The following is a 110,707-nucleotide window of genomic DNA, read 5'->3' on the forward strand; positions in this document are numbered from 1 at the left end:
AGCGCATACCGCTGCACCGATTTCAACCACTCTGAGCCGTTTTACGAAATCCTGGTGGATTTCTTTACGCTTGCTGACAGCCCATATGCCTCAGCAACCAGCCATGCGGACCTGTTCGGCGCACGCATCTGCCGTCCCGAAGCATGGTTTACCTTTGATCTTGAGGCGGAAAGGTTGGTCGCGCCGAACATCACCTATGTGACCCCGGTGTCGCAGCAGGAGTGTGTACAGCTTTTGGCAAATGGCGAAGTTGACGTGATGACCTACGACACGCTGCCAGCAGAGGAAGACATTCGCGAGTCTGGTTTCGAAGACCGGATTACGAAGCTTGAACCGCTAAGTGGATCCGTGTCGTCGCATATCTTTGTGTCCAAGGACAATGCGTTCGCCAACGAGGCCTTGCCGATCATCAATGCCGGACTGGAAGAACTGCGGTTGTCGGGTGAATGGTTCAACATTGTGCGCGAAAGCATTCAGGAAACGGTTGAAAACTAGTCGCACTGCTTTATCGACAAACGACCCCGCGTCTCTTAAGGCGCGGGGTATTTTTATGTTTGGTCTGAATGGCGGCGAAGAGCCCATTTTGACCGATGTTGCAAAATGCACCGACCTCATCAGGCTATGAGACGCAGCCATCCAAAATCGACACATGCGCCTTGAGCCATCTACCCTCTTTTTTGAAGCCAGCCAAGCGTGCCGCTGGTTGGGCCAACCGGTTTATACTCGGCCCCGAGAGGTCCGGCAAAGCCCGCCTGCGCGATTGCTTCAAAAATGTAGTCATAGTTCACTTCGCCATGATCAGGCGCGCCCCTGTCGGGTACTGACGCGAACTGAATATGCCCGATCAGCGGCAGCAAGTCGTGCAACCGATGGGTCAGGTCGCCTTCGGTCAGTTGGACATGGTAGCAATCAAACATCAATTTGAGGTTTGGCACCGCCACCTCTTGAATAATGGCCTTTGCCTGTTGCGTTGTCCTGAGGAAATACCCTGGTGCATCGTAGCCATTCAGCGGCTCGATCAGGATCGTGATGTCATGTGCCTGCGCCAGTTTGGTTGCATAGCGCAGGTTCGCCACAAATGTATCGTGGGCGGTTTGACCTGCACCAGACCCTGCCATGACGTGAATGTTGGCAGCGTTGATTGCCACAGCATAGGCAAGTGCTTCGTCAATAGCGGCGCGCGCTTCTTGTATGCGGTCGGGTAGGGCAGACAGGCCATTGTCGCCTTTGTCAGGTTTCCCGCGTCGCGTGTTTAGTCCAAGCATTTCCAAGCCCGTTTCTTGCAATGCGGATAGCACGTCGCCTGAGGGGACATCATAAGGCCAATGGCATTCGACTGCGTCAAAACCGGCGGCTTTGGCCGCATGAATTGCATCAGGCAGAGTCAAATCCGACCAGAGAAACCCAAGGTTTGCCGAGAATTTTGTCAATCGTCCCACTCCACATCAAAACGGGTCACCACTTGGTTGACTTGCGCAGGCGTCAAGCCGTTTGGATGCATCCCGCGCGTCAGCATCGCAAGACGCGCTGTGTCTTCAAGTTCTTCTATTGCATTGCAGGCGGCCTCAACATCTTTGGCCGCAACAACCGGCCCGTGATTGGCCAGCATGACAGCACTGCGTTTTCCAGCAAGGCCGCGCACGGCCTGTCCCATAGCGGGGTCACCGGGCAGGAAGAACGGCAGCAATTGGACCTTACCCAGCTTCATGATCCCGTATGGCGTGAGCGGAGGCAGAAAATTATCCGGGTCTGCATCAGGCATCATCGACAGCGCAACCGAATGGCATGAATGCAAATGCACAACCGCACCCGCCGCACTGCGGGTGTCATAAAAGGCTGTGTGCAACGGCATTTCCTTGGTCGGCGGGTCACCATCCATAAATCTGCCAGCACGGTCGAAACGCGACAGACGCGCAGGGTCAAGACGGCCGAAACTTGTGCCGGTTGGCGATACAAGCAAACCACCGTCCGCAGTGCGGGCCGAGATATTGCCTGTTGATCCGCCTGTCAGACCACGATCGAACATGGATTTTGCAAGCAGACATATCTGTTCGCGCAAGGCGGCCTCAGTCATGATCACGCCCCAATACATTTGCAGCCTTGGCAAAGTAGTCCTCGGCGCCGAAGTTCCCTGACTTCAATGCGATCACCAAATTGTCCCCGCCGCGCAATGCGGGCACGCCGGGGTCGATTTCCGGTCCGATCTCAAGCGTCTTGAGTTGTAAACCTTCTACGATGGCACCGGATGTTTCGCCACCCGCGGTCAGGATTTTGCCAATACCTGCGTTCACTAATTGCTGCGCAAGCGTGGCAAAGAATGCTTCGAGTGCGGTGGCACTTTTTTCGCGACCAAATTGTGCCTGCACAGAGGCGACAGCTTGCGGATCAGCGGAACTATAAGCCAGTGGGACAGCTTCAGCCTGCAAAATCCAGTCTGTAACAGTCTGCGGCGTAAGGGCACCTGTGATGACGTCGCTTGCGTCAATTTCATACGCAGGATTGGTTTGGCGATGCAGCTTTATCTGCTGCCGTGTGGCAGTCGAACATGATCCTGAAAGCGCCACACATTTGCCCGGCTGCCCGCGCCAAAGCGTGGCCGTTTGCGCGATTTCGCCGCGCGCCACGAAATTGGCAGGCAGACCAAGTGCAACACCTGACCCACCCGTGACCAGCGGCAAATGATCAGCGGCCTTGCCAATCTCAATCAGGTCGGCATCACGCAGGGCATCGACAACGATCAGACGTTTGCCAGCAGCATGTTCACCTTCGAGCGCCGCTTTGATCGCCTTGGCACCATCAAAGACATCCTTCGCCGCGACATGACCGACGCTATGTTTCGTCTGCGGCGCAAGCCAGCGCCGTATGTCGGGATCAGTCATTGGCGTCAGCGGATGGTTTTGCATTCCGCTTTCGCTCAGCAGGGCGTCATTGACGAACAAATGCCCATTATAAAGTGACCTGCCCGTGCCCGGAAATGCGGGACACACGATGACCTTATGCGCCCCCAAAGCATCGGCCAAAGCATCGGCCACTGGCCCGATGTTGCCTTGTGGTGTCGAATCGAAGGTCGAGCAGTATTTAAAGAAGAATTGCGTGCACCCTTGTGCCTGAAGCCAGTGCAGTGCCTCAAGCGACTGTCGCACGGCCGCATCCGGATCAATCGACCGCGACTTGAGCGCGACAACGCCTGCCTCGACATGCGCAGCGGCAGGGCCGTTCGGAACGCCCACATATTGCACACAAGCCATGCCTTGTTTGGACAAGGTATTTGCTAAATCCGAAGACCCGGTGAAATCGTCCCCAATGCAACCCAAAAGCATTATGCACCTCCTGGCAAGGTTAGCCCTGCATTGCGCGCATAGACTTTGGCTATGGCTGCATCGTCTTCAGCCCCCAAACCTGATCCGGCTGCGGCAAGGAACTGCTGCATCGCGGCCGCCGTCAAGGGCGCGCCAAATCCAGCGGATTTCGCAATATCCAGAACAATGCCAAGGTCTTTGGGCCAAATGTTCACGGAAGAATGCGGCGTGTAGTCTCCATTGACAATATGCGGCGCGCGATTTTCCAGCATCCACGATGTGCCCGCACATTTACTGATGACTTCAACAAATGTTTGCGGAGACACACCTTGCGTCATCCCAAAGGTCATCGCCTCGGCCATTGCCGCGATATGGACACCGGCCAGCAGTTGATTGACGGCCTTCATTGCGGAACCGGCGCCAGCCGCGTCGCCAAGCCGAAACACTGTGGCTGCCGTTGCATCCAAAATGGGGGCCGCGGCCTTAAATGCCGCCGGCGTTCCAGCAGCCATGATGCTGAGCGCGCCGTCAGCTGCCTTTTGCGCCCCACCAGAGATCGGGGCGTCCAGATAAAGCAGATCCAAATCTGCGCATCTTGCTTCCATCTCACGTGCAAAGTCGGGTGCGACTGTTGCGCAGGCCACGACAATGGCACCCGGTTTCAGGGACGCCGCGATGCCTTTCGTGCCAAACAGCGCGTCTTCGGTTTGCGCTGCATTTAAGACAACAATTACAACCGCGTCGAGGGTCCCCGCGATCTGATCCAGTGCGTCTAACGCGCCGCCTTCTTGGTGGAACGCAGCAACCTGTTTCGGGCTCAGGTCATAGCCGTATGTTGTGTGCCCGGCCCGCAGTATGGATTGCGCCATACCAAAGCCCATGGACCCAAGTCCGATTACTGCCGTTTGCATGGCCATCACTGGGCTCCTTGTGATGTGGTAAGTGAGTGATTGGTCGTGTCGTGCGTGAGGGAATGGCGGTAGAGGTGGGTTGAATCCTTTCGATGGGACCTGACGCGCCAGACCATGTCCGAGGATGTGATAAACATATCGGTACCGGATGGTCCACCAAAGCACAGGTTGGACGTTTGGGCGGGCAGGCGGATTTTACCAAGACAATCGCCCGCATGATCGAGGCAATGGACACCATCCAACGCACTGGTCCAAATAAGACCGCCGTGATCTACCCGAAAGCCGTCAGGAACACCCGGCATAATCTCGGCAAAAACACGGCCATTCGACAAGGTCATGCCGCTTACATCAAAAACGCGAATGTGGTGCGGCAGATCATAGTCGATACCGGGAAAACTCGCACCGCGGATCGCACCGGAATCGGCCACATAAAGCTGTGTTTCATCAGGTGAGAACGCGAGGCCATTAGGCTTGTCAAAGTCGGTTGCAACGGCTGTCAATGTCCCGTCGGTGGCCGCGCAGAACACATAGCATCCGTCAATTTCACTTTCGGCAGGATACCCTTCGACGTCCGAGTTGATCCCGTAAGGTGGATCCGTGAACCAGATCGACCCATCAGACCGCACAACAACATCATTGGGTGAATTCAGCCGTTTACCTTGATAATGGTCGGCGATTACCTCGATTGCAGCGGCGTCCTCTGGATCGTGCCGCCGAATGACACGCCGCCCACCATGTTCGCACGATATCATATGACCTTGCATATCGCGGGTGTTCCCGTTCGCGAATTCACTGTTGGGCAGGGCGGTGGCAACACCCTGATCTTCACGCCACATCATCATCCGCTTGGCCGGGATGTCGTTGAAATATAGCCGGTCCCCCATCCAAACGGGGCCTTCCGTCCATGTCATCCCCTCCGCAATAAGTTCGGGGCGGTGGGTGGTGTCAATCAGGTCAAGGAAAGACGGATCAAAGCTTTCATAGCGAGCGTCCATGTCAATTGCCCTTTCTACGCAGTGTCTGAAGCAACAGCATGCTGATAATGATCACGCCAAATATGATGTTCCGCCATGCGTCCGATATTTGCATCACCGACAAAATAGAGGTCAATAGCGTGATAAACAGCACTCCTCCGACTGTTCCAATCAGGCTGCCGCGTCCGCCTAAAATCGAAGTGCCACCAATGACGACAGCGGCGATTGTCGGCAACAAGAATGGATCGCCCATAGATTGATAGGCCTGATTGGCGTATCCCGCCAGCATGATCCCGCCAAGGGCTGAACAAAGCCCGGCGATCGCGAAAGCCGCAAAAATCACGGATGGCGTTGAAACGCCTGATAGAAATGTCGCTTTTTCATTGTACCCGATGGCGGAAAGGTAGCGTCCGAAAGCTGACCTTTTCAAAATGAGAGCCATTATGCCGGTTACTGTCATCCAGACCAGAAACGCCACTGGGAACCCTGCCAAATTGCCAGTGGCCAACCAGGTCATTGTCACACTTGCTTCGCCCTTTGGATTGAAACCGCCTGTGTTCAACACCGCCACCCCAAGCAACATTGAATTCACTGCCAAGGTCCAGACCATCGACGGGATGCGCAAGATTGCCACGCCAACACCGTTGATAACCCCGACAAGGGCACCGAAAAGCAGCGCCATAGGGATGGCCGCGACGATGAATGCCGGGTCCCCGGAACCAGCCAGCGAGGTTGAAATGATGGCCGCTCCGCCGAGTACCCACGGCACGGAAAGATCAATATGGCCCAAAAGGATGACGATTGTCGCCCCAAGCGCCAAGACCCCCAGAAACGCCGCGATTTGCAACTGTTGTGCCAGATATTCGATACCCAAGATCTGCGGAAAGAAATAGCTCCCGCCTAAGATCAACAAGACTGTCCCGACATAGGGAAACAAGGCATCAATGCGCGGCAGGTTTTGCCTGATCGTATTCATTTCCCAAACACCTCCAGCCGGTTCTTGACCCGCAATACGCCGGCACCACCGATCGCGATCGCACCTGCGAGGATCAATCCTTCAATGAAGGGTTGCGCCAATGGCGGAAGGCCGGAAAAGAACATCAATGAACCGATGGTTTTCAGAATAAACGCACCGGCCATAGCCCCCGTCAACGTACCAACGCCGCCGCGCAATGCGACACCGCCCAAGACGACAGCAGCGATGGAATTCAGCGTATAATTGGGCCCAATCCCGGCGTCCCCCGTTGTGGTCACAAAGCTGAAGTAAAGACCCGCAAGACCGGCAAACAGACCGCCCATCGCGAAAGACGCCAGCCGGATCACCGGCACTGGCATTCCTGATTGAAATGCGGCCTGTTCAGAAGACCCGACTGCATAGAGCCCAAGGCCCAGACCTGTGCGGCGCAGCGGCACCCAGAACAAGCCAATCACAGCCGCGGCGATGATCAGTGCTGTCGGAATGCCCAAAACATCTAACGTAAATGCATCAGCAAGGTCATAGTCGATCCGGCCGCCGGGCGTTGGCCGCAGAAGCAATGCCAGGCCAGTAAACAAGGACGCCGTGGCAAGCGTTGCGACAATCGGTTGAATGCGGCCAAACACGACAAGCGCACCGTTGAAAAGTCCGCAGGCCACGCCAACCGCCAGCACCGCTGCGATCCCAAAGGCCATATCCAGTCCCGACCCGATCACCAGATAGGAAGCCACGCAATTCGTCAGCGCCATCACGGCCCCGACGGACAGATCAATGCCGCGGACGATCACCGCAAAAAACTGTGCAATCGCGGCCAACGCGAGGATCAGACACTGGTTAGCCCAGATCGTGACAACATAGGTATTTGCACCTGTCGGGTGTGTTGTCAGGTAAAGCGTGAGCAAGACCGCCAGCACCAGAATTGCGATGGCTTCGCGTTGATTGGCTTTCAGCAAATTACGCATGGGTGGACTGTGCGGTTTGCGCGGATGCAGGGATATTCAAGGACGCTGCAATAATTGCTTCTGCGGTGACGTCTTCGCCTGTCAGATGGCGCACAATACGCCCTTGATAGAAAACATGCGTCTCATCACACAGGTGGATCAGCTCTTCGTAGTCGGTTGAAACCAGCAGGATCGCCACACCGCTCTCGGCCAGCCGCCGCAACAGCGCATAGATTTGTGTTTTGGTTTTCACGTCAATGCCGCGCGTGGGGTCGGCAAGCAACATACAGCGCGGGCCCAGGGCCAACCATTTCGTCAAAGCCACCTTTTGCTGATTGCCACCCGATAGCTGGCTGACGGGTTGGTCCAGACTGTCGCACTTTAGTTCAAGGGCGTCCAAAAAGGGCCGGTAGATTGCAGGATCCGAGGCATTGATCCCATCCGTGCCAAGGGCGGCCAGTTCCAAATTTTGGGCGATACTTTGATCAAGAATGAGGCCTTCGGTTTTACGGTCCTCAGGAACCAATGCTATGCCCAGTTTTGGGTTCTTGGCATGCTTGGGATGATTGATTGCAACAGGTGTGCCACCCACAAGGCAGCGTCCTTCCGTACCCCGCAAAAGGCCAAACAGTCCTTGCAACACACTGCCTTGTCCTTGCCCATCCAGCCCGCCAAGGCCGGTGATCTGCCCCTTGCGCAAAACAATTGAGACATCCTTCAAAGTGTCCGCCCAACCAAAACCGTCAAGGCGCAACACTTCTTGTGCATGCGGGTCCGGCGCGGGCTTTGGCGGAAACAGGTCATCAATACGTTGGCCAACCATTTTGCTGATGATTTGCCCATAGCTGCAGGCCCCATTGTCGAACGTGTCAACATGTGTGCCATTGCGGAATATAGAAATGCGATCAGCAAGGCTTTCGATCTCATGAAACCTATGTGAGATGAACAAGACGCCCACACCCCGATCCCGTTCTGCGCGGATAAGCTGAAACACCTTTTCCACGACGGACGCATTCAGGGCAGAGGTTGCCTCATCCAAGATCAACAGCTTTGGATCACGGGTCAGAGCTTTGGCGATCTCGACTTGTTGCTGCTCGGCCAGCGAAAGATCAGCGACGCGGGTTTTCATCCCGATCGCGCCGCCATCTATCTGGGCCAAGATGTCTTGGGCGCGCCGCACAACACCGGTGTTGAGCCGCCCCAACCCGGTGCCAACCGCACCCAGCATCAGGTTTTCACGCACGCTGAGGTCGGGCACCAAGGACAGTTCCTGAAACATGCAAACCAGTCCGCGCGCCATCGCATCAGCGGGGCCCTTTAGTCGCATCGCAACGCTGTCGACTTCAATGTCACCGGACGTCGGCTGAATAACCCCGGCGACAAGCTTCATCAATGTTGATTTGCCGGCGCCGTTTTCGCCCAGCACCGCGTGGATTTCGCCACCAAAACAGGCGAAATCAACATCGGACAATGCCCGTGTTGCGCCGTAGACTTTGGAAACGCCGCGCAGGCGCACAATAGGGTGTTCAGGTCGAGACATCACAGGGCCGCCCGCTGTAAAAAGGGCGTTCCGGCAACGCGATGCTGCCGGAACAATTTCACCATTATCAGGTGTTGTCAGCAGATTGGCCAAGCAGCTCTTCTGGTGTGAAGGGTGCAAAGCAATCAGGGAAACCTGTCCCTGTGTTGAATGATTTTGGCAGATCAGGGAAGAAATTCACGCCCGCTTCAAGGTCTTCGGCATTTACCTGGGGGATTGGCAGGAACACGGTCTGTGGCAGTTCATTTCCTTGCAACAGCGCAACGGCCGCTTCAAGTGCGACAGCAGACATCGCAGGCGCCTGAGCCGCAGAAATGCCGGGAATGTCGAGTTCATCCATCAGCATGCGCACCCCATTCTCACCGTCCACGCCCATCGGCACGATCGGGTGTCCGGCGGCCTGCATCGCGTTGATGGTGCCCGCTGACCCATGTTGAGAGACAACAGCATCAAACTGGCCATGCGTCGCAAGCGCGTCCGCGACAACTTTCTGACTTGTGCCGGTGTCCCAGTTGCCAACAACCTCGACGATCTCAAGGCCCTCGACGTTCTCAAGCACGCTCATCATACCAAGACGACGATCACGGTCTGTGGCATTGCCGGGAAGCCCGTTCACCATCAAGATCTTGTCGGCCGTTCCGCCAAGTTCATCCATAACAGTCTGCGCCTTGAGCCGGCCCAGCTCGAGTTGGCTTTCATTGATCTGAACGACCTGATCTGTATCCAGAACGTTGTCGAATGGAACGAGAACAGTCCCTTGACGAGCCGCCCTGCGGATCACCGGCTCAAATGCGCTTGGGTTTACGGCGATGAACGTGATCGCATCATATCCCGCTGCAATAAAATTATCGATCGCTGCGATTTGCGCCGCGCTGTCGTTGCCTACGGATACAACTGTAAATTCTTCAATGTTCGCCGCGTTTTCGGGACGCGCAGCCCAAGCCTTTGAAGCCTGAATGGCCGCAATACGCCAGTCATTTCCGGCAAAGCCGTTCACGAAGGCCATTTTGTAAGGCCCGTCCTTGGCCTCGCCTTGGATTGTTGTACTGCCCGGTGCAGGTGCGAAGCATTCTGTGCGGTAAGTCTCTGCGGATGCTTGTGAAACGACAAAGGTCGCCAACGCGGTTCCCAGCATAAGATTTTTCATTTGGTCTCCTCCCAGAGGTTTTTTGGTATATGTTTACGTAAACATATGGTGCATGAAACATGTTTACGTAAACATATGTCAAGCGATTCTGTTGCCGGCGTACGATTATTTAGGAATGGAGACTGAATTTGGCTGACAGAAAAACAACCCGCCCGACGATGGATGATGTCGCGGAGCGCGCGGGTGTAAGTCAGATGACAGTCTCGCGGGTGATGAGCGGAAAAGGCTATATTTCAAGCAAAGTACGCGATCAGGTGAATGCGGCCGCTGCCGAGATTGGCTATGTGCAAAACCGGTTAGCGCGTGGACTGCGCTCTGAACAATCGTCGTTGATTGCTGTTGTGCTTCCCACGCTTGGCAACACCGTTTTTACAGAAGTCTTGCGCGGCATTACTGATGCTCTGACAGCACAGAGTTTTCGCCCGGTCTTTGGTTTGACCGAATATTGTGAAGATCGCGAATACAAATTAGTGCGCGATTTGCTGTCATGGCGCCCATCTGGCATCGTACTGGCTGGCTTGGAACATTCGGACCAAACCAGACAAGCGATTGCCGCATCCGGTGTGCAGGTCGCCGAAGTGATGGACATTGATGGGGCGGCGATTTCAACAGCATTCGGCTTTTCGCAAAGGGCTGCCGGACAGGTCACGGCACAGCATATGCTCGACAAGGGCCATCGCCGATTTGTCTATGCGGGCAGTCAAAGCGGGTCTGATCTACGGGCAGGCAAACGTCTTGAAGGGTTCCGGCAGGCCGTGCGCGACGCAGGCGGAACCATGGTGTCCGAAATCATCAGTGCGTTGCCTTCCTCAATGGTTGAGGGGCGTCGCATGACCGCCGAAATTCTGTCCGGCACCGACCGGCCAGACGCAATTTACTATTCCAATGACGATCTAGCCGCGGGCGGGATTATGCATTGCCTGGCCGAGGGGATCAGCATCCCAGATGACATTGCAATGGCAGGATTCAACGGGTTGCCTTACCTTGATGCCTTGCCAATCCAACTGACAACAATAAAGACACCCCGCTATGACATTGGCTTACAGGCAGGGCAACTTTTGGCAATGCAAGGCGAGGTTGGTCCAGGCACCGCGCCGAAATTAGTTGATTTGGGCTTTGAGTTGAGTGTTGGGCAAACTTGTTGAACGATCAAAGGTGGACCTGCCTTCTCTTTGCCCGTCACTGTGGTCATTTGCCAAATGTCTCTAAATCCCGGTGCCCTGCAGCACCCCATGCTCCAGCGCATAGCGCGTCAGACCGGCGGTTGAGCTGATCCCAAGCTTGCGTTTGATGTTCTTGCGGTGTGTCTCAACGGTGCGGACTGAAATGTTCAGCGTATTGGCGACATCCTTGTTGGATTGCCCTTGCGCGAGTTCCAGCAGGATCGTTTGTTCGCGGCTGGTCAGGGGTTCACGCCCATCGCTGATCTTGGGTTGCAATGATCCCTTCGCCCCTGTGCAAAGGTACTCACCACCGGCCATCACGGTCTGGATAGCCGTGTAAATCTCCTCGGTCGGCACGTCCTTGAGGATATAACCCCGCGCCCCGTGGCTGAGTGCGGTCGAGATGTACTCCGGGCTGTCATGCATCGACAGGATCACGATGCGCGTCTGGGGGCGTTCTTCGAGGATCATTTCGGTGGCGTTTAAACCCGACAGCCCCGGCATGTTCAGATCCAGCAGGATCACATCGGGCGCGAGTTCATTGACCCGGTCCACGGCCTCTTGCGCTTGGCCCAGCGTGCCGACGACGTCAATGTCATCATAGCTTTCAAGAAGGGACTGGATGCCTTCGGCAACCATCGGGTGATCATCAACGATCAAAACGCGGGTGGTCATGCGCTTTCCTTTATTGTGTTTTGCGGGCGTAGCATATGGCTGAGCGGGACCTGGGCTTCAATGACCGTGCCGGTTTTTCCGGTGCGGGCGGACAGCACTCGCAAGCTGCCGCCCAATTGTTCGATCCGTTCCTGCATGTTGCGCAGGCCCAGCCCCGCGCTGCGCCGCCTCTCTGGCCGCGGCCATGTCATGCCGACGCCGTCGTCTTTGATCCGCAGCATCGCCCCTTTGCGATGTCCCTTGAGCGCGATCTGGACGCTTTGCGCTTCGGCATGCCGTTCGATGTTGTTCAACGCCTCTTGTGCAATGCGGTAAAGGGCGATCCGCGCTTCCTGATCCAACCGGTTACGGAACACGACGGTTTCGAATTCGGTTTCAATCCCCGTGCGAGTCGAAAAATCATCGGTCAGCGCTTGCAGGGCAGGACCCAGCCCCAGATCATCCAGCACGCCGGGGCGCAGATCGCGGCTGATGCGGCGGACCTCCTGGATCGTGGACCCCAGCCCATCAATGCCCTTGTTCAGGCTGTCGCTCACGGCAGAGTCGCTGCCCAGTTTGCGGCGGGTAAGTTCCAGCGCATAGCGCACGCCCACCAGCATCTGACTGATCCCGTCATGCAGTTCACGCGCCACCCGACCGCGTTCTTCTTCCTGCGTATCAATGATCCGTTGGGTCAGCTGTTTCAGCTTGGCATCAGCCAGACGACGTTCGCGCAGGTTCAGCACCATCCCCGTCATAAAGACCCCGATCAAGGCGGTCACCGCGATGGCCACGATATAAAAGCTGGTCCGCCTGATCCGCGTTTGCACATCAGCGCGGGCGGCGGCCACGTTTTCAAGCACATCGTCGATGAAGACACCCGTGCCGATCGCCCACCGCCAATCCTGCAAACCATTGACGTAGACGATCATGCGCTCGGTCGCCCCGGTTGAAGGCTTGGGCCAGTCAAAGCTGTGATAGCCACCGCCCGTGCGGGCGATGCGGATCAACTCATCTGTGATGGGGGTGCCGTTGAGATCTTCCAACCCCGTCCAGTTCTTGCCAATCAGATAGGTCTGGCGCGGGGCGACAAGGTTGTTGCCGTCGTAATCAAAGACAAAGAAGTACCCATCCTGCCCATAGAGCATGGCGGCCAACTCGCGGCTGACAGCCAGTTTGGCGGCGTCATCATCCGGGGCCGCGCGACCATAGGTGTTGACCACCGCAGTACGCGCGATGGACAAATAGTTCTTCAGTTCGGCGCGTTTCGTTTCAATCAATTGGGTTTCCAGCGCCTGAATTTCACGCTCGGCCAGTTGGCGCGACTGGGCCGTGACCACAAGCGTGATCAAAAAGACCGCCACGATAAGGGGCAGTGTCGCCAGAAGAAAAACCTTCTGACCGTAGCTGATACTGATGATGTCACGCAGTCGCGTTAGCAGGCCGGTCATAACGTGATCGTTAGCCAAGAATCACCGACGAATCAAATGCGATCAGCGACGACCCGAATGTGATGAAGAACCTGTTAGCGCCTCAACAACAGGCGCGATTGGTCAAAAAATGTGACAAAAATATGTTTTCTACGCAGTACTACGTATTTCACCCGGGCAGGGGCCGCGCTAGGGTCCGGCCACGAAATCCAATCGTGCGCGTGGGAGTTACGCAGCACGCAAGATCAACAACTGGGAGGATACTCTATATGGATCGTCGTTCGTTTTTAAAGAATTCAGCACTTGGTGGTTCGGCCGCCGCAGCAACAGCACTGGCTGCACCTGCATACGCACAGGGAAACCGCACTCTGACGCTTGTGACAACATGGGGCCGTGGCCTTGCCGGTGTGCATGACGCAGCACAGCGCGCTGCTGACACAATCACAGCAATGTCCGGTGGCTCGCTCACTATTGACCTGAAAGCCGCTGGCGAATTGGTCGGTGCGTTTGAAGTCTTTGACGCGGTCACATCCGGTCAGGCAGATATGTATCACGGTGCGGACTACTACTTTGTTGGTCAGCACCCAGGCTATGCCTTCTTCACATCCGTACCTTTCGGCATGACGCCGCAGGAAATCTCGAACTGGTACTATCAGGGTGAAGGTCAGGCATTCCACGATGAGCTGGGCTCAATCTTTGGTCTGAAATCATTCCTTGCTGGTAACACAGGCCCGCAGGCCGGTGGCTGGTTCTCGAAAGAGATCAACGGTCCAGAGGACTTCCAAGGTCTGAAGTTCCGTATGCCGGGCCTTGGTGGTCAGGCATTGGGCAACATGGGTGCGTCCGTACAAAACCTGCCGGGTGCAGAAGTGTACCAAGCGCTGGCCTCTGGTGCGATTGACGGCACCGAGTGGATCGGCCCATGGGCAGACGAAAAAGCTGGTTTCCAGGAAATCACCAAGTTCTACTACACTGCCGGTATGCACGAGCCGGGTGCAGCCCTGTCGCTGGCCACAAACCTTGATGTGTGGGACAGCCTGAGCCCCGAGCACCAGAAGATCATCGAGATCGCATCTGGCGAAGCGCACCAGTGGAACCTGGCACAGTTCATGAACAACAACGGTGCAGCGCTGCAGCGTCTGCAGGCCGGTGGCGTTCAGGTTCTGGAATTCCCGGACAGCGTTTGGGACGCGATGGGTACTGCGGCCAAGACGACAATGGACCAGTACAACGGCGACGATATCTATGATCGTATCCGCGCGAGCTATAACGCCTCTATGGCGGCTTCTTCTGGCTGGATCACACAGTCCGAAGGCGCATACCGCGCACAGCGCGACCGTGTCATGGCCTAAGCCCACCTGCGGGCGGATCATGATTTTATGATCTAGATCAAAGTGAAGGCCCCATGCGACAGGCATAAGGGCCTTCACGACCAAGAGGTGCCGGGAGGGTGCCCAGACTAGCTTCCACGGAGGGGAATTCTCATGGGCTTAGGCGATGCATGGGGTGGAAACGCGATAGGGTGGTTCTTTGGGAACCTCATCGACGGATTCTACAACTTTTTCTACGCACTGCTGCACCCAAGTGAATGGCTGGCATGGTTGCCGACCATCAACGGGGCAATGGAAACCGAGCAGAAAGAGGCGCTGATGCGCTTTATCTACTACGGTGCCTCGGTTGAGTTTTTCTTCGTTGTCTTCGCGATATTTCTTGTCGTGACGATCTACGGTTTCATCAATAACCGCTTCATGTGGGGCTGCGTGCGCGGCCTTGAAGGCTTTGCCAATGTGGTCGGTCGCACCGCCGCTTGGGCCGGGCTTTTGATGGTGTTGCAACAGATCGTCATCATCTTCATGCAGCGCGTCTTTGCGGTGTCCGAGATCAGCATCGGCTTTGGCGTGACCGTGACCCACGATGTCAGTTGGTGGTCAGAGCAGCTCAAATTCTACAACGCGATGATCGTGACGCTTTGTGCGTCCTACACCTTTGTCCAAGGCGGGCACGTCCGCGTTGACCTTGTTTATTCCGCCATCAGCTACCGTGCCAAGCGCGTGATCGACATGATCGGAGCTATCGTGCTGATGGTGCCCGCGGCGATCCTGACGTGGCTTTACGGCTGGTTCTTCTTGTGGCGGCACCTTGTTGTGCCCAACCCATCGGCGTCTGACACGTTAGAGCGGTTGCTGACCAAGGCGCGCGCATTGCGCTGGAACGTCGAAACCATCGGTTTCTCGCCCAATGGCTTCAACGCCTACTTCCTGTTCAAGGTGCTGCTGGTGGTCTTCACCGCAATGATCCTGTTGCAGGCGGTTGCCTTCTTCTTCCGGTCCTACCTGGAATGGAAAGAAGGGCCTGAAAGCGAAGGCAAACACCTCGACAAAGACAAGATTGGCGATGAAACCGCCGAACTTGCCGCAAATATTCATTAAGCTAGGGCGGTAGATACATGCTTTTCGGAATAGATGGCATCGAAGTCGGTATCATTATCGTCTTTCTCACTTTGTTTGCGGGGATCCTGTCGGGTTTCCCTGTGGCGTTTGCAATCTCAGGCTCGGCCGTTATTTCATTTGCGATTATCGCAGCCCTCGATAGCTCTGGCCTGTTGATCCACGCAGCGGTTGATACCAATTCAGCCGAATACGCCGCGCTGATCGCAGAAGGGGTCCGACCGGACGCGATATCGGTCTTCCGCTTCCCGGAATTGCCGCGATACGAAGACGTGTTGTTCCCGCAAGGCTGGGAGATCGCGCTGGACCGCAATATCGGCTTTATGGTCAACCGGATGAACGAACGCGTTCTGGCGGGGCAATCCATTGAAACGCTGCTTGCCGTTGTCATGTTCGTGATGATGGGTATCGTGTTGGAACGGTCACGGATCGCGGATGAGTTGCTGACAACGATGGCCAAGGTCTTTGGCCCGCTGCCGGGTGGCTTGGCTGTATCCATCGTGATCGTGGGTGCGTTTCTTGCGGCCTCTACCGGTATCGTTGGTGCAACTGTTGTGACGATGGGCCTGCTGGCGCTGCCGACAATGCTCAAAAACGGCTATTCGCCGCAGCTTTCCACTGGTGTCATCGCGGCGTCTGGTACGCTGGGGCAGATCATTCCACCGTCCATCGTAATCGTGCTTTTGGGCACGCTTGCCGGGGACCTCTATTCAGCCGCGCAAGAAGAACGCGCGCAGCTTGCGGGATGCTCGGATGCGCTGACATATCTGGGCGAACCGGCTGTTGTGTCGGTTGGCACGCTCTTCCAGGCGGCCTTGCTGCCCGGCATTATGCTGGCGGTGCTTTATGCGGGCTACGCCTTCATCTTTGCGCTGATCAACCCATCCAAAGCCCCACCCGTGCAATTTGACGAAAGCACAGGCGGCGAGGTGATCACCCGCAACGATAGCTTCACATGGTTCCTTGCCGTGCCGGTTGGCATCATTGGCTTGGCGATTGGCATGGGGCAGACAAACCTTGTCGGCTCCCAGTCTGTGATCGTTGATAGCTTCACGGCCTCCGGTCAAACGGCATCCCTGCGCACGCGGGTCAGCGAAGACTGTGCGATAGCCATGCAAGAACTGCATGGTGAAGAAGCATGGCAGCAGGCGCTGGACGAACAGGCCGCAATTGAGGCCGCCGGTGGCGTGACCCAAGCGCGCGAGCTGTCACCAGAAGAGCGCGCTGAACGTGTCATGCAAAAGGTCGATGCAGCCGCACCGATTGGCACAGGGATTGCGATCTTTGCGGTCCTCATGGGCTTGACGCTGGCGATTGCACGGGGCGTCGCCCCAAGTGCGGACGCACGGCCATTGATCATTGGCGCGGCGGGTATCGGGCTGATGTTGCTGGTCGATATCATCCTGATTTCACCGCTGACCACGCCGGGGCAAACGACTTTGCTCATTGCAATTCCGTTGATCATCGCCTTTTTTGGATTGCGCTTTGCAGCCAAATTGCTGGCTGGCAACGAAATCCTTCGCGTGGTTTTCCCGCCGCTGGTTCTGATCGTGGCTGTGTTGGGTTCGATCCTGGGTGGTATCACCAACCCCACCCCGGCTGCGGCCCTGGGCGCAGGCGGTGCGATATTGCTTGCGACCTATCGCAAGCTACAAGACCAAGGGCGGTCAGGCCGTATGGTGTTGCTGACAACGGCGGCGATCGTTGTGATGCTGCTGATCGGGATCAATTTCGACATGCGCCTTGGGCAAGAGGTTGTGCTGTTGGAAAACCGGATTGCCTATCTGGTCGCCTTCGGCTGCTTCCTTTTTGCGCTGTTCGGTCTGCTTTGGTCCTGTTGGGTGCTGATATCAGGCGGGGTTCTAGCACCGGTTGTGCGCGAAACCGCGAAAGTGACGTCGATGGTGTTCACCATCCTGATCGGGTCGCAGCTTTTGAACCTTGTGCTGATCTCATTCGGGGGCGAGCATTATATCCAGCAGTTCCTGCGGTCCTTCGACAACGAATGGACCGTCTTCCTGCTTGTCATGCTGGTGCTGTTCATGCTGGGCTTCGTGCTTGATTTCCTTGAGATCATCTACATCGTCATCCCGATTGTCGGACCGGTCATCTATGGCGGCACGTTCGATCCCAAATGGGTCACGATCATGATCGCGGTGAATTTGCAGACCTCCTTCCTGACGCCACCCTTTGGCTTTGCGCTGTTCTATCTGCGCGGGGTTGCGCCCAAGTCGATCACGACGGGGCAGATTTATAAGGGGGTCATGCCATTCATCGGTATTCAGGTATTCGGATTGCTTCTGCTGGCTTTCTTCCCTGCTGTGGTCACGATTGTGCCGAACCTGCTGAACTAGGGCAGGGGCGTGTTACAAAAAAGGGTGGTGCTGATAGCGCCGCCCTTTTCAGTTGAAACCTGAAAAGCCTGTGTTCAGTTGCGCCCGTCCGGCAGATTAATCCGCGCGACTTGCTCGGCAATTGGATCGGTCGAGAGGGGGTGCACATCCGCGCTGTAGGACGCCGGATCACCCACTGGGTTCCACATCCCGTCACGGTAAACCTCAAGCCCCTTGAACTTGGCCTTATAGTCCATCTTCGGGCTGCCAGGGACCCAATAGCCCAGATAGACATAGGGCAGACCCAACTCGCGGGCGATGGCGATATGATCAAGGATCACGTAAGTGCCTAGCGACAGCTTGTCATTGGCCGGATCAAAGAACGAATAGACCATCGACAATCCGTCATCAAGGATATCGGTCAGGCATACGGCGGTCAGATCATCGGCTGTCGAATACTCAATCAGGCGGGACCGGATCGGGGTTTCCTCGACCATCGCTGCGAACTCGAACATATCCATATCAGCCATGCCGCCGGTTGCATGGCGACCATCAAGATATTCGCGGAACAATGCATATTGTTCCTCGGTTGCCCAAGGCGATGTCGCACGGCGATTCAAATGGGCGGCACGTTTGGCAACACGGCGCTGGCTGCGGCTGGGATCAAATTTCGACACGTCAATGCGGGCCGACATGCAGGCCGAACATTCGGCGCAAGACGGGCGGTAAAGTACATTCTGTGACCGACGAAACCCTTGTTTGGAAAGAGAATCGTTCAATTTCGTTGCCATGTCACCTTGCAATGCGGTGAACAATTTGCGCTCCATCCTGCCCTCAAGATAAGGGCAGGGTTGCGGGGCAGTTACATAGAACTGCGGGGCAATGGGCAGCGTGTGGCGCATAAGTCATCCGGTCAAATTCAAGAAAGCTTAACAATCTGTTCATCATCAGCCAAGCCCCTCGAATGTCGCATGCTTAATACGCTGAATTGATCGCCTCAGTGCCTAATAAATGGTCAGTCAGGCCCTGACCACGGGGGGTCACCAGCATCAGAACAACCGAGATCAGCTGCAGCGGGGCGACGGCGATGCTGATGGTGTAGCCCGCCGTATGGGCGAGTGCCAAACCAGAGGTCAACGGCGCACCGCGATGATCGCGAAAGCGGATGCCCATCAGGCGCATACCCCAGGTTGATGATCCACCTGCCAGCGTGAACCAGCGATAGATAAATCCGACGAAAAGCATCAGGGCCGGGAAGAAGAACAGCCCCGTAAATGCGGTGAACGGCAGGATCAGGGCGCAGAGCATCGCAATCAGGATGACATCAAAAACCCAGGCGATACCGCGTTTGATCGTGACACCGGCATAAAGCTGGGGATCAAAGTCACGGATTTCTGCGTAATCGGGCGACATGGTCATTTGGTTTCTCATTGATTGAAAAGAAGGGAAGGGTGGCCTGTTGGGGAAACAGGCCGCCCTATCTAGGCGAGCGTTTATGCAGTCGCTGGTCCGGTGTCGGTGTCATCAACGTCGGTCATCTTCTTTGCGCGATCGTCCATGAACTGGTCGAACTCTGCTTTGTCCTTGGCTTCGCGCAGACGCTTCAGGAAGGCCTCGAAGTTGTCTTGCTCTTCTTCCAGACGGCGCAGGGTTTCTGACTTGTATGCGTCAAACGCGCTGTTGCCAGAGGACTTGCCCATATGACGGGCGCGGGCGCGGGTCATGGATTTGCAGGAAGAATTGAACATGCGTTTGCTCCAGATCATATATGCAAGAAGGGCAAGGCCGATTGGCCAGACGAAGATAAAGCCGAGAACCATGGCGGCTATCCAGGCGCCTTTGCCACGCTCATCAAGCCAGGCTTCGGCACGGGCGAAAAACCCCGGTACGCGGTCCATAGCCATTGGGGACTGGGTTGTGGCGGTGTTCATGGTTAGGCTCCTTAACTATCTGTTTGCGGTTATGTGAATGTCTTTCACATCACAGATATCGTAGGAGCGGTGCTGATCTTCAAGGATAAATGTAAATGTTTTTTACATTTACTTTTATTATATAGTAAAATCAGTGGCTTGTGCGCCAGAAATTTTCTGAAGAACCTTTGGATTAATCGCAAAAATATGCCGCGGAGTGCCCGCAGCGGCGTATATCACATCAAATTCCGCCAATCTGGGATCAAAAAACGCCTCAATAGGGCTAAGATGACCGACAGGGGCCACACCGCCAATGGCAAAGCCCGTTTGCGCCCGGATCAGCGCCGCATTTGCCTTACCCAAAGCTTCACCTGCAACGGCGCTGGCTTTGACAGGCTCCACCTGATTGCCACCGGCGGTAACAAACAAAATGGCTTTGCCGCTGGATTGCCCGGCAAAGATCACTGATTTCGCGATCTGATCTAGCGCGCAACCCGCCGCATCTGCTGCCTGCTGTGCGGTCCGTGTTTCCGGGCCCAGTTCCAGTGGTGTAATATCAAGCCCGGCATCAGCCAGCGCTGCCATCACGCGTTTCAGACTTTTGCTCATAGTTATCCTGTCCTTTTTGGGTAGTCTACGGGCCCGATCCGCATTGACCAGAGGGCAAGTGCACCGCAGTGTGCGTGCATGTCTTTTACCGCGCGCCTGTCCCGTTCACCCACTCCTTACGATGCCGACAGGGCGGGCGACGTGCTGGCAGAATTTCTAGACCTCACGCCACCCATCGCCGACCTGATCGCAGGAACCGCCGGATGCAGCCCATACCTTGCGGATCTTTTGCGGCGCGAGGCAGCGTGGATTGTCCCGGCTCTTGATGACCCCGAAACTGCTATCGCTGATCTGCTGGCAGAAATACCGCAGACCGCATTGACGGATTTGCCCGGCTATCTGCGGTGCTGCAAGCGCCGTGTTGCCTTGCTTACGGGGCTGGCCGATCTGGGTGGGGTCTGGCCGCTGGAAACGGTGACGCAGTATCTGACAGATTTTGCCGATGCCGCAGTGCAGGCCGCGATCAGCCAATTGGTGGCAGCGGAGGTCGCGCGGGGAAAACTGCCCGCCGGGGGTGATCCGTCTGACGCGGGCGGGATGGTCGTGCTCGCCATGGGCAAAATGGGGGCGGGAGAGCTGAATTACTCTTCCGATATTGATCTGATCTGCCTGTTTGACGAAAGCCGTTTTGACCCCGACGACTATCATGATGTGCGCGCGGCCTTCATCCGCGTGACCCGCAAAATGACGGCGATCCTGTCGGATCAACGTGACGGCTATGTCTTTCGGACTGATCTGCGCTTGCGCCCCGACGCCTCGGTGACGCCGGTGTGTTTGTCGATGGAAGCAGCAGAACGGTACTACGAAAGCGTCGGGCGCACATGGGAACGGGCCGCATTCATCAAGGCGCGGGTCTGTGCGGGCGACAAAGCGGCCGGTACGCGATTTCTGGATACGCTGAAACCTTTCGTCTGGCGCAAACATCTGGATTTCGCCGCGATCCAGGACGCCCATGACATGCGTTTGAAAATCCGCAATCACAAGGGCCTGCACGGGCCACTGGTCCTTCAAGGGCACAACATCAAACTGGGGCGTGGCGGCATCCGCGAGATTGAGTTTTTCACCCAGACCCGACAATTGATCGCGGGCGGGCGGGACAAATCGCTGCGGGCGCGCGGCACGCATGCGGGCCTGCAAGCGCTGGCGGCTGCCGATTGGATCCCCCAGCAAACCGCCGAGAGCCTTTATGATCACTACCGTTACCACCGCGAGGTCGAACATCGGCTGCAAATGATCAACGATGCGCAAACCCAGACATTGCCCAGCGATGACGCGGGCTTTGCGCGTTTGGCGGCATTCATGGGATGCGATACAGCACAACTGCGCACTACTTTGGCCGATCGCATCGAAGATGTGCACACGCTGACTGAAGGATTTTTTGCCCCAGATGATCCCAGTGCCGACGATGCGCCAACCTGGGGGCAGGATGTCACGAACCGGTGGCACAGCTATCCCGCCCTGCGGTCTGCCCGAGCGACAGAGATTTTTGCGCGCATCACGCCAGAGATCATGGCGCGCCTGAAAGAAGCCGCAAAACCCGACGAAGCCTTGACCCAGTTTGACAGGTTTCTGGCGGGGCTACCTGCTGGCGTGCAGCTTTTTTCGCTGTTTGAGGCAAACCCTCAACTGACCCAACTGATCGTCGATATCTGTGCGACAGCACCTGCTTTGGCCCAACATCTGTCGCGCAATGCGGGCGTCTTGGATGCTGTGATTGGCGGTGCGTTCTTCGCTGATTGGCCGGGGACGGCGGCGTTACAGGCAGAGCTTGCGGCACTGTTGCAAGGGTACGATGACTACGAGGCGCAGCTTTTGGCAACCCGTCGCTGGGCCAAGGAATGGCACTTCCGGGTCGGTGTGCATTTTCTGCGCGGGTTGATCACAGCCGCGCAGACGGGCGTGCAATATGCAGATTTGGCGGAGGCGGTTGTCGCGGGGCTTTGGCCACATGTCGTGGCCGAATTTGCGCGCAAACATGGGCCCATGCCGGGCCGGGGGGCCACCGTCGTGGCGATGGGATCGCTTGGTGCACGTCGGCTGAACGCCATGTCTGATCTCGATTTGATCATGATCTATGATGCGCAAGGCCAAGAAGCCTCAGAAGGCCGACGTCCTTTGGCCACTCGCATGTATTTTGCGCGTCTAACGCAGGCTTTGGTCACAGCATTGACCGCACCGATGGCCGAAGGTCGGCTTTATGAAGTCGATATGCGGCTGCGTCCTTCGGGCCGTCAGGGGCCGGTGGCCACGTCTTGGACCGCTTTTCAGGACTATCAGCGCAATGAGGCGTGGACGTGGGAGCATCTGGCATTGACCCGCGCACGGCCGATTGCCGGGGATCAGGCGCTACAAGCAGAGGTCGAAGCGTTTCGGCAGGCGTTGATGCGGGAAAAGTCAGGCGGTGCCACGGTGTTGTCCGATGTAACGGATATGCGCCAAAGGATTGCCGCTGCCAAACCGGCGCAGGATGACTTTGATGCCAAAATTGGACCGGGGCGGTTGCAGGACATTGAGCTGTTTGCCCAGACCGTGGCGTTGCGCAGTGGCTCACCGCAAGGCGATGTGGCGGCACAACTGGCCGATGGTGTCGCGAATGGCTTGATTGATGCCGCTGATGCGCAGGCGCTGACGGACGCTGCGGCGCTCTTTTGGCAGTTGCAGGCATCACTGCGTTTGTTGGCAGATGGCGCCGCGGACATTGGACTTTTGGGCGAGGGAGCCATGCGTTTGATTTTGCGTGAAACAGGGTGCGACACGATCCAGACTTTGCAGGACCGATTGGTCACATCCCGGCAGCAGGCAGACATGCTGATCAGCACCGACTTGGGCGCGTCATGACGGGTGATGCTGTCTTTGACCCCAAGGGTCTGATCAGGGAAGCCTTCGCGATCGAGGATATTGGCGCGCCGGAGTGCCGCAGCATCTTTCTCGATTGGGCACTTGGACTGCCGGCGGGGCGAGACGCGCAAGATGAGGTGCGCGCGCTACTGGCGCATTATGGGCCGCTGCGTGCAGCAGATCACCCCATGGTGCAGACGTTGACTGCGGCCTTGGAAGACGCGCAACCAGCCCGCAGACGCGGTGGGCGAAACGGGAGGGTCCCCCCGGACCTCTAGCCTATAAACGGGATGAGCGTGATGGTGGAAAATTGCCCAAGATCAGGACCCATTGGTTTTACACCGTCACTGGCGTCATCACGAAATATCAGTGATTGCGTTGTGCGGGGCTATTGTTTTTGCCGGGCATGTCGCGCACGCCGCTTGCCCGTAGAAAAACTATGGCCGACGCAGCGCAAACCACTAATATTTCTGAAAACGCCGTCCTTCAGGTTTGATGGATTGGCCCCGTGGACATCACCGCAAAGCCTTGAAATAGAACCACTATTCTTGCGGCTTTGCGCCTCGCCACGGACCCAATCTGACAAACTGACGGCGCGAATTTAATGGATCCTGACCCTAAAACAGAACAACTATTCCTGCGGCTATGCGCCTCGCCGCAGGACCAGTCTGTCAAACGACAGTGCAAAATGTATGAGTCATCAAGCTAAAGGCGGGATGATAACCTGACTATTGATCGTGGGTTGTTAAAAATTCTCCCACATTGCCTCGGCGGTATTCCCTTTGGCCTTTGGTCGCGGCGGGGATGGGGGCGGTGACGTCTCAGCTTGATGGGTGTTGGCGATTGCATCCTCTAGCGTCGCCATCTGCGCGCTTTGGGGTGCGGAGGCGCGTGTGCCGCCAGACATTTGAAATTGACCTACCAGATCATGTAGTTTGCCAGTTTCCTGAACGAGCGCATCACCACGCGACATGGATTCCTGCACCATAGCTGCATTTTGCTGGGTTGCCTGATCAAGCTGGTTCACCCCGATGTTGATTTCCGACAGCCCGATTGATTGCTCTTCTGCGCTTGTCGCGATCTCGGTTGTCATCAAGGCAATGGCATCCACCTGCGTGATAACTTCTGACAACGCCTCGCCGGCATTTCCGACAAGTTGTGTGCCTTGCTGCACGTGATGGGTACTGTTGGCAATCAGTTCGGAAATCTCCTTCGCGGCCTCGGCGGAACGCTGGGCGAGAGCACGGACTTCTGATGCGACCACGGCAAAGCCTTTGCCTGACTCGCCCGCGCGTGCCGCCTCGACGCCGGCATTCAGAGCCAGCAGGTTTGTTTGAAATGCGATATCATCAATGACGCCGATGACTTGGGTGATTTGTTTGGATGATTCTTCAATTTCGTCCATCGCGCTCACGGCTTGGGCCACGATTTCACCGTTCTTAGTTGCCTCTGAACGCGCCTTTTTGACTGATGTATCCACCGATTTGGCATGTTCCGCAGCGGACCGAATACTGGCGGTCAGCTGATCCAGTGCAGCGGCGGTCTGTTCGAGTGTTGCCGCCTGATTCTCCGTGCGTTGCGACAGCTCCGATGTCGCGGCTTGCGTGGCTGCCGTGGTGCCACCGATATGTGCGGTTGTTGTAGCCACTTTGCTGAGAGTTTCCTGAAGTGCAGCAACGGTCTGATTAAAGTTGATCCGCAGCTGCTCATATTCCGGCGCGAATTCTTGTGCGATTTGCGTCGTCAGGTTGCCTTTTGCAAGTTCGGCAAGTTCGCTTTGCATCGTTTTGACGACCGCATCTTGTTCCATGCGCAGCTTTGCACGTTCCGCCGAGGCCTCGTTCCGTTCGATTTGCGCCGTTCGAAACACTGTCAAAGCGCGCGCCATGCGCCCTAACTCATGTTTGTGCTCGCTTCCCGTTATTGTGACGTCAAGATCACCTGCCGCAAGCCGATCGGTCGTATCTGCAAGCTGTTCTACCGATCGCGAAATCCAACGCGCGACCAACACTGAGGCAAGTACTGCCATAATGGCCGACAGAATACCGACTGTCGGGATGACGGTTTGAAGTCGGGACACGATTGAGGCCCCCATCGGGCCCAGTTCATGTTGTCGCGCCAGCAGGTCATCACCCAACGCATCAAAGCCGCTTTCAATCTCGGGGCCTAGCCGGTCCAACACATTTTCTTGCCATTGCGTAACGGATGCGGTGATTTGCGCAAACTGATTGATGGCGTCGCCGTAACCTGTACTTGCCGTCTGGAGTGCGGTGACCTGCTGTGCAAGGAGCCCCGTTGCCGTCAGTGATCGCAACGGGCTTAGCGTTCCTTCAAAATCCGCAAAGAGGCTATTGAATCTGTCAATGTCTTCGATCGTGCCCGACAAGGCAACTTGCTTGCTTTGCACAACCGCAGAAAGTGCAGTCTGCAATGTACGTCCTGCAGCGGCTACAAGCGGCGGATTCCCGTTCTGAACAGCCCTTTCGAAAACCAGATTGGCTGCTTCCTTGATCGCGATTGCCTGCGCTTGGTTGGCCTCCTGCAACACGGTCGCTTCACCCAGTTCGTCAGCCATGGACTGAAAACCGGTTTGGTATTCATCCGCAAGTCCGAACAGCCGCTCTAACTCTGCCTGACGCGCAGGTTCATCAGCGAAACCAGATGTCAGATCAGTGTTATCAAAAACTTCATTTATGTTTGAAGTCACCTGATCACGATCAACCGGGTCGGCTGTGGCGCGATATTTCAAGGCGGCGAGCCTTGCTTCTATGATGTCTTCTTGCCCGGCTGCGACAGCGTAGAATTGACGCGCTCTATCCCGGTACTCGGTATAGCCTTGACCAAGTTGTCCTACCGAGCGATGGGAAAACGCCGCCAGCCCCACGATCATCGCGGTCAGAATAAGAAAGCCTAATCCGACTCGCCTTGAAATTGGCCATGCGTCCAGCATTGCGCGCTCCCTCAGAGTTATCACCCCGAGGCTTACGGATGGAATGCTAATAGTTGATGAAAACTGGACAGTTTTAGCTGAGTTTGGCCGCTTCTGCCGCAAGCGCGGTGATTCCGGCCCAATCACCGGCCAAAACCTTGTCTTTGGGCGCCACCCAAGAGCCGCCGACGCACAACGTGTTGGACAACGCCAGATAGTCGCGCGCGTTTTTCAGGCTGACCCCGCCGGTCGGGCAGAATTTCACTTGTGGGATCGGTGCGCCAATCGCTTTTAGTGCAGCTGCGCCGCCATTGGCCTCGGCGGGGAAGAATTTTTGCACGGTATAGCCGCGTTCCAGCAGGCGCATCGCCTCTGATGCGGTGGCGGTGCCGGGCAGCAGGGGCAGGTCGTTGGCTTCGCAGGCGTCAAGCAACAGGTCGGTAGCCCCGGGGGAGACACCGAAAGTGGCCCCTGCGGCCTTGGCGTCTTCGACGTCTTTGGGGGTCAGCAGCGTGCCCGCGCCGACAACGCCACCCGGGACTGCCGCCATTTCGCGGATCGCATCCAGGGCCGCAGGCGTGCGCAATGTGACTTCAAGCGCGGGCAGGCCACCGGCGACCAATGCGCGGGCCAAGTCGGCGGCGATGCTTGCGTCATCGACGACAAGGACAGGCACCACAGGGGCCATAAGGCAGACTTTGGCGGCAGCGGTAGAGGCGTCTTGAGGGGTCATTTCGTGATCCTTGGGTGCGGTGCGCGGGGCCGATATTGGAGCCTCCGGCGGAAGTTTGATTGGACGAAGAAAGAGGTGGGGTCAGACGACGACACCTGCGCCTTCGGCTGCGAGGCCCACGTTTTGGCGGAAGACTTCAAAGAGTTCGCGTCCTACGCCTGTGCCATTGCCGGACAGGTCTGCAGTGGCGGGTGTGCGGGTCGACAAGTCCACGCCTTTGACTTCGATTGTGCCGGTGGTCGCATCCAGTCGGATGATATCACCGTCCCGGATTAGCGCGATGGGTCCGTGATCAGCGGCTTCCGGGCAAACGTGGATGGCGGATGGGACTTTGCCGGATGCACCGGACATCCGCCCGTCGGTGACAAGTGCGACCTTGAGGCCGCGATCCTGAAGGACGGCCAGTGTCGGGGTTAACCCGTGCAATTCCGGCATGCCATTGGATTTGGGCCCTTGGAAGCGCACGACGATGATCGTGTCTTCGGTCAACTCGCCAGCTTTGAATGCCTCTTTGACCGCATCTTGCGTGTGGAAGATGCGGGCAGGGGCCTCAACGATGTGCCGCTCTGGGGCGACGGCAGAGGTCTTAATGACGCCCCGACCAAGGTTGCCTGCCAGTTGTGTCAGGCCACCGGTGGCTTGGAACGGGTCGGATGCCGGGCGCAGGATCTTGTCATTCTGCGTCTCGCCTGCACCGGCCACATACTGCACGCGACCATCCGCGAGTTTGGGTTCCTGAGCATAGAGGTTCAGCCCGGCACCGGCGACGGTTTTGACGTCGTCATGCAAAAGACCGGCGTTCAGCAGTTCACCAATCATATAGCTCAGACCACCGGCAGCGTGGAAATGGTTCACATCTGCCAATCCGTTTGGATAAACCTTGGCCATCAGAGGGGTAACGGCGGACAGATCGCTGAAGTCCTCAAGATCGAGCATGATACCGGCTGCTTTCGCCATTGCGGGCAGGTGTATGACAAGGTTTGTGGACCCACCTGTCGCCATCAGGCCGACCAGACCGTTCACAAAGGCCTTTTCATCAAGGATATCGCAAACCGGGGTGTAGTCGTTGCCAAGGGCTGTGATTTCCAGCGCGCGTTCGGTTGCAGCGGTGGTTAGCGCATCGCGCAAGGGGGTTCCGGGATTGACGAAAGATGCACCCGGCAGGTGGAGCCCCATGAACTCCATCAGCATCTGGTTGCTGTTGGCGGTGCCGTAGAACGTGCAGGTGCCTGGGCCGTGGTAGCTGGCCATTTCGGCCTTCATCAGTTCTTCGCGGCCGACGTTGCCTTTGGCGAATTCCTGACGCACGCGGGCTTTTTCGTCATTGGGCAAGCCTGAAACCATCGGACCTGCGGGCATGAAGATGCCGGGGATATAGCCAAAGGTCGCGGCGGCCATGACCAGACCGGGCACGATCTTGTCGCAGACGCCGAGGTAGACAGCGCTATCAAACACGTTGTGCGACAGGCCAACACCGGCGGCCAATGCAATCACGTCGCGTGAAAAGAGCGACAGTTCCATGCCTGTCTGGCCTTGGGTAACACCATCACACATCGCTGGCACGCCACCTGCGACCTGGGCCGTACCGCCTGCGGCGCGGGCGGCTTTGCGGATCAAATCAGGGTAGGTCTCAAACGGTTGATGGGCCGAAAGCATGTCGTTGTAGGCGGTGATGATCCCGATATTGGGGGTGTGCCCATCGGTGAGTTTCGTCTTGTCGTCACCCATGGCGGCATAGGCGTGGGCCTGATTGCCGCAGGTCAGGTGCGACCGGCGCGGCCCTTCGGCGGCGGCGCGGGCCATCGTGTCCATATATTTCTTGCGCGGACCCTCAGAGCGGGCACGAATACGGTCAGTGACTTCGGCGATTTTGGGGTGGAGCGGCATGGCGTCCTCGGCTGGCTGTGCGTTGGCGCAATTGTATCATACACCGTTAGCGCTAACAAGTGGGCGAAATTGACATTTTTCCGCCGCATCAAAAGCGATCTTGGGATTTATTAACACCGCAACCGCGTGCTAGATACGCGTTGAAAAAGAAAGAGTTGGCTTACGATATGCATAGACGGACCTTTATTGCCTCAATCGCTCTGCTTGGTCTGGCGGGCTGTGGAAGCGCACTGACACCGCAAAGTGCACCGCGCCCTGTCATGGCACGGTCTTACGATCTGCGCGGGATGAACTTTGCGGCATTGCCTGATCTGGAGGTCTCTGAGAGTGAGCGGTTCTATCCGGCAGCGGATATCGTTTGGCGTGGTGATCCACCGGGGCCGCGGTTGCCGCAAATCGAACAGCTGTTTCAGGATGCAGCGGCCCGCAATCGGACCGTCCTGACAGGGGATGTGCCGATTGCCATAGATGTGACGCTGGTGCGGTTTCACGGGGTGACGAACCGGACGCGTTATACGGTGGGCGGTGTTTACAATATCGTCTTTGACCTGACCATCCGCGATGCGACCACCGGCGCCGTCATTGAACCGACCCGACGCGTCGTCGGCAATCTGGATGCACCCGGCGGCGAGCGTGCTGTTCGGTTAGAGGATGCAGGGCAAACACAAAAGGTCCGCGTCACTGATTTCCTGACGGGGTTGCTGCGCGCGCAATTGGTTTAGCAGCGGCCCTTTCCAGCAGCACCCAGAGCGGGTAGGAGGCGGGTATGACTGATATTTCCCCTCTCGCCGCCATGCCCATCGTTCGACTGATCCCCAAGGCCGAGGCCCGCGCCATTCGCCACGGCTTTCCTTGGGTCTATGCCAACGAGTTGGTGACTGACCGGCGCACGCGCAACCTGACCCCCGGCACGATTGCCCGGTTGGAAGACGCTAATAGGGTGCCGATGGGCACTGTCACGGTGAACCCCGCCTCCAAGATCATTTGCCGGATGCTGGATCAAGATCCTGATGCGGTGATTGATCAAAGCTGGTTTGCGGCGCGTCTTATGCGCGCTCTGGCGCATCGGGCGCGGCTCTATGATGCCCCGTATTATCGCTTGGTCCATGCCGAGGCTGATGGTCTGCCCGGCGTGATTATCGACCGCTTTGGTGATCTGGCGGTGATCCAGCCCAATGCGGCCTGGGCCGATATGCTGATCGGGCCCTTGGTTGCGGCACTGCAGGACGTCACGGGTGTGACGACCGTCGTGATGAATGGCACGGGGCGGGCGCGCACGTTAGAAGGGCTTGAAGAGAAAACCGAAGTACTGGTGGGCGATGCCCCTGACGGCCCGGTCCCTGTGCCGATGAATGGCGCTACCTATATGGCTGACGTGATGGGCGGGCAGAAAACCGGGCTGTTTTTTGATCAGCGCCCCAATCATGCATTTGCAGCGCGCTTGTCGAAAGGCGGGCGGGTGCTGGACATGTTTAGCCACGTGGGCGGCTTTGGCTTGGCCGCTTTGGCGGCTAACGCGGCATCCGTTTTGGCTGTGGATGGGTCGGCGCCAGCGTTGGCACTGGCCGAACAAGGTGCTGCTGCGATGAAGGTCTCGGACCGCTTTGCGACCCGTAAGGGTGATGCATTTGATGTGCTGACCGCCTTGGCCGAAGAAGGCGAGACCTTTGATGTAGTTGTCTGCGATCCGCCAGCATTTGCGCCCTCAAAGCCGACGCTTGAAGCAGGTTTGCGCGCTTATGAACGTATCGCACGGCTTGCGGCGCCCTTGGTTGCTGATGGCGGCTATCTGATTTTATGTTCATGCTCGCATGCCGCTGATTTGACGCGGTTCCGCAATGCCTGTGCACGCGGCATCGGACGCGGCGGGCGGCGCGGGCAGATTATTCAGACTGGCTTTGCCGGGCCTGATCATCCTTTGCTGCCGCATCTGGCCGAAAGTGGCTATCTGAAAGCGCTGACATTTCGCCTATGAGGGTGATGATCGACGCCTGTGTGCTGTATCCCACCGTGATGCGGGAGGTCGTGTTGGGCTGTGCCAAGGCAGGGTTGTTTGAAGCCCGCTGGTCTGCGCGTATCTTGGAAGAATGGGCCCGGGCGGCCGGTAAGTTGGGACCCGCAGAAGAGGTCTGGGCGCGCGGTGAAATTGCGGCGCTGGGTGCAGTGTTTCCGCAGGCGATGGTAACCTATGACGCTGCACAAGAGCGGCAGTTCTGGCTGCCGGACCCGGCGGATATTCATGTGCTGACGGCAGCAGTTGTGGGGTCATGCGACGGAATTCTGACCATGAACGCGAAGGATTTTCCCAGGAATATACTGGGAGACGAGGCGTTGCTGCGCTGGGATCCTGACGGGTTTGTGCGGCTTCTCTTGGACGAGGCCCCGGATCAGGTTCGGGGCGTGGCGGATGCCGTTTTGGCCGAAGCCAACCGGCTGTCAGAACAACCTTGGACAATGCGGGCGTTGATGAAGAAGGCGCGCATGCCACGGTTTGGCAAGGCCTTGGAGGCTTAGCGCATAACAATCGGCGCTGTGCCGTTTGAAAGATCAAGAGCCTCCGGCGGGAATTCATCAGGCAAGATGATGAACGGGGTCCGTACGCCTAGCCTACGTTCCACTTTGCTTCATTGGCCTCTATTGCGGCGATCCGTTGGGGTGTTTTGGGATGGCTCATCATCCAGGCGGGTGTCGTTGCACCCCGCGCGCCCGTCAGTGTTTCCAGCTTTTTGAACAGCGACTTTTGCGGTTCTGTCCCAATACCCGCTTTCACGAGCAGGGCAGAGGCATAGGCGTCTGCTTCAAACTCATCACTGCGCGACATACGCGCGGCAAGCAGGCTCATCAATGCGTTAGCAATCCACGGGCCCACCCCAGGGATAAAGCGGCTCAGGATCATTGCAAGCGCTGTGCGCATCGCGTTTTGACCCGAGAAATCAATCATGCGTCGGCGCGAATGACCCAAGGCCACATGGCCCATTTCATGCGCAATGACGGTGGCCATTTCTTCGGAACTGACTTCGCCCGCGCGATACTTGTTGAAAAACCCACGGGTGATAAAGATGCGCCCATCAGGGGCGGCCAGCCCGTTGACCGGTTCAATCTCATAGATATGCACCTTGATCCGGTCGATATCGAGCGCCTTGGCCATGCGGTCCATCAGAACCTTCAGGATCGGATCAGCCAGTTCGGTTGAATTGGTGTCAAGCTCGCGCTTGGTGCGCCAGACCGAGAAACGGTACATGGCCAGACCGTAAAGAACGGCAAGCAGGATGGGCATCAGCTTAATCATAACTGGGATATGGGTGTTGCTGGGTGTTTCTCAAGGTTTTGGGGCGGGTGCGCGTCCGAAAGTCACAACCGGGCCCCGCAGGGCGGGCCCATCTTGCCGCAGCAATTGCAAACTAGCGCCGGACAAACCCATCTGATGTCAGGTTCAGCATACCAAGATCAAACCCCATTTGCAAAAGCGTGCTTTGCCGAACATGGCTGCCAACGGCCTGCAATTGGGCGGCATTGCCTTCGCGCAACCCCTGTTCGACGGCACCATCAATTAAGATCATTCGGACCAGCATGTCGTCGGCGATCTGCTGAAGTCCCGCGCTTGAGTTCCGATTGCTCATCTGGCTACCTGCCAGCGTGCGGTGGATCTGTGTTTGCAGCCCGCGCACCTGTGCCCGGCTGGGGCGCCCGGATTGATGCACAGCCCCCCAATTGACGGCCCAAAAGGCTGTGACGACATCGCCAAGATCATCCATATCCAGCCCATAGGCGCGAAAGGTCTGCCGGGTTTCACCGAACATATCGCGCGTGGCAAAGACCTGTGCCAGTGCGGCACCTTCAGCGGCGTCTATTCTGCGGGCGCGATCAATGTAGGTTTTGACAACGCCGACCCTGACGGAATGATCAACCGTGTAGCGGATCGGGGTGTATTGTTGGGCCCTGTCGGCAGGGGCGACCCAGTCTTCGGTCTCTGTATTGCGACTGGCGATATTGGCGGATTTTCCTATTGCGGCGTTGACTGCGGCGGTGCCGGCGATGTTGGTCCCAGCCATGTTAGAACTGTTGAACATATCCATGTATTGGGCATGTGCAGGGGTTTGTGCGCTGGCAAAAATCACGGCTGCGGCAAGTAAGGTGTTGAAATTATTTAGGTTCATTTGGTTACCTCGACATACGATCAAACAATAAGGCCTTCAGGCTAATCCAGCGCAACATCAAGTAAACAGCTTTTGAAGCCGCTCTGATCGAAAGGCGCAATTTCGCCAATTTCTCAGGCGTGTCGAACACCGGTCCAAAGGGCCTGCTGAAGCTCTGGTGGTTGGTCCGGGAATAACTGGCGGGGCAAAGGCGTATTTCGAATGTGAACGCGTTATTTCTTGAAGGGATTAGATGATGCAATGGGGCAAGACGACATTGATTATCATGGCCATATTTGGCCTTGCAGCCTGCGACCCGACCGTCAGCAGAGGCATGAACCCAGAGGTTCATTTTTCTTCGACTGTCCCTGTTCTGTCGGAAAGTGAGGCCGCTTTCGCAGCGCCGCCAGGCGGATACGACAGATAGGGTCTTGCGCTGCGTGTTCAGCGCCCCAGCGTCTTCATCCCCGTTTCAATCCCGGCCAGGGTCATCGGAACCATACGATCCGTGCCAAAAATTTCTTGGATCATCTGGATTGACTGCGTGTAGGGCCAATAGCGTTCCTCCAGCGGATTGATCCACAGATGGTTGGGCCATTGATCGCGGGCGCGTTCCAGCCACGTTTGGCCTGCTTCTTCGTTCCAATGTTCATTTGCGCCGCCTTTGAAGGCGATTTCGTAGGGTGACATGCTGGCGTCACCTACAAAGATGCATTTGTAGTCGGGACCATAGGTGCGCAGCACGTCCCACGTGGGGGTCTGCGCGTTCCAGCGGCGGCGGTTGTCCTTCCAAACGCCTTCGTAAAGGCAGTTATGGAAGTAGAAGTATTCGAAGTGCTTGAATTCGGATTTGGCGGCGCTGAACAGTTCTTCCACCACTTTGATATGCGGGTCCATTGAGCCGCCGATATCAAGGAATAGTAGCACTTTGACAGCATTGCGCCGTTCGGGCCGTGTTTGCACATCCAAGTACCCATGTTCGGCGGTGGCCCGGATGGTGCCGTTGAGGTCTAACTCCTCATGCGCGCCGTCACGCGCCCAACGGCGCAGACGTTTCAGCGCGACTTTGATGTTGCGGGTGCCCAGTTCGACCGTGTCATCAAGGTTCTTGAACTCACGTTTGTCCCAGACCTTCACCGCGCGCTGGTGCCGGCTTTCCTTCTGGCCGATCCGCACGCCTTCGGGGTTGTAACCATAGGCGCCGAAAGGGGATGTGCCGGCGGTGCCGACCCATTTATTGCCACCCTGATGGCGGCCTTTCTGCTCTTCGAGCCGCTTTTTGAGCGTCTCCATCAGCTTGTCAAAGCCACCCAACGCCTCAATCTCGGCTTTCTCTGCATCGCTTAGGTGCTTTTCTGCCAGCTTTTCCAGCCATTCAGCGGGAATATCGACGGCGTTCATCACCGCTTCAGCGGGGATCGCATCCAGCCCTTCAAAGGTTGCCGCAAATGCGCGGTCGAACTTATCAAGGTGGCGTTCATCTTTGACCATGGTGGTGCGGGCCAGAAAGTAGAAGGCTTCGACATCATAGATAGCCAACCCCGCTTTCATGCCTTCCAGAAACGACAAGAACTCGCGCAGGCTGACGGGCACCCCGTTGCTGCGCAGATTGTCAAAGAAGGGCAGAAACATCGCGTCAGGTCAGGGCACGTTGCAGGAAGATCAGTATGAATATGCCGATCACACCGAAGATGATCGCAAAGACAGCCCCCCATTGCAGCATGTCCTTGCCTTTGCCGCCACGGGCCTTGGCACGCCATGCGCCAAATATTGCACCGATAATAAGACCAGAAAGAGGGATCATGTGGGCGGGCCTTTACAAGCTGGGCGGAATTTGCGGTACCAGTGACGCGATTTCATTAAGCCGGTCAATGACCTCATCGCGATTGCCAAAGCCATAAAGCGCCCATCCCAGACTGTCCAGACGCAGGGCCATCGCTTCCTCGGTATCGCCTTTGAGATCAAGGGCTTCGGCTTTGAACATCATTAGCAAGGACATCAGGGCGGCGTTTTCGTGGGTGCGGGCGATGTCGATGGCCGGATCGGTGATCGCAATCGTCGCCTCGGCATCGCGTGAGATCAGCGTGAATGCGGCCAGTTGCACCGCGATATGGGCGGAATGAATGTTCGTCACTGGGGTTTGCCCATAGGCGCGACCAGCGGCGTTGAAGGCACCCAAGGCCAGCGTTGCATCATTGCCAATTTGCAGGCGGCCATAGGCATAGTTTGCAAACCCTTCGCGCGGGCCGGTCCAGCCTTGTGACTGTCCGATGGCAATGGCACGGGCGGCGGCCTGACGGCGACGGTTTTCTGACACCCCATTGCCCAAGGCGGTTGTCATCGCGTCAATCCACCGACGCGACGTGGTCGATGGGATCTGCCCGCCACGCCGTTCACCGCGCGGGTTCAGGCGTGCCAGTAGGCGCGGCAGCCGTTCCGCCACTTGCTGTTCGGTCATGCCACTTTGCAGTTGCGGGGCGTAATAGGCGCGCAGGATCAGCATATCAAAGCCGGTCAACACCGCATGGATATTGTCGTCGTTGAAAACGGAGTCGGGCAGGCGGTACAGGTCATTCAGTGGCCCCAGCGCTTGCGCCAGTTCCTCGTGCAGGCAATCGCGGATTTCTTGTGGTGTCACGTCGGAGGGAATGAAAATCCCAACCTTCTCGCGCTGTCGCAGCGTCGCCCAATCCAGCGTGGGGGTGTTACGGGCCGCACGCAGTGCGCGCCAGCTTTGCACGCGGGGGACCACGAAACAGGCAGCATTGGGAGCGACACGTTGCAAAGTGCGGCTTGGCACCGCCTCAATCACGATGTTGGCGTCTTCTTCATCGGTGAAATTGATGTCGATGCGCGCTTCTGACCGCAACCTTTTCAACAAGTCTGACAGGTCATCGAGTGATGTCTGGCTCATCCGGCCTGTCACCCGCACACTGATCGGCCCTTCAAACCGGGTCAGCACAGGCAGGGCGCGCCCGCTTTCCATTCGAAACGCAAGATCCGTGAAATCCAGTGCGATCTCGGAATTGGGTCGGGTTGCCCGCCCAGGGCTTTCCCCGGCAAAGCGCTGCATTTCAGGAAATTCCAGCCGGATCGGGTCAGGCCCGGCCGGTGGTTGTGCACAGGCCGCCACAAAAGCCAATGCGAGGACAGCAAAATGCTTCATGCGGATCTCTGATACTTGATGAAGTTGGTTAGCTGACCCACGCGATCATAAAGCTGACGGCCCGTGTAATTGTCGTCCTGGGTCAGCCAGTAGACTGACGGTGCGCCCGCTGTATCTGCGGCTTCATAGACAGCCTCAATCAGTTTGCGCCCAATACCAGTGCCGCGCACCGCCGGGTCGGCATAAAGGTCTTGCAGATAACAGACGTTTTCAATGCGCCAGCCATGGCGATGAAACACATAGTGGACAAGACCGACAAGCTTGCCATCAACCTCGGCCACCAGCCCATGAAAGTCCTGTGGGTCATCGCCCAGAAGACGCGCAAAACTGCTGGTATAAACGGCCTCAGGTACGCTGGAGTTGTAGAATTCCAGATAGGCAGTCCAAAGCCTGCGCCAATCGGCTTCGTCTGCGGCACGCAAAGGGCGGATCGTTACGGGAGGAGTGGCGGTCATGCGTGTATGCTCGTGTTTTATGTTAGGTCAGACCATAGCTGTGTTTGCGCGCAGGACCAGTCAATTAGCTGTGGGGGCCATATGCAAACCACAATTGTAACTCAGAAACGATGCATGGTCCGTCTTTGTCTTGCAGGTCTTGCCTTTACCCTGGGTCTGGTCAGCCCGGCCATGGCGCAACCCTTCAGCAAAAGCATGGCCGAATGCGCCGGGATTTATGCCTTTGGGCGCGATTACGTTCAAAGTGATGATGTGGTGTATCTTCTGGAGTTTGGCCAAGCAAAGTGGATGAATGCTGCCATCATACAGGCGCAAGGCGAAGGGGTTTCGAACCCCGCGGCCCATGTCGATGCCGCAATGAAAGCGAAATACGATGAATGGCAAGGTCGCGGCGTGCTGGTGGTTCTGAGCGAAGATTTCGGCGACTGGCGCGACTACTGCCGCGCATTTGGGGCGGCACAGGGGATTGAGCTGAACCCGACCTCGCGCTGATCGCCTTTCGATGATTAAAAAGGGACGCTTGCACGGGCTTTCATAAATCCATAACTTTCAATCAATAGGAGAGTTGTGTGACCAGTATTCGCCACCGTGGCATCAAGGTGATCATCGACACGACAGAGGTCGCGGAACTTGAGATCGCGGGATATCAAATTACCGATGCTGATCTTGATCTTATCACTAAGAACCTCACGCAATCGACGTTTTCGCCACGTGATCGCGTGGTGGGGCCGGTGCGCATAAGGCTTTTGAAAGGGTATGATGTTATGTTCCTTGTTGGTCGCGAAGGAGCAAATGTCGTCATCACAATTGGGTCAATTCGCCCACCTGACCCGAATGAGCCAACCGAGGACGCATTGAAAAGACTGGGCATATTGGCTACGTTGCGAGGAGCAAGCGGAATATGAGCCAAAGGTCGCTAGGAAATGATAACGTCATGACACCAGATGCATTCATGGATTTATCACGTGATGCGCAGCTAAAGGCAGCGATCAACGGGCTTGCGCAAGCAACCGTGGGGCAAGCGCTGTTGTGTGATCAAAAGGACAAACTGACCACCGCGATAGGTGATCTTGAACGTTCGGTTGCGCGCAAGCGCAGTAAGGTCAAGCGCGAAACACTCGCCGCTTCTGCGCAAAGCAAGAGAAAGCCAGCCTACCGCTGACCCCGTGCCATAAACGCCAGCCGTTCAAACAAGTGCACGTCCTGTTCGTTTTTCAACAGCGCACCATGTAGTTTCGGCAAGGCATTGGCTCCATCACGTTTGAGGTCGTCTGCGGACAGATCCTCGGCCAGTAGCAGTTTGAGCCAATCCAGCACCTCGGAGGTTGATGGCTTTTTCTTCAAGCCAGCCGTTTCGCGCAACTCATAGAATTGCGTCAGTGCAGCTGTCAGCAACTGATCCTTGATGCCCGGATGATGCACCTCGACGATCTTGCGCATGGTTTCGACATCCGGGAACCGAATGTAGTGGAAAAAGCAGCGGCGCAGAAACGCGTCAGGCAGTTCTTTTTCGTTGTTGGAGGTGATGATGACGATAGGGCGATGGACAGCCTTGACTGTCTCGCCCGTCTCATAAACATGAAACTCCATCCGATCCAATTCCTGTAACAGATCGTTCGGGAATTCGATGTCGGCCTTGTCGATTTCATCAATCAACAGAACAACCTTGCCGTCTGCACCGAAGGCCTGCCACAGCTTGCCCTGTTTGATGTAGTTGGCTACGTCATGCACGCGCGCATCGCCTAACTGGCTGTCGCGTAATCGGCTGACTGCGTCATACTCATACAGCCCTTGCTGCGCCTTGGTTGTGGACTTGATATGCCACTCAATCATAGGCAGATTCAGCGACGCGCTCACCTGACGCGCCAGTTCGGTCTTGCCGGTGCCGGGTTCGCCCTTAACCAGTAGCGGACGCTCCAAAGTCACGGCCGCATTGACGGCCATCTTCAGATCGTCAGTGGCGACATATGTGTCGGTCCCGGTGAATTGCATGATCACAAACCCTTTGATTTTCATGCGCAACTTAGCAGGTCGGCAAGGATCATCAACACCCCGCGATTGGGACAAAAAGGGGGGGTGACAGCACGCAACCAAGGGAGTAAACCCGGCCCAAATTCGGGTGAGGGCAGCCGCATCTTTTGCTACGCGGTGACCAGAGTGAAAGGGATTGACGATGAAGGCCGAAGTGTTTCTTGCAGATGACTATCGCCCAGCTGACGACGAACCGTTTATGAACGAAAAGCAGACCGAGTATTTCCGCCGGAAATTGCTGAACTGGAAATCCGAACTGATGGAAGATAGCCGCGACACCGTCGCTGGCATGAAAGATCAAACCCGCAATATACCAGATGTTGCTGATCGCGCATCCGAAGAAACCGACCGGTCATTGGAACTGCGCACCCGTGATCGTCAGCGCAAGCTGGTCACGAAAATCGACGCGGCCTTGCGCCGGATCGACGAAGGCGAATACGGCTACTGCGAAAAAACCGGCGAGCCTATTTCGCTCAAACGTCTGGACGCACGCCCCATCGCCACGATGAGCCTTGAGGCGCAAGAGCGTCACGAGCGCCGCGAAAAGGTCCACCGGGACGACTGATATGGGCACCACCCAAGGCCGCGATATAGCCATCATCGGCGGCGGCATTGGTGGATTGACCGCAGCCCTTGCCTTTGCGCGCCATAACGCAAAAGTCACCGTTTACGAACAAGCGCCCGCACTGACAGAGGTTGGTGCCGGGCTGCAAATCACCCCCAATGGTGCGCGCGCCCTCAACGCGCTGGGCATTCACAACGACTTGGCCGCAGCAGGTGTGACCGCGCAGGCGGTGGTGCCGATGGATGTGGTGGCAAGTCGCGAGATCACCCGCTTTGACCTGACCGGCCAGACCCCGCCTTATCGGTTCTATCATCGCGCAGCACTGATCGACATTCTGGCGCGTGCCTGCGAAGCCGCCGGTGTCACAGTCAAGCTTGGTGCGCGAATTGCCGATTTGAACGCAGATGGCAGTTTCACAGCAGGTGGTGAGGTAATACGCCCCGCGATGACCATCGGCGCAGACGGGCTGCATTCTGTCGTGCGCGGGCTGATCAACAAACCCGCCAAACCGTTCTTCACCGGCCAGGTCGCGTGGCGCGCGGTGATCAAGTCCGACAAAGCAGATCCGGTTGCCCGCATCTGGATGGCACCCGGGCGGCATATGGTGACCTATCCGTTGTCTGGCGGGCGGCTGAATATCGTGGCAGTGCAAGAACGCAGCCAGTGGGCCGACGAAGGCTGGAACCACGCCGATGATCCCGGCAACCTGCGGATGGCGTTCGCAGATTGCGGGTGGGAGGTGAAGAGCATTCTTGGGGAGGTCGAGCAGGTGAACCTCTGGGGCCTGTTCCGGCATCCGGTTGCCGAAAAGTGGCACGCCGGATCCGTTGCGATCCTTGGCGATGCCGCCCATCCAACGCTGCCGTTTCTGGCGCAAGGGGCCAACCTCGCGATTGAGGATGCCTATGTTTTGGCGCGCTCATGTGATGAGGCCGCGTCACTGGACGCAGGCCTGCAAGACTACCAAAGCAAGCGACGCGCGCGGGTCGTGCGCGCGATTGAGGCGGCCAATAAGAACGCGAAAAACTACCACCTCAGTGGCGTGCAGCGCAGTGTCGCCCATACCGGATTGCGCGTGATGGGTAAGTTTGCGCCAAGCGCGTTTCTAAACAGGCTGGGCTGGCTTTACGATCACGATGTGACGGCGTGACCAACCGACTGCCCGCACTTGCTGGATTTCCATTTCATTAAACTGAACGCAAAAGTCGCCGTGTTTGCCGCAACAATGCCTCTAGATATCACGATTGTTTCCGGTTTGTGCCCCGTTTTCGGCAAAGTACAGCAGTAATCATAACTCATGGTCGTTGTTGATTTTCAGAAGTATGCGCAAAAACAAGCCACGCAGCCGCAGGCGGGCTTTGTGGCGAACGCAGATATGGTTCTGGCAATTTCGATCCGGTGCACGACCCTGTCGATGGCATTCAGGCGTCCTGTCGGTGCGGTCAATGATACTTTGAAAGTGGCTTCACGCCCATTGCTGACACGCGGTTAGCAGCCCGTAGGGCAGGCATGTAAGTCATTCATGTATCGACCCAAAGGCAACCCGTTAAACCCGGATCATTGTATGCCACGCAAGGGAGACATGCGACACTTGCGCTTCACCGCAGCGATCGCGTTGCATTGGACAGCATGCAAGCCGTGGTAAACCACCGGCTATCAATCGAGTGAAAATGTCCCGGTTGTCGCATAGTTTTTGCCCGACGCATTGCTACGGATGTTTCCGGCAAAAGCGCCTGCAAGGTCTGAACCATCAAAGCCAAAGGTTTTTGCGGCGAACGGCATGTTGCCTGTGAAATCGCCGCTTGTGATGTCCATACTTGCGACCACGCCATTCCCAGACGTACTGCCGGATACTGTGCCTGCGAAATCACCCGTGTCGCCGGCATTAACGGACCCGGTGAAAGAGCCACCTACCGATCCGTCTCCGAAGTTGGCGGTAACGGACATTGTGCCGCTCAACACACCCGAATCCCCGAAAGTGTTGCTGGCGCTATAGACCTGCCCGCCCCAGTTTCCAGAGTAGGTCGCGTTGCCGGTGGGTAGCTCTGAAATTGGTGTTTCGATACCAATAAAGCCGAAAGCACCGAAACCAGTGGTACCACTGGTTCCCGAGAAGCTGACAAGGTTATGCGTGGTATTTGATGAATTCACCTGAAGCACGTTGCTTGGCACATTGCCGAACTGCCCGCCGCCGGGTGTACTGATCGTAACGGGCAGGCTCTGCGTGCTTCCATCGACTGTTAAATACGCCGTGCTGCCGTCTGGGCTAAGCCGGACCTTTACAGACCGTAGGCGGGTGCTCACCGAAGTGGCAGAAACATCGAACTGGCTCATCACGCCGGTGACGCCGGTGGTTCCGATCGCATCGGTTGTCGTGTCGGTCGGCCCTGACGCATAAACCGGCGTATAGTTGATGGCGTCTTGAGCGCTGCCGCCAAGCCCGCCGGCACCGCTGCCGCCGCCACTACCGCCGCACGCGGAGAAAACGAAAAATGCATTCAAAACTATGATCGTCTTTGCCATCTTCATTTGCTTGGCTCGCCCTTTGGTTTCCACCTCATTACCCGGCCCCGAATTCAAGGCGGGAGCACGGCAATAAAGTGGCCATTACGGGACAACGATGCAGTAGGTTTGCGCGGGATATGGGTAGTGGCCGCCGTGTCGGAGTTACCAGTTGCGGCTGGCCAGATGCGTCACACGCTCCAACACGGTGTGTGATCGCCAATCCACCCGGTAAATCTCATCCTCGATCCTCATATAGACCCAACCATCGCTAACGATTGGCAGGCCATAATAGCGCGCGTTCATCAGCATTGAATACTGTCCGCGCTCCAGCACTTCACCGATCTCAACCGGACCGGGTGGGGGTGTCAGCGGTTGCGGGATGGCCACGCAATTTGTGCCAGCCACCGCAATGCGGCATTGCGCCTGCGCGAAGGTCGGCAGGCTGGCTGCGATGATGGCGGCACTGATGATGGTGCGGAACATGGGGGTGCGGGTCCAAAACACTGTTCAAGACAGTACCTTACCGCATCGCCGGGTCAGGCTGCAAGCTCGACCCAAACTGGGACGTGATCCGATGGTTTTTCTCGCGCGCGCAGGTCTTTCTCGATCCAGCAGTTATTGAGCAGATCAGCGCATTGCGGGGTCAGCAGGAAGTGGTCGATGCGGATGCCGTCGTTCTTGTCCCAAGCGCCAGCCTGATAATCCCAGAACGAATAATGCCCGGCACCCGCTTCGCGCGCGCGGAAGGCTTCGGTGAAGCCAAGGTTCAGAATGCGTCGGTAGGCGTCACGGCTTTCTTGCCGGAAAAGCGCATCATCGCGCCATGCATCCGGGCGGGCAGCATCTTCGGCTTGCGGAATAATGTTGTAGTCCCCGCACATTAGAGCGATTTCTTCATGTTCCAGAAGCTGTTGGGCGCGGGCACGCAGCCGCTCCATCCAGCGCAGCTTATAATCATACTTCGGCCCCGGTGCAGGGTTTCCGTTCGGCAGGTAAAGCCCGCAGATGCGCACTGCCTTTTCACCCACAACGGTTGCTTCGATATAGCGGGCCTCGATATCATCTTCGCCGTCGCGGCCAGCACCCTGTGCGCCGGGTAGGCCGCGGGTTACATCCTCAAGAGGCAATTTGGACAAGAGTGCCACACCGTTAAACCCCTTTTGGCCGTGGGTTTCAACGTTATAGCCTTTATCCTCGAACACCTCACGGGGGAAGCCTTCATCCACCGATTTGATCTCTTGCAGCACGGCGACATCGGGCTGTGCTTCGTCGATCCAATCGGTCAGCGCGCCAATCCGGGCTTTGACGCCGTTGATATTGAATGTCGCGATTTTCATGCTGTGGCTCCCTGATATGCTTTGGTTCTGCCGCAGCGGCGGGAACTACGCAAGGGGGTCGGGACACGACAACAGGTCTAGGTGGCACCGGATGCCACAGCCTCGGCGCGTATCCGGATTTCATCGTTCATCGCAGCAAAGCCCTGGGGGGCCTCTTTCATCATCGGCAGGCGCTTCATGAGCGGTGACATCAACCCCGAATAGGTTTCCACATTTTCCAGTTGGCAACCCTTTTCGGTGAGGTTGATCCTAAAATGATGTTCCCCATCAAAGACACCTTTGAAGCCGGTACGACCAACCCACGCAAAGTGATGCGGGCGGTCCAGTACGATAATCTCGGGCGTAAAGCTATATCCGGCTTGGCCCTTGGGTGTCAGTCGGAACGTGGGCTTCGCGCCAAGCACGACCGCGCCTTTTTCATAGTGTATCCAGGTTGACCAGTCTTTCCATTTGGCTACATTTGTCAGAACGTCAAAGACGATTTCGGGCGCAGCTTCAATCTCGGTGGTGGCTTGAACGGTAAACGCCATCACATTGAGAATGATGTTCCGCAGCCACAAGACGACGTCGCATTGGGGTTGTTGATCACAAACCGTGCTCCGATGAGTTCTTCGCTGAAATCAATCACGGCATCGGCCAGAAACGGCAGGGATACGCTGTCGATCACGACGGTTTCGCCTTGCTCAGATAGCACCAGATCGTCCTCTTTGGCCTCATCAAGGTCGATTTCGTATTGAAACCCCGAACATCCGCCGCCTTCGACAGCCACGCGCAATGCCTTGCCTTGGGCAGATGCGCCAATCTCGGCCAGTCTTTCAAAGGCGCGGGTAGTGACTTTGGGTGGGACGGTGAACATCTTGGGACCCTATCAGTTCTGCTATAGTTGCAATATAGGGTGTGTAGGCAAACGCGACAAGACAGGCAAATCACGATGGCAGCGCCATATGCAACTGACCCCGCAAATCCGCGGGGACGGCTTTATCCTGAAGAAGAAAGCGCCTTTCGGTCGCCATTTCAACGGGATCGGGACCGGATCATCCATGCATCTGCCTTTCGGCGGCTCAAGCATAAAACCCAAGTGTTTATTGAACATGAGGGCGATTACTTCCGTACGCGGCTGACCCATTCCATTGAGGTCGCACAGGTCGCGCGCACTGTGGCGGCATCTTTGGATTTGAACGTGGAGCTGACTGAGGCGGTCGCTTTGGCGCACGATCTTGGTCACACGCCCTTTGGGCATACGGGCGAAGAGGCGCTTGATGCGCTGATGCAGCCTTATGGTGGCTTTGATCACAATGCCCAAGCGCTGCACATCGTGACGAATTTGGAACGGCATTATGCCGAATGGGACGGGCTGAACCTGACGTGGGAAAGCCTTGAGGGGATCGCAAAGCATAATGGTCCGGTGACAGGCGATATCCCTTGGGCGCTGGCCGCCTATAACGCGCGGCATGATCTGGAATTGCACACCCATGCAAGCGCCGAAGCGCAGGCGGCGGCCCTGGCCGATGACATCGCCTATAACAATCACGATCTGCATGATGGGTTGCGAGCGGAGTTGTTCAGCACTGATGAGCTGGCCGAATTGCCGATCTTGTCGGACTGCTTTGCACGGGTTGATGCGAAATATCCTGACCTGAATTATTACCGCCGCCGCCACGAAGCCTTGCGCCGGTTTTTCGGCGTGCTGGTCGAAGATGTGATCAACGTCAGCCTTGCCAATTTGACGGAATACGCACCACAAAACGTGCAAGACGTCCGCGATGCCGGGCGGATGATGGTGCAGTTTTCGCCCGCACTTTGGACTGATCTGAAAGTCATTCGCCAGTTTCTGTTCGAACGGATGTACCGCGCCCCGGCCGTGGTTGAGATGCGGGTGGTTGTGACGCAAATGATCAATGATCTGTTTCCGTTCTTTATGGAGAACACCGATGAATTGCCAAAGCAATGGCGCAAGGATGTAGCCGATGCACCCGATAAGACGGCATTGGCGCGTATCGTCTCTGACTACATAGCGGGCATGACTGATCGCTTTGCCATTCAAGAGCATAAGCGGTTGATCGGGGGCGAAGACATTCCCGCAGGCGTGATCGACGGAAACTGAAGACCGCTTTGGGGCAAGAGTCTGCTTGCTCTGCGAGGTACGGGTGGTAAACCCCAATCAAACAACGCTTTTGGAAGAACGATGAACCTTTTTGCCGATATTCGCGCCTTGGTGCTGGATTGCCTTGACCAACTGGTTGCCGAAGGCACGCTGCCCGACGGCCTTGCTACCGCTGCTGTCTCAGTGGAACCTCCGCGCGACGCAAGCCACGGTGATATGGCTACGAATGCGGCGATGGTGTTGGCGAAGCCTGCCAAGATGAACCCGCGGGTCATTGCAGAGGCATTGGCGGCCAAACTGCTTAATGACCCGAAGGTGACAGTGGCAGAGGTCGCAGGACCCGGGTTTTTGAACATGCGGTTGGACCCGCAGGTTTGGCACGGCGTCGTGAAAGCGGCCTTGACTGATCCGACTTACGGTCAGTCTACGCTGGGGCAGGGCCAAAAGATGATGGTTGAGTACGTCTCGGCCAACCCCACCGGGCCTTTGCATGTGGGCCATACGCGGGGTGCCGTGTTTGGTGATGCGCTGGCGCGCCTGCTGGATTACGCGGGCTTTGACGTCACCAAGGAATACTACATCAACGATGGTGGCGCGCAGGTCGATGTGCTGGCTAGGTCAGTGTACTTGCGGTATCTTCAGGAACATGGCCAAGAAGTCGAGTTCCCTGAAGGCACTTATCCAGGTGAGTATTTGGTGGATGTCGGGAAGGCGCTGAAAGCCAAGGTTGGCGATGCGTTTGTTGATAAGGGCGAGCAGTTCTGGCTTGAGGAAATCCGCGAGTTCGCGACCGAGGCGATGATGGACTTGATCCGCGCCGATCTGGCGCAGCTTGGCGTTGTGATGGATAATTTCTATTCAGAAAAATCGCTCTATGGCACTGGTTTGATTGAAAAAGCGATAGCTGAACTTGACGCGAAAGGCTTGATCTACCGGGGTACGCTTGAGCCGCCAAAGGGCAAGATGCCCGAGGATTGGGAACCGCGCGAGCAGACGTTGTTTCGGTCCACCGCCCATGGCGACGACGTGGACCGGCCTGTGCAAAAGTCTGACGGTTCATGGACCTACTTCGCGCCCGATATCGCGTATCACTATGACAAGGTGCAGCGCGGCTTTGACCAGTTGATCGACGTCTTTGGCGCGGACCACGGTGGTTACGTCAAACGGATGAAGGCGGCTGTTTCTGCGCTGTCGGATGGCCGCGTGCCGCTGGATGTGAAGCTGACGCAACTGGTCAAGCTTTACAAAAACGGTGAGCCGTTCAAGATGTCCAAGCGGGCAGGGACCTTTGTGACCTTACGCGATGTCGTGGATCAGGTGGGCGCGAATGTCACCCGGTTCCACATGCTGACGCGCAAGAACGATGCACCGTTGGACTTTGATTTCGACAAAGTGCTTGAGCAGTCCAAGGACAACCCGGTTTTCTATGTGAACTACGCCTACGCGCGGGTGAATTCTGCCGTAGCAAAGGCCGCTGCATTCACCGATGTGTCTGACGCGACACTGGCAGATGTTGATCTGTCAGGGCTGACCCATGACGCGGAACTTAAGCTGATCAAAAAGCTCGCTGAATGGCCGCGTTTGGTCGAGATCGCAGCACGCGGGCATGAGCCGCACCGGATTGCCTTCTACCTCTACGACCTCGCCTCGGATTTCCACGCGCTTTACCATCAAGGCAGTGTGGATGAGGCGCTACGCTTTGTTCAAGAGGGTGACTCAGATACCACACAGGCGAAAATTGCCCTCATTCGGGCCGTAGCGATTGTTATTTTGCACGGTTTGAGTATTCTTGGGGTCACTCCGGCGGAAGAGATGCGCTAACGCACAGACTGCCGGATCGAGCAAACGATGACCCCGCAAAGGGGCGCGCGAGAGGCGAAGATGGCAGTATACGATCAGGGGTTTGCCCCGGCGGTGGGTGCACCGCGTGTTACCAATTTAGTGAATTTTGCAGGGGCCGCCTTGTCGCTGGCCTTGATGCTTGGCGTTGGCTTCTGGGGCTATAAACTGATTATCCGTGACGTCAGCGGTATCCCAGTGGTCCGTGCAATGGAAGGCGATATGCGGGTACTGCCGGATAATCCGGGTGGTGCCGTCGCTGATCATACCGGGCTTTCGGTGAATGAAGTTGCTGCTGTAGGCGAAGCAGGCGGTCCTGAGGACCGTTTGGTGCTGGCACCGCGCACGGCCGGTTTGGCGCAAGAGGACCTTGAGGCGCAGCCGATGGCCGACGCGACCCCTGAGGCTGTCGTCGCTGATGCGCCTGCCACCGTTGAAGCCCCCGTTGTTCAGGACGAGATCAGCGCGCTTGCTGCGCAATTGGCCGGGCTTGGCGCAGCATCAGCCGATGAGGAAACCGCGGTTGCGAATGTGATCCCGGCCAGCGTGCCCGGCGTTGCGACCTCTCTGCGTCCTGTCCTTCGCCCGGCGAACATACGCATTCCTGCGCCCGCTGCTGCCATAACCAGCGAAGTGGCTTTGACCACAACCACATTCCCCGCAGGCACCAATCTGGTGCAACTGGGTGCGTTTCCGACCCCCGTTTTGGCGGCCGCCGAGTGGGACCGCCTGCAAGCCCGCTTTGGCCAATTGATGGGCGAACGTGGCCGTGTCATTCAGGTCAGCAATCAAAGCAGCGCCACATGGTACCGTCTGCGCGCCAGCGGTTTTGCTGACCGCGCAGAAGCGCGCCGGCTTTGTGCAGCCCTTCAGGCTGAAGGCGCAGAATGTATCGCCGTCGTGGTGAACTAAGTGCCGATGAATGCCACGATTTTTGGCCCCGAGGGGCCGGAGATCACCCCGTGGGAACGTGGCTTTTTTCGTGAAATGCAGCCTTTGGGCTTTATCGTCTTTGCCCGCAACATCGATACCCCGGATCAGCTGCGCCGCCTGACGCATGACCTGCGCGAAAGCGTGCAGCGCGACGCGCCCATCCTGATTGATCAAGAGGGGGGCAGGGTGCAGCGGATGCGCGCACCGCATTGGCGCGAATACCTACCAGCCTTGGACCAGATGGACCGTGCCACCGACCCGCTGCGCGCCCATTGGATTCGCAATCGTTTGATTGCGGCCGAACTGCATGACGTCGGCATTGACGCCAACTGCGCGCCCTTGGCCGATATCGCCGAAGATGCCACGCATCCAGTGCTGAAGAACCGCCTATATGGTTATGACGTTGAAACGGTGGTCGCGGCATCGAAGGTCTGTGCCGATGCCCATCTCGAGGGCGGCGTGCTGCCCATCCTCAAACACATTCCCGGCTATGGCCGGGCGTCGGTCGACGGCCACAAAGATTTGCCGCGTGTCGATGCACCGCGCGCTGAACTGGATGCGTGGGATTTCGCACCTTTCGCGGCGCTTACTGATGTGCCGATGGGCATGACAGCGCATATTGTGTTCTCGGATATTGATGACAGCGCGCCCGCCACAACATCCGCGAAAATGATGGAAGTGATCCGAAAAGACATTGGTTTCGATGGTCTTTTGATGACGGATGATTTGTCGATGGAGGCGTTGTCCGGCACGGTTGCGGAGCGGGCAGCGGCCAGCATCGCGGCAGGTTGCGACATCATCCTGCATTGCAACGGGAAGCAGGAGGAAATGCAATCCGTGGCCGGCGCCGCCGGTGACATGACCCCGGCTGCAATAACCCGCGCAAATCGCGCTTTGGCCATGCGAAAAACCCCTGCAAAGATTGACATCCCTGCGCTAGAAGCGGAACTTACACGCCACTTAGGCTGAGGGCAGATGCAAGGCGAAGAGTTTCAAGAAGACACGGTAAGTGTCAGCGAGCGTGTTGCCGCTGAAGCTTTAATCGTGGACGTAGGCGCCTTTGAAGGCCCGCTTGATCTGTTGCTGACCCTGTCGCGCACGCAGAAAGTTGATCTGCGCCAGATTTCCATTCTCGCCTTGGCCGAACAGTATTTGGCCTTCGTTGAACAGGCCAAGCGGCTGCGGTTGGAATTGGCTGCCGACTATCTGGTCATGGCCGCCTGGCTGGCCTTCCTGAAGTCGCGGCTGCTGCTGCCCCCTGATCCGTCGGAAGAGGGGCCGTCTGGCGAAGAACTCGCTGCTCACCTCGCGTTCCAGCTTGAACGTCTGGAAGCGATGCGCAATTCAGCGGCCAAGCTGATGGCGCGGGATCAGTTGGGGCGTGATTTCTTTGCCCGTGGTATAACCGAAGATGTGCAGCGCGTGCGCCGTGTGACTTATACCGCAACGCTGCTGGATCTGATGCAAGGCTATGCGCGTATTCGCACGCGTGATGATTTCCGACCCTTCGTGATGGACCGACAGCATGTGATGACGATGGAGCAGGCTTTGGAAAGAATGCGCGGGCTGATCGGCTTTGCCGGCGACTGGACCGAGTTTGCGTCTTACCTGCCTGAGGGCTGGGATGCGGACCCGCAACGCCGCCGGTCAACGACAGCGGCCACCTTTGCGGCATCTTTGGAATTGGCCAAAGAAGGCAAAATAGAACTTCGGCAAGGTGAAATCTTCGCCCCCATCCAAATACGCAAGAAAGTCCCCGGTGATGAGTAAAACAGACGCACCCGCAAACGACAGCCTGTTCGAGGCGCCCCCCATGGGCGAACAGGAACGTATGGTCGAAGCGATCCTGTTTGCCACCGCCGATCCGGTGACCGTGACCGAACTGACCGGCCGCATGCCGCATGGATGTGACCCGGCCGAAGCGATTGCAAATCTGCGCAGACGCTATGAAGGGCGGGGGGTCAATGTGGTCAAGGTGGGTGATGCCTGGGCGATCCGCACGGCGGGCGATCTTGGGTTCCTGATGCAGAAAGAAACGGTCGAGACGCGCAAACTCAGCCGGGCCGCGATCGAAACCTTGGCCATTGTGGCCTATCACCAGCCGGTCACACGCGCCGAGATTGAGGAAATCCGGGGCGTCAGCGTCAGCCGCGGCACCGTCGATCAGTTGATTGAGCTTGAGTGGATCCGCTTTGGCAGGCGGAAGATGACGCCGGGTCGGCCTGTGACCTTTGTGGTCACGCAAGGATTTCTTGACCATTTCGGGCTAGAAAACGCCCGCGACTTGCCAGGGTTGAAAGAACTGCGGTCTGCTGGATTGCTGGAAAACCGTCCGCCGCCGGGGGTTGTCACCTTGGGCGAGCGCGAGGATGCCGATGAAGACGACGATCAGACCGAGCTGTTTGAAGATTAGGGCAGCAGCCTTATGTAAGGCCCAAGTGGCAGAGGAGATGTGGCGATGAACATGAACCGACTGATCAATATGGGCCTGCGGATGCTGATGAACAAAGGCATGAACAAGGGTATCGCGATGATGTCCAACCGGGGCAAACAGCCGGAAGACATGACCCCGGAGGAACGTGAGCAGGCGAAGGCGGCGCAGCAAACGGCGCACAAGGCGCAAAAGGGTATGCGGGCGGCACGGCGGTTTATGCGGTAGTCTGGCAGTTGGCTGCTTCGCGCGATAAAAGCTGCCGTTTGTGAGTGACCTTTGAAGGTCCGCTTGTCATAGCTCTGTGTTGGAGGAGGGCTTGAGCAATCTGAGCACTTGAGTCATCGCATCAAGCTCCTGCCCCGGGGGCAGTTCCTCGCGCAAGGTGCCATCGAGATAAAGACTGGCAAGCCCATGCGTCGCGCTCCATGCGAGAATGGCTTCCGGCGGTAAGGCGGTACCAGGCTCAATAGCAGTACCGGACCCCGACAACATGAGTGCCAGCCTCGCCATCTGCGCTTGATAGTGCTCATCGGTGCCGTTCAAGAGTTCTTCGCGGAATATCATGCGGAACTCGCCGGGATGCTCCATCGCGAATCTCAGATATGAAACACCAACATTGATGAAGGCGTGGCCACTACCGGCGGCCTCTGCAGTTGCTTCCAACGCGTCTGCCATGTGGCTTGCGGCGCGTGTCGCATAGGCGGTAAGCAGGTCCTTCTTGTCAGTGAAATGCCGAAAGGCTGCTGGATGACTGACACCCACGCGCCGCGCCGCGCCACGAATTGAGACGCTTTCGATGCCGTCTCCTTCAACCATTTCGCCTACCGCATCCAACAATGCCTCGCGCAGGTCGCCGTGATGGTAGGGGCGCTTCAGTTCAGGTTTGACCACAATGTTACCTCTGGAAACTTCTTGTCAGACTAGCTAACTTGCCTTATGTAACCGTTGGTAACAAAATACATCAGGAGTGTGAAGACATGGACAGCATGATTGGCCTTCGAATAATGTTCACGGGCGCTATTCTTGGCGCTGGTGTGGTCGGCGCGCTCACTCTTTTTGCGCCGCACGTGGCCGGCCGGTACGTTTTCTGCGGTGCAACTGTCGTCGATTCTTATCTGCGCATTCTTGGGGCCTTATGGCTTTCACTTGGGCTGGTGGCAGGATTGGGCCTTTTGCGACCGATGGATTTCCTGCCTGTCCTGTTGATTCAGGTCATCTACAAGTCTGCGTGGTTGGCCACTGTTGCTTATCCGGCCATCGTTCAAGGCAACAGAGACACGGGCCTCCTGTTTCTGGCGGGCTTGTTCACGATTTGGGTGGCAGCGTTGAGCCTCACTATTCCGTTTTCAAGGATAGTCGCTGGCTACTGATCTATCGTTGGTGCCGGAAGCTGCCTTTCAAGCCTCCTGCAATTTGGGTTCAAACCAAACATTCGCTCAGTTGCGCTACACAACATATCTGGGCCAGCGTCTGTCACCGACCTGACCTATCACCCCCGAAAATGCTTCGACAGCTTCAGCCCTTGCCCTTGGTAATTCGACTTGATCTCGCGTCCGTAAAGGGCCGCGGGCATCGCCGCCATGTGTTCATACACCAACCGCCCCACGACCTGCCCATGCTCCAAGACAAACGGCGCTTCGTGGCAGCGCACTTCCAATACGCCGCGTGAGCCTGATCCGCCTGCTTCGGCATAGCCAAAGCCGGGGTCGAAGAACCCTGCATAGTGCACCCGGAACTCACCCACCATCGCCAGATAAGGGGCCATTTCGGCGGCTTGCATGGGCGGGATCACAATCGCTTCGCGGCTGACCAGAATGTAGAACGCGCCGGGGTCAAGGATGATCCAGCCGTCTTTGGTGTGCACCTCTTCCCAGAACTCTGCCGGGTCATAGTGGTTCAGCTTGGACAGGTCCACGACGCCTGTGTGCGGCTTGGCGCGGTAGCCGACCAATGTGCCGTCGGTGGGTCTGAGGTCGACCGAAAACCCAAGGCCATCAGAGATCACGGGATCGCCAGACACGATCGGCGTTTGCGCGTGAAGCCCGCGCAGATCATCGTCTGACATCAAGGTCTTGCCTTGGCGAAAGATGATCTGGTTCAGCATCTGTCCCGGTTGGGCGACGACCGAGAAAGAGCGTGGGCAAATCTCCACATACAAAGGTCCGTCATAGCCTTCGGGGACGCGATCAAACTCGATCCCGTGGTCGGTGATGATGCGTGTTAACAAATCAAGACGACCGATAGAGGATTTTGCACTGGCGGCGGCTGTCATCCCTTTGGGCAGTGTCAGGCGCTCCATCAGGGGCACTACATAAACGCAACCTTTTTCCAGTACGGCGCCACCGTCCAGGTCTACCGCATGCATCTGAAGGTCAGCCAAACGCTCTTTCACGGTCCGCTCACGCCCGGCGAGAAAAGATGCCCGCACACGGTACGCCGTCTGCCCCAAACGCAGATCAAGCGACGCTGGTTGGATTTGACCATCTTCAATGGGCACATCAGCAGCAATACCGCCAGAGACGATCATATCGCGGATTTGATGGTCGGCGAGGACACCAGCGTTTGTCATTTAGGCTCTCCCATTTGGCTCCATTTGGATGCCAAAACGCCCGCCGAGCTATAGCTGCGGCGGGCGGTTATGATTGGTCGGGCTAGCAGGACTCGAACCTGCGACCTTCCGTCCCCCAGACGGACGCGCTACCAGGCTGCGCCATAGCCCGACTAGCGGTGTTCATACCCCAAAACCGTCCAAGGGCAAGCCCGAAAAGCATGTGTCAGCCGCGCATCCGAGTGCGGACGGCATCCAACCGCGCCAAGAGCGGAGCGATTTCGGCGGCATGGGCCTTTAGCGCCATTGCATCGCGCGGCATACGCCCGATCAGGCGCGGGGCCGCCGCTGGCAAGCCTTTGGGCGGTACGGGCAAATTGATCGGGAATTCAGGCGCGGCCGGTGTCCCGAAAGGCAGGGTCTCTTGTACAGGTGCCTCTTTCGTTTTCGGTTCAGGCTGGCGCACAGGTTTGGTCACAAGGGCAATCGCGGGGGGGACGACAGGCTGCTCTGGTGCGGGGTCCGACATGGACAGCCCAAGGGTGGCCACATGTTTGACGCCCTTTTCGCGCAACAGCTTTTGCGTGCCTTTGATGGTCAGCCCGTCTTCATGCAGCAGTTGTTTGATGCCACCCAGCAAATCCATATCAGTCGGGCGGTAGTAGCGCCGTCCGCCAGCCCCTTTGACAGGTTTGATCTGGCTGAACTTGCTTTCCCAAAATCGCAACACATGGGTTGGCGTATCAAGCCATTCGGCGACTTCGCTGATGGTGCGAAACGCGTCTTTCGCCTTTGCCATGACTTAGCGCTTGTTTCCGGCGGCCACACGATCCTTCATCAGATGCGATGGACGGAATGTCAGAACACGGCGGGGGTGGATTGGTACCTCTTCACCGGTTTTTGGGTTTCGTCCGACACGGGCCGCTTTTTCGCGTACCGAAAACGTGCCGAAGGATGAAATCTTGACGGTTTCGCCTTTGACGAGGCTGTCGGACACATGGGTCAACACGCTTTCAACAAGGTCCGCGCTATCATTGCGAGAAAGCCCGACCTGGCTGTGCACCGCATCCGCCAAATCCATCCGAGTCAAAGTCTTATCGGCCATAACATACCCTTTCACAATGTGCACAGACCATAGGCCCGCCGTAAATTCAGAGTCAATAACAACGGCTTGGCAATCGGCGTTAACCGCCCGTTTCCACCCATTACCAGCGGATCACGACCGCACCCCATGCCAAACCACCGCCAATCGCCTCTGTCACGACAAGATCGCCTTGCTTGATCTGCCCTTTGGCGACTCCCACAGACAGCGCAAGGGGAATCGATGCAGCGGATGTATTGCCGTGGTCCTGTACAGTGACAACAACCCGGTCCATGCCAACGCCAAGCTTTTTGGCGGTGGATTGGATGATCCGGATATTGGCCTGATGCGGCACGATCCAGTCCACGTCATCCGCGCCAAGTCCGACTTTGTCCAAGGCCGTATCGGCTGTTTTGGCCAATTTTTCGACCGCATGTCGGAAAAGCTCACTGCCTTTCATGCGCAACATACCGGTGTTTTGTGTTGAAACGCCGCCGTCGACGTACAGGAGGTCTTTGTAACGTCCGTCTGAATTCAGATCGACCGACAGGATGCCGCGGTCGCTGGTTTCCCCGGTGCCCTCTTCTGCCTCAAGGATCAGCGCCCCGGCACCATCCCCAAACAGCACGCAAGTTGCCCGGTCCGTCCAGTCCATGATCCGGCTGAAGGTTTCGGCACCAATGACAAGAACACGGTCAGCCTGACCAGATGCGATCAGCGCGTTGGCATTCGACAGGGCATAGACGAAACCGGCGCATACCGCTTGGACATCAAAAGCATAGCCTTTTGTGTTGCCAATCGCGCTTTGCACCATTGTTGCAGCCGACGGAAAGGTCAGATCAGAAGTGGACGTCGCCAACACAATGGCATCAATGTCTTCGCCATCCATACCAGCGTTCGCAAGTGCGGCTTTGGCTGCGTTTATCGCAAGATCAGAGGTGTTTTCGTCTTTGGCCGCAAAATGACGCCGTTCAATGCCAGAACGTGTCTTGATCCATTCGTCCGTAGTATCGAGTGTTTTTTCGAATTCTGCGTTGGGAACGACTCTCTTGGGCAGGTAATGACCAACCCCTTTGACCACTGCGCGACGCATCATGCCTATTTGCCTGTCTTGGTATTGAGACTGTCCGTCTCATTCTCTTGACCGGCATCTTGGGCAAGGGATGCCGCAGACGCAACCCTTGCAGCGAGTTTATCCGAAAATCCGCTTTGTGCGAGGCGGTAGGCCAGGTGCAGCGCCGCTGCAACGCCAGTGGCATCGGCTGAACCGTGGCTTTTGATGACCGTTTGGTTCAGTCCCAGAAAGACGCCGCCATTCACGCGGCGGGGGTCGATCCGCTTGCGCAGACTGTTCAATGATCCGCGTGCCAGCAAGGCGCCCATTGCGGACCAGGGCGTCTTTGTCAGCGCTCCACGCAGCAGCTCACTGATCAGGGTCGCTGTGCCTTCGCCGGTTTTCAGTGCGACATTGCCGGTAAAGCCGTCCGTCACAATCACATCGACTTTGTTCGATGGCAGATCGCCGCCTTCGACAAAGCCCACATATTCAAAGTCACCAATTACGGCAGCGTTTCCAATAAGTTCGTGGGCGACCTTCAATTCGGCGCGGCCTTTGTGTTCTTCGGTGCCGACGTTCAACAGACCGACACGCGGGCGGGCAATATCGAGGCCGTTGCGGGCGTAAGAGGCACCCATCAACGCATATGTCAGCAGGTCATCCTGATCGGCGCGTATATCGGCACCGGCGTCCAGCATCACATTAAAGCCGGATGGGTTACGCGACGGCCAGAGACAGGCGATAGCGGGGCGGTTCACGCCCTCGGCCTTGCGCAGGCGCAGCATCGACATGGCCATCAACCCGCCGGTATTGCCGCAGCTGACGGCAACGGCGGCTTGCCGCTCGCGGACCGCTTCGATCGCGGACCACATCGAGGTTTTCTTGCCGTTGCGCAGCACATGGCTGGGCTTATCGGTCATTTTGACAACTTCGGTGGCATCGTGGATCGTCACGCGATTGCCGATGCCATTCTTGGCAACAAGTGCCTCAAGCTCGGCCTTGGGGCCGTGCAATATGGCGCGCGCGCTACTTTCGTCGCCCAGAAACTTTGAAAGGCCCGCAACAACAGTTGCAGGCCCTTGATCTCCGCCCATTGCGTCAACAGAAAGCACGTCGGTGGCAGCATGTCCCTGCGTCGGAGCGGTGTCCGTCTGGGCTGATGTCATGCCAAGTACTTTCTAGTCGCTTTATGCAGCGTCGTCGTCGAGGTCGATTTCTGTGGTGTCAGCAATCACTTCGCGTGTCGCATAGTGGCCGCAGGATGGGCACACATGGTGTGGGCGCTTGAGCTCGCCACAATTGTCACACTCGTTGGGGTTTGCTGCGACCAATGAGTCGTGCGCGCGCCGGTTGTTGCGACGGGATTTGGATACTTTATTCTGCTGGACAGCCATGTCTCAACCCTATGATATAAAGGGCCTTGGGCCCAGATTTCTTTGCGTCTTTGGGGGTCCTACGCCATTGCGGCAGCCCTGTCGAGACACGATGTAAAAGAGGCCGCGAACATACTGCGATTCCCCCTTTGTGCAACCCTTTTTCACGCAGGGCGCAGGCTGCGCTATTTATCTTTATTTTCAAGGCTTTCGCGCAGCGCGCCAAGGCTCGCAAAGGGCTTTGCATCGTCATCTGTCATTGGTGTGACGCCGGGTTCGGTGAAAACGGCGTTCGATAAGTCGACACCATCCGCGCGCGGATAAAGCGGCAAGGCCAGCGCCAGTGCCTCCATCATGACCTGAACCAGATCAAGTGTTTCGGGCAGCGCCTCAACCGTGTCATCTTCGGGCATTTCGACCTCAGAGGCCTCAATCTCGGCGATCTCGGCGACGTAACTGCGTTTCACAGGTTCATCAATCCGGGTCGTGACAGGATCAAGGGTGACGACACAGTCCTGAACGACCGTTGCCCCCAGATCGGCCGTCAGTGTCCAATCCTGGCGGCCTTGCGGAGCAAGCGCCCCTATAAACCGCAGCTTTTTGACACCCACGATATCTAAGGCATCTGCAATGGCACGGCGCTCCTCGGCGGTGGGCATCAGTTCAAATTCGGTCGGTTTGCGCGTGGCGAGATCAGCCAAACGCATACGTGATTGGGGTAGTTGTGCCATTGCTGCTTTCGATTGTTGAACCGGGGCGGGGTGTGATGTATCGGGGATAAAAGGCGCGCGGCGCCATGGCAAGAGGGCAACGGGTATGCGGGCGATGACAGGCAAACTGCACAAAAGGGCAAAGGTTGCAGGATTTGTGTCCGTTGTTCTAATCGCCACCGGCTGCACCCAGATGAACCAGTTTCACGGGTTTATCCCCCCGTCCGAAGAATTGGCAACGCTGCAAGTCGGCGCCACATCCAAGGACGAGGTGATTGGCCTCTTCGGGCCGCCAATTTCTGAGCGGGCGTTGGAAAACAACACTATCTATTACGCCTCAAGCCAGTTTCGGTTCTTTGGGCCTTTCGCGCCCGAAGAGGTTGATCGACAGGTGCTCGCCATTGATTTCGACGCCAGCGACCGGCTGCGCAATATCTCACGCTACACTCTGGAAGACGGGCGGGTGGTCGTTCTGGATCGTCGTGTGACCGAAGACGGGATCAACGATGTGACCTTCCTTGGCCAGCTTTTGGGATCGTTCGGGCGTCTGGATGCCGGGCAATTGCTGGGTGAAGAGCCTTAAGCCTTGACGCGACGTGCGCGTTTTCTGCGAAAAGCAAGCATTGTTGTGCGGTTCAGATACCAGACAAAGTATCCCAAAGCGTTGGCCCGCGCCACCGTTTGCGGCTTCAATCCGCGCGACATGCGCGTCATTTGCCAGCCATAGTATTCCACCTGGCAAACGGTATTGATCAGTTTCACAAGCCAATTCGTGGCATTCATACCAAACCGCCCACGTCCGATCACCAGTCCATCTTCTGCGATGCCGACACTATCGCGTTTGCCGCTCAGCAGCTCAGCAACAGCATTCGGCTGCACACACAAAGGGCGCGCCAGCCCGATCATATCAATACCGTCCGTGGACAGGGCCTGTTCCATTGCGGCCAAACTGCGAAAACCACCCGTCACAGTGATGGGGACATTCACCGCCTTACGGACTTGGCGCGCGTAATCAAGAAAATAAGCTTCGCGCCTTCGCGTGCTTTCGCGCTTTTCTTCTTCAACACCGATCACAAAGCTCATTTGTTCGTATGTGCCGCCCGACAGCTCGATCATATCAATGCCGTCTTGCTCAAGCCATTTGGCGACCTGCGCACAGTCCTCAAGGTTGAATCCGCCCTTTTGGAAATCAGCTGAGTTCAGCTTTACTGCAACCGGAAAGTCCGGCCCAACCGCCGCGCGCGTCGCCGCATAGATCCGCCGCAGGAACCTTGCGCGGTTTTCCAGCGGTCCACCCCAGTCATCGGTGCGCCGGTTGATGAGAGGAGAAAGAAACTGGCTGATCAGATAGCCGTGCGCTGCATGGATCTGCACCCCGTCAAAGCCCGCCTTCTGAGCGATCTCTGCCGTTTTGGCGTAGCGCTTGATCGCGTCTTCAATGTCGTCCGTTGTCATGGCCCTGGGTCGGCCAAACAGGCCCAGAATCCTAAGCTTTTCTGCTGAAGGGGACAGTGGGCGCGTGTTCACCACAATAGGGCATTGACGGCCTGGATGGCTTATCTGCATCCAGATTTGACTGCCATCCGATTTCGCCGCATCCGCCCATTGTCGCAACGCATCCAGCGCGCTTTCGTCTTCAACCACAACATTTCCGGGGCGTTCCAGATAGCGCCTGTCCACCATCACGTTGCCGGTAACCTGCAACGCCATACCGCCCTTGGCCCAATGGTTATAAAGCTTTTGATGCCCGACCGTTGGTGCATCATGACGATCCGCAATCGCTTCAGTCATGGCACTTTTGCAGAAACGGTTCTTGAGGATCGCACCACAAGGAAGCTTAAGAGGCTGGGAAAGCACTGTCATGTTGCGCGACCTTACAGGGTCGGCCACGCTTCGCAATCGAATTGGTGATCGTATGTCGTGCTATTCCCCTTTTTATAAAGCTATGCTTCCGGTTCAAACTCCAGCGCGACCCCGTTGATGCAATAGCGCAAGCCTGTCGGTTGCGGGCCATCGGGAAACACGTGTCCCAGATGCGCGTCGCAGCGGTTGCAATGCACCTCGGTCCGCTTCATGAAAAAGCTGCGGTCAGTGGTTTCGCCGACCATTTCGGGATCGACAGGTTGATAGAAAGAAGGCCAACCTGTGCCGCTTTCAAACTTCGCCCCTTGATCAAACAAGGGCGCGCCGCAACAGACGCACATGTAAGTACCAGGCTCTTTTGGGAAATCCTCATGCGTACCGGCCCGTTCGGTGCCGTGTTTGCGCGTGACCTTATAGGCCATGTCAGAGAGTTGCGCGCGCCACTCGGCGTCTGATTTCACCACTTTGTCCATTCGTATAGGTTCCTTTTGTATTGTTGCTTGATAACGTAGGTCAGCGACGATGGTTCGCCAAGGTGAAGACTGATGACAATTCCGTTCCAAAAAGGGCGCTATGCGGCGCGGTTTGCTGCCGGGCCCGCCGATGTGATGGCGTGCCAGCGGCTGCGGCATCTGTGTTTCTTTGGCAGCACGGGGCGCGATCAGGACCGTTTCGATGCCCTTTGCCGTCATCTGATGGTTGAGGATCAGGGTGGGCGTTTGGTTGCCGCAGCGCGGGTGTTGGACATCCCGTCGGGCGCGCAGATCGCGACAAGCTATGCAGCACAATACTATGATCTTTCGGGGTTGGCCCGGACATCCGCCCCGATGATCGAAGTCGGTCGTTTTTGTGTGGCGGCCGATGTGTTGAATGCCGATGTGTTGCGGGTCGCATGGGCTGCGCTGACGCAGGTGGTGGATGCGCAGGGCATCGCTATGCTTTTTGGATGCAGCAGCTTTGCAGGAACCGATCCCGCGCCTTATGGCAAGGTCTTTGGGCGGCTTTCGGGCAAGCATTTGGGCCCACGCGATCAACGCCCTGGACCCAAGGCAAGGGATATCATCCGTTTTGCCGATATCGCGCGGCAGGGCACCAGCCCCATGCCGCCGCTTTTACGGACCTATCTTGCGATGGGCGGGTGGGTCAGTGACCACGCCGTCGTGGATCACACCATGAACACGCTGCATGTTTTCACCTGTCTTGATGTCGCATCCGTCCCACCAGCGCGTGCGGCAGCGCTCAGAGCCCTTGCGCAGGCCGCAACACTGCCATAGCAGGCGGATATGGCAAAAACACCGCTTCTCCAACTCTCTGATATCGCGCTGACCTTCGGCGGCGATCCTGTTTTCGACGATCTGTCGCTGGTCGTTCAACCCGGTGATCGCGTCGCGCTGGTCGGGCGCAATGGATCGGGAAAATCGACGTTAATGAAGGTCATGGCCGGGTTGGTTTTGCCCGATAGCGGCACGCGTGTCGCTGCCCCCGGCGTGCAGGTCGGTTATATGGAACAGGACCCGACAATGGCCGGTTTTGCGACCTTGGGCGATTATGCAGCCAGCGGGCTGGACATTGATGAAGCCTATAAGGTCGACATGGTGGCTGAAGGCCTCAAGTTCGACCCCGCAGGCGATGTGAATACCGCCTCTGGCGGTGAACGCAGGCGCGCGGCTTTGGCAAAACTGATGGCCGAAGCACCCGAATTGATGTTGCTGGACGAGCCGACGAACCATCTGGATATCGAGGCGATTTCTTGGCTTGAGAGTGAACTGAAAACGACCCGTGCCGGGTTCGTCCTGATCAGCCACGACCGCGCATTCCTGCGGGCTTTGACGCGCGCGACCTTATGGATTGATCGCGGGCAAGTGCGCCGGGCGGAACAGGGTTTTGAGCATTTCGAGGCATGGCGCGACAAGCTGTGGGAAGAAGAAGACCAGCAGCGCCACAAGCTGAACCGCAAGATCAAGGCCGAGGCGCGGTGGGCCGTCGAAGGTATTTCCGCCCGCCGTACCCGCAACCAGGGGCGTTTGCGGGCCTTGCAGGATTTACGCGCGGAAAAGGCCGGACAAATCAAACGCCAAGGCACGGCTGCAATGGCATTCGATGGGGGCTCAAGTTCAGGCAAGAAGGTGGTCGAGGCTTTTGGGCTGACCAAGGCATTTGACGGCAAGCAAATTGTGCAAGGTTTGGACCTCACGGTGCAACGCGGGGATCGCATTGCGTTTGTGGGGCCAAATGGCGTCGGAAAGACAACATTAATCAATATGTTATTAGGTAAAGTTGAACCTGATAGCGGGTTAGTCAAACTGGGCACGAAACTCGACATCGCGGTCTTTGATCAAAGCCGTGCAGCATTGAACGAAGACATGACACTTTGGGAAAACCTTGCCAATGATCCTGAGCTGGGGGTGTCCGGCAAGTCAGATCAGATCATGGTGCGCGGCACGCCGAAGCATGTTGTGGGCTACCTGAAGGAATTCCTGTTCGTTGAGGCACAAGCGCGCGCGCCCGTGCGGTCTTTGTCGGGTGGCGAAAAAGCCAGGCTGTTGCTGGCACGCCTGATGGCGCGGGAAAGCAACCTTTTGGTGTTGGACGAACCGACCAACGATCTGGACATCGAAACGCTGGACTTGTTGCAGGATATTCTGGGGGATTATGACGGCACGGTGCTGCTGGTCAGTCACGACCGGGACTTCCTTGACCGGGTCGCGACGACAACGATTGCGATGGAAGGCAACGGGCAGGCGGTCGTTTATGCGGGCGGTTGGTCTGATTATCGCGCGCAACGCGGTGGCGATTTTCTTGAGGCGAAAGAGGCCAGCAAGCCTTTGGCCAAAAAGCAAAAAGCTGCTGAAAAGAAAGCCTCCAGCGGTTTGTCCTTTACCGAAAAACACCGGCTGGAGGAACTGCCCGGCGTGATTGACAAGATCACAGCCGAGATCACGAAACTGGAAGAACTGCTTGCCGATCCCGCGTTGTTCACAACGCAACCAGTGAAGTTTCAAAAGGCAACAGACGCACTTGTGGCACGGCAAGCGGCACTGGCTGAAGCAGAGGAAGAATGGTTGATGCTGGAAGAGAAAGCGGGCTAGCTTTGGCGGACCCACGAAAAGGAAATCGCCCATGTGTTTTGTAAAGCCCATCGCTCTGGCCGCTACGCTGCTTTTAGCGGCCTGCACCCCAAAACCGGTCAGTGGCAGCGCTGACAGCGGCGTCAGGCTTTTGCAGGTCGGTATGACACAGCAAGACGTCGCGGCGATCTTGGGCGATAGCCCGCTTGCCACCTGGACATCTGACGCGCCAGACCAGCAATGCACGTCCTATGTGTACGATGAGACGATTGGCGCGAAATACGTGCATGTCATCTACAAAGATGGTCGGCTTGTCACTGCCACCGATCGCCATAAAGCCCCCTGTTAAGGGTCATGGCATCCTGAGCGCCCCATCCAACCGGATCGTCGTTCCGTTCAGATAGTCACATTCCACAATGAAGCGCGCCAGTGCTGCGAACTCTGCCGGATCGCCCAGGCGGGCAGGGTAGACGACATCCTTTGCCAGCCCGGCCATGACCTCTTCGCCCAAGCCTTCCAACATCGGTGTGCGGAAGATACCCGGTGCGATGGCCATCACACGGATGCCATTGCGGGCCAGATCACGCGCCATTGGCAAGGACAGACCTGCGATGCCGGCCTTGGATGCAGCATAAGCCGTCTGACCCTTTTGCCCATCAAAGGCCGCTACCGAAGCAGTATTGATGATGACGCCGCCTTTCGCCATGCGGGCGGCGGCAAGTCGTGCCACGTTGAAAGTACCGTTGAGGTTGATGTCCACCGTGCGGGTAAAGCTGTCTTGGCGATGCGGTCCATCACGCCCCAGCGTCTTTTCGGCCGTGGCGATGCCGGCGCAATTGATCGCCACGTTGATGTCGCCTGCCTGATTCAGACCCGCCGCAACGCTGGCCTCATCCGTGACATCGACTTGCGCGAAACTGGCACCTAAGCGGTCTGCAAAGTCAGCACCGGCAGGATCACGATCAAAGATCGTAACCGTGGCTCCAGCTTTAGCAAAAGCCGTGGCCGTGGCGGCCCCAAGACCTGAGGCACCTCCTGTTATGACCGCGATTGCTTTGTTAATCTGCATTGTAATCCGTCCCCTTTTTCTCGGCCCGTTTCACCTGATCCCAAAGCGCATCCATTTCAGCCAGATCGCTGTCGGCAGGGGACTTCCCCTTGACCTTCAACGCATCTTCCACGGCGGCAAACCGGCGCGTGAATTTCGCGTTGGTGCCACGCAAAGCGGCTTCCGGATCAATATCGAGATGGCGGGCAAGGTTGGCCACCACAAACAGCAGATCGCCGAATTCATCCTCAACCTGCGTTTGGGTCATTGTCTCACGCGCCTCGACCAATTCGCCTGCTTCCTCGATTATCTTGTCGATCACATGGCCTGTGTCGGGCCAGTCAAACCCCACGCGCGCTGCGCGTTTTTGCAGTTTCACCGCGCGGGTCAGGGCAGGGAGTCCGACAGCGACCCCGTCCAGCGTGCGGGTCTGTTCCTTGCCAGCACGTTCTGCCGCTTTGATCTTTTCCCAGTCCGCAGTTTGCTGTTCTGCTGATTTGTCACGCGATTCGTCGCCAAAGACATGCGGGTGCCGCGCGACCATCTTGTCGCTGATGGCACGCACCACACTGTCAAAACTGAAGTGCCCGGCTTCGGTCCCCATCTGCGTATGATAGACCGTCTGCAACAGCAGATCGCCCAACTCGCCTTCCAAATCGTCCCAGTCGCTGCGTGCGATGGCATCGGCGACCTCATAGGCCTCTTCGATGGTGTAGGGGGCGATGGTGTCAAAATCCTGTTCAATATCCCATGGGCAGCCTGTGTCAGGGTCGCGCAAACGGCGCATGATTTCGAGCAGGCGCGGCATACCGCCGTAGGGATCGTGGATCAGCGTGTCATCAGGCATTGCGCGCGGCCTCTTGTTGCGGTCAACTGAAACTCTAAGCACACCAAAGCCGGAGCGCCAGACATGCCCGTGATCAACCGCATTGCCGACTATGCCGATGATATGACCGCATGGCGCAGGCATTTGCATGCGCATCCCGAATTGCAGTTCGAGTGTCATGAAACGGCGGCTTTCGTGGTGGAACGTTTGCGCGAGTTCGGGGTGGATGAGATCCATGAAGGGATCGCGACATCCGGTGTGATCGCGATCATCAATGGCAAATCCGCCGGGCCGACCATCGCTCTGCGCGCCGATATGGATGCGCTGCCGATGGAAGAGATCACGGGGCTTGATTATGCCTCGACTGTGCCGGGCAAGATGCATGCCTGTGGGCATGACGGGCATACAACGATGCTGTTGGGGGCTGCCCGCTATCTGGCCGAAACCCGCAATTTTGCAGGTCGCGTTGCGCTGATTTTTCAGCCCGCCGAAGAAGGCGGTGGCGGTGCGCAGGTGATGGTCCAAGAGGGTGTCTTGGATCGCTTTGACATCAAAGAAGTATACGCGTTACACAACGCCCCCGGCACGCCGGTCGGGGCTTTCTATACGACACCGGGGCCAATTATGGCGGCGGTTGATACATTTCATATTCATATCAAAGGCGAGGGTGGTCATGGTGCCATGCCTCATGAAACCGCAGACCCGATCGTGGCTGCCGTGGGCATGGTCAATGCAATCCAGACCATTGTCAGCCGCAATCACTTTGCCCACGATGATCTGGTGGTTTCGGTGACGCAAATCCATACCGGGTCCGCTGACAACATTATCCCCGAAAAAGCCTATGTGAACGGCACCGTGCGCACCTTTGCCAAGGATACACAGGATATGGTGAAAAAGCGGCTTGCCGAAGTTGTGGCAGGTCATGCCGCCGCCTATAACGTGACCGCCACGCTGACCTATGAAGAAGGCTATCCGGCCACGGTGAATGACCCTGACAAAGTGACCTTTGCCGCGGATGTTGCGCGCGAAGTCTCTGCAAAAGTAGATGCCGCCCACCAGCGCGAGATGGGGGCCGAGGATTTTGCCTATATGCTGGAACAGCGGCCCGGTGCCTATCTGTTTGTCGGGAATGGTGACACGGCGGGGCTGCATCATCCGGCCTATGATTTCGACGATGCAGCGGCATCTGTCGGGGCATCGTTCTTTGCGAGATTGATAGAGCGTGCCTTGCCCGCAGGATGATCAAAATTCCAGAATTTTGATGGCCTTCGGCGAAAGTTTGATTGGACGAAGAAAGAGGTGGGGCAGTGACACTTGATAAGGCAAAAGAGGCGGTGGATGGGGCGTTTACGGCCAAGGATCGCCGGGGATTGGCCTATGAGAACGCCTTTGGTGGCGCGACTTCGTTTTTGCGGCGGACCTATACCAAGGATTTGGCGGGTTTTGATCTGGCGGTGACTGGCGTGCCTTTCGATCAAGCCGTCACTCATCGCCCCGGCACGCGCTTTGGGCCACGTGCCATCCGCGAAGCATCCAGCCTACAGCCCTTTGATCCGCCTTATGGGTGGGACGGGTTTGATCCGCTGAGCGAGTTTGCCATCGCTGACTATGGAGATATGGCCTTTGACTATGCTGATGTGCCGGGGGTGCCGGACCTATTGCAGGCACATATTGCCGGGATTTTGGCGCAGGGATGCGGGACGATCACATTGGGTGGCGATCACTTTATTACCTTGCCGATTTTACGTGCTTATGCAGAGAAATATGGACCTTTGTCCGTGGTTCAGTTTGACGCCCATTCCGATCTTTGGCCAGACGATGACATGGCCCGGATTGATCATGGTACGATGATGTACAAGGCCGTGAAGCTGGGCATTGTGGATGTCAGCCGCTCTATCCAGATTGGTATTCGGACGGAATGTGAGGATTATCTGGGGATGCCTTACATTGACGCCCGCACTTGCCACGAAAAGGGCAGCGCTTGGGTCGCCGACCAGATCAAGGCGCGGGTGGCTGATCATCCGACTTATGTGACGTTCGACATTGATGCGCTTGATCCGGCCTTTGCGCCCGGCACCGGCACGCCTGTTTGGGGTGGGCTGGCGTCATGGCAGGCAGCTGCGATGCTGCGTGATATGGCTGGGATCAATGTGGTGGGGGGCGATGTGGTTGAGGTGTCGCCACCTTATGACACCACAGGGGCCACCGCGATTGCAGGGGCGCATGTCGCGATGGAACTGTGTTGTCTGGCGCTCTGGAACAAAAGGAAAAAGTGATGCCAAATCAACCGATCTCCGGCAATGATCTGGCGCGGTTTTCCGGACCACAGTCTTTCATGCGCTTGCCCGAGGTTGCGACGGCGGAAAGGCTGGATGTGGGCTTTATTGGTATCCCAATGGATATCGGTACGTCGTGGCGGTCGGGCACAAGGATGGGGCCCAAGCAGCTACGTGAGCAATCGGCGATGATCCGGCCTTACAATATTCAGACGGGGGCAGCCCCCTTTGATGCATTGCAATGCGCTGACCTTGGGGATGTTGCGATAAATACGTTTTCGCTCAGCGATAGTATTCGCATTATAACAGAGACTTACGCGGCGCACCTTAAGCATGATTTTATCCCTATGACCCTTGGCGGTGATCACACTCTGACCTTGCCGGTGCTGCGTGCGGTCGCGGCAAAGCATGGCCCGCTGGCGCTGGTCCATGTTGATGCCCATGCCGATGTGAACGATGAGATGTTTGGCGAGCGTGAAACCCACGGGACCGTGTTCCGTCGCGCCTATGAGGAAGGGATTATCACCGCTGACAAGGTGTTTCAGATTGGCCTGCGTGGTACCGGATATACGGCGGATGACTTTACCGAAGCCGCGGGATGGGGGTTCAACCAGTATCTGGCGCCGGATCTATGGCACAAGTCTCTGTCCCCATTAGCTGCTGATATCAAAGCGAAAATTGGCGATCATCCATGCTATATTACATATGATATCGACAGCCTTGATCCGGCTTATGCGCCGGGCACCGGGACACCCGAGATTGGCGGCCTGACGACGCCGCAAGCGATGGAGCTGATCCGGGGTTTGCGCGGTCTCAACATTGTAGGCTGCGATCTGGTTGAAGTCTCGCCGCCGTATGATACGTCGGGCAATACGGCGCTGACAGGGGCGAATTTGATGTTTGAAATGCTCTCAATCCTGCCCGGTGTGCCGTATAGATAGCCGATACAGCATGCACACAACAGTTGGAGAACCACTTTGCGCATATTGATCATCGTTGCAGTCCTGATCCTTGGGTTGATGGCCTATGTCCGTTTTGCGCCGACCGACACAGCGCTTTGGCATAAGATGCCGGATGCCGCCGCACCGGGTGATGTGACCGAAGAAGGTGGCTTCCGGGCCGTTCGTCGTATCACCGCCCCCGCAGCAGAGGTTTTGGCCGCTGTCGAACAACGTGCTTTGGCCACACCGCGCACCAGATTGGTGGCAGGCAGCGTGGCGGAGGGGATGATCACATTTCAAACCCGCTCGCGGCTTTGGGGTTTTCCTGATCATACAACCGTGGCGGTACAAGGCGATTTGCTGGTCATTTACGGACGCTTACGCTTTGGCAGGTCGGATATGGGCGTCAATCGTGCGCGCATTGCCGGGTGGTTAGAGACGCTTGGCCCCTTGACCGCACCGCTTTGATCAGCCAATGCGGACAAATGATCGCACCAGACAAAATAGCGCAGCTGATTGACCGCTTCCAGTTTCTTGAGGCGAAGATGGCGGATGGCAATGCCGGGAATGAGATCGCGGCGCTGGGAAAGGAATACGCCGAACTACGCCCTGTGGTTGAAACGGTCACGGCCTATAAGGACCTTGTGACCCAGATCGCGGATGCCGAAGCGATGCTTGCCGATCCAGAGATGAAGGAATTGGCCGAGGCTGAACTGCCCGATCTGAAGGCCGCCTTGGAAGCGTCAGAGCATGAGGTGCAACTGGCCCTTCTGCCCAAGGATGCGGCTGATCGCCGTCCAGCGCTTTTGGAGATTCGTCCTGGTACCGGTGGGGATGAGGCAGGTCTTTTCGCGGCTGATCTGTTGCGGATGTATCAGCGCTATTCTGAGGCCCAGGGCTGGCGGTTTGAAATCCTCGAAGAAAGCCTGAGTGAGTTGGGCGGCGTTAAAGAGGTTGTCGCCCGCATTGTCGGTGAGGGCGTCTTTGCTAAGCTGAAATATGAAAGCGGCGTGCACCGGGTGCAGCGCGTGCCCGAGACGGAAAGCGGTGGCCGTATACACACGTCTGCTGCCACTGTGGCTGTGCTGCCAGAGGCCGAAGACGTTGATATTGAGATCAACGCGAATGATCTGCGGATTGATACGATGCGCGCGTCCGGGTCCGGTGGGCAGCATGTCAACACAACCGACAGCGCCGTGCGGATTTTGCATATTCCGACAGGCATGATCGTGGTCAGTTCCGAGAAGTCTCAGCACCGCAACCGCGAGATTGCGATGCAGGTGCTTAAGACACGGCTCTTTGATCTGGAACGGCAGCGTGTGGACAATGAACGCTCTGCTGATCGCAAAAGCCAAGTCGGATCGGGGGATCGGTCTGAGCGGATCAGGACCTATAACTTCCCACAAGGCCGCATGACGGATCATCGGATTAACCTCACGCTCTATTCGCTGGGTCAGGTCATGCAAGGCGATCTGGATGAGGTGATCAACGCCTTGCAGGCCGATGCGCAGGCGACACTGCTGGCGGAAATGGGCGCGTGAGTGACGTTGCCTACGGCATCAATGCATTGCGAGTGTTGTTGGCCAAAGAATTAGGTGATGATTGGCCCAACACAATCCCGGACCCGGCGCGAGAAGCGCGCACTTTGCTCGCTCATAAGATGGGTGTGGCGCGCCAAGACCTGACCTTGATGATGCAAGAGCCTTTGGATGAAGACCTCCTCGATGATGCCCTTGATGACGCTTGCGATCGTCTGAGAGGCGTCCCGATGAGCCATGTTTTGGGATATCGGGAGTTTTTTGGTCGGAAGTTTAGTGTCGACAATCGCGTGCTAGACCCGCGACCAGAAACTGAAATTCTAATCATTGAGGCGCTCTCAGAAGAGTATTTTGAGGTGCTTGACTTAGGTACAGGCAGTGGCGTCATTGCCATTACGTTGGCTGGAGAAAGACCCAATTCCACGGTCATTGCCACCGATGTATCTTCTGCCGCGTTGGAAGTGGCAGCGGAGAATGCCGCTGCTTTGGGAGTTGTCGCTCGCATGCATTTCGAATGCTCCAATTGGTATAGCGCAGTAGGTGGAACCTATGACCTTATCGTATCCAATCCGCCCTATATTGCAGCTGAAGAGATGGACGCGCTCCAACCTGAAGTGCGCGATCACGAACCTCGCATCGCTCTGACAGATGAAGCTGACGGTCTGACTGCCTACCGCGCGATCACTGCGGGTGCCCCGGATCACCTGATGCCCGGTGGCCGTCTGATTGTCGAAATCGGCCCAACGCAGGCGCAAGCGGTGTCCCAGATGATGCGTGATGCCGGTTTGCAGCAGATTCGCGTGATCCCTGACCTTGATGGCCGCGACCGGGTGGTAGAGGCTCGCAAACCCTAGTTTTGGGCCATGACACGCCGATCATGCGCAAAATGGCGCCTTTTTCGCAATTTAGTCTTGTCTTGAAGTCGTCCACATGCTTATTCATGGGCCATCGGATGGGACGAGGCTCACCACTGACCTCCCCCCGATTAGTCGCCAAACATTGCAAGGCCCATAGATTTGAAGCGCGCGAGATAGCGCGACATGGGCAAGCGCAACGACAGCCAAAGGCTTGAAAGCACTTACATGAGATCATCGAAGTCACGGTCGCGGAATAAAAACCGCAATAACCGGCCCACGGGCGGAAACATCATCAATCGGGTTTTTGACAGCTCGGGCCCTGACGGTAAGGTGCGCGGCACCCCGCAGCAGATTATTGAAAAATACAACCAGCTCCACCGCGATGCCTTTTTGTCGGGCGACCGGGTGGATGCGGAAAACTTTGCGCAACACGCCGAGCACTATACACGGCTGCTGGCCGAAGCGCAGCGCGAGGTTGATGCTAAACGCGAAGAGCAGGAAGAACAAAACCGCCAGCGGCAGGCAGAGCGTGATCGTGAGCGTCAGGAGCGTTTGAAAGCGCAAGAGGCCGCAGCGAACGATCCCTCCAGCATGGATCAGCCCGAGGCGGCGCCGTCTGGTGATGATGCAGATAGCGGATTGGTTGAAACGCCCGAAGAAAAGCCGCGCCGCCCGCGCAGGCCGCGCAAACCCCGGCCAAACCCTGATGAGGGGCCAAAAGAAGGCAATGCGCCTGAGGCCGCTGAATGACAGCAAAGCCCTCCGATTTCGGGGGGTTTTTTGTTGGTCGGTGGGGATGTCTCCGACGGAAGTTTGACTGGACGAAGAAAGTCAGAGGTCAGTTTTTGTGTAGCTGACGTGCGAGCGCGCAAAACGCCTCAAGCCCGACTTGTTCTGCCCGCTCGGTCGGTTTGATCCCGGCGGCGATCAGGTGGTCTTCGATATCAGGGCTGACGGATTTGAGCGCTGAGCGCAGCATCTTGCGGCGTTGGTTGAAGGCGGCGGCGACCACTTTGTTCAGCGTGCCAGCGTCTGCGGGATAACGCGGGGCCGGTAGCGCCGTCAGGTGAACGACGGCTGAGTTGACCTTGGGCGGAGGGCTGAAGGCCTCTGGCGGCAGGTCCATCACGATTTTCGCGTCAGTGCGCCATTGGGCCAGTAAGGCGAGCCGCCCATAGGTCTTGGACCCTGGCGCGGCCACGATCCGTTGCGCGACTTCGCGCTGGAACATCAGCGTCAGGCTTTCCCAAAAGGGTGGCCATTCCGGTGGCGTCAGCCAGCGCACCAGCAGTTCGGTACCCACGTTATAGGGCAGGTTCGCCGCGATCTTGATCGGTTGGCTGAGGTGTTCAAGCGGATTGACCGTCAGCGCATCACCGTTGATTGCCTGCAACCGATCGGGGTAGGCGGCCGCGATTTCTGCGAGTGCGGGCATGCAGCGGGGGTCTTTTTCTATGGCGAGTACCTTGCGTGCGCCTTCGGCCAGCAGACCACGGGTCAGCCCACCCGGACCGGGGCCGATTTCAAGCACGTCAGCTGCTGTCAGATCACCTGCGAGCCTTGCGATCTTCGCTGTGAGGTTCAGGTCCAGCAGAAAGTTTTGCCCCAGCGATTTCTTCGCTGCCAGATCATGCGTCGCGATCACGTCGCGCAAGGGCGGCAGGTCGTCAATCACGGGCGTCAGCCATTTTGGCGGCCATGCGGATGGCGGCGATCATGGATGTAGCGTCGGCCACACCTTTGCCTGCGATGTCAAAAGCGGTGCCGTGGTCGGGTGATGTGCGGATGAAGGGCAGGCCAAGTGTCACGTTCACGCCGCCTGAGAAGTCGAGCGTCTTGATCGGGATCAGCGCTTGGTCGTGGTACATGCAGATGGCCACGTCGTAGTTCTTGCGTGCGCCCGCATGGAACATTGTGTCTGCTGAAAGAGGCCCGGTGATGTCCATCCCTTGCGCGCGCAGAGCACTGAGGACGGGGGTGATCATCTCGATCTCTTCATTTCCCATCTTGCCGTCTTCGCCAGCGTGAGGGTTCAGCCCGGCGACGGCGATACGCGGTTTAGCGATGCCAAAATCGCGGCGCAAGGCGGCATGGGTGATCAACAGCGTATCTGTCAGCAGGCTGGCTGTCAGAGTGTTGCGCACCTCTGCCAGCGGGATATGGATCGTTGTCGGCACAACCCGCAGCGCATCGCAGGCCAGCATCATCACGACCTGATCGGTGCCAGCCAGTGCCGCAAGATATTCAGTGTGACCGGGATAGGCAAAGTCCGCCCCATCAATCAGTGCTGCCTTGTGAATAGGGGCGGTGCAGACCGCGCGTGCTGCCCCTGACTGGACCAAAGCGACCGCATCGGCGATGGCCGCAATCACGCCTTTTGCATGTGCCGGGTCGGGTTGCCCCGGCGTGGCCGGCCCACCAAAATCGCGGGCCAAGACCGTCAGTTTGAAAGGATGAATATCCGCAGGGTCGGTTGCCGGGTGATAGGGCGTGCCGCGTGGCAGATGCTGCGGATCACCCAGCCAGATTAGCGGGATTTCGGACTTAAGCACCTCCCAAGCAGCCACCGCGATCTCTGGTCCGATGCCCGCGGGTTCGCCGCAACTGATCGCGATGGGTTGCATCACGGGCGAATGATGGCCGAGGCGCGCAGATCTTCCAGCAGCGCATCAGCCAATGCCGTCAGCCGCTGGCTGCGGATCTGGTTGCGCACCACGTCAGGGTCGATATTGCCCGTACCGGCATTGTTGCGTGCGCAAAGCATCAGGAAGACCAGGGTTTGCCCATTGTCGCGGGTCAGGTTGTAAGAGACCTCGCCGGGATCAAGGCGGGCCAGTTCGAGTGCGACGTCGTTGGAAATCTCGGATGGTGCCAAGGTTTGCCTGTCGAGCACTTCCGCGGGTTGATTGCGGGCGACGCCGTAAAGGTCATCACAGGTATCGACGCTGTCGCGGACATCTGCCGCCAGATTGAGGCCAGCCTCACTGCGTCCACCGGGCAGGTAGTAGGCTGCATATTCGATGCTGACAGGGGGCTGGACAGGCAGCAGTGCCTCGCGGGTGCCACGTAACTGGAAAAGTGCGATCCCATTGGGGATTTCAATCGGGTCGGTCACTTCACCGCGGTCCAGATCAAGGATAATCGCCCGAATTTGCGGCGGATAGTTTTCAATGGGCAGCCAACCCAGACGCCCGCCGTTTTCGCGCGAGGGCAAAGCCGACACCTGCCGCGCGGCGGCCTCAAAATCTGCAAAGGACCGCATCCGCGAGATTTGATCAGCGGCGTTGCGTGCGGCTGCGGCACGCTCTGGCGGGGCTGCGATAATGATCTCGTTCAGTAAGACCTCAAGTCGTGATGGGGCGGCGCCTCGCTGTGCAATAGCGCGTTCGATGTCAGCCTCTGTGATCGTCACCTGACCGCGAAAACGCGCGCGCACAAAGTTTCGCCACATCACACCAACGCTGATGAAATCACGCAATGTGTTGATGTCAACGCCGCTTTGGGCCAGCACCTGCGTGAACTGCGGCAAGGTCAGATTGGCGCGTCCTGCAAAGGCTTCCAACTCCCGCTGGAGGTCTTCTTCTGAGATACTGATACCAAACCGATCCATTTCCTGTTGTTTGAGCCGATCTTCGATCAAGGCGGTGCGCGCGGTTGCATTCAAATCGCCCGGCGTGCGAAACGCTTCGAGCAGGCGGATGCGCTGCGTGAGTTCATACTGTGTGATCACCCGATCATCGACCGTGATCACGGGTGTCACTTGCCCTTGTGCCGTAGCACTGGCGCCAATTGTCATAAAGACTGCTGCAATCACCGCCAGTATGTGACCTTTACGCATCCGAATACTCATCATTCGTTTCAATTTCCGCATCCTGTCGCGATGCCACCCGCTGAGCGGCCCGTAGAAAAGCCGCCGATAGAGCCGCTTAACCCAAATGTTGTCGATGGTTCAACCGTACTGGAAGACGTAAACCTGCGCGAGGCCGAAACGTCCACAGTCACGCATTCGTTTTGCCACTGTAGGCCAAGTCCCGCGTCTACAGCCCGGTCGGCGGCTACGTCATACCGACCGTCCAATTCAAATGTCCAAGCGTCGCTAAGGCCAACTGCCGCGTCAATCGTCCACTCCGATATGGTGCCATCGCGGTCTTCGGCGATGTCGGGGCCAAACCAGATGTAGTTGGCCCCCAAAGAGATGCGGTCGTTTCGCCATGCTACACGGCTGTCGGCAACCGTAAGCCCGTTGCGATCGTCCCATAAGGTCCGCGTATCAAACAAAAACCCCCCCGGAGCCGTCAGTTGCCCTGCAACCAACCAGTCCGACTGCAGCCCATCAAGGCCAGAGGTGGCGGTGAACCCGCTTTGCACCTCTTGCCGGATCACGCGGCCAAAGCTGAACGTTGATGTCACGCCGCGCGCGCCTGCGCGGGTCCAGGTCAGCCCGGCCGCGACCTGCGCGCCGGTCTCAACAGCGTCTTCACCTGCAAAGCGCGACAGTGCCAAAAGGTTGGCGCGGTCCAGTTCGGTGCGAATACTGTCTTCATTGGGCGGTGTGCCGCCAAAGCTTTCGGCCCAACTCAGGCTGATGGTCGGCTCAATCAGATGAGACGTGCCGTTCGATCCGACCCGCCCCAAAGGCCAGCGCAACGTGACCCCGGCCCTTGGAACAACACGCAGATCGTTTTCGGCGAAGGCCGTGTCGTCAGCAATCAGGTAGAGATCGGTTTGCACTCCGGTCTGCGCCTCGGCGACAAAGCCCAAGGGCAGCACCCAGTCATTCGACCACATCGCGTCAACACCCGTCCGCATCACGTCCCGGCCTGCGTCGCCATCAACATCGCTGTAGCGGTAGGCCAGATCAAAGCTGGTTTCATAACTCAGCAGGCCGCCGAAGTCTGGTCGATAGCTGGATTGATAGCTCAGATCAGCGATAATTGGCGGCAGAGAGGCGTTGGATTCGTCGTCGCGCAGGGTTTGGTAGTAGATCAGCCGTGCCTGATAGAGCGTATCGTCCGTCACGCGCAGCAGTTGAACCGCGCTGTCGAGCCGGTCCTTGTTCGCATATCCGTAGTCCAGCAGATAGGCGGGATCGCTGACGGCCTCGATATCAAAGAAAAGCTGATAGTCGTTACCCAGTGCAAAATTACCATCCGCAAAGAGATACGACCGACGTTTTGTCAGCAACGTATCGTCGCTGACAGCCCCTTCGACCGTCAGATCACCGTTCACAAAGGCTTGCCTATACCGAAACTCAAGCGTTGAGGTTTCTTGCGAGACATAGGGCGTTAGGGTGATGTCGCGGTAATCCCCCAGCGTGATAAAATAGGGCAGTTTTAGGCCAAACCCCAGTTGCGTGGTATTGCGCTGTTCAGGGATCAGCAGGCCAGTGGCGCGCTCTAGCGTGGGATCGGGCAGGCGCATGCGGGGTAGCCACAGCAGCGGGATGCCGCGGACCCGAAAGGTTGCGTTGGAAAAGTAAAGTTGGCGTTCTTGCGTGTCATGGACGACGCGTTCGGCCCTTATTTCCCACAAAGGTGGGCCTGTTCCGCAGACGCGGCATGATGTAGCAGAGGTTTTGTATAGCTGTGAATACCGCCCGTCGCGGCGGTCGATCTGGTTGGCCGCCAGTTGCAATTGCTGGTCAAGAACGATGCGCGCACCTTGCAGGATGCCATTTTCCAGGCGCGGGTCCAACGTGGCGCTATCGGCGGTCAGTATCGTGCCATCAGGCGTTGTGATAAAGATCGGACCAGTGATGCGCAGCGTATCGCTGGGTTGGTCAAAGATAATCTGGCTTGCGGTCAACCGACTACCATCAAACAAAACCTCGATGTTGCCGGTGGCGATCAGCTGATCCTCACCATTGAGTTCCACACTATCGGCCACCAGTGTGGCGGCGTTTTGCGCCACGGCCAGACCGGGCAAGCACATCAGCAGCATCACCAAGAGGGCGCGCATCACCCGTCCTCGTTGTGCAAAAGAAACCCCATCGACAGGCCGATGGCCGCGAAAGGCGGCGCCCAGGCGGCCAGCAGAACCGGCAGTTGGCCGTTTTCGCCGAGCACTTGGGCGAAGTTGCGAATGAAATAGATCACAAAGGCCAGAAGGATCGCGAACATCACCATCATGCCGGTGCGCCCGCCGCGCTGGTGGCGCAGCGTAAAGCTGGCCCCGATCATCACCATCGAGACCAGAAAAACCGGCATGGCGAGTTCCGTATGGAACCACACCTGGTGGCGTTGCGCGGAAAAGCCTGCTGTCTTCAAGCGATCAATGAAGGCCGGAAGCTCCCATATTGGGATAGAAGACGGCGTGCCGAAACTGTCGCGGATTTGGTCCGGTGTCAGCGAAGATGGGATCGACATCTCAGCTTGCACTACGGCGGCGGCTTCTGGTGTGGCGACCCCGATCAGCTGCCATGATTTCGCATCGCGCAGGACCCATGCCCCTGTCACGAGCTCTGCTTCGGCAGCGTTGACCCGTTGACGCGGCCCGCCATCGGGTTCGAATGTCAAAAAGGTCACATCCGTCAGCTTGGTGCCGTCAAGGTTTGCGCTTTGCGCGCGGATGACCGTCTGACCTTCTGTATTGCCTTGGCGCAGCCAAAGGCCAGAGGACCCGATCGACAGCACCGAACTGTTGCCGCGCAGGGCATCGCTGCGCGCCTCAAATTCCTTGGATGTCCCCGCGACAATCGGGTTCAGAATGGCCACGGCCAACAGACCGATCATCAGTGCCACGGCAAGTGGTGCCAGCAATGCCTTCAAGGCCGACCGGCCAGCGGCGCGCGTCACAACCATCTCGGATGACCGGGAAAGGCTGAGGAATAACGCGATCGTGGCGAGGATCATGATCAGCGGCAGGATCGCATAGATCCCTTGCGGGATATTCAGAAGGCTGAGCACCAGAATATCAACAAAGGTGGCCTCTGTGCTGGCAAAGCGGCGCAGTTGATCAACCAGATCAATGAACAACATGATCATGAAAAAGACCGCGGCGACCCCCAGAAATGTCATCAGAAAGCGCCATGCAAAATACCGGTGCAGGATCATAGTGCGGCACCTTCTTTGACCCTGCGCTTGAACAGATACGGGCGTCCGGCCCAGAACAGCAGAAACCAGATCATCACGAAGCCAACAAAGCTTTGCAGATAGGTGACCATCCAAAGCTGCGGGTCAGTGCGCGCGATGCGTATCCCGGTTGTTTCCACGGCCTTGACGACGATGATCAGAAAGATTGCGCCCACGATTTGTTTCCACACCCCAAAGCGGCTGTAGCCTCCGACCATCAGGGCAGAGAACCCCAGCAAGGCGGCAACGATACCAAGGATAGATTGGCTAAAGCGATCATGCCCGCGCGCGATAAGCCGGGCGGCATCGCGCCGGGTTTCGGCCTCAAGTTCCGGGGTGGGGTTCAATAACTCCCAAGTGGACAGATGTGCGTCCCTTCGGCCTCGCGTGCTGGTTTCGCCGATCAGATTGCTGATATTATAGGCGAAATCTGCAAAGGACGTTGTGAACAGCCGTTGATCCGGGCCGCGCAGGGTCTGGACCATGCCGTTGATCATGACCAGTTGTGTCGTTGCATTCTCGCGCACAAGGAAGGCCTTGGCGGCGGTGTAGGTGATCTGTTCATCTTCACTGCGCGTGTCGGACAAAAAGATGTCAAGCAATTCGCCCGCCGGGGTAATCTCGCGGATGTAGAATGTGACTCCGTTGACCGGTTCAATGAACTGGCCTTCGGTTAAAAGCCGTGCGGTGACGTTCTGGGCGATTTCTGTCTGCCGCACTTCCAGACGCGCGCTGCTCATCGGGACCAGAAAATGCATCAGGACCGACATCATCAAGGCGACGATCACGCCGAAATAAAAGACCGGGCGGGCCAGCCGGAAGGGCGAATATCCTGCGGCCTGCACGACGGTCAGCTCTGATTCCGTGGACATGCGGTTGGTGACGTAAACCGCCGCCGCAAAGGCTGCCAATGGCAAGGCAAGCCGCATCACGGACGGTAAGGAAAGCGCCGTGAACTCAAGGAAAACGCCGGCCGATTGCCCGTCTGCAATCAATTGGTCGAACAGCACTACCGCCCGGTTGATCCAATAAACCAACACCAGCACAAGGCTGAAAAAGCCAAACAGCACCATCAGTTGCGACAGCATATATCTGTCAAATCGCGCCAATGCTTTGTCCTTTATGGTGGCTGCCTGCCTGATTGCGGGCAAACTAGCCTATCGCTGCGACGGACCCAACAGCTAACTGGTCATTGCAGGGGTGCCGGGCTACGTATTGCACAAACCAAATAGCATCCTGAGGAGTAACCATGACGATACCCGCCGAAATCCAGTTCAAAGAGGTCGATCTTGATGCGGTGGCAGATGCCCCCGGGAAGGTGGTGGTCTTTATCGACGCGGACGGAAAACTGGATGCAGGCGCGCGCAAGGTGAACACGCTGACCCGCAAGGCTTTGACGCGGTTTATCGAGAGTGACGCTTTTGAAAAGATGAGTGCCGGTGATGTCGGCTCATTAGGATATCCGGGTGGTTTGGCCGCCGCTGCGGTCTGCGTGGTCAAGCTTGGTCGCAGGCCAAGCAGCCAAGAGGCGCGCAAGGCCGGTGCGCAACTGGCTAAGCAACAAGGGGATCATGATCTGCTGGTGATCGCCGGGATGATTGCACGGGCGGATGAAATTGCTCTTGGACTGGCGCTGCGTGGGTATAAGTTTGACGTTCATAAGACAGCTGACAGCAAACCTGCGGCGGCGATCACCTTTATGGTGTCCAAGCCCGAAGCGGTCGCAAAGTCTGCCGCGCCGATGGCGGCTATTGCCGAAGGCGTGTTTTTCACCCGTGATCTGACCAATGAACCGGCCAATGTGTTGACCACTGATGATTTCGCGGCCCGCTTGGCGGCGATGCAGGAACTAGGGTTGGATGTTGAAATCCTTGAAGAGGATGAACTGGCCAAACTGGGCATGCGAACGCTTTTGAGCGTTGGTCAAGGCTCGGTCAGCCCGTCCAAGGTTGTTGTGATGTCGTGGAACGGTGGCGGTAAGGAAGCGCCCTTTGCGCTGGTCGGTAAAGGTGTGGTGTTTGATACCGGTGGCATCAGCCTGAAACCGCCCGCTGGCATGGAAGACATGACGATGGATATGGGCGGTGCTGGCGTTGTGGCAGGGGTCATGCGCACGCTGGCACTACGCAAGGCCAAAGCAAATGTCGTGGGCCTTGTTGGCTTGGTAGAAAACATGCCGTCGGGCAATGCGACCCGCCCCGGCGATGTGGTAAAATCCATGAAGGGTGACACGGTCGAGATCATCAACACGGACGCCGAAGGCCGTTTGGTGCTGGCCGATGTGCTATGGTACGCGCAAGAACGGTTCAAACCGGTTGGCATGATCAATCTTGCGACCTTAACTGGTGCCATTTTGGTCGCTTTGGGACATGAAAATGCCGGGCTGTTTTCGAACTCTGACGAATTGAGCGACGCATTTTTGAAAGCCGCCGCATCTGAAGGCGAAGGCGCGTGGCGGATGCCAATGGCGCCTGCTTATGATGATCTGCTGAAATCGCGCATTGCGGATATGAAGAATGTGGGTGGGCGCATGGCGGGCTCAATCACGGCAGCGCAATTCTTGCAGCGTTTTGTAAAGGACGATGTGCCTTGGGCGCATTTGGATATCGCAGGGACCGCAAGCGTGAAGAAAGAGACAGCGCTGGCACCCGCAGGGGCAACAGGCTGGGGTGTTATGGCACTGAACCGCTTGATTGCCGACAAATACGAAAGCTGATCCATGGGTGCTGCGTTCTTTTATCACCTCACTGACAGCCCGCTTGAGGCGACTTTGCCAATGCTTGTGGGTAAAGCGCGCGGTGCGGGCTGGCGTGTTCTGGTGCGCGGAAAGGATGCAGATCTGCTGAAACGGCTGGACGACGTTTTGTGGCAAGGGCCTGACGATGGGTTCGTGCCACATGGTTTGGCCGGAGGGCCGCATGACGCCGATCAGCCCGTGCTGCTGGGCGATGTGTCCAGTGATGGTTTTGGTTGCCTGATGAGCGTGGCAGGTGCCGATGTGACTGCGGATGAAGTGGGTGCGCTAGAGCGAATCTGTATTTTGTTTGATGGTCATGATGTTGCCGCATTGGAGCATGCGCGCAGGCAGTGGAAGGTGCTGACAGACGCGGGGTGTGCTGCCCAGTATTGGGCGCAAGAAGGTGGGCGTTGGACGAAGAAGGCTGAGAAGTAAGGTGGATCATGATCCACCTTACCTGCAGCACATTTTGACCTAGAACTGAAAACTTGAATCGAAGTCTTCGGGCAGTTCCGCAGGCTGCGGCGCACAGGCGCTCAGAACCAAGAAGAGTGCGATTGCCCTGATCATCGGTTCAGCACCAGTTGACCATCTGCAATTTCGATCCTGTCATAAAGGCCAAGATAGGTCATCCCCAGCAGGGAGCTGTCCATCGCGCCGGCATTGACGACTGCCGGGATGTTGCGATCTTCAATTCCGCCAAGCGTGACAAGGCTGAGTGTCACGGGCGCTGTGCGCACGACGCCATTGGCGGTAAAGGCCGACCCTGTGAAATCGAGATCGAGAATATCGAATCCGAGGCGGACGGCGTCATCTTGCGACAAGACAACCTGGCTCGCACCTGTATCGACAACAAAACGGACGGGTTTATTGTTGATTTCAAGGGTCAGATGATAATGGCCATCATTGCCGCGCGGCACGGCGACGGTGCGGTCGTCAATAATCGCCTGGCGCGGGTTCACATCACCGCTGATGTCCTCCCACAGCCCATAGGCCCCGATGACGCCAATAAAGATCAGCGCCCAGATCGCGGCTTGTTGTGTCATTTTGCCCATATTGCTGCGCCCGGCCACAATGGCAGAGCCGGCAATGGCGGCCCCCAGAAGGACCAGATAGGTCAGTTGCATGATTTGATCTGTGCTCATGGCATGAATATAGGCATTAACCGCCGATCCCAAAACCCCGCAGGCCATCAAGCACGAACTGCACGGCCAGCGCGGCCAGCAGCATGCCCAACACGCGGGTCACGATGTTCAGTCCGGTTTTGCCCAAAACGCGCTCAATCGCCGGAGCGGCGAGGAAGGCCAGAAGCACGATCATGAGAACGGCGATGATGACGCCTGCAATGGCCCCCATGTCGGCGGCCCCTTGTGCTTCACCAGCCAGCAGGATCACCGTTGTGATGGCCCCGGGCCCGACGATCAATGGCAGCGAAAGAGGGAACACGGATGGGTCATCGTGGTGTTCTGCCTGGCCTTCGGCGGCATTGTCTTCGCGGCGGGCTTGGCGGCGCTGAAACAGCATGTCGAGCGCTGTCAGAAATAGCAGGATGCCGCCTGCGATACGGAATGCATCCATGGAGATACCAATGAACCCGAGCACCGCTTCGCCCAAGAACAGGAAAACCATCATCAGGCTGCTGGCGACAAAGAACGCCCGGATTGCGATGGCGCGTCTTTGGGCCGCGTTCATGCCTTGGGTCAGCGCGATGAAGACAGGTGCCAGACCCGGTGGGTCGATAATGATAAACAGCGTGGTGAAGGCTGCGATGAGTGCAGGGATTTCGGTCATGTTATTCTGTCTGACAGAGGCTTGCAGGGTGTTGCAAGCTCTGGTTGCCTCCGGCGGAAGTTTGATTGGACGAAGAAAGTCAGGGGGTCAGGTTTTTTCAGCCTTTTCGAGTTTTTCAAGGGCCGCCATCCACATGGCCTCAGCCCGTTCCAACCCGTCCATGACTTCTGCGTATTTCTTGTTCCAGGTTGCCAGCTCGCCTGCTTTGCCGTCCTCATAAAGCACAGGATCGGCGAGTTTTTTGGCGAGCTTATCGCGCATATCGTTGATCTTTTTGACCCGCTCTTCGTTTTTGCGCACGTCGGAACGCAGCGCCATAATCGCCTCGCGTGAAGGTCTGGCGACTTTTGCAGGCTTGGGTTTGTCCTTTTCGCCGGGTTTTTCCGGTGTCAGCAGCATTTTCCGGTAAGTTTGCAGGTCTTCGTCGTAAGGTTTGACATGGCCGTCTTTGACCAACCAAAGCCGGTCGGCAACCATGCTTAAGAGGTGCATATCGTGGCTGACAAGGATGACCGCACCGGAATAGGCGGTCAATGCTTCAACCAGTGCTTCGCGGCTTTCGATATCGAGGTGGTTTGTCGGCTCGTCGAGGATCAGCAGGTGCGGCGCGGGCAGGGTGGCCAGCAACAGCGACAGGCGCGCCTTTTGTCCACCAGACAGACGCCCGACCTCGGTGTCGGCTTGGTCTGCGCCAAGGCCGAAACTGGCAAGCCGTGCGCGCAGCTTGGCTTGGCCTTCGTGCGCGCGTTCGCGCATCAGGTGATCAAGTGGTGTTTCATCAATGTAGAGTTCGTCCACTTGGTGTTGGGCGAAAAAGCCGATCCGCAGTTTGTTGGATGTCACCATTTTGCCGCTGGCGATGGCCAGACGGTCGGACAGCATTTTGGATAGCGTAGATTTTCCTTCACCGTTGCGGCCCAAGAGCGCAATGCGGTCATCCTGGTCGATCCGCAGGTTCAGGTCGCGCAGGATGATGGTTTCACCGTAACCCACGGACGCGCCTTCAGTGGCGATGATGGGGGGGGAGAGTTCTTCGGGCCTGGGGAAGGTGAAAACAGTGCGTGCCGCGTCTTCGGGCGCACGGATTGTTTCCATCTTCTCAAGCGCCTTGACACGTGATTGCGCTTGCTTTGCCTTCGATGCCTTGGCTTTGAACCTGTCCACAAAGGCTTGCAGGTGTTCGCGCTTGGCGTCTTGCTTTTTGGCTGCTGACGCCAGCAAAGCCCGCTTTTGCGCGCGTTGCTTGGCAAACATATCGTAGGTGCCTGTGTAGTAGATCAGCCCTTTGTCTTCGAGGTGCAGGATGCCGCCCACCGAGCGGTTCAAAAGCTCGCGGTCATGGCTGACGATCAGTACGGTGTGGGGGTATTTGACCAGATAAGCCTCAAGCCAAAGTGCGCCTTCAAGGTCGAGGTAGTTTGTCGGTTCGTCCAGCAAGAGCAGGTCGGGTTCCGAGAAGAGGACGGCGGCCAATGCCACACGCATCCGCCAGCCGCCCGAAAAGGCAGAGCAAGGCATTTGTTGTTCTGCATGCGTAAAACCAAGACCACGCAGGATGGTCGCGGCTCGCGCTTCGGCGGACCACGCTTCGATATCTGCCAGCCGGGTTTGCACCTCGGCGATGCGTGCGGGGTCCGTGGCGGTTTCCGCCTCGGCCAGCAATGCCTCGCGTTCGGTGTCGGCGCGCAGGACGGTGTTGATCAACGACACTTCGTTGCCGGGCACTTCCTGGCTGACGCCACCGATTTTCCAACCTCTTGGAATACTGACAGAGCCGGTGTCCAGCACCATCTCGCCTCGGATCACCCGAAAGAGCGTGGTCTTGCCAGAGCCATTGCGGCCGACAAGCCCGACCTTGTGGCCGGTGGGAATAGTAACTGTCGCGTGTTCGACCAGCGTGCGGCCTTCGACGGAGTAGGTGATGTCTGAAATCTTGAGCATGAGGCGGCTATGATTGATCCTTTGTGCGGGGTCAATTGGGTGTTTGGCTAGCGCATTGGTTTGGGTGTGTTTAAGCACGCGGGGGATGGACAGTGCCCGCACCACATTTATCGCGACTTTGGTGGTGATCGCGACCGGAACCCTGTGGGGGTTCTATTGGATGCCGGTACGCAAGATTGCAGAGCTTGGGCTGACGGGCGCCTGGGGCACTTTGGCGATTGTGGCGGCGGCTGCGATGCTGTTGGCCCCGCTGGGGTGGCGTGGACGGCGGGCGTTGATGGCATCGCATCCGATTGCGCTGGCGTCTGTTGCCTTGGGTGGCTTGGCCTTTCTGCTGTATTCGGTTGGTTTCCTTTATGGGCGTGTGGCGATCATCGTGATCCTGTTCTTTCTGACACCGGTGTGGAGCACGCTGATCGGGCGTTATCTGATGGGGTGGCCGATCTCGCGGTTGCGTGTCTTGGCGTTGGTCGTGGGCGTGGCAGGGCTTGCGATTATGCTGGGCGGGGATGGTGCGTTGCCGATCCCGCGTGGCTTAGGCGACTGGTTTGGGCTGACATCAGGGTTGTTGTGGGCCGTGGCGACCGTGGGCATTCGCGTCAAGGCGACCGCAGGGCCGGGTGAGACGGCCTTTGTCTTTGCGGCGGGGGCTGTGCTGGGTGGCTTGATCATTGCGCCACTGTTGGAGCCTGCGCCGAACGTGGGCAGTTTTGCTGATCCCGTGCAACTGGCGTTTTGGGTGTGTCTGACCGGCGCGCTTTGGTGGGCTATGTCGATGGGCGGATTGATGTGGGCCGCGACCAAACTGGACCCTGCGCGCGTTGGCATCTTGTTGATGGCAGAGGTCCTGATTGCGTCTGTCACGGCGGCCCTTATCGCAGGTGAAACGCTGTCCACATCTGAAGTCATCGGCGGTCTTTTGGTCGTGGTGGCGGGCGTGTTTGAGATTTGGCCAGAGCGCGAACGCAGTTAGTGCTACCTCTGCGACAAAACGCGCATTAGAACTGGCTTATGACCGCAAGCCAAACAGCCAGCGCGAACCGCAATGTCGCCCTTTATCCGTGGTTCAAGCTGTTTCGCAGTTTGATGTTCACGCAGGCGGTTTGGTTTCTCTATTTTCAGACCACACTGACCCCGGCCCAAGCGATCATGCTTTATGCGATTGGTGATTTGGCGACGACGGTGCTTGAGGTGCCGTCGGGCTATGCCTCTGACCGGATCGGGCGGCGGTTTACGCTGCTTTTGGCGGGCATTTGTAGCGCCACGGGGGCGCTATTGCTGGGACTTGCAGATAGCTTTGCTGTCTTTGTGCTGGCACAAGTTGTGCTGGGGGCAGGCGGGGCGTTCATATCCGGGACCGACAGTGCGTTCTTGTATGAATCGTTGTCTGCTGCCGGACGAGAGGCGGAAACCGAGGCGCAAGAACTGAAAGCATGGCGGTTTTCGTTTACTGCGCTGGCTCTTTCTGCGGCGACGGGCGGGGCAATCGCGCTCTATTCCTACAGTGCGACATTCGTCCTGACGGCGGTTTGCATGGCCGCGTCATTCGTCATTTCGTTGCAGTTTCGCGATCAGCATGGCGGGGCAGTGAGGCCGCAAGCCGGTGAGGTCGTGCGCTTTGGATCGCTGCGCACCGCGCTGAAAACTCCGGTGTTGATCTGGCTCTTTGCACTAAGCGTGCTGATGTATGTATTCAGCCATATCCCTTATGTTTTCGGGCAGCCGTTTATTCAGGATGCGCTGAATACTGTGGGACTGAGGCAGGAGGCCCCCTGGATCAGTGGGATCGTAACCACGACGATGATGATCATCTCGGTGATTGCGTCTCTGTTTGCCAAAACGCTGCGGGACCGGATCGGGCTGATAGCGATCCTTCTGTTGGCTTTTGGGATGCAGATTGCCCTGTCGGGTGTTCTTGCGTTGACGAATGCGCCGATTGTGATCGCGATCTTGCTGCTGCGCATGGTGCCTGACGCGTTCTCGCGGCCCTTTATTGTCGCGCGTATTCAGCCGGAATTGAACGATGACGCGCGGGCCACCTATCTGTCGTTGCAAAGCCTTGGTGGACGCATTCTTTTTGCGACTACGCTGTTTTTGGCCTCTGCATCGACGGAGCAGACGGGCGATATGGCTTTCGCCGACATCCAGTTCATCTTGGGCAGTTATGTCGTGGTGGGTATCATTTGCCTGTCAGCGCTCGCCATCTTTGCCCGAGGCTTGCCAATCAACGCGAAAACCTGACAGCATTTCACGGCTTTTCATGGCCAGATGTGCGTGGTAGGGCGCAGCCATCACTGCATCGGGACGCGTCCCGTCCTTAAAACCAAGAGGCTACACATGGCTATCCAGCGTACTTTTTCCATCATCAAACCCGACGCCACAAAGCGTAACCTGACCGGCCAGATCGCCGCTAAATTCGAAGAAGCAGGTCTGCGCATCGTGGCCTCCAAGCGGATCCAGCTGACACTTGCGCAAGCGCAGCAGTTCTACGGCGTCCATTCTGAGCGCCCGTTCTTTGACGAGCTTTGCGAATTCATGATCTCTGAGCCGATTGTTGTTCAGGTTCTCGAAGGCGAAGACGCGATTGCAAAGAACCGCGAAGTCATGGGTGCAACAAACCCGGCAGACGCCGCACCGGGCACGATCCGCAAGGAATTCGCGCTGTCCATCGGCGAGAATTCAGTCCACGGATCCGACGCACCAGAAACAGCCGCCGAAGAGATCGCGTTCTTCTTTTCCGGGCTTGAGCTGGTCGGTTAAGCCAGAAGGTTGGGTTGCTCCCAATCAACCGATTTCGAAGCCGTCCGCACCGTTTTGGCGCGGGCGGCTTTTTTGTTAAGATTGCGCTCTAAGCTGCGGTAATTGCGGATGTTTGCATTATAGATGACGTCGAAAATGTCACCGATGACCGGCACGGTGCCGACGAAAAAGTCAAGCAGCGTGTTCAGCGTCATATAAGCCAGCGTGCCGGGAGATGCACCCAGCTTGCGCGCCTCATTAATCAGCCAGAGCGATGGTAAGGCGGTCAAGGCATCACCCACAACAGGGACCAGACCGACGATGTTATCCAGACCCACCGAGATATTGGTGCGGGGGATGTAGAATAACGCGTCCATGCGCCACGCGACTTTGCGCAGGCGTGCGAGTTCAAGATCAATGTTTTGCTCTATGTTCATACCATTAACATACACGATTCGAGGGCATATGTGAAGGGTGTTTACTTTGAGGAGCGTGAGGTCTGCCTTTCCCAACGCTCGAAGGAGAAAGATGTCAGGCCTGCGGGATAAGATAAACTTGGCGACAATCGAAGTTCGGCCGGTTTTTAGAACATGTAACAAATGGCAGGTTTGAGTCCAAAGTGGCCATATTTGTGTGGCAGGGCAAATGGCTGCTTTGCGACTTGCAAGTTGAGAGCCAAAGGACAGATATCATCCGAATGTTTTTGTTCCAATTGGCGGCCAAGCGCCGTTTTTGGCATCTTCGACGAGTTGATCACTTACCCTTTCGATGCTGTTACCATCAAAGTTTCTGGGAGGGTGGTTCACAAGCCAATTTGTGCCGCAGACCTTGCAGCGCGATATGTAGCGCCAATCGAGTTCATCGGACGGTTTAAAGCTGGTATCCTGGGTGGCGACGAATTGATCGTAATTCCAGTGTACAAAATCGTCACGGCGAAGATCGCTTCTAAAAACTCTAATGGTATCGAAGTTTCGCGCTGACTCGCATTCGCACTGCTTGTTGACCGCCAAGTTCGACCAAAGCTCCTTTCGACATTGCCGAACAGCTTCAGGGTCCGAAAAATCGCAGCTGATCAAGCGAAGATAGACGTGGCCATCTACTACGGATTCAAGTTCCTCGTCCGAATACAGCCACGCCTCAAACAATTGCAGTTCAGCTTCGCCTCTGGCGAATTTCCAAAGGTGCTTTTGCTGTACTGTGTTCATTGCACATCTCTCCGCTAGATGATTACTTGGGTGCGCACCTCGTTGCTTAAAAAGACTACGAATAAACAAAGGGTGCATTCAAGCCGTAACCGAAGCGGACCAGCGATGTAACTGAAACGAAGGTCCGCTCCGTCCGCTTAACCGCCGTTTCAATCCACGCTATAGATCAACCTCAACCACACCAATCTGGTTCAAGAACCGTTCCAGTTCTGATCGGTTCTTATCAAAACTGCCCGCTTTGATCGTGTCGAAACGCTTGCGCAGGGCCTTCTTTTCGTCGCCCTTGCAGTCGTTCCAGGGCCGCCCTTGGAGCGCCATGTGCAACACGTAGTAGCCAATGAAATGGGGTTTTGATCCGCCTTCCAGCATCTTGGCATAGGCGGCATCAGCGCCAAGCGCGCGCAACTCTTCCGCAGTATGGATGCCTACGGATTTCAACGAAGCCTCGAACGCTGGCCCGATGTTTTTGATGGAAGTCAGTTCTGCCATAGCCCGATTTTACGGAACTGCAGAAAAAAGGCCAGTGAGGTCAGTGGCGGATCGGGGAGGGCGATCCTGCGGCAGCGGCCTCACCGGCCAAAGATGTCTCGTAAACCTTAGATACTCGCGAAATCTGTATAAACGGGTGTCTGCGGTTTGGTTTGCACCTGCGGTGCCGGTTGCGCGGGTTTAGGCGCTGCAGGCGCGGGTGGGGTATTTGGTGTTCCTGTGGCCATCTGTCTGGTCCTTTAGCCTGATCGTGACTTTACACTACTGAACGTAGTCGCAATCTGACGAGAGGGCTGTGCCCTCAACATGCTTGTGACGTGACAAAAATGTGACCAATGGGTCGGGTTTTAGGATTTTCCGCGCCGGGGGGCAGCATTGCCACCTTTGCCTAAGCCCTTGCGAGGTTTGGCTTTTCCGCCCGGAGGTACGAACCGTTTTGAGGTATCTTTGGCGTTACCGGCGGGTTTCCCGCCCGACTTGCTGCCCCCCGGTTTGCGCGGCTTTGTGTCAGAGTTGTAACCTGATTTGCCCTTTCCGGCGGGTTTTTTCCCATCGGATTTGGCTTTGTAGGGCGGCTTGCCGCGCTTTTCGACCAATGCATCACCGTGATCGCGGCGCTCTGGCTTATGGCGTGGTTTGCGGGCTTTGTGGTCGTCAGCGGCACCGGGGATCGGTTGAATGGCCGCGACGTTATCTTGCTGCGAGGGCGGCGGTGGGGCCTGATCACGCGGCACGTGCCGTTTGGGTTTGTCGCCATAATCGCGCTTGGGCTTGCCGCCTTGTTTGGGCCGATCATTGTAGTCATTTTTTGTTTTGCGCGGTCCGCGTTCACCCAGTTGCGGCACGCCATCCAGTGCTTTCAGCGTCCCTTGGTTTTCCAACTTCATGTCGCTGCCGACGGATTTGAGGAAACCCGCGACGGCAGGTTCGGAAATCTCGATGAAGGTCTCGTTCGGCTGAATGCGGATCGCGCCAATTTCGTTTTTCGTGATCCCACCTGCCTTGCAGATCATCGGCAGCAGCCAACGTGCCTCGGCCTTGCCTTCGCGGCCGATATCGACGCTGAACCATTTGGACGGACCAAAGGACTTGTGCTCGCGTGGTGGGCTGTCGCTGCGCGCGCCGCGTTCTTTGCTTTGCGGGCCGTCTTTATAGTCGCTCAGGTGTTCGGGGGCGGATTGCTTGCCGGCGTAAAGGCGCAAGTAGGCGGCAGCGATTTTCTCGGGGCTGTGTTCAGCCAGAAGACGCGTCGCGAATTCCTGTTCGGCGTCGTTGAAGTCTTCGGACCAGACCGGATCCTGCAAAAGACGCTCTTCATCTTTGGCTTTGATCTCATCAGCCGTGGGTGGCGTGGCCCAAGTGGCGTCCAGCTTGCCCCAAGTCAGCAGGTTTTGCGCGCGGCGCTTCATTTTGGCTGGCGCGATCATCGCGGAAATACCCTTACGGCCCGCGCGCCCGGTGCGCCCCGAACGGTGCAGCAGCGTTTCGGCGTTTGTCGGCAACTCTGCGTGGATCACCAGTTCAAGGTTTGGCAGGTCGATGCCGCGTGCGGCAACATCCGTGGCCACACAGACCCGCGCACGCCCGTCGCGCATGGCTTGCAGGGCGTGGCTCCGTTCCGCCTGTGACAGTTCGCCTGATAGCGCCACGGTTGCGAAACCCCGATTGGCAAGGCGGGTGGTCAAGCGGGTGACTGAGGCACGGGTGTTGCAGAACACGATGGCATTTGGCGCATCGTAGAACCGCAGCAGGTTGATGATCGCCGCGTCGATGTCGTGGTTGGCGACGCTGAGCGCGCGGTATTCGATATCTGCGTGTTGGCTTTCTTTGGCGGTTGTGGCCACGCGCACTGCGTCTTTTTGGTAGGACTTCGCCAGCTTCGCGATGGCAGCAGGGACGGTGGCCGAAAACATCAGCGTGCGGCGCGTCTCTGGCGCTTCGCCAAGGATGAATTCAAGATCTTCGCGGAAGCCAAGGTCAAGCATCTCATCCGCTTCGTCAAGAACGATGGCGCGGATGTCGGACATATCAAGGCTGCCGCGCATGATATGGTCTTTCAGGCGGCCCGGTGTTGCGACAACGATATGCGCACCGCGGTCCAAGGCGCGGCGTTCGTCGCGCATGTCCATGCCACCCACGCAAGACGCCATCGTCACACCGGCAGGCGCGTACAGCCACTGAAGTTCGCGTTTGACCTGCAAGGCCAATTCGCGCGTTGGTGCAATCACCAAAGCCAGCGGGCGGCCAGCAGGGCCGAATGTGCCATCCTCAGCCAGGATCGTGGGGCCGATGGCCAGACCAAAGCCAACGGTTTTGCCAGACCCTGTTTGGGCCGAGACCAACAAGTCTTGCCCTTCCAAGGCCGCTTCCGTGACGGCGACCTGCACGGGGGTGAGGTCGGTATAGCCTTGTTTGGCGAGGGCATCGGCGAGGGTCGTGATCATAGCAATGGGCTTTCTGGCGGCGTCAGACCTGCGCCCTACGCCTGTGCAGGTGCTTTGTATAGAGGAAATAGCATTTGCCGCGACGTCTGCGGTGCTGTCACATTGCCTTAGTTGCTGGTGTTTTCCCGCGCGTGCTGTGTCAGTTGAAGGAAGGGCGGCAGCCAGCTTTCGCGCCGATCCGTCCAGATTTCATAGGTCGGGGTAAAGACGTCCGTTTGGTCGAGCGCGCCAAGGTGCAGTTCAATCTCGTCGTCGCTGCGCGCAAAGACCGATGATCCGCAAGTAGGGCAAAAGTGGCGCCCTTCGTACTGCCGGGTTTCGCCTGATATTTGCACGGCCTCTTGCGGGAAAATTGCAGCGGCAAAGAACAGCGCGCCGTGATGTTTGCGGCAATCCATACAGTGACACAGGCCGACACGTTTCGGGACGCCAGAGGCACTAAAACTGACTTTCCCACACAGACAGCCCCCGGTTACTTGCGTCATGCTCGTGCGTCCCTACGTCGTTTCTTGTGCAAACCAAACGTCTATACGGGCTTTGAGGGCTTCCCGGATCGGCGCAGCGTCTTTGCTGACTTTTGGTCAGAAAGGCGCGTTGACCATCAATGCGCGACATCTCCAGCCGTTTTACTTGCGGGAAGGGCGCGATGGGGCGATGGGTTTTTCCTCGTCCTCCTGCAAGAACTCATCCAGTGTGCTGAGGACATCTGCGAAAGCATCCTCTTCCGCAGGTTCTTGCGGTTGAGGTTCCGGCGCGATGGAAAGCTCCTCAGCGTCTTCGATATGCGTATCGTCCGGCGCTGTCACTTCTTCGGCATCGTCGATCAAAAGCCGTGATTTGACCCGCTGGGGCCCGCGTGAGCGTTCGGCCAGCAAGGCGCGCGCGCGTACTTCTGCACGGCGGACGCGGACGGCTGTCAGAAACCCTTCTTGCAGGGTCTGTGACGACGACCCAAGGATGCCGCTGATCTCGTTGATGATATTTTCGTCCTTTGTGCGTTGCTCATCGGCCAATGCAAGATCGGCTAATTCACCTGCAACGCGTTCAAGATAGTCCTCTGCCATCGTTATCGCGTGTTTTCTGTCAGGCGGCGACGGACATAGGTGCGCACTGTGTCGATCATCGGGTCCATATGCGGGTCTTCAAAGAAGTGCCCGGCGCCCGCCATTTCATCATGGGTGATTGTGATGCCCTTTTGCTCGTGCAGCTTATTCACGAGGTTTACGGTATCGGCAGGCGGTGCCACCCGGTCGTTCGAGCCGTTGATGATCAGACCAGACGACGGGCAGGGGGCCAGGAAGCTGAAGTCGTACATATTCGCCGGTGGGCTGACCGAGATAAAGCCCGTGATTTCGGGCCTGCGCATCAAAAGCTGCATGCCGATCCATGCGCCGAAAGAAAAGCCAGCGACCCAGCAGTGCTTGGCGTTGTTGTTCATGGATTGCAGGTAGTCGAGTGCTGATGCTGCATCAGACAGTTCGCCCACGCCCTGATCGTACTCGCCTTGGCTGCGGCCCACGCCCCGGAAGTTGAAGCGCAGCACGGTGAAGCCCATGTTATAAAAAGCATAGTGCAGATTATAGACGACCCGGTTGTTCATCGTCCCGCCGAACTGGGGATGCGGGTGCAGTACGATTGCGATCGGTGCGTCCCGGTCCTTTTGCGGGTGATAGCGGCCTTCAAGGCGACCTTCTGGTCCGGGAAAGATGACTTCGGGCATGCGTATTTCCGTTACTGCTACAGGTGGTGCGTGCATTCTTGACGAAAATGCTCGGACACCTTAGAAAGATTCTAAACTAGGGCTATTGGCCATAATTGTCGTGGTCCCGGTGAAGTAATGATGCTGCACCGCGCCGTCAATGAAATTGCGCGCGCCTGTCGGGGGAAAGCCAATGAAATTAAGCACCAAGGGCCGCTATGCGATGGTCGCTTTGGCTGATCTGGCGCTTCAGACGGATAATGCGCTGGTCAACCTGACCGAGATTTCCAAGCGGCAGGACATCTCATTGCCCTATCTGGAGCAGCTTTTTGTCAAACTGCGCCGGGCAGGGTTGGTCGATTCTGTACGTGGTCCGGGTGGTGGTTACCGTCTGGCGCGGCCCGCATCCGATATTCGCGTGTCCGAGATTTTGGGTGCTGTGGATGAGACGGTGTCGGCGATGCACAAAGGCGCAGGGGCGTCGGGTGCGGCCTCTGGATCACGTGCCCAGTCGATGACCAACCGGTTGTGGGAGGGGTTGAGCGCCCATGTCTATGTGTTTTTGCATCAGGCCCGTCTGTCGGATGTGGTGAGCAATGAATTAGCGCCGTGCCCGGCGGTGCCTGCCTTGTTCGAAGTGGTTGATGAAGCGTCGTAAAGGGGCATCGCCATTGTCACTCGGACCAATGGCGTTCTAATGGCGATCCCCGTCGCTGCGCTCCTCCCCCGAGGTATTTTGGAACATGAGAAGAGATGAGAGCCTATCTGGATCATAATGCGACCACGCCTTTGCGGGCGGAAGCGCGCGCGGCAATGATTGCGGCGATGGATGTCGTGGGCAATCCGTCGTCTGTGCATGCTGAAGGGCGCGCGGCGAAGGGGATTGTTGAAACAGCGCGGGCGCAGATTGCGGAGGCTGTCGGGGCCTCTGGTGCGGATGTGGTGTTCACATCCGGTGCGACCGAGGCTGCGGCGCTGGCCTTGGCGGAGCGTGGTTTGAAGGCCGCACTGATCGAGCATGATGCGGTGCATGCCTGGGTTGATCCTTGCTTGCCGGTTGTCGATGGCGCTGTGCAGGTGGATGATCCGGCAGGGTCAACGGTGCAACTGGCGAATTCAGAAACGGGTATCGTGCAGGCTTTGCCACAAGGATTGGCGGTCAGTGATATCACGCAAGGATTTGGCAAAGTCCCCTTTGCTTTTTCATGGTCTGGCGTCGGGATGGTGTTCCTGTCTGCCCATAAATTCGGCGGCCCGAAAGGTGTCGGTGCGCTGATCTTTCCGCAAGGGACAGATGTTGCAGCGCAAATCAAAGGCGGCGGGCAGGAAATGGGCCGCCGCTCTGGTACTGAAAACGTGGTTGCGATTGCCGGAATGGGTGCTGCTGTGGCTGCCGCTCAGGCCGATTTGGCGACTGGAAAATGGGATCGGGTTGCCAAACTTAGAAATATTCTAGAAACAGCCATTGAGGCCGCCGAAAAGAGTACTATTTTTGTCGGGAAAGGGTTGGACCGTTTGCCGAACACCAGCTGTTTTGCCTCACCGGGGTGGAAGGGTGAGACGCAGGTGATGGCGATGGATCTGGCGGGTTTTGCGGTTTCGGCAGGCTCTGCCTGTTCGAGTGGCAAGGTCAAAACCAGCCGCGTCTTGCAGGCGCTGGGACTGAACGATGAGGTGGCGTCAAGTGCGATACGTGTGTCGCTGGGCGTTGATACGACAGAAGAAGAGGTTATGCGCTTTGTGCAGGCCTGGAGCGAAAAACGGGCGCGACGTCGCGCTGCTTGAGAGGATGGATAAATGACAGCTTTGGATACCGTTGAGGTCAAAGAAGGCGTTGATCAGGAGACCGTGGACGCGGTCAAGGAACTCTCAGGTCCATATAAGCATGGTTGGGCAACCGATATCGAGATGGAATATGCGCCCAAAGGCGTGAACACAGATATCGTCCGCCTGATTTCCAAAAAGAACAAAGAACCCGAGTGGATGACCGACTGGCGCCTGTCAGCGTTTGAGCGTTGGGGCAAGATGAACGAGCCGAAGTGGGCGATGGTCAACTATCCCGACATCGACTTTCAGGACATCTATTACTATGCGCGCCCCAAGAGCATGGAAGAAAAGCCGAAGTCGCTGGACGACGTCGACCCCAAGCTGCTGGCAACTTATGCAAAGCTGGGTATCCCGTTGAAAGAGCAGGCTATCTTGGCTGGCGTTGAGGGTGCCGAGGATATGCCGGCAGAAGGCCGCAAAGTGGCTGTGGATGCGGTGTTTGACAGTGTGTCTGTCGGCACGACCTTTCAGGCTGAGCTTAAGAAGGCGGGCGTGATTTTCTGCTCGATTTCTGAGGCGATTGAAAACCATCCCGAACTGGTGAAGAAATATCTGGGCACCGTTGTGCCGCCATCAGACAATTTTTATGCAACGCTCAACTCGGCTGTGTTTTCAGACGGTTCTTTTGTGTACATCCCACCGGGTGTGCGTTGCCCGATGGAACTGAGCACATATTTCCGCATCAATGCTGAAAACACAGGTCAGTTTGAGCGCACGCTGATCATTGCCGACAAAGGGTCATATGTGTCCTACCTTGAGGGCTGTACTGCGCCAAAGCGTGATGTGGCCCAACTGCACGCAGCGGTCGTTGAAATCATCATCGAGGAAGATGCCGAGGTGAAGTATTCAACCGTCCAGAACTGGTATCCCGGTGACGAGGAAGGCAATGGCGGTATTTACAACTTTGTGACCAAGCGCGCGGATTGCCGCGGCGACCGGTCCAAGGTGATGTGGACGCAAGTTGAAACGGGTTCGGCTGTGACCTGGAAGTATCCAAGTTGCATTCTGCGCGGTGACGACAGCCAGGGTGAGTTCTATTCCATTGCGATTGCCAACAACATGCAACAGGCCGACACCGGCACGAAGATGGTGCATTTGGGCAAGAACACCAAGTCGCGGATCGTGTCCAAAGGTATCAGCGCCGGTAAGGCACAGAACACCTATCGCGGCCTTGTTTCCATGCACCCGAAGGCCAAGTCTTCGCGCAATTATACCCAATGCGACAGCTTGCTGATCGGCGATAAATGCGGGGCGCATACTGTGCCGTATATCGAGGTGAAGAATAACTCTTCCCGGGTGGAACATGAGGCGACCACATCAAAGGTCGACGATGATCAACTGTTCTACTGCCGCTCACGCGGGATGGACGAGGAAGAGGCGGTCGCCTTGGTCGTGAACGGGTTCTGTAAGGAAGTGCTGCAAGCATTGCCGATGGAGTTTGCGATGGAAGCACAGGCGCTTGTTGCGATCTCGCTTGAAGGTTCGGTGGGCTAAGGCCTACCGCCCGACTGGTGAAAAAGGACCAATCGTTGAACCAAGCTAATAAATATCCGCAGGATTCTGCGCTGCGCGCATCGGTGTTGTCTGATGGTGACGCTAGGCCAAAGTGGTAGGAGGTCTGGAAATGAACATTTTTGCCATGTCCGCCACAGTCGGGCCTTACGATGTCACGGCGCAGCCCATTTGTTGCCCAAGTTCTGTGTCAAAACACACAGAAGGGTTAACGCATGGGACTTTGGCGAATGGCTGCGCGCAAATACGACATCAACGACTTCAACGCACGCGTGAAGAACATCAAAAGCCCGCGGAACAATTCGTATTACGATCCCGACTTGGGCATGCACATCCCCAAGCGCGTCACGCGCGACAAAATCAAAAAGTCCAACGAAGAACCTTCTTTGATGGGCAAGATGCTTGTTTCCATGATCGTAGGTGGGCTGGCGTTGATGTTCGCCCAAGTGGTGCGCATCAGGGTCTTTGGTCTGACAAATCCCAGCGATGTGGTTTTCTATCTCGAGATTTTCGTGACCTTCTGGGCGATGATCATGCTGGCTGCTGTTCTGGACCGGCGCAAGCTGGGCGAACGTTTGGCGCAGATCGTTGGCGTCGCCGTCATGATGACTGCCGGACACAATATCATTTGGCGCTGGCCCGATCAGATGGCGGTGATTTATACCGAAGCCCACGTCGAACAGGTGATGGAAGCGACCACGCAGCATTCCGTCGTGTATCGCGGCACCGTCTACGGCCTGTAACCCCAACCAATCATAGCGGCAATTGCTCCGGCGGACCTATCCGCACGGGGATACTTTGCGTTGTCGCGCGCACTTATCTTTAGGAGAGTAATATGCTGGAAATCAAAGGCCTAGAGGTCAAACTTGAAGAAGAAGACAAGCAAATCCTCAAGGGTGTTGATCTGAAGATCGAGCCCGGTTCGGTACATGCCATTATGGGTCCGAACGGATCGGGTAAGTCGACATTGTCATATGTTTTGTCCGGTAAGGACGGATATGAGGTGACTGCTGGCTCTGCTCATCTTGAAGGCGCGGACCTGCTTGATATGGAACCAGAGGATCGTGCTGCGAACGGATTATTCCTCGCCTTCCAATATCCGGTAGAGATTCCCGGCGTCGGCAACATGACCTTTTTGCGCACGGCTGTGAACGCGCAGCGCAAGGCGCGCGGCGAGGAAGAGCTCAGCGCCGGGGACTTCCTGAAAGAGGTGCGTGCGAAAGCCAAGGACCTGAAGATTGACGCTGATATGCTCAAGCGTCCGGTCAACGTTGGATTCTCAGGCGGTGAGAAAAAGCGCAATGAAATCCTCCAGATGGCAATGCTGGAGCCCAAGATGTGCATCCTCGACGAGACGGACTCGGGTCTGGACGTTGACGCGATGAAACTGGTGTCAGAGGGGGTGAATGCGCTGCGCTCCGAAGGACGGTCGTTCCTTGTGATCACGCATTACCAGCGTTTGCTGGACCACATCAAACCTGACGTCGTGCATATCATGGCCGATGGGCGCATTGTGAAAACAGGCGGTCCCGAACTCGCACTTGAAGTCGAAAACAACGGTTATGCTGACATTCTGGCAGAGGTGGCCTGATGGCGCTTGCAAAGCTGAAAATTGATACGACAGAGGCCCGGTTGGCTGATGTGGATGTTCCGCAAGGGGCCGCCTGGGGCAATGCCGCGCGGGCCGATGCCATGGCGCGCGTGCGCCAGATGGGTCTGCCGACTAAGCGCGATGAGTATTGGAAGTATACGGATCCCACTTCGCTGACGGCTGTAAATGCATCTGAGGCGGCTCTTTTTGTGAACGATGAAGGTCCGTTGTTTGCGGATGTCGACCGGATCAAGATCGTCTTTGTTGATGGCATTTTTGACGCGGATGCATCCGATAACCTGATCGGTGAAGGCGTTGAAGTCGAGCGTTTGGCCGATGCGATGGCCACCGACATTCACTGGGCCAAGGATTTGTACGGTGTGCTTGAGGCGCGAGGCCAAAACCCGGTTGAGCGCCCCCTTGCGGCATTGAATACCGCCCTCGCAACCGATGGTGTTGTCATTCGCGTCACCGGTAAGGCCGCCAAGCCAATCAATTTCATCTATCTGCACAAGGATGTGTCATCCGATGCGATCCTGCATAACCTTGTAAAGGTTGAAGCGGGCGCAGAGCTGACGCTGCTCGAAACCGGTCCCGCTGCGGCGCGGTTTTCAAAGCAGCTTGAGGTCGAAGTGGCCGAAGGTGGCACGTTTCATCACGTCCGTGCGCAAGGGCGCGATCATGAACGTCGCGCTGTAACCCATTGTTTTGCAAGGCTTGCGGCAAATTCAACCTTCAAGTCATTCACCTTGACGTTCAATGGTGTGCTGACGCGCAATGAATGCATATTGGAAATCGTTGGCGATGATGCGGTGGCTCATGTTGCGGGCATTTGCGTCGGCGATGGCAAGGACTTTCACCATGACGACACTGTCTTTGTGACGCATGACGCACTGAATGGCGAAAGCCGTCAGGTGTTCAAGAAGGTGCTGCGCAACGGTGCGACTGGCGTTTTCCAAGGCAAGATCCTGGTGAAGGAAGGCGCGCAAAAGACCGATGGCTATCAGATCAGCCAGTCGCTTTTGCTGGATGAAGACAGCCAGTTCCTTGCCAAGCCCGAGCTTGAGATTTACGCCGATGATGTGGCCTGTTCGCATGGCTCTACTTCGGGTGCGATTGATGAAACCGCCTTGTTTTATTTGCGGTCGCGTGGCGTGTCGCATGATGATGCGCGCAATCTGCTGACGCTGTCGTTCCTGGCTGAAGCTTTGGAAGAGATCGAAGACGAAGGATTGGCAGAAGACTTGCGGGCCCGGCTTGAAGGCTGGCTTACGCGGCACAGGTAATGCCCGTCACAAACGACATACTGCGCACATGGCGCAGGCCGCGTGCCGTGATGCGCGATCTGTTGGATCAGGGTCGCCGCGAGGATCGGGCGATCATGTTCCTGATGGTCAGCTGTGTTTTGATCTTTGTGGCGCAATGGCCCCGCTTGCGCCGCGTGGCCGATGGGTATGAGCCGTCACCATGGCCACCGGAAATGAACTTTGAAGGGATGATGACCTATACGTTTTTCAGCGCGGTCATCATCCTGCCGTTGTTCATGTACGGTGTCGCGGCGCTGTCTCATCTGATTGCAAAATTGTTTGGCGGCAAAGGCAGTTGGTTCGGTGCTCGTCTGGCGCTTTTCTGGACGTTGTTGGCGATGTCGCCACTGTTTTTATTCTACGGGCTGGTGCGTGGTTTGATCGGTCCCGGGACGCAGGCCGCATTGGTCGGTGGTGTTGGTGCGGTTGTTTTTCTTTTCATATGGGTTCAAAGCTTGCGCGAGGCCGAAAGCAGATCATGACAGTAGATTTTCAAACATGGCTGCGTGCCGTCTGGACCAGCATCATGGAGCCGTCAGACAGCGCGCGCAAAGCGATCGACATGAACGTCCCACGCGAAGCGCTGTGGACAGCGCTTGCGTTGATCGCCGTGCTGAACGTGATTCTGCTGGCGTTGCTGCAGATGCTGTCACCTGCACCGGGCGCGTTTGATCAGCAAGGGATCGTGCTGTCGCCCTTTGGGTTCGTGACAATCATCGGGGTGTTTTTGCTCTTCTTTGTTTTTGGAACCTATTACGCTGGCCAGATGATGGGGGGTGTTGGCACCCTGGCGGCGACACTTGCGATTATCGTTTGGTTTCAGTCGATTAGCCTGACGCTAGAGGTGATCCAACTGGTGCTGGTCCTGATCAGCCCCGCTATTGCTGGTATCTTCGGGCTGTTGTCGCTTGGTGCCCTTTTGTGGTGCTTCATCAACTTTGTGAATGTTTTGCATGGGTTTCAGAACCTCGGCAAGGCGGTTGTGGCCATCGTTTTGGCTTTGATCGGAACGGGCCTGGTGGCGGGTATCATCCTAGCTGTCTTGGGCGTTGGTGCCGCAGGAGGAATGTCATGACCTATGATATCGCAAAGATACGTGCTGATTTTCCGATCCTGTCCCGCGAGGTGAATGGCAAACCGCTGGTCTATCTGGATAACGGTGCATCCGCACAGAAACCGCAGGTCGTCATAGACGCAGTCACCCGCGGTTATGCCGAAGAATACGCCAATGTGCATCGCGGTCTGCATTATCTCAGCAATCTGTCCACCGAACGCTATGAAGGCGTGCGCGGCATCATCGCGCGTTTTCTGAATGCGCCGTCCGAGGATGATATCATCATCAATTCCGGCACCACCGAAGGCATCAATATGGTCGCCTATGGCTGGGCCATGCCACGTATGGAAGCCGGTGATGAAATCGTCCTGTCGATCATGGAACACCACGCCAATATCGTGCCTTGGCACTTTCTGCGCGAACGGCAGGGTGTTGTGATCAAATGGGTCGATGTGGATGCGAACGGCGATCTGGACCCACAGAAGGTCATTGATGCGATAGGGCCCAAGACCAAGCTGGTCGCGATCACGCATATGTCAAACGTGCTTGGCACTGTTGTGGATGTGAAAGCGATCACCGCAGGTGCACATGCCAAAGGTGTGCCTGTACTGGTTGATGGCAGTCAATCTGCCGTGCATATGCCGGTTGATCTGACCGATATTGATTGTGATTTCTATGCGATTACCGGGCACAAGCTTTACGGCCCGTCGGGGTCGGGGGCGATTTACGTCGCCAAGGATCGCATGGCCGAGATGCGCCCCTTTATGGGCGGCGGCGATATGATCCGCGATGTAACGCGTGATGAGGTCACGTGGAATGATCCGCCCATGAAGTTTGAGGCAGGCACGCCGGGTATCGTCCAGACCATCGGGCTTGGCGTCGCACTTGAATATATGATGGACGTTGGCATGGATCAGATTGCCGCCCATGAGCAGGGCCTGCGCGACTATGCCCGCGACCGCTTGGATGGGTTGAACTGGCTGAATGTGCAGGGGCAGTCGGCCACCAAAGGTGCGATCTTCTCATTCAAGATGCAAGGTGCCGCACATGCGCATGACATCTCAACCGTGCTGGATAAAAAGGGCGTGGCGGTACGTGCCGGCACCCATTGTGCGATGCCGTTGATGGAGCATATGGGCGTTGGGGCGACGTGTCGCGCGTCATTTGGGATGTACAACACAACTGATGAAGTGGATGTGCTGATCGACGCGCTGGAGCTTTGTCACGATCTTTTTGCGTAAGTTCGCGCAATACCGTTGCGACGGGCAGGGTGCGCAGTTATAGACAGTCCAGAACGCACCCGTAGCTCAGCTGGATAGAGCGCTGCCCTCCGAAGGCAGAGGCCAGAGGTTCGAATCCTCTCGGGTGCGCCATTTCCCTGAACAGAATGCAGTTATGCAGCTTGCCAAATGTCGGTTGCAGACGATTGACTGTCTCTTTGCGTTTGACTTGGTTCGTACCACATCGCTTAGTGTCCTGCGACAACGGCCTATCGCATTGCGCCGTACGAAAGGGAAACTATGACCGAAACAAAACTGAATTACATCGCGGGCGACTGGGTCGCAGGGTCTGCCGAGATCACGAACATCAATCCCTCAGATTTGTCCGATGTGGTCGGCATCTTCGCGCAGGCCAGTGGTGATCAGTTGGAAACGGCATTGGATGCTGCCCGGCATGCCCAGGCAGAGTGGGCAGCATACGGGCTTGAGCGTAAGCAGAACGTGCTGATGGCCATCGGAAATGAATTGATGGCCCGCGCCGAAGAGTTGGGCACGCTACTGAGCCGCGAGGAAGGCAAACCGCTGGCCGAAGGCAAAGGCGAGGTGTTTCGCGCAGGCCAGTTTTTCACCTATTTCGCGGCTGAGGTTTTGCGTCAGATCGGCGATACCGCCGATAGCACCCGCGACGGGATCGAGGTTGATGTGCGCCGCGAACCTGTCGGTGTGGTCGCGATTATCAGCCCTTGGAATTTTCCCACTGCCACCGCAAGTTGGAAGATCGCGCCCGCTTTGGCCTTTGGTAACGCGGTTTTGTGGAAGCCCGCGAACGTGACGCCGGCCTCGGCGGTCGCCTTGACAGAAATCATCGCGCGGCAGGACATCCCCAAGGGGCTGTTCAACCTTGTGATGGGTGCGGGCCGTGATGTGGGCCAACGTCTTGTGGAAAGCCCCAAGGTGAATGCGATTTCCTTCACGGGGTCTGTACCTGTGGGTAAGGGAATTGCTGCGGCTGCGATCCAGAACCTGACCAAGGTGCAGATGGAAATGGGATCGAAAAACGCGCTCGCCGTCATGGATGATGCGGATATTGATCTGGCTGTCACACTTGCCCTTGGGGGCGCATTTGGCGGCACCGGACAGAAATGCACGGCGTCTTCGCGTTTGGTCGTTCATCAGGCGGTGCATGATGCCTTTGTTGCGAAACTGGTGGCTGGGGCTAAGGCAATGAAAGTCGGACATGCCTTGGCCGAAGGAACGCAGATCGGACCAGTCGTCAGCGAACAGCAGTTGAATGAAAACCTTGCCTATGTCGCGAAAGGGCAGGCGGAGGGTGCTGAGCTTGCTTGTGGCGGTGGACGCGTTAGTCGCGACACCGATGGGTATTTCATGTCACCCGGTGTGTTCCTGAACACCACCAACGACATGACCATCAACCGCGAAGAGATGTTCGCGCCTTTGGCCGCCGTGATCAAAGTGGGCAGCTATGACGAGGCCCTGCATGTCGTCAACGACACGCGTTTTGGGCTGACATCCGGTATCGTGACCAAAAGCCTCGCGCGCGCTACGCACTTCCGCCGCAATGCGCGGACCGGTTGTGTGATGGTGAACTTGGCCACCGCAGGCACGGATTATCATGTGCCGTTTGGCGGTCGGGGTGACAGCTCTTACGGTCCCCGCGAGCAGGGCGCTTATGCGGCAGAGTTCTATACCACCGTCAAAACCGCTTACATTTCGTCCGGCAGCCCGGAGTAGACCATGTACCGCATTGATGGTCTGCAATACGCCAATTGGTCTGAAAAGATCTTTCGCCAGATGCGGATGGGTGGTGTCGATGCGGTGCATGTCACCATCGCCTATCATGAGAATTTTCGCGAGACGGTGCTGAACATCGAACAGTGGAACCGCTGGTTTGAGCAGTTTCCCGATCTGATTTTCCACGGCGAGTGGGCCGACGACGTCGAAAAGGCGCGCCAAACGGGCCGCACCGCGATTTTCTTTGGGTTTCAGAACCCCAGCCCCATTGAGGATGATATCGGGTTGGTCGAAGTCCTGCACAAGTTGGGCGCGCGGTTCATGCAGTTGAGCTATAACAACCAATCTCTGCTCGCCACGGGCTGTTACGAGGCCGAAGACCCTGGCATCACCCGCATGGGCCGTCAGGTGATCAAGGAAATGAACCGCGTCGGCATGGTCGTGGATATGAGCCATTCTGCGGATCGCTCCACGATTGAAGCGGCCGATATCTCAGAGCGTCCGATTGCGATCACCCATGCCAATCTGCACAAGTGGCAGCCTGCGTTGCGTAACAAGCGTGATGATGTGGTACGTGCCGTCACGCAGAATGGGGGGATGATGGGGTTTTCGCTTTATCCGCATCATTTGAAGGGGAAATCTGACTGCACTGTTGAAAGCTTCTGCGAGATGATCGGGCATGCGGCGGACGGGTTTGGGACCGCGCATTTCGGGATCGGGTCCGATCTTTGCCAAGATCAGCCTGACAGCGTTGTGGAATGGATGCGTGTCGGGCGCTGGACCAAAGAGGTCGACTATGGCGAAGGTTCTGCTGCGGCACCGGGTTTCCCGCCGATGCCTGCATGGTTTGGCGACAACCGCGACTTTGGCAATATCGAAGCGGGGCTACGGGCTGTCGGGTTTGACGATGCTGAAGTTGCCGGCCTGATGGGCGGCAATTGGCATCGGTTCTTTGCCGACAGCTTTACGCCCCGTTGATCAAAGACCAAGTGCGGCCAGCTTATCGGTTTGCCGCTTTGCCAGCGTATCCACCTCTGATTTGGTTGCTGCCGTCAAAACCCCACCGGGTTTGCGCACGGTGTCATGGGCTATCACGCCGCGCTGCGCCAGCGTGTATTTGCGGATCGCGAGCCCAAGGCCCGGCTGCGCCTCGTAACGCACCATGGGCATATAGGCGTCAAAGATATCGCGGGCGCGGTCCAGATCGCCGGACCGATATGCCGTGACAACCTGGGCCATCATCTCGGGGTAGGCAAAGCCGGTCATGGCCCCGTCCGCGCCGCGCAGCATCTCCTCTAACAGATAAAGCCCGCCATTACCGCAGAGGATCGAGATGCGGCGCGCACCGGCACCCGATGCAGCACGCAACGCGCTGATCTTTTCCAGACCCGGCCAGTCTTCGTGTTTCAGCATCACGCATGTGGGGCAGTCCGCCACGATTTGCAGGATCGCGGATGTCGGGATGACCACGTTGGTGACCAGTGGGAAGTCTTGCAAAACGAAAGGCGCGTCGCCCAGAACTTCGGCCGTGTTGTGGTAGTAGGTGATGATCTGTGCGTCGGTTTTCAGGCTGCCGGGCGGGGCGACCATGACGCCTGCCGCACCCATATCCATCGCGGCATCCGATAGCGTTTTCATTGCGGCAAAGCCGGGGGCAGAGACGCCAACGACGATCGGGACCGAACTGCGCGCCGTGACGCGTTTGACGACCGCGACGGATTCCTCCGCCGTCAGCTTGCCTGCTTCGCCCATCATCCCAAGGATCGTCAGGCCCGTCGCGCCCTTTTCGATGTAGAAATCCACCATCCGGTCGACGCTGTCCCAATCAATCGCACCATCGGGCAGAAACGGGGTGACGGCGATGGTAAAGACCCCTTGGGCGGTTTCATCAAGCATCGGATGTTCCTTTATGGCTAAGGTTCAGGGCGATGTGGCCCATCGCCATTGCAACAGCGGCTTGGCAGGGTTCCACCACAGGAAGTCCCAATTTGTCCTCAAGCGTGCGGCGATATTGGGCCATTCCGGCACAACCCATGATCAGCACATCCGCGCCATCGGTATCTCGCAGTCGCTTGCCAACCGTGATCATCGCGGCCAGACTTTGCTCAGGATCAGACAGGTCAGCCACGCCTAGCCCCAGCGCGCGATCACCCGCAAGGCGGTTCGACACGCCCATCGCGCCGAAAGCGCGCAGATGGCGCGGAATTGAGGCGGGCAGGATCGCGATCACGCCAAAGCGCTGTCCAAGAGTAAGGGCCGTCATGACCGCAGCCTCTTGAATGCCAATGACGGGCAGGGTGGTTTGATCCCGCAAGGCGTGAAGACCCGGATCACCAAAGCAGGCGATAACATAGCCCGCCGCGTCTTTTTGCGCTGCCGCCAGTTTGAGCATGGGGGCGATTGTCAGGTCGGCCTGACGCTGACTTTCGATGCCGGGCGGGCCTTCGGCCAGTGTCAGACAACGAATGGGCGTGCCGAATTTACGCAAGGGGTCAACGGCGGCTTTGATGCCATTCGTGACGGTCTGCGAAGAATTGGGATTGATGACGATCAATGTATCGCGTTTCATGCACCGTCTCGCGTGGCTGATTGGATTTCGATTTGGTAACCTTCGGGGTCATTGAAGACAAAAGCGCGGATCCCGATCTCATCGTTGATAAAGAGGTCCGAGAGCGCGTCGAGCTTTTTGTCCTGCGCATAGGCATACCACGCATCCACATCCGGCACCCGGATACAGAACTGAACGGGTTTGACGGCATGCCATTTATTCATGCCTTTGCTTTCATCGACCAGACCGATGTGCGCGCCGGGGCAGATGCGGTAGATCTTGCACCAGCCTTGGTCAATGGCCAGCGGAAGACCAAGGATATCTTCGTAAAAGTGCATCGCGCGCGGCAGATCACGGTAGTAGAAAAACGTGATGGCAAGCTGGTTGAGGGCGTCAGGGCGGGGCATCTTGGTCCTTAGCTTTGAGGTGGCGTTGGGGTGACGGCAAGCGTGGGGCGGTTGATCTTTTGGCCCGTGCCGGGTGTGCCTTTGAATGCGCCGTTTTGAACGATATGCGCGCCGCGTAGCCAGACATCAGTGGGGTAGCCTTTGATTGTACGGCCAACCCAAGGATTGTAGCCAACGTTGTCGTGCAGGTCGTTTTCGGCATAAGTTACGGTTTTTTCCGGGTCCCAGAGCGTAATGTCTGCATGCATTCCCGGGGCCAACGTACCTTTCTTCGGCAGCCCATAAATCTCAGCGGGGGCGGCGGATGTGAGGCGCGCAAAGCCCTCTGGCCCGCCGCGACCTTTGCTGACCATGGCATCAAACATCAAGGGCAGGCGGGTTTCCAAGCCCGGCAGACCGTTGGCGATTTCGTGGAAACCTGCGTGCGGTCCGGCGGACAGTTTGCCGCTTTCGTCAAAGCGGTAAGGCGCGTGATCGGAAGATACCAGTTGCACGTCGCCTGCGTGCAAAGCATCCCATAGTGCTTCTTGATCCGCCACATGCCTTTGCGGTGGCGAACACATCCATTTTCCACCCTCCAGCCCCGGTTGGCGCAGGATGTCTTCGGTCATGAACAGGTAATGCGGGCAGGTTTCGGCCCAGACCGGCGCGCCACGGACCCGCGCCGCACGGACCGCGGCGGCCCCTTGGGTGGTTGAGACGTGGAAGATCATCACCGGTTGTCCAAGATATTCGGCAAAGCGGCATATGCGCTCAATCGCTTCAATCTCCGCCATGCGCGGATGCGAGGCCGCGTGGTGATGTGGGGCGGTTTTGCCTGCGGCGATCAGCGCAGATTTCGCCTGTGCGATGATGGCGTCGGTTTCCGCGTGCACACAGACCAACGCGCCATGCGCCCGCGAGGTCGACATGACGCCAAGGATTTCTGCGTCAGAGAGTTGGATGTTGTAGGTCGTAAAGACTTTGATCGAGCGGTTTCCGGCGGTGATCAGCGCGCCGAGGTCAGCCTTAAAGTCCGCAACGCCTGTATCGGTCACGGTCATATGAAACGCATAGTCGATCATCGCGCCATGTGCCGCGCGAGCGCTGTAATCGGCGACCGTATCTGCCAGCCTTTCGCCTTTGGCCTGTGCGGCAAAGGAAATCACGCTGGTTGTGCCACCCATCGCGGCAGAGCGTGTCGCGGTTTCAAACGTATCAGCGTTCATTACGCCCATGCCGGACATTTGTTCGATATGGGTATGAGGATCGACGCCGCCGGGCATCACATATTTGCCCTGCGCATCGACTGTCGCCTTGGCCGGGCCGAGTTCTACGCCGATCGCTGCAATCTCTTCGCCGCGCACCGCCAAATCGCCTGAAACAACCCCCTCGGGCGTTACGATCTGGCCGCGTGTGATCACCAGATCAAATGGGTCAGACATGATGGCGGCTCCTTGTGGTTGGTCCGATCATGTTGCCCTTCGGATGGTCCGTTTCGCAAGTGTTTAGCTGCTGCTGCGTTTGCTTTTCAGATCACGGACCGATGCGCGCCCGATCATATGCGCGCCAATGGGCGAGGTGAGCATCAAAAAAACAATCGTGGCGATAACCCGTGCGGTCACTTCTGTTTCTTGCAGATAAATCGCACCACCGATCAAGATCAGGCTACTGCCCAAGACACCGGCCTTGGTCGAAGCGTGCATGCGCGTCAGAACATCGGGCAGGCGGATGACGCCAATAGCCGCGATCAGTGCAAAGAAGCCACCCAGAAGCAAAAACACAGAGATGATGATATTGATCATTCTTCTGGTCCTCCACCTCTGGCCTCGCGCCGTTCGGCAAAGCGGGCAAGTGCGACCGTCGCAAGAAACCCGACAAGCGCCAGAACGAGAGCCACATCAAGCAAGGCATAAACCCCGGTTGCCACGGCCGCCACACCGCACACGGCGATGATTGAGATCGTCATCATATCAAGGGCGACAACCCGGTCGGCAAGGGTCGGACCTTTTGCCAACCGAACGAAAGCGACAGCCAGCGACAGCATGACCATTACAAAGGTCACATAAATGGACCAATCCAGAAATTCAGCAGACGTCATTCTTCGAACACCTCTTTGACCATGCGTTCCATACCGGACTTTAAGCTGTGGATTACCTCTTCCGGATCGTCTGCAAACATCGCATGAACGATCAGTGTTTTGCGGTCCGGCGTCACATCAAGGCTGAGCGTGCCGGGGGTGAGCGAGATCAGGTTCGTGACCAACAGGATTTCGATGTCCGATTTCACATCAAGCGGCATTTCGAGGATCGCGGGGTTGCTGTGATCCTTGGGTGTCAGCACGTCATAGGCGACGCGGACGCTGGAAATGCAGAGATCATAGAGGAAAAACAACACCAGCCGCACGATGCGATAAGCCCGCAGATAGTATCCGCTGGGGCCTCCGAATAGCGGTTGCGCAATCCACAGTGTCGCAAAGCCGATGACAAAGCCGAACGACAATTGCATCAGCGTGAAACTGCCCCAAAGGCCCGCCCAGATCACGGCAAGCAGCAGGTTGAGAAGAAACAGGTTCATGGTGTCTCTCCTAACACAGCAGCAATATAAGGCGAAGGATCAAGCAGTTGTGCGGTGGTACGTTCGGCAAAAACCACAAAGGGTTCAGGGTTCAGGCCGATAATAATCGTCAGCACCGCAAGGCCCGCAACGGGGATCAGTTGTGCGGCTTTGTTGGGTAGGGTCTTAAGCTCTGGTTCAATGCCCTCAGGGTGCGGTTTCCAGAACGCCTCGGCCCAGATTTTGGTCATGGAATAGATTGTCATCAGGCCCACGGCCAGCGCAATGAAGGCGACGAACCACATCTCAAGGTCCAACGTTGCCTTGACGATGATGTATTTGGCCCAGAAACCCGAAAGCGGTGGAAAACCGGCCAGTGAGAATGCCGGGATCAGGAACAGGATCGCAAGGAAGGGTGCTGATTTGTAAAGACCGCCGATCTGGTAAACCTCGGTGCCGCCGGTCAGTCGCTTGGCGATACCTGCGATCAGGAACAGGTTCGCTTTCACGATGATGTGGTGCACCAGATAGAACACCGCACCGACCAGCGCGAGCGGTGTCATCAATGCCAGTCCTAGGATCATGTAGCCGATTTGGCTGATGATGTGGAACGACAGGATTTTGCGGAAATCAGACTGCGCTGCCGCACCCAAAACGCCAATGACCATCGTAAAACAAGCGACCCAAAGCAGGACCGTATGCGTGAACCCGATGTCGTGGTCAAAGACCATCGTGAACATGCGGATCAGGGCGTAGACGCCAACCTTCGTCAGCAGCCCTGCAAAGACCGCTGAGACGGCAAAGCTCGGCGTGTGATAGGCCGCAGGCAGCCAGAAGAAGAGAGGGAAGACAGCCGCTTTCACCCCGAAGGCCACCATGAACATCATCGCGACGACCGTCAGCAGCCCTTGGTTTTCGACCTCTTCGACCTTCAGCGCTAGGTCAGCAAAGTTAAGCGTGCCTGTCATGCCGTAAAGCAGTCCGATGCCTGTCAAAAACAGGATCGTCGAGATCAGGTTGAGTGCGACGTATTTCACGCCGCCGTCGATCTGCTCTTTCCCGCCATTCAGGATCAGCAGGCCGAAGGACGCGATCAGCATGACCTCAAACCAGACGTAAAGGTTGAAGAGGTCACCAGTGAGGAATGCACCCGTCACACCGGCCAGCAGAATCTGGAACAAGGCGTGATAGCCCAGTTTCGCCTGCCGTTCCGTAATGTCGCCCAAAGCATAGATGGCCACGGCAAAGCCTGTGATCGCAGTGATCAGAACCATGACTGCCGACAACAGGTCCGCGACCAGCGTGATCCCGAAAGGGGCGGGCCAATTGCCCATCTGTCCGGCGATCACGCCTGCATCCAGAACGACCACCATCAGAGCAATGGACGCAATCAGGCCCAGCCCCGATCCGATGATCGACACCCACGCGCCCAAGGGCGAGGACCGCAGCAGATAAGCGATGATCGACGCCACAAAGGGAATGACCAACGGAAGGGTGAGATACCAGCTCATTTTGATTAGTTTTCTTTAGGTTCGGCGACGCGCATCTCGTCGGTATTCAGGGTGCCAAGGCTTTGATAAGCGCGAAAGGCAAGGATGAGAGCAAAGGCGAACAGGCCAAAGCCGATAACGATGGCGGTCAGCACCAGCGCCTGGGGCAGGGCGTTTGCGACCACACCGACGGGGGCATCCATGCCGTCAGGCACCAAGGGCGGTGCGCCCGGTGTCAGACGACCGGCGACAAAGATCGTCAGGTTCGCGGCGTTCGATAGCAGGATCAGCCCAAAGAGAAACCGCAGCAGATTGCGCGCTAGCATCAGATAGACAGCCGAGGCGACCAGAATGCCGATGAGGACAGACAGGATTTGCTCCATCAGACGGCCTCCTCCAATGAAAAGGCGATCGATAGGATCGCCCCGAGGACCACGAGATAAACGCCGATATCGAAGACCAGCACCGTGGACAGCGGGATGCCCTTGCTATCCTCAGTTTCGCCAATGAACAACCATTGCCCGGTAAACAGCGCGTCGCCCCAAAAGGCGGCCATGACCCCCGCAAGCAGCGCGATCCCCAGGCCTGCGCCCGCAATACTGCCGGGATCAAACCGAAGCGCTTTGCGTGCGTCAGCCGTACCACAGGCGATGGCATAGACAACGAACCCGGTCGCTGCGATCAGTCCGCCGATAAACCCGCCACCGGGGGCGTTGTGCCCGCGCAACAACATATAGGCCGAGAAAACCAGCAGCAGCACCGCTTGCAGCCGCGCGCCTGCGATCAGTATGATGGAGTTCATGGCTTTTCCTCCTCAGGCTTACTTTTCAGCAATGCAAAGATGCTGATGGCGGCGATCAGAACGACCGCGATTTCGCCGAAAGTATCCAGCGCGCGGAAGTCGACGAGGATCACGTTGACGATGTTCTGACCGAATGCTTCTGGCCAGCTGGCGGTTTCAAAGAAGGTTGTCAGTTCACGATCAATCGGGCCGGTGGTGACCTTCAGCAGGATAATCGTGGTCACGACGCCCAAACCAATCGCGATGATCGCATCAAGCCAGCGTTTGCGAAGCGGTTCGGGCGTCAGCACCGGCAGTTTCAAAGCGGCCGCTGCGAATAAGACGACAACCAGCGTTTCCACCAGCAACTGCGTGATCGCCACATCCGGTGCACTATACAGGATAAAGATCATCGCCATCCCGATCCCAACCACGCCAAGACCTGCAATCGCGGTGATGCGCGAGTTCGTCATCAGCGTGAGTACGGCCCCAAGCAGCACCAGAACGAAGACCAGCCAGTCCCACAGTTCAACTTGCGGGATGCCCATCGCCGGGATGCCGGTGCTGCGGAACCATAGGGTGACCGCAAGGACAGCCAGTGCCGTACCAAAGGTCACAACCATATAGTGATATAGAACCCCGGTCTGGATTCTGCGCGTCAGCGCCTTAGAACCTGAAGCAATCCCAGCCATCAGCTTGTCCCAGCCGTTATCAAAGCTGGGTCCGCGTGTTGTCAGCCCGATCAGGAAAGTACGCAACGGCTGCTTAAAGGCGTAGATGGTAAAGCCCAGAACAAAGGTCGCGATACTCAGGAACAAAGGCAGGTTGACGCCCGCCCAAAGCTTAAGCTCTTTGGCGGGTTCAGCATTGCCAATGATTGCTGCCACCGTCGGATTGACCAGCGTGGTCGCGAGCGTTTCGGGGAAGATGCCGAAGAAAGCGCCCAAGATGGCCAGCACGACGGGGCCGACCAGCATGGGCCAGGGGGCCTCTTTCACGCCCGGAATGGGCTCGCCTGATCGGCTCCAGAAGGGGCGGAAAGATACGATACCCGCGATGGCGACCATCAAAGCGCTTGAGATCAAAACAGCACCGGCCACAAAGATAGGTTCGGATGCAACCGCAATGGCACCTGCGTATTTCAATTCTTTCCCGA

Annotated in this window: 120 protein-coding genes and 2 tRNA genes (2 of these 122 running past the window's edge); 52 read left to right on the plus strand and 70 right to left on the minus strand. The window is 57.2% G+C overall.

Annotated features, from left to right (window positions below; translation table 11 throughout):
- A protein-coding gene (locus tag MWU60_RS01610; RefSeq protein ID WP_247225298.1) for a LysM peptidoglycan-binding domain-containing protein crosses the window boundary here: on the plus strand, nt 1–495 show its end. It extends 588 nt beyond the left edge of the window; only the last 495 of its 1,083 coding nucleotides appear in the window; its start codon lies beyond the left edge, outside the window; it ends in the stop codon at nt 493–495.
- A gap of 170 nt (nt 496–665) precedes the next feature.
- Here the strand turns inward: MWU60_RS01610 and MWU60_RS01615 are convergent, their stop codons facing one another.
- From MWU60_RS01615 to MWU60_RS01655, 9 genes are read right to left on the minus strand one after another with little or no spacing between them, the layout of a single operon-like run.
- The gene (locus tag MWU60_RS01615) at nt 666–1,430 is read right to left on the minus strand and encodes a TIM barrel protein (protein WP_247225299.1); all 765 of its coding nucleotides are present in this window, start codon (nt 1,428–1,430) and stop codon (nt 666–668) included.
- On the minus strand, nt 1,427–2,077 hold the full coding sequence (locus MWU60_RS01620; protein WP_247226133.1) for an aldolase: 651 nt from the start codon (nt 2,075–2,077) through the stop codon (nt 1,427–1,429). Before MWU60_RS01620 ends, MWU60_RS01615 begins: the two co-directional genes overlap by 4 nt.
- Nucleotides 2,067–3,320: a 3-oxo-tetronate kinase gene (otnK, locus tag MWU60_RS01625; RefSeq protein ID WP_247225300.1), complete on the minus strand. Its 1,254-nt coding sequence runs from the start codon at nt 3,318–3,320 to the stop codon at nt 2,067–2,069. Before otnK ends, MWU60_RS01620 begins: the two co-directional genes overlap by 11 nt.
- On the minus strand, nt 3,320–4,216 hold the full coding sequence (gene ltnD, locus MWU60_RS01630) for an L-threonate dehydrogenase (RefSeq protein WP_247225301.1): 897 nt from the start codon (nt 4,214–4,216) through the stop codon (nt 3,320–3,322). Before ltnD ends, otnK begins: the two co-directional genes overlap by 1 nt.
- Nucleotides 4,216–5,205 (minus strand): SMP-30/gluconolactonase/LRE family protein, encoded by a 990-nt coding sequence (locus MWU60_RS01635; protein ID WP_247225302.1) that lies wholly within the window; start codon nt 5,203–5,205, stop codon nt 4,216–4,218. Before MWU60_RS01635 ends, ltnD begins: the two co-directional genes overlap by 1 nt.
- Before the next feature lies 1 nt (nt 5,206).
- Entirely contained in the window at nt 5,207–6,160 is a 954-nt protein-coding gene (locus tag MWU60_RS01640; protein WP_247225303.1) for an ABC transporter permease, read from the minus strand.
- Nucleotides 6,157–7,122, minus strand: coding sequence for an ABC transporter permease (locus MWU60_RS01645; protein WP_247225304.1), 966 nt, complete (start codon nt 7,120–7,122; stop codon nt 6,157–6,159). The genes MWU60_RS01640 and MWU60_RS01645 overlap by 4 nt, the downstream gene beginning before the upstream one ends.
- The gene (locus MWU60_RS01650) at nt 7,115–8,734 is read right to left on the minus strand and encodes a sugar ABC transporter ATP-binding protein (RefSeq protein WP_247225305.1); all 1,620 of its coding nucleotides are present in this window, start codon (nt 8,732–8,734) and stop codon (nt 7,115–7,117) included. The genes MWU60_RS01645 and MWU60_RS01650 overlap by 8 nt, the downstream gene beginning before the upstream one ends.
- Nucleotides 8,709–9,788, minus strand: coding sequence for a sugar ABC transporter substrate-binding protein (locus MWU60_RS01655; RefSeq protein WP_247225306.1), 1,080 nt, complete (start codon nt 9,786–9,788; stop codon nt 8,709–8,711). The genes MWU60_RS01650 and MWU60_RS01655 overlap by 26 nt, the downstream gene beginning before the upstream one ends.
- Nucleotides 9,789–9,916: 128 nt before the next feature.
- Here MWU60_RS01655 and MWU60_RS01660 point away from each other — a divergent pair, with 128 nt between their 5' ends.
- Nucleotides 9,917–10,933, plus strand: a complete 1,017-nt coding sequence (locus MWU60_RS01660; RefSeq protein WP_247225307.1) for a LacI family DNA-binding transcriptional regulator — start codon at nt 9,917–9,919, stop codon at nt 10,931–10,933.
- 60 nt (nt 10,934–10,993) lie between these two features.
- On the opposite strand, the gene MWU60_RS01665 is transcribed toward MWU60_RS01660, so the two are convergent.
- Both MWU60_RS01665 and MWU60_RS01670 read right to left on the minus strand, forming a co-directional pair.
- Nucleotides 10,994–11,626, minus strand: coding sequence for a response regulator transcription factor (locus tag MWU60_RS01665; RefSeq protein WP_247225308.1), 633 nt, complete (start codon nt 11,624–11,626; stop codon nt 10,994–10,996).
- Nucleotides 11,623–13,056, minus strand: a complete 1,434-nt coding sequence (locus tag MWU60_RS01670) for a cache domain-containing protein (RefSeq protein ID WP_247225309.1) — start codon at nt 13,054–13,056, stop codon at nt 11,623–11,625. Before MWU60_RS01670 ends, MWU60_RS01665 begins: the two co-directional genes overlap by 4 nt.
- A 248-nt stretch (nt 13,057–13,304) precedes the next feature.
- Here MWU60_RS01670 and MWU60_RS01675 point away from each other — a divergent pair, with 248 nt between their 5' ends.
- The 3 genes from MWU60_RS01675 to MWU60_RS01685 all read left to right on the plus strand — a co-directional run bounded on the left by MWU60_RS01675 (nt 13,305) and on the right by MWU60_RS01685 (nt 17,836).
- Nucleotides 13,305–14,387, plus strand: a complete 1,083-nt coding sequence (locus MWU60_RS01675; RefSeq protein ID WP_247225310.1) for a TRAP transporter substrate-binding protein — start codon at nt 13,305–13,307, stop codon at nt 14,385–14,387.
- 132 nt (nt 14,388–14,519) lie between these two features.
- The gene (locus tag MWU60_RS01680) at nt 14,520–15,464 is read left to right on the plus strand and encodes a TRAP transporter small permease subunit (protein ID WP_247225311.1); all 945 of its coding nucleotides are present in this window, start codon (nt 14,520–14,522) and stop codon (nt 15,462–15,464) included.
- Nucleotides 15,465–15,481: 17 nt separating this feature from the next.
- Nucleotides 15,482–17,836: a TRAP transporter large permease subunit gene (locus tag MWU60_RS01685; protein WP_247225312.1), complete on the plus strand. Its 2,355-nt coding sequence runs from the start codon at nt 15,482–15,484 to the stop codon at nt 17,834–17,836.
- 74 nt (nt 17,837–17,910) lie between these two features.
- Here MWU60_RS01685 and MWU60_RS01690 read toward each other — a convergent pair whose 3' ends face one another.
- The 4 genes from MWU60_RS01690 to MWU60_RS01705 all read right to left on the minus strand — a co-directional run bounded on the left by MWU60_RS01690 (nt 17,911) and on the right by MWU60_RS01705 (nt 20,334).
- On the minus strand, nt 17,911–18,717 hold the full coding sequence (locus tag MWU60_RS01690; RefSeq protein ID WP_247225313.1) for an arginyltransferase: 807 nt from the start codon (nt 18,715–18,717) through the stop codon (nt 17,911–17,913).
- Between the two features lie 73 nt (nt 18,718–18,790).
- Complete coding sequence (locus MWU60_RS01695; protein ID WP_247225314.1) at nt 18,791–19,234, minus strand: RDD family protein; 444 nt, start codon at nt 19,232–19,234, stop codon at nt 18,791–18,793.
- A 74-nt stretch (nt 19,235–19,308) separates the two neighbouring features.
- Nucleotides 19,309–19,746, minus strand: a complete 438-nt coding sequence (locus tag MWU60_RS01700) for a DUF2852 domain-containing protein (RefSeq protein WP_247225315.1) — start codon at nt 19,744–19,746, stop codon at nt 19,309–19,311.
- A 117-nt stretch (nt 19,747–19,863) separates the two neighbouring features.
- Nucleotides 19,864–20,334, minus strand: a complete 471-nt coding sequence (locus tag MWU60_RS01705; RefSeq protein ID WP_247225316.1) for a YbaK/EbsC family protein — start codon at nt 20,332–20,334, stop codon at nt 19,864–19,866.
- A gap of 78 nt (nt 20,335–20,412) precedes the next feature.
- Between MWU60_RS01705 and MWU60_RS01710 the strand changes: the two genes are divergently transcribed.
- Both MWU60_RS01710 and MWU60_RS01715 read left to right on the plus strand, forming a co-directional pair.
- On the plus strand, nt 20,413–23,172 hold the full coding sequence (locus tag MWU60_RS01710; protein WP_247225317.1) for a glutamine-synthetase adenylyltransferase: 2,760 nt from the start codon (nt 20,413–20,415) through the stop codon (nt 23,170–23,172).
- Entirely contained in the window at nt 23,169–23,450 is a 282-nt protein-coding gene (locus MWU60_RS01715; RefSeq protein WP_247225318.1) for a hypothetical protein, read from the plus strand. The genes MWU60_RS01710 and MWU60_RS01715 overlap by 4 nt, the downstream gene beginning before the upstream one ends.
- A 467-nt stretch (nt 23,451–23,917) precedes the next feature.
- Here the strand turns inward: MWU60_RS01715 and MWU60_RS01720 are convergent, their stop codons facing one another.
- From MWU60_RS01720 to edd, 3 genes are all read right to left on the minus strand, one after another.
- On the minus strand, nt 23,918–26,122 hold the full coding sequence (locus MWU60_RS01720; protein WP_247225319.1) for a methyl-accepting chemotaxis protein: 2,205 nt from the start codon (nt 26,120–26,122) through the stop codon (nt 23,918–23,920).
- A 73-nt stretch (nt 26,123–26,195) separates the two neighbouring features.
- Nucleotides 26,196–26,834: a bifunctional 4-hydroxy-2-oxoglutarate aldolase/2-dehydro-3-deoxy-phosphogluconate aldolase gene (eda, locus tag MWU60_RS01725; protein ID WP_247225320.1), complete on the minus strand. Its 639-nt coding sequence runs from the start codon at nt 26,832–26,834 to the stop codon at nt 26,196–26,198.
- A gap of 81 nt (nt 26,835–26,915) precedes the next feature.
- Nucleotides 26,916–28,721, minus strand: coding sequence for a phosphogluconate dehydratase (edd, locus tag MWU60_RS01730; RefSeq protein WP_247225321.1), 1,806 nt, complete (start codon nt 28,719–28,721; stop codon nt 26,916–26,918).
- A gap of 167 nt (nt 28,722–28,888) precedes the next feature.
- Between edd and MWU60_RS01735 the strand changes: the two genes are divergently transcribed.
- From MWU60_RS01735 to MWU60_RS01745, 3 genes are read left to right on the plus strand one after another with little or no spacing between them, the layout of a single operon-like run.
- Nucleotides 28,889–29,443 carry a DUF6778 family protein gene (locus MWU60_RS01735; protein ID WP_247225322.1) on the plus strand — a complete coding sequence of 185 codons (555 nt, stop codon included), beginning with the start codon at nt 28,889–28,891 and terminating at the stop codon, nt 29,441–29,443.
- A 44-nt stretch (nt 29,444–29,487) separates the two neighbouring features.
- Complete coding sequence (locus tag MWU60_RS01740) at nt 29,488–30,696, plus strand: class I SAM-dependent rRNA methyltransferase (protein ID WP_247225323.1); 1,209 nt, start codon at nt 29,488–29,490, stop codon at nt 30,694–30,696.
- Entirely contained in the window at nt 30,693–31,235 is a 543-nt protein-coding gene (locus MWU60_RS01745) for a PIN domain-containing protein (protein WP_247225324.1), read from the plus strand. Before MWU60_RS01740 ends, MWU60_RS01745 begins: the two co-directional genes overlap by 4 nt.
- Nucleotides 31,236–31,323: 88 nt before the next feature.
- Here the strand turns inward: MWU60_RS01745 and MWU60_RS01750 are convergent, their stop codons facing one another.
- From MWU60_RS01750 to MWU60_RS01775, 6 genes are all read right to left on the minus strand, one after another.
- Nucleotides 31,324–32,010, minus strand: a complete 687-nt coding sequence (locus MWU60_RS01750) for a M48 family metallopeptidase (protein WP_247225325.1) — start codon at nt 32,008–32,010, stop codon at nt 31,324–31,326.
- 112 nt (nt 32,011–32,122) lie between these two features.
- On the minus strand, nt 32,123–32,878 hold the full coding sequence (locus tag MWU60_RS01755) for a DUF6683 family protein (protein ID WP_247225326.1): 756 nt from the start codon (nt 32,876–32,878) through the stop codon (nt 32,123–32,125).
- A 423-nt stretch (nt 32,879–33,301) separates the two neighbouring features.
- Nucleotides 33,302–34,489: a VWA domain-containing protein gene (locus tag MWU60_RS01760; RefSeq protein ID WP_247225327.1), complete on the minus strand. Its 1,188-nt coding sequence runs from the start codon at nt 34,487–34,489 to the stop codon at nt 33,302–33,304.
- 4 nt (nt 34,490–34,493) lie between these two features.
- On the minus strand, nt 34,494–34,661 hold the full coding sequence (locus MWU60_RS01765; protein WP_247225328.1) for a hypothetical protein: 168 nt from the start codon (nt 34,659–34,661) through the stop codon (nt 34,494–34,496).
- Nucleotides 34,662–34,673: 12 nt separating this feature from the next.
- Entirely contained in the window at nt 34,674–36,023 is a 1,350-nt protein-coding gene (locus MWU60_RS01770; protein ID WP_247225329.1) for a DUF2927 domain-containing protein, read from the minus strand.
- Nucleotides 36,020–36,499, minus strand: coding sequence for a GNAT family N-acetyltransferase (locus MWU60_RS01775; RefSeq protein WP_348644668.1), 480 nt, complete (start codon nt 36,497–36,499; stop codon nt 36,020–36,022). The genes MWU60_RS01770 and MWU60_RS01775 overlap by 4 nt, the downstream gene beginning before the upstream one ends.
- A gap of 93 nt (nt 36,500–36,592) precedes the next feature.
- On the opposite strand from MWU60_RS01775, the gene MWU60_RS01780 reads away from it, so the two are divergent.
- From MWU60_RS01780 to MWU60_RS01790, 3 genes are all read left to right on the plus strand, one after another.
- Nucleotides 36,593–36,970, plus strand: a complete 378-nt coding sequence (locus tag MWU60_RS01780) for a hypothetical protein (RefSeq protein ID WP_247225331.1) — start codon at nt 36,593–36,595, stop codon at nt 36,968–36,970.
- 77 nt (nt 36,971–37,047) lie between these two features.
- Nucleotides 37,048–37,383 carry a hypothetical protein gene (locus MWU60_RS01785; protein WP_247225332.1) on the plus strand — a complete coding sequence of 112 codons (336 nt, stop codon included), beginning with the start codon at nt 37,048–37,050 and terminating at the stop codon, nt 37,381–37,383.
- 29 nt (nt 37,384–37,412) lie between these two features.
- Nucleotides 37,413–37,640 (plus strand): hypothetical protein, encoded by a 228-nt coding sequence (locus MWU60_RS01790; protein WP_247225333.1) that lies wholly within the window; start codon nt 37,413–37,415, stop codon nt 37,638–37,640.
- Here the strand turns inward: MWU60_RS01790 and MWU60_RS01795 are convergent.
- Complete coding sequence (locus MWU60_RS01795; RefSeq protein ID WP_247226135.1) at nt 37,631–38,470, minus strand: MoxR family ATPase; 840 nt, start codon at nt 38,468–38,470, stop codon at nt 37,631–37,633. The two genes, MWU60_RS01790 and MWU60_RS01795, sit on opposite strands and share 10 nt — an antisense overlap.
- A gap of 181 nt (nt 38,471–38,651) precedes the next feature.
- Between MWU60_RS01795 and dksA the strand changes: the two genes are divergently transcribed.
- The 3 genes from dksA to MWU60_RS01810 all read left to right on the plus strand — a co-directional run bounded on the left by dksA (nt 38,652) and on the right by MWU60_RS01810 (nt 40,566).
- Nucleotides 38,652–39,074: an RNA polymerase-binding protein DksA gene (gene dksA / locus MWU60_RS01800; RefSeq protein ID WP_247225334.1), complete on the plus strand. Its 423-nt coding sequence runs from the start codon at nt 38,652–38,654 to the stop codon at nt 39,072–39,074.
- Nucleotide 39,075: 1 nt separating this feature from the next.
- Complete coding sequence (locus MWU60_RS01805; protein WP_247225335.1) at nt 39,076–40,224, plus strand: FAD-dependent monooxygenase; 1,149 nt, start codon at nt 39,076–39,078, stop codon at nt 40,222–40,224.
- 147 nt (nt 40,225–40,371) lie between these two features.
- Nucleotides 40,372–40,566: a hypothetical protein gene (locus tag MWU60_RS01810; RefSeq protein ID WP_247225336.1), complete on the plus strand. Its 195-nt coding sequence runs from the start codon at nt 40,372–40,374 to the stop codon at nt 40,564–40,566.
- A 164-nt stretch (nt 40,567–40,730) separates the two neighbouring features.
- On the opposite strand, the gene MWU60_RS01815 is transcribed toward MWU60_RS01810, so the two are convergent.
- The 5 genes from MWU60_RS01815 to MWU60_RS01835 all read right to left on the minus strand — a co-directional run bounded on the left by MWU60_RS01815 (nt 40,731) and on the right by MWU60_RS01835 (nt 43,772).
- Entirely contained in the window at nt 40,731–41,597 is an 867-nt protein-coding gene (locus MWU60_RS01815; protein WP_247225337.1) for a transferrin-binding protein-like solute binding protein, read from the minus strand.
- A gap of 144 nt (nt 41,598–41,741) precedes the next feature.
- Nucleotides 41,742–42,062 (minus strand): hypothetical protein, encoded by a 321-nt coding sequence (locus MWU60_RS01820; RefSeq protein ID WP_247225338.1) that lies wholly within the window; start codon nt 42,060–42,062, stop codon nt 41,742–41,744.
- Between the two features lie 53 nt (nt 42,063–42,115).
- On the minus strand, nt 42,116–42,916 hold the full coding sequence (gene xth, locus MWU60_RS01825; RefSeq protein ID WP_247225339.1) for an exodeoxyribonuclease III: 801 nt from the start codon (nt 42,914–42,916) through the stop codon (nt 42,116–42,118).
- A 77-nt stretch (nt 42,917–42,993) separates the two neighbouring features.
- Nucleotides 42,994–43,446, minus strand: a complete 453-nt coding sequence (locus MWU60_RS01830) for an SRPBCC domain-containing protein (RefSeq protein ID WP_247225340.1) — start codon at nt 43,444–43,446, stop codon at nt 42,994–42,996.
- Entirely contained in the window at nt 43,446–43,772 is a 327-nt protein-coding gene (locus MWU60_RS01835) for an iron-sulfur cluster assembly accessory protein (RefSeq protein ID WP_247225341.1), read from the minus strand. The genes MWU60_RS01830 and MWU60_RS01835 overlap by 1 nt, the downstream gene beginning before the upstream one ends.
- 75 nt (nt 43,773–43,847) lie before the next feature.
- Here MWU60_RS01835 and MWU60_RS01840 point away from each other — a divergent pair, with 75 nt between their 5' ends.
- The 7 genes from MWU60_RS01840 to MWU60_RS01870 all read left to right on the plus strand — a co-directional run bounded on the left by MWU60_RS01840 (nt 43,848) and on the right by MWU60_RS01870 (nt 50,451).
- Nucleotides 43,848–45,020, plus strand: coding sequence for a deoxyguanosinetriphosphate triphosphohydrolase (locus MWU60_RS01840; protein ID WP_247225342.1), 1,173 nt, complete (start codon nt 43,848–43,850; stop codon nt 45,018–45,020).
- An 81-nt stretch (nt 45,021–45,101) separates the two neighbouring features.
- A complete protein-coding gene (argS, locus tag MWU60_RS01845; protein ID WP_247225343.1) occupies nt 45,102–46,841 on the plus strand; it encodes an arginine--tRNA ligase in 1,740 nt (579 codons plus the stop codon).
- 60 nt (nt 46,842–46,901) lie between these two features.
- Entirely contained in the window at nt 46,902–47,771 is an 870-nt protein-coding gene (locus MWU60_RS01850) for an SPOR domain-containing protein (protein WP_247225344.1), read from the plus strand.
- Nucleotides 47,772–47,777: 6 nt separating this feature from the next.
- Nucleotides 47,778–48,761, plus strand: coding sequence for a glycoside hydrolase family 3 N-terminal domain-containing protein (locus tag MWU60_RS01855; protein ID WP_247226137.1), 984 nt, complete (start codon nt 47,778–47,780; stop codon nt 48,759–48,761).
- A 6-nt stretch (nt 48,762–48,767) separates the two neighbouring features.
- Nucleotides 48,768–49,562, plus strand: a complete 795-nt coding sequence (locus MWU60_RS01860; RefSeq protein WP_247225345.1) for a ScpA family protein — start codon at nt 48,768–48,770, stop codon at nt 49,560–49,562.
- On the plus strand, nt 49,555–50,205 hold the full coding sequence (gene scpB, locus MWU60_RS01865; protein ID WP_247225346.1) for an SMC-Scp complex subunit ScpB: 651 nt from the start codon (nt 49,555–49,557) through the stop codon (nt 50,203–50,205). The genes MWU60_RS01860 and scpB overlap by 8 nt, the downstream gene beginning before the upstream one ends.
- 45 nt (nt 50,206–50,250) lie before the next feature.
- Nucleotides 50,251–50,451 (plus strand): hypothetical protein, encoded by a 201-nt coding sequence (locus MWU60_RS01870; protein ID WP_247225347.1) that lies wholly within the window; start codon nt 50,251–50,253, stop codon nt 50,449–50,451.
- A 66-nt stretch (nt 50,452–50,517) separates the two neighbouring features.
- On the opposite strand, the gene MWU60_RS01875 is transcribed toward MWU60_RS01870, so the two are convergent.
- A complete protein-coding gene (locus tag MWU60_RS01875; protein ID WP_247225348.1) occupies nt 50,518–51,117 on the minus strand; it encodes a TetR/AcrR family transcriptional regulator in 600 nt (199 codons plus the stop codon).
- 86 nt (nt 51,118–51,203) lie between these two features.
- Between MWU60_RS01875 and MWU60_RS01880 the strand changes: the two genes are divergently transcribed.
- On the plus strand, nt 51,204–51,596 hold the full coding sequence (locus MWU60_RS01880; RefSeq protein WP_247225349.1) for a hypothetical protein: 393 nt from the start codon (nt 51,204–51,206) through the stop codon (nt 51,594–51,596).
- A gap of 119 nt (nt 51,597–51,715) precedes the next feature.
- On the opposite strand, the gene MWU60_RS01885 is transcribed toward MWU60_RS01880, so the two are convergent.
- The 8 genes from MWU60_RS01885 to MWU60_RS01920 all read right to left on the minus strand — a co-directional run bounded on the left by MWU60_RS01885 (nt 51,716) and on the right by MWU60_RS01920 (nt 57,016).
- Nucleotides 51,716–52,795 carry a 2'-deoxycytidine 5'-triphosphate deaminase gene (locus tag MWU60_RS01885; protein ID WP_247225350.1) on the minus strand — a complete coding sequence of 360 codons (1,080 nt, stop codon included), beginning with the start codon at nt 52,793–52,795 and terminating at the stop codon, nt 51,716–51,718.
- 74 nt (nt 52,796–52,869) lie between these two features.
- Nucleotides 52,870–52,946: transfer RNA gene (locus tag MWU60_RS01890), tRNA-Pro, on the minus strand.
- Nucleotides 52,947–53,000: 54 nt separating this feature from the next.
- Nucleotides 53,001–53,573: a MerR family transcriptional regulator gene (locus MWU60_RS01895; RefSeq protein ID WP_247225351.1), complete on the minus strand. Its 573-nt coding sequence runs from the start codon at nt 53,571–53,573 to the stop codon at nt 53,001–53,003.
- A gap of 3 nt (nt 53,574–53,576) precedes the next feature.
- Entirely contained in the window at nt 53,577–53,879 is a 303-nt protein-coding gene (ihfA, locus tag MWU60_RS01900; protein ID WP_247225352.1) for an integration host factor subunit alpha, read from the minus strand.
- 100 nt (nt 53,880–53,979) lie between these two features.
- Nucleotides 53,980–54,951, minus strand: a complete 972-nt coding sequence (locus tag MWU60_RS01905; protein WP_247225353.1) for a beta-ketoacyl-ACP synthase III — start codon at nt 54,949–54,951, stop codon at nt 53,980–53,982.
- 2 nt (nt 54,952–54,953) lie between these two features.
- Nucleotides 54,954–56,078 (minus strand): phosphate acyltransferase PlsX, encoded by a 1,125-nt coding sequence (gene plsX / locus MWU60_RS01910; RefSeq protein ID WP_247225354.1) that lies wholly within the window; start codon nt 56,076–56,078, stop codon nt 54,954–54,956.
- Between the two features lie 21 nt (nt 56,079–56,099).
- Complete coding sequence (gene rpmF, locus MWU60_RS01915) at nt 56,100–56,306, minus strand: 50S ribosomal protein L32 (RefSeq protein WP_008236104.1); 207 nt, start codon at nt 56,304–56,306, stop codon at nt 56,100–56,102.
- Between the two features lie 164 nt (nt 56,307–56,470).
- Nucleotides 56,471–57,016 (minus strand): DUF177 domain-containing protein, encoded by a 546-nt coding sequence (locus MWU60_RS01920; RefSeq protein WP_247225355.1) that lies wholly within the window; start codon nt 57,014–57,016, stop codon nt 56,471–56,473.
- Nucleotides 57,017–57,101: 85 nt separating this feature from the next.
- Between MWU60_RS01920 and bamE (MWU60_RS01925) the strand changes: the two genes are divergently transcribed.
- Nucleotides 57,102–57,578 (plus strand): outer membrane protein assembly factor BamE, encoded by a 477-nt coding sequence (bamE, locus tag MWU60_RS01925; RefSeq protein WP_247225356.1) that lies wholly within the window; start codon nt 57,102–57,104, stop codon nt 57,576–57,578.
- On the opposite strand, the gene MWU60_RS01930 is transcribed toward bamE (MWU60_RS01925), so the two are convergent.
- The gene (locus MWU60_RS01930) at nt 57,575–58,858 is read right to left on the minus strand and encodes an NADH:flavin oxidoreductase/NADH oxidase family protein (RefSeq protein WP_247225357.1); all 1,284 of its coding nucleotides are present in this window, start codon (nt 58,856–58,858) and stop codon (nt 57,575–57,577) included. The two genes, bamE (MWU60_RS01925) and MWU60_RS01930, sit on opposite strands and share 4 nt — an antisense overlap.
- Before the next feature lie 80 nt (nt 58,859–58,938).
- Nucleotides 58,939–59,331, minus strand: coding sequence for a peptide-methionine (R)-S-oxide reductase MsrB (gene msrB, locus MWU60_RS01935; protein WP_247225358.1), 393 nt, complete (start codon nt 59,329–59,331; stop codon nt 58,939–58,941).
- 72 nt (nt 59,332–59,403) lie between these two features.
- Between msrB and MWU60_RS01940 the strand changes: the two genes are divergently transcribed.
- From MWU60_RS01940 to bamE (MWU60_RS01950), 3 genes are read left to right on the plus strand one after another with little or no spacing between them, the layout of a single operon-like run.
- On the plus strand, nt 59,404–60,132 hold the full coding sequence (locus MWU60_RS01940) for a GNAT family N-acetyltransferase (protein WP_247225359.1): 729 nt from the start codon (nt 59,404–59,406) through the stop codon (nt 60,130–60,132).
- Nucleotides 60,133–60,141: 9 nt separating this feature from the next.
- A complete protein-coding gene (locus MWU60_RS01945) occupies nt 60,142–61,947 on the plus strand; it encodes an ATP-binding cassette domain-containing protein (RefSeq protein WP_247225360.1) in 1,806 nt (601 codons plus the stop codon).
- 31 nt (nt 61,948–61,978) lie between these two features.
- The gene (bamE, locus tag MWU60_RS01950; RefSeq protein ID WP_247225361.1) at nt 61,979–62,275 is read left to right on the plus strand and encodes an outer membrane protein assembly factor BamE; all 297 of its coding nucleotides are present in this window, start codon (nt 61,979–61,981) and stop codon (nt 62,273–62,275) included.
- Nucleotides 62,276–62,278: 3 nt separating this feature from the next.
- Here the strand turns inward: bamE (MWU60_RS01950) and MWU60_RS01955 are convergent, their stop codons facing one another.
- Complete coding sequence (locus MWU60_RS01955; RefSeq protein WP_247225362.1) at nt 62,279–62,995, minus strand: SDR family NAD(P)-dependent oxidoreductase; 717 nt, start codon at nt 62,993–62,995, stop codon at nt 62,279–62,281.
- Nucleotides 62,985–63,821, minus strand: a complete 837-nt coding sequence (gene mazG / locus MWU60_RS01960) for a nucleoside triphosphate pyrophosphohydrolase (protein ID WP_247225363.1) — start codon at nt 63,819–63,821, stop codon at nt 62,985–62,987. Before mazG ends, MWU60_RS01955 begins: the two co-directional genes overlap by 11 nt.
- A 63-nt stretch (nt 63,822–63,884) precedes the next feature.
- Between mazG and MWU60_RS01965 the strand changes: the two genes are divergently transcribed.
- The 7 genes from MWU60_RS01965 to MWU60_RS01995 all read left to right on the plus strand — a co-directional run bounded on the left by MWU60_RS01965 (nt 63,885) and on the right by MWU60_RS01995 (nt 70,162).
- Nucleotides 63,885–65,042, plus strand: coding sequence for a M20 aminoacylase family protein (locus MWU60_RS01965; protein ID WP_247225364.1), 1,158 nt, complete (start codon nt 63,885–63,887; stop codon nt 65,040–65,042).
- Between the two features lie 65 nt (nt 65,043–65,107).
- Nucleotides 65,108–66,076: an agmatinase gene (gene speB / locus MWU60_RS01970; RefSeq protein WP_247225365.1), complete on the plus strand. Its 969-nt coding sequence runs from the start codon at nt 65,108–65,110 to the stop codon at nt 66,074–66,076.
- The gene (gene speB, locus MWU60_RS01975; RefSeq protein WP_247225366.1) at nt 66,076–67,017 is read left to right on the plus strand and encodes an agmatinase; all 942 of its coding nucleotides are present in this window, start codon (nt 66,076–66,078) and stop codon (nt 67,015–67,017) included. Before speB (MWU60_RS01970) ends, speB (MWU60_RS01975) begins: the two co-directional genes overlap by 1 nt.
- 45 nt (nt 67,018–67,062) lie before the next feature.
- Nucleotides 67,063–67,485, plus strand: a complete 423-nt coding sequence (locus MWU60_RS01980; protein ID WP_247225367.1) for a DUF1499 domain-containing protein — start codon at nt 67,063–67,065, stop codon at nt 67,483–67,485.
- A gap of 17 nt (nt 67,486–67,502) precedes the next feature.
- Nucleotides 67,503–68,558, plus strand: a complete 1,056-nt coding sequence (gene prfA / locus MWU60_RS01985; protein WP_247225368.1) for a peptide chain release factor 1 — start codon at nt 67,503–67,505, stop codon at nt 68,556–68,558.
- Nucleotides 68,555–69,409 carry a peptide chain release factor N(5)-glutamine methyltransferase gene (prmC, locus tag MWU60_RS01990; protein WP_247225369.1) on the plus strand — a complete coding sequence of 285 codons (855 nt, stop codon included), beginning with the start codon at nt 68,555–68,557 and terminating at the stop codon, nt 69,407–69,409. Before prfA ends, prmC begins: the two co-directional genes overlap by 4 nt.
- 228 nt (nt 69,410–69,637) lie before the next feature.
- The gene (locus tag MWU60_RS01995) at nt 69,638–70,162 is read left to right on the plus strand and encodes a DUF4167 domain-containing protein (RefSeq protein ID WP_247225370.1); all 525 of its coding nucleotides are present in this window, start codon (nt 69,638–69,640) and stop codon (nt 70,160–70,162) included.
- An 88-nt stretch (nt 70,163–70,250) separates the two neighbouring features.
- Here the strand turns inward: MWU60_RS01995 and rsmA are convergent, their stop codons facing one another.
- From rsmA to lptF, 6 genes are read right to left on the minus strand one after another with little or no spacing between them, the layout of a single operon-like run.
- The gene (gene rsmA / locus MWU60_RS02000) at nt 70,251–71,087 is read right to left on the minus strand and encodes a 16S rRNA (adenine(1518)-N(6)/adenine(1519)-N(6))-dimethyltransferase RsmA (protein ID WP_247225371.1); all 837 of its coding nucleotides are present in this window, start codon (nt 71,085–71,087) and stop codon (nt 70,251–70,253) included.
- A complete protein-coding gene (gene pdxA / locus MWU60_RS02005) occupies nt 71,080–72,036 on the minus strand; it encodes a 4-hydroxythreonine-4-phosphate dehydrogenase PdxA (protein WP_247225372.1) in 957 nt (318 codons plus the stop codon). Before pdxA ends, rsmA begins: the two co-directional genes overlap by 8 nt.
- Nucleotides 72,036–73,250: a peptidylprolyl isomerase gene (locus tag MWU60_RS02010; protein ID WP_247225373.1), complete on the minus strand. Its 1,215-nt coding sequence runs from the start codon at nt 73,248–73,250 to the stop codon at nt 72,036–72,038. The genes pdxA and MWU60_RS02010 overlap by 1 nt, the downstream gene beginning before the upstream one ends.
- A 20-nt stretch (nt 73,251–73,270) precedes the next feature.
- Complete coding sequence (gene lptD, locus MWU60_RS02015) at nt 73,271–75,370, minus strand: LPS assembly protein LptD (protein ID WP_247225374.1); 2,100 nt, start codon at nt 75,368–75,370, stop codon at nt 73,271–73,273.
- A complete protein-coding gene (gene lptG / locus MWU60_RS02020) occupies nt 75,370–76,464 on the minus strand; it encodes an LPS export ABC transporter permease LptG (RefSeq protein WP_247225375.1) in 1,095 nt (364 codons plus the stop codon). The genes lptD and lptG overlap by 1 nt, the downstream gene beginning before the upstream one ends.
- Nucleotides 76,461–77,570 carry an LPS export ABC transporter permease LptF gene (gene lptF / locus MWU60_RS02025; RefSeq protein WP_247226152.1) on the minus strand — a complete coding sequence of 370 codons (1,110 nt, stop codon included), beginning with the start codon at nt 77,568–77,570 and terminating at the stop codon, nt 76,461–76,463. Before lptF ends, lptG begins: the two co-directional genes overlap by 4 nt.
- Nucleotides 77,571–77,731: 161 nt before the next feature.
- Here lptF and MWU60_RS02030 point away from each other — a divergent pair, with 161 nt between their 5' ends.
- Nucleotides 77,732–79,198, plus strand: coding sequence for a leucyl aminopeptidase (locus MWU60_RS02030; protein ID WP_247225376.1), 1,467 nt, complete (start codon nt 77,732–77,734; stop codon nt 79,196–79,198).
- Nucleotides 79,199–79,201: 3 nt separating this feature from the next.
- Nucleotides 79,202–79,654 carry a DNA polymerase III subunit chi gene (locus MWU60_RS02035; protein WP_247225377.1) on the plus strand — a complete coding sequence of 151 codons (453 nt, stop codon included), beginning with the start codon at nt 79,202–79,204 and terminating at the stop codon, nt 79,652–79,654.
- 131 nt (nt 79,655–79,785) lie between these two features.
- On the opposite strand, the gene MWU60_RS02040 is transcribed toward MWU60_RS02035, so the two are convergent.
- The 3 genes from MWU60_RS02040 to MWU60_RS02050 form a co-directional block, all read right to left on the minus strand.
- Entirely contained in the window at nt 79,786–80,364 is a 579-nt protein-coding gene (locus tag MWU60_RS02040) for a TIGR02281 family clan AA aspartic protease (protein WP_247225378.1), read from the minus strand.
- A gap of 16 nt (nt 80,365–80,380) precedes the next feature.
- Nucleotides 80,381–81,010, minus strand: coding sequence for a MarC family protein (locus MWU60_RS02045; protein ID WP_247225379.1), 630 nt, complete (start codon nt 81,008–81,010; stop codon nt 80,381–80,383).
- 87 nt (nt 81,011–81,097) lie between these two features.
- A complete protein-coding gene (locus MWU60_RS02050; protein WP_247225380.1) occupies nt 81,098–82,951 on the minus strand; it encodes an ABC-F family ATP-binding cassette domain-containing protein in 1,854 nt (617 codons plus the stop codon).
- A gap of 85 nt (nt 82,952–83,036) precedes the next feature.
- Between MWU60_RS02050 and MWU60_RS02055 the strand changes: the two genes are divergently transcribed.
- From MWU60_RS02055 to ndk, 3 genes are all read left to right on the plus strand, one after another.
- Nucleotides 83,037–83,924 carry a DMT family transporter gene (locus MWU60_RS02055; protein WP_247225381.1) on the plus strand — a complete coding sequence of 296 codons (888 nt, stop codon included), beginning with the start codon at nt 83,037–83,039 and terminating at the stop codon, nt 83,922–83,924.
- A 38-nt stretch (nt 83,925–83,962) separates the two neighbouring features.
- Entirely contained in the window at nt 83,963–85,192 is a 1,230-nt protein-coding gene (locus MWU60_RS02060; protein ID WP_247225382.1) for an MFS transporter, read from the plus strand.
- Nucleotides 85,193–85,288: 96 nt separating this feature from the next.
- A complete protein-coding gene (ndk, locus tag MWU60_RS02065) occupies nt 85,289–85,711 on the plus strand; it encodes a nucleoside-diphosphate kinase (RefSeq protein WP_247225383.1) in 423 nt (140 codons plus the stop codon).
- On the opposite strand, the gene MWU60_RS02070 is transcribed toward ndk, so the two are convergent.
- The 7 genes from MWU60_RS02070 to MWU60_RS02100 form a co-directional block, all read right to left on the minus strand.
- A complete protein-coding gene (locus MWU60_RS02070; RefSeq protein ID WP_247225384.1) occupies nt 85,708–86,127 on the minus strand; it encodes a DUF4112 domain-containing protein in 420 nt (139 codons plus the stop codon). The genes ndk and MWU60_RS02070 overlap by 4 nt on opposite strands.
- A gap of 252 nt (nt 86,128–86,379) precedes the next feature.
- Entirely contained in the window at nt 86,380–86,895 is a 516-nt protein-coding gene (locus tag MWU60_RS02075) for a hypothetical protein (RefSeq protein ID WP_247225385.1), read from the minus strand.
- A gap of 159 nt (nt 86,896–87,054) precedes the next feature.
- Entirely contained in the window at nt 87,055–87,384 is a 330-nt protein-coding gene (locus MWU60_RS02080) for a TfoX/Sxy family protein (RefSeq protein ID WP_247225386.1), read from the minus strand.
- 347 nt (nt 87,385–87,731) lie between these two features.
- A complete protein-coding gene (locus tag MWU60_RS02085; protein WP_247225387.1) occupies nt 87,732–89,828 on the minus strand; it encodes a DEAD/DEAH box helicase in 2,097 nt (698 codons plus the stop codon).
- A 107-nt stretch (nt 89,829–89,935) separates the two neighbouring features.
- Nucleotides 89,936–90,313, minus strand: coding sequence for a GFA family protein (locus MWU60_RS02090; protein ID WP_247225388.1), 378 nt, complete (start codon nt 90,311–90,313; stop codon nt 89,936–89,938).
- Between the two features lie 141 nt (nt 90,314–90,454).
- On the minus strand, nt 90,455–90,892 hold the full coding sequence (locus MWU60_RS02095; protein WP_247225389.1) for a hypothetical protein: 438 nt from the start codon (nt 90,890–90,892) through the stop codon (nt 90,455–90,457).
- Between the two features lie 2 nt (nt 90,893–90,894).
- Nucleotides 90,895–91,548, minus strand: coding sequence for an alpha/beta hydrolase (locus tag MWU60_RS02100; RefSeq protein ID WP_247225390.1), 654 nt, complete (start codon nt 91,546–91,548; stop codon nt 90,895–90,897).
- A gap of 172 nt (nt 91,549–91,720) precedes the next feature.
- Between MWU60_RS02100 and MWU60_RS02105 the strand changes: the two genes are divergently transcribed.
- The 12 genes from MWU60_RS02105 to MWU60_RS02160 all read left to right on the plus strand — a co-directional run bounded on the left by MWU60_RS02105 (nt 91,721) and on the right by MWU60_RS02160 (nt 102,768).
- Complete coding sequence (locus MWU60_RS02105; protein ID WP_247225391.1) at nt 91,721–92,185, plus strand: Rrf2 family transcriptional regulator; 465 nt, start codon at nt 91,721–91,723, stop codon at nt 92,183–92,185.
- Nucleotides 92,186–92,280: 95 nt separating this feature from the next.
- Complete coding sequence (locus MWU60_RS02110; RefSeq protein ID WP_247225392.1) at nt 92,281–93,312, plus strand: aminotransferase class V-fold PLP-dependent enzyme; 1,032 nt, start codon at nt 92,281–92,283, stop codon at nt 93,310–93,312.
- 12 nt (nt 93,313–93,324) lie between these two features.
- Entirely contained in the window at nt 93,325–94,848 is a 1,524-nt protein-coding gene (gene sufB / locus MWU60_RS02115; RefSeq protein ID WP_247225393.1) for a Fe-S cluster assembly protein SufB, read from the plus strand.
- Between the two features lie 233 nt (nt 94,849–95,081).
- Complete coding sequence (locus MWU60_RS02120; protein ID WP_247225394.1) at nt 95,082–95,609, plus strand: hypothetical protein; 528 nt, start codon at nt 95,082–95,084, stop codon at nt 95,607–95,609.
- 92 nt (nt 95,610–95,701) lie between these two features.
- The gene (gene sufC, locus MWU60_RS02125) at nt 95,702–96,457 is read left to right on the plus strand and encodes a Fe-S cluster assembly ATPase SufC (RefSeq protein ID WP_247225395.1); all 756 of its coding nucleotides are present in this window, start codon (nt 95,702–95,704) and stop codon (nt 96,455–96,457) included.
- The gene (locus tag MWU60_RS02130; protein ID WP_247225396.1) at nt 96,457–97,743 is read left to right on the plus strand and encodes a SufD family Fe-S cluster assembly protein; all 1,287 of its coding nucleotides are present in this window, start codon (nt 96,457–96,459) and stop codon (nt 97,741–97,743) included. The genes sufC and MWU60_RS02130 overlap by 1 nt, the downstream gene beginning before the upstream one ends.
- Entirely contained in the window at nt 97,743–98,246 is a 504-nt protein-coding gene (locus tag MWU60_RS02135; RefSeq protein ID WP_247225397.1) for a YIP1 family protein, read from the plus strand. The genes MWU60_RS02130 and MWU60_RS02135 overlap by 1 nt, the downstream gene beginning before the upstream one ends.
- The gene (locus MWU60_RS02140; RefSeq protein WP_247225398.1) at nt 98,243–98,839 is read left to right on the plus strand and encodes a YIP1 family protein; all 597 of its coding nucleotides are present in this window, start codon (nt 98,243–98,245) and stop codon (nt 98,837–98,839) included. The genes MWU60_RS02135 and MWU60_RS02140 overlap by 4 nt, the downstream gene beginning before the upstream one ends.
- On the plus strand, nt 98,836–100,059 hold the full coding sequence (locus MWU60_RS02145; RefSeq protein WP_247225399.1) for a cysteine desulfurase: 1,224 nt from the start codon (nt 98,836–98,838) through the stop codon (nt 100,057–100,059). Before MWU60_RS02140 ends, MWU60_RS02145 begins: the two co-directional genes overlap by 4 nt.
- A gap of 55 nt (nt 100,060–100,114) precedes the next feature.
- Nucleotides 100,115–100,191, plus strand: a tRNA-Arg gene (locus tag MWU60_RS02150).
- 147 nt (nt 100,192–100,338) lie between these two features.
- The gene (locus tag MWU60_RS02155; protein WP_247225400.1) at nt 100,339–101,790 is read left to right on the plus strand and encodes an aldehyde dehydrogenase family protein; all 1,452 of its coding nucleotides are present in this window, start codon (nt 100,339–100,341) and stop codon (nt 101,788–101,790) included.
- 3 nt (nt 101,791–101,793) lie between these two features.
- Nucleotides 101,794–102,768, plus strand: coding sequence for a membrane dipeptidase (locus tag MWU60_RS02160; protein WP_247225401.1), 975 nt, complete (start codon nt 101,794–101,796; stop codon nt 102,766–102,768).
- On the opposite strand, the gene MWU60_RS02165 is transcribed toward MWU60_RS02160, so the two are convergent.
- The 11 genes from MWU60_RS02165 to mbhE form a co-directional block, all read right to left on the minus strand.
- Nucleotides 102,769–103,686, minus strand: coding sequence for a dihydrodipicolinate synthase family protein (locus MWU60_RS02165; RefSeq protein WP_247225402.1), 918 nt, complete (start codon nt 103,684–103,686; stop codon nt 102,769–102,771). It abuts the gene before it with no gap.
- Complete coding sequence (locus MWU60_RS02170) at nt 103,679–104,359, minus strand: aspartate/glutamate racemase family protein (RefSeq protein ID WP_247225403.1); 681 nt, start codon at nt 104,357–104,359, stop codon at nt 103,679–103,681. The genes MWU60_RS02165 and MWU60_RS02170 overlap by 8 nt, the downstream gene beginning before the upstream one ends.
- Nucleotides 104,356–104,745, minus strand: a complete 390-nt coding sequence (locus MWU60_RS02175) for a VOC family protein (protein WP_247225404.1) — start codon at nt 104,743–104,745, stop codon at nt 104,356–104,358. Before MWU60_RS02175 ends, MWU60_RS02170 begins: the two co-directional genes overlap by 4 nt.
- An 8-nt stretch (nt 104,746–104,753) precedes the next feature.
- Nucleotides 104,754–106,169, minus strand: a complete 1,416-nt coding sequence (hydA, locus tag MWU60_RS02180) for a dihydropyrimidinase (RefSeq protein WP_247225405.1) — start codon at nt 106,167–106,169, stop codon at nt 104,754–104,756.
- 63 nt (nt 106,170–106,232) lie between these two features.
- Nucleotides 106,233–106,529, minus strand: a complete 297-nt coding sequence (gene mnhG, locus MWU60_RS02185; RefSeq protein WP_247225406.1) for a monovalent cation/H(+) antiporter subunit G — start codon at nt 106,527–106,529, stop codon at nt 106,233–106,235.
- Entirely contained in the window at nt 106,526–106,825 is a 300-nt protein-coding gene (locus MWU60_RS02190; protein WP_247225407.1) for a monovalent cation/H+ antiporter complex subunit F, read from the minus strand. The genes mnhG and MWU60_RS02190 overlap by 4 nt, the downstream gene beginning before the upstream one ends.
- Nucleotides 106,822–107,301 carry a Na+/H+ antiporter subunit E gene (locus MWU60_RS02195; RefSeq protein ID WP_247225408.1) on the minus strand — a complete coding sequence of 160 codons (480 nt, stop codon included), beginning with the start codon at nt 107,299–107,301 and terminating at the stop codon, nt 106,822–106,824. The genes MWU60_RS02190 and MWU60_RS02195 overlap by 4 nt, the downstream gene beginning before the upstream one ends.
- On the minus strand, nt 107,298–108,791 hold the full coding sequence (locus MWU60_RS02200) for a Na+/H+ antiporter subunit D (RefSeq protein WP_247225409.1): 1,494 nt from the start codon (nt 108,789–108,791) through the stop codon (nt 107,298–107,300). The genes MWU60_RS02195 and MWU60_RS02200 overlap by 4 nt, the downstream gene beginning before the upstream one ends.
- 5 nt (nt 108,792–108,796) lie before the next feature.
- Entirely contained in the window at nt 108,797–109,153 is a 357-nt protein-coding gene (locus MWU60_RS02205) for a Na+/H+ antiporter subunit C (RefSeq protein WP_247225410.1), read from the minus strand.
- Nucleotides 109,153–109,572 (minus strand): Na+/H+ antiporter subunit B, encoded by a 420-nt coding sequence (locus MWU60_RS02210; RefSeq protein ID WP_247225411.1) that lies wholly within the window; start codon nt 109,570–109,572, stop codon nt 109,153–109,155. The genes MWU60_RS02205 and MWU60_RS02210 overlap by 1 nt, the downstream gene beginning before the upstream one ends.
- On the minus strand, nt 109,569–110,707 hold the 3' portion of the coding sequence (gene mbhE / locus MWU60_RS02215) for a hydrogen gas-evolving membrane-bound hydrogenase subunit E (RefSeq protein ID WP_247225412.1). Its footprint extends 1,093 nt past the window's final position; 1,139 of the gene's 2,232 nt are visible here — the last part of the coding sequence; the start codon falls outside the window, past its right edge; the stop codon is at nt 109,569–109,571. The genes MWU60_RS02210 and mbhE overlap by 4 nt, the downstream gene beginning before the upstream one ends.

This window comes from Yoonia sp. F2084L (assembly GCF_023015625.1).
Classification (GTDB): Bacteria; Pseudomonadota; Alphaproteobacteria; order Rhodobacterales; family Rhodobacteraceae; genus Yoonia.

Coding starts and splice junctions, on each gene's coding strand:
- otnK (WP_247225300.1), bottom strand. CDS start 3,320: ATGCTTTTGGGTTGCATTGGGGACGATTTCACCGGGTCTTCGGATTTA.
- ltnD (WP_247225301.1), bottom strand. CDS start 4,216: ATGGCCATGCAAACGGCAGTAATCGGACTTGGGTCCATGGGCTTTGGT.
- MWU60_RS01635 (WP_247225302.1), bottom strand. CDS start 5,205: ATGGACGCTCGCTATGAAAGCTTTGATCCGTCTTTCCTTGACCTGATT.
- MWU60_RS01640 (WP_247225303.1), bottom strand. CDS start 6,160: ATGAATACGATCAGGCAAAACCTGCCGCGCATTGATGCCTTGTTTCCC.
- MWU60_RS01645 (WP_247225304.1), bottom strand. CDS start 7,122: ATGCGTAATTTGCTGAAAGCCAATCAACGCGAAGCCATCGCAATTCTG.
- MWU60_RS01655 (WP_247225306.1), bottom strand. CDS start 9,788: ATGAAAAATCTTATGCTGGGAACCGCGTTGGCGACCTTTGTCGTTTCA.
- MWU60_RS01665 (WP_247225308.1), bottom strand. CDS start 11,626: ATGACCACCCGCGTTTTGATCGTTGATGATCACCCGATGGTTGCCGAA.
- MWU60_RS01670 (WP_247225309.1), bottom strand. CDS start 13,056: ATGACCGGCCTGCTAACGCGACTGCGTGACATCATCAGTATCAGCTAC.
- MWU60_RS01675 (WP_247225310.1), top strand. CDS start 13,305: ATGGATCGTCGTTCGTTTTTAAAGAATTCAGCACTTGGTGGTTCGGCC.
- MWU60_RS01680 (WP_247225311.1), top strand. CDS start 14,520: ATGGGCTTAGGCGATGCATGGGGTGGAAACGCGATAGGGTGGTTCTTT.
- MWU60_RS01685 (WP_247225312.1), top strand. CDS start 15,482: ATGCTTTTCGGAATAGATGGCATCGAAGTCGGTATCATTATCGTCTTT.
- MWU60_RS01690 (WP_247225313.1), bottom strand. CDS start 18,717: ATGCGCCACACGCTGCCCATTGCCCCGCAGTTCTATGTAACTGCCCCG.
- MWU60_RS01695 (WP_247225314.1), bottom strand. CDS start 19,234: ATGACCATGTCGCCCGATTACGCAGAAATCCGTGACTTTGATCCCCAG.
- MWU60_RS01700 (WP_247225315.1), bottom strand. CDS start 19,746: ATGAACACCGCCACAACCCAGTCCCCAATGGCTATGGACCGCGTACCG.
- MWU60_RS01705 (WP_247225316.1), bottom strand. CDS start 20,334: ATGAGCAAAAGTCTGAAACGCGTGATGGCAGCGCTGGCTGATGCCGGG.
- MWU60_RS01710 (WP_247225317.1), top strand. CDS start 20,413: ATGTCTTTTACCGCGCGCCTGTCCCGTTCACCCACTCCTTACGATGCC.
- MWU60_RS01715 (WP_247225318.1), top strand. CDS start 23,169: ATGACGGGTGATGCTGTCTTTGACCCCAAGGGTCTGATCAGGGAAGCC.
- MWU60_RS01720 (WP_247225319.1), bottom strand. CDS start 26,122: ATGCTGGACGCATGGCCAATTTCAAGGCGAGTCGGATTAGGCTTTCTT.
- eda (WP_247225320.1), bottom strand. CDS start 26,834: ATGACCCCTCAAGACGCCTCTACCGCTGCCGCCAAAGTCTGCCTTATG.
- edd (WP_247225321.1), bottom strand. CDS start 28,721: ATGCCGCTCCACCCCAAAATCGCCGAAGTCACTGACCGTATTCGTGCC.
- MWU60_RS01735 (WP_247225322.1), top strand. CDS start 28,889: ATGCATAGACGGACCTTTATTGCCTCAATCGCTCTGCTTGGTCTGGCG.
- MWU60_RS01740 (WP_247225323.1), top strand. CDS start 29,488: ATGACTGATATTTCCCCTCTCGCCGCCATGCCCATCGTTCGACTGATC.
- MWU60_RS01745 (WP_247225324.1), top strand. CDS start 30,693: ATGAGGGTGATGATCGACGCCTGTGTGCTGTATCCCACCGTGATGCGG.
- MWU60_RS01750 (WP_247225325.1), bottom strand. CDS start 32,010: ATGATTAAGCTGATGCCCATCCTGCTTGCCGTTCTTTACGGTCTGGCC.
- MWU60_RS01755 (WP_247225326.1), bottom strand. CDS start 32,878: ATGAACCTAAATAATTTCAACACCTTACTTGCCGCAGCCGTGATTTTT.
- MWU60_RS01760 (WP_247225327.1), bottom strand. CDS start 34,489: ATGTTTCTGCCCTTCTTTGACAATCTGCGCAGCAACGGGGTGCCCGTC.
- MWU60_RS01765 (WP_247225328.1), bottom strand. CDS start 34,661: ATGATCCCTCTTTCTGGTCTTATTATCGGTGCAATATTTGGCGCATGG.
- MWU60_RS01770 (WP_247225329.1), bottom strand. CDS start 36,023: ATGAAGCATTTTGCTGTCCTCGCATTGGCTTTTGTGGCGGCCTGTGCA.
- MWU60_RS01780 (WP_247225331.1), top strand. CDS start 36,593: ATGGTCCGTCTTTGTCTTGCAGGTCTTGCCTTTACCCTGGGTCTGGTC.
- MWU60_RS01790 (WP_247225333.1), top strand. CDS start 37,413: ATGACACCAGATGCATTCATGGATTTATCACGTGATGCGCAGCTAAAG.
- MWU60_RS01795 (WP_247226135.1), bottom strand. CDS start 38,470: ATGCAATTCACCGGGACCGACACATATGTCGCCACTGACGATCTGAAG.
- dksA (WP_247225334.1), top strand. CDS start 38,652: ATGAAGGCCGAAGTGTTTCTTGCAGATGACTATCGCCCAGCTGACGAC.
- MWU60_RS01805 (WP_247225335.1), top strand. CDS start 39,076: ATGGGCACCACCCAAGGCCGCGATATAGCCATCATCGGCGGCGGCATT.
- MWU60_RS01810 (WP_247225336.1), top strand. CDS start 40,372: ATGGTCGTTGTTGATTTTCAGAAGTATGCGCAAAAACAAGCCACGCAG.
- MWU60_RS01815 (WP_247225337.1), bottom strand. CDS start 41,597: ATGGCAAAGACGATCATAGTTTTGAATGCATTTTTCGTTTTCTCCGCG.
- MWU60_RS01820 (WP_247225338.1), bottom strand. CDS start 42,062: ATGTTCCGCACCATCATCAGTGCCGCCATCATCGCAGCCAGCCTGCCG.
- xth (WP_247225339.1), bottom strand. CDS start 42,916: ATGAAAATCGCGACATTCAATATCAACGGCGTCAAAGCCCGGATTGGC.
- MWU60_RS01830 (WP_247225340.1), bottom strand. CDS start 43,446: ATGGCGTTTACCGTTCAAGCCACCACCGAGATTGAAGCTGCGCCCGAA.
- MWU60_RS01835 (WP_247225341.1), bottom strand. CDS start 43,772: ATGTTCACCGTCCCACCCAAAGTCACTACCCGCGCCTTTGAAAGACTG.
- MWU60_RS01840 (WP_247225342.1), top strand. CDS start 43,848: ATGGCAGCGCCATATGCAACTGACCCCGCAAATCCGCGGGGACGGCTT.
- argS (WP_247225343.1), top strand. CDS start 45,102: ATGAACCTTTTTGCCGATATTCGCGCCTTGGTGCTGGATTGCCTTGAC.
- MWU60_RS01850 (WP_247225344.1), top strand. CDS start 46,902: ATGGCAGTATACGATCAGGGGTTTGCCCCGGCGGTGGGTGCACCGCGT.
- MWU60_RS01855 (WP_247226137.1), top strand. CDS start 47,778: ATGAATGCCACGATTTTTGGCCCCGAGGGGCCGGAGATCACCCCGTGG.
- MWU60_RS01860 (WP_247225345.1), top strand. CDS start 48,768: ATGCAAGGCGAAGAGTTTCAAGAAGACACGGTAAGTGTCAGCGAGCGT.
- scpB (WP_247225346.1), top strand. CDS start 49,555: ATGAGTAAAACAGACGCACCCGCAAACGACAGCCTGTTCGAGGCGCCC.
- MWU60_RS01870 (WP_247225347.1), top strand. CDS start 50,251: ATGAACATGAACCGACTGATCAATATGGGCCTGCGGATGCTGATGAAC.
- MWU60_RS01880 (WP_247225349.1), top strand. CDS start 51,204: ATGGACAGCATGATTGGCCTTCGAATAATGTTCACGGGCGCTATTCTT.
- MWU60_RS01885 (WP_247225350.1), bottom strand. CDS start 52,795: ATGACAAACGCTGGTGTCCTCGCCGACCATCAAATCCGCGATATGATC.
- MWU60_RS01895 (WP_247225351.1), bottom strand. CDS start 53,573: ATGGCAAAGGCGAAAGACGCGTTTCGCACCATCAGCGAAGTCGCCGAA.
- ihfA (WP_247225352.1), bottom strand. CDS start 53,879: ATGGCCGATAAGACTTTGACTCGGATGGATTTGGCGGATGCGGTGCAC.
- MWU60_RS01905 (WP_247225353.1), bottom strand. CDS start 54,951: ATGATGCGTCGCGCAGTGGTCAAAGGGGTTGGTCATTACCTGCCCAAG.
- plsX (WP_247225354.1), bottom strand. CDS start 56,078: ATGACATCAGCCCAGACGGACACCGCTCCGACGCAGGGACATGCTGCC.
- rpmF (WP_008236104.1), bottom strand. CDS start 56,306: ATGGCTGTCCAGCAGAATAAAGTATCCAAATCCCGTCGCAACAACCGG.
- MWU60_RS01920 (WP_247225355.1), bottom strand. CDS start 57,016: ATGGCACAACTACCCCAATCACGTATGCGTTTGGCTGATCTCGCCACG.
- bamE (WP_247225356.1), top strand. CDS start 57,102: ATGCGGGCGATGACAGGCAAACTGCACAAAAGGGCAAAGGTTGCAGGA.
- MWU60_RS01930 (WP_247225357.1), bottom strand. CDS start 58,858: ATGACAGTGCTTTCCCAGCCTCTTAAGCTTCCTTGTGGTGCGATCCTC.
- msrB (WP_247225358.1), bottom strand. CDS start 59,331: ATGGACAAAGTGGTGAAATCAGACGCCGAGTGGCGCGCGCAACTCTCT.
- MWU60_RS01940 (WP_247225359.1), top strand. CDS start 59,404: ATGACAATTCCGTTCCAAAAAGGGCGCTATGCGGCGCGGTTTGCTGCC.
- MWU60_RS01945 (WP_247225360.1), top strand. CDS start 60,142: ATGGCAAAAACACCGCTTCTCCAACTCTCTGATATCGCGCTGACCTTC.
- bamE (WP_247225361.1), top strand. CDS start 61,979: ATGTGTTTTGTAAAGCCCATCGCTCTGGCCGCTACGCTGCTTTTAGCG.
- MWU60_RS01955 (WP_247225362.1), bottom strand. CDS start 62,995: ATGCAGATTAACAAAGCAATCGCGGTCATAACAGGAGGTGCCTCAGGT.
- mazG (WP_247225363.1), bottom strand. CDS start 63,821: ATGCCTGATGACACGCTGATCCACGATCCCTACGGCGGTATGCCGCGC.
- MWU60_RS01965 (WP_247225364.1), top strand. CDS start 63,885: ATGCCCGTGATCAACCGCATTGCCGACTATGCCGATGATATGACCGCA.
- speB (WP_247225366.1), top strand. CDS start 66,076: ATGCCAAATCAACCGATCTCCGGCAATGATCTGGCGCGGTTTTCCGGA.
- prfA (WP_247225368.1), top strand. CDS start 67,503: ATGATCGCACCAGACAAAATAGCGCAGCTGATTGACCGCTTCCAGTTT.
- MWU60_RS01995 (WP_247225370.1), top strand. CDS start 69,638: ATGAGATCATCGAAGTCACGGTCGCGGAATAAAAACCGCAATAACCGG.
- pdxA (WP_247225372.1), bottom strand. CDS start 72,036: ATGCAACCCATCGCGATCAGTTGCGGCGAACCCGCGGGCATCGGACCA.
- MWU60_RS02010 (WP_247225373.1), bottom strand. CDS start 73,250: ATGCGTAAAGGTCACATACTGGCGGTGATTGCAGCAGTCTTTATGACA.
- lptD (WP_247225374.1), bottom strand. CDS start 75,370: ATGCGCGCCCTCTTGGTGATGCTGCTGATGTGCTTGCCCGGTCTGGCC.
- lptG (WP_247225375.1), bottom strand. CDS start 76,464: ATGATCCTGCACCGGTATTTTGCATGGCGCTTTCTGATGACATTTCTG.
- lptF (WP_247226152.1), bottom strand. CDS start 77,570: ATGCTGTCGCAACTGATGGTGCTGTTTGGCTTTTTCAGCCTTGTGCTG.
- MWU60_RS02030 (WP_247225376.1), top strand. CDS start 77,732: ATGACGATACCCGCCGAAATCCAGTTCAAAGAGGTCGATCTTGATGCG.
- MWU60_RS02035 (WP_247225377.1), top strand. CDS start 79,202: ATGGGTGCTGCGTTCTTTTATCACCTCACTGACAGCCCGCTTGAGGCG.
- MWU60_RS02040 (WP_247225378.1), bottom strand. CDS start 80,364: ATGAGCACAGATCAAATCATGCAACTGACCTATCTGGTCCTTCTGGGG.
- MWU60_RS02045 (WP_247225379.1), bottom strand. CDS start 81,010: ATGACCGAAATCCCTGCACTCATCGCAGCCTTCACCACGCTGTTTATC.
- MWU60_RS02050 (WP_247225380.1), bottom strand. CDS start 82,951: ATGCTCAAGATTTCAGACATCACCTACTCCGTCGAAGGCCGCACGCTG.
- MWU60_RS02055 (WP_247225381.1), top strand. CDS start 83,037: ATGGACAGTGCCCGCACCACATTTATCGCGACTTTGGTGGTGATCGCG.
- MWU60_RS02060 (WP_247225382.1), top strand. CDS start 83,963: ATGACCGCAAGCCAAACAGCCAGCGCGAACCGCAATGTCGCCCTTTAT.
- ndk (WP_247225383.1), top strand. CDS start 85,289: ATGGCTATCCAGCGTACTTTTTCCATCATCAAACCCGACGCCACAAAG.
- MWU60_RS02070 (WP_247225384.1), bottom strand. CDS start 86,127: ATGAACATAGAGCAAAACATTGATCTTGAACTCGCACGCCTGCGCAAA.
- MWU60_RS02075 (WP_247225385.1), bottom strand. CDS start 86,895: ATGAACACAGTACAGCAAAAGCACCTTTGGAAATTCGCCAGAGGCGAA.
- MWU60_RS02080 (WP_247225386.1), bottom strand. CDS start 87,384: ATGGCAGAACTGACTTCCATCAAAAACATCGGGCCAGCGTTCGAGGCT.
- MWU60_RS02085 (WP_247225387.1), bottom strand. CDS start 89,828: ATGATCACGACCCTCGCCGATGCCCTCGCCAAACAAGGCTATACCGAC.
- MWU60_RS02090 (WP_247225388.1), bottom strand. CDS start 90,313: ATGACGCAAGTAACCGGGGGCTGTCTGTGTGGGAAAGTCAGTTTTAGT.
- MWU60_RS02095 (WP_247225389.1), bottom strand. CDS start 90,892: ATGGCAGAGGACTATCTTGAACGCGTTGCAGGTGAATTAGCCGATCTT.
- MWU60_RS02100 (WP_247225390.1), bottom strand. CDS start 91,548: ATGCCCGAAGTCATCTTTCCCGGACCAGAAGGTCGCCTTGAAGGCCGC.
- MWU60_RS02105 (WP_247225391.1), top strand. CDS start 91,721: ATGAAATTAAGCACCAAGGGCCGCTATGCGATGGTCGCTTTGGCTGAT.
- MWU60_RS02110 (WP_247225392.1), top strand. CDS start 92,281: ATGAGAGCCTATCTGGATCATAATGCGACCACGCCTTTGCGGGCGGAA.
- sufB (WP_247225393.1), top strand. CDS start 93,325: ATGACAGCTTTGGATACCGTTGAGGTCAAAGAAGGCGTTGATCAGGAG.
- MWU60_RS02120 (WP_247225394.1), top strand. CDS start 95,082: ATGGGACTTTGGCGAATGGCTGCGCGCAAATACGACATCAACGACTTC.
- sufC (WP_247225395.1), top strand. CDS start 95,702: ATGCTGGAAATCAAAGGCCTAGAGGTCAAACTTGAAGAAGAAGACAAG.
- MWU60_RS02130 (WP_247225396.1), top strand. CDS start 96,457: ATGGCGCTTGCAAAGCTGAAAATTGATACGACAGAGGCCCGGTTGGCT.
- MWU60_RS02135 (WP_247225397.1), top strand. CDS start 97,743: ATGCCCGTCACAAACGACATACTGCGCACATGGCGCAGGCCGCGTGCC.
- MWU60_RS02140 (WP_247225398.1), top strand. CDS start 98,243: ATGACAGTAGATTTTCAAACATGGCTGCGTGCCGTCTGGACCAGCATC.
- MWU60_RS02145 (WP_247225399.1), top strand. CDS start 98,836: ATGACCTATGATATCGCAAAGATACGTGCTGATTTTCCGATCCTGTCC.
- MWU60_RS02155 (WP_247225400.1), top strand. CDS start 100,339: ATGACCGAAACAAAACTGAATTACATCGCGGGCGACTGGGTCGCAGGG.
- MWU60_RS02160 (WP_247225401.1), top strand. CDS start 101,794: ATGTACCGCATTGATGGTCTGCAATACGCCAATTGGTCTGAAAAGATC.
- MWU60_RS02165 (WP_247225402.1), bottom strand. CDS start 103,686: ATGCTTGATGAAACCGCCCAAGGGGTCTTTACCATCGCCGTCACCCCG.
- MWU60_RS02170 (WP_247225403.1), bottom strand. CDS start 104,359: ATGAAACGCGATACATTGATCGTCATCAATCCCAATTCTTCGCAGACC.
- MWU60_RS02175 (WP_247225404.1), bottom strand. CDS start 104,745: ATGCCCCGCCCTGACGCCCTCAACCAGCTTGCCATCACGTTTTTCTAC.
- hydA (WP_247225405.1), bottom strand. CDS start 106,169: ATGTCTGACCCATTTGATCTGGTGATCACACGCGGCCAGATCGTAACG.
- mnhG (WP_247225406.1), bottom strand. CDS start 106,529: ATGATCAATATCATCATCTCTGTGTTTTTGCTTCTGGGTGGCTTCTTT.
- MWU60_RS02190 (WP_247225407.1), bottom strand. CDS start 106,825: ATGACGTCTGCTGAATTTCTGGATTGGTCCATTTATGTGACCTTTGTA.
- MWU60_RS02195 (WP_247225408.1), bottom strand. CDS start 107,301: ATGAACCTGTTTCTTCTCAACCTGCTGCTTGCCGTGATCTGGGCGGGC.
- MWU60_RS02200 (WP_247225409.1), bottom strand. CDS start 108,791: ATGAGCTGGTATCTCACCCTTCCGTTGGTCATTCCCTTTGTGGCGTCG.
- MWU60_RS02205 (WP_247225410.1), bottom strand. CDS start 109,153: ATGGAGCAAATCCTGTCTGTCCTCATCGGCATTCTGGTCGCCTCGGCT.
- MWU60_RS02210 (WP_247225411.1), bottom strand. CDS start 109,572: ATGAACTCCATCATACTGATCGCAGGCGCGCGGCTGCAAGCGGTGCTG.